The organism is Streptomyces sp. NPDC111507 (assembly GCF_055638955.1).
Genome location: NZ_JBVKBU010000006.1, coordinates 282,394 through 396,369, shown reverse-complemented (window position 1 = coordinate 396,369; position 113,976 = coordinate 282,394). Strand labels below are relative to the sequence as shown.

96 protein-coding genes and 2 pseudogenes are annotated in these 113,976 nt (G+C 71.4%); 45 read left to right on the top strand and 53 right to left on the bottom strand.

The window, feature by feature from the left end; all coding sequences use genetic code 11:
* Positions 1–187 precede the first annotated feature (187 nt).
* Complete coding sequence (locus ACZ7M2_RS25960) at positions 188–1,144, top strand: ABC transporter substrate-binding protein (protein ID WP_471597276.1); 957 nt, start codon at positions 188–190, stop codon at positions 1,142–1,144.
* Positions 1,145–1,307: 163 nt separating this feature from the next.
* The gene (locus ACZ7M2_RS25955; protein WP_471597275.1) at positions 1,308–1,973 is read left to right on the top strand and encodes a TetR/AcrR family transcriptional regulator; all 666 of its coding nucleotides are present in this window, start codon (positions 1,308–1,310) and stop codon (positions 1,971–1,973) included.
* Positions 1,974–1,986: 13 nt separating this feature from the next.
* On the opposite strand, the gene ACZ7M2_RS25950 is transcribed toward ACZ7M2_RS25955, so the two are convergent.
* From ACZ7M2_RS25950 to ACZ7M2_RS25910, 9 genes are all read right to left on the bottom strand, one after another.
* Positions 1,987–2,766: an alpha/beta fold hydrolase gene (locus ACZ7M2_RS25950; protein ID WP_352045495.1), complete on the bottom strand. Its 780-nt coding sequence runs from the start codon at positions 2,764–2,766 to the stop codon at positions 1,987–1,989.
* Positions 2,767–2,830: 64 nt separating this feature from the next.
* Entirely contained in the window at positions 2,831–3,967 is a 1,137-nt protein-coding gene (locus ACZ7M2_RS25945; RefSeq protein WP_471597274.1) for an alpha/beta hydrolase, read from the bottom strand.
* Positions 3,964–6,465: a thioester reductase domain-containing protein gene (locus tag ACZ7M2_RS25940; RefSeq protein WP_471597273.1), complete on the bottom strand. Its 2,502-nt coding sequence runs from the start codon at positions 6,463–6,465 to the stop codon at positions 3,964–3,966. The genes ACZ7M2_RS25945 and ACZ7M2_RS25940 overlap by 4 nt, the downstream gene beginning before the upstream one ends.
* 87 nt (positions 6,466–6,552) lie before the next feature.
* Positions 6,553–20,511: an SDR family NAD(P)-dependent oxidoreductase gene (locus tag ACZ7M2_RS25935; RefSeq protein ID WP_471597272.1), complete on the bottom strand. Its 13,959-nt coding sequence runs from the start codon at positions 20,509–20,511 to the stop codon at positions 6,553–6,555.
* A 203-nt stretch (positions 20,512–20,714) separates the two neighbouring features.
* Positions 20,715–22,439 carry a fatty acyl-AMP ligase gene (locus ACZ7M2_RS25930; protein ID WP_471597271.1) on the bottom strand — a complete coding sequence of 575 codons (1,725 nt, stop codon included), beginning with the start codon at positions 22,437–22,439 and terminating at the stop codon, positions 20,715–20,717.
* Positions 22,440–22,717: 278 nt separating this feature from the next.
* On the bottom strand, positions 22,718–23,548 hold the full coding sequence (locus tag ACZ7M2_RS25925; protein ID WP_471597270.1) for an alpha/beta fold hydrolase: 831 nt from the start codon (positions 23,546–23,548) through the stop codon (positions 22,718–22,720).
* Positions 23,549–23,650: 102 nt separating this feature from the next.
* Positions 23,651–24,067, bottom strand: a complete 417-nt coding sequence (locus tag ACZ7M2_RS25920; RefSeq protein WP_471597269.1) for a hypothetical protein — start codon at positions 24,065–24,067, stop codon at positions 23,651–23,653.
* An 85-nt stretch (positions 24,068–24,152) separates the two neighbouring features.
* Positions 24,153–24,842, bottom strand: coding sequence for a response regulator (locus ACZ7M2_RS25915; RefSeq protein WP_075025584.1), 690 nt, complete (start codon positions 24,840–24,842; stop codon positions 24,153–24,155).
* Positions 24,839–26,530, bottom strand: a complete 1,692-nt coding sequence (locus ACZ7M2_RS25910; RefSeq protein WP_471597268.1) for an ATP-binding protein — start codon at positions 26,528–26,530, stop codon at positions 24,839–24,841. Before ACZ7M2_RS25910 ends, ACZ7M2_RS25915 begins: the two co-directional genes overlap by 4 nt.
* A gap of 236 nt (positions 26,531–26,766) precedes the next feature.
* Between ACZ7M2_RS25910 and ACZ7M2_RS25905 the strand changes: the two genes are divergently transcribed.
* The 3 genes from ACZ7M2_RS25905 (at position 26,767) to ACZ7M2_RS25895 (ending at position 29,679) form a co-directional block, all read left to right on the top strand.
* Complete coding sequence (locus ACZ7M2_RS25905; RefSeq protein ID WP_075025582.1) at positions 26,767–27,627, top strand: ABC transporter ATP-binding protein; 861 nt, start codon at positions 26,767–26,769, stop codon at positions 27,625–27,627.
* Positions 27,624–28,502: an ABC transporter permease gene (locus tag ACZ7M2_RS25900; protein WP_471597267.1), complete on the top strand. Its 879-nt coding sequence runs from the start codon at positions 27,624–27,626 to the stop codon at positions 28,500–28,502. The genes ACZ7M2_RS25905 and ACZ7M2_RS25900 overlap by 4 nt, the downstream gene beginning before the upstream one ends.
* Before the next feature lie 88 nt (positions 28,503–28,590).
* Complete coding sequence (locus ACZ7M2_RS25895; RefSeq protein ID WP_471597266.1) at positions 28,591–29,679, top strand: ABC transporter substrate-binding protein; 1,089 nt, start codon at positions 28,591–28,593, stop codon at positions 29,677–29,679.
* A 114-nt stretch (positions 29,680–29,793) separates the two neighbouring features.
* Here ACZ7M2_RS25895 and ACZ7M2_RS25890 read toward each other — a convergent pair whose 3' ends face one another.
* Together ACZ7M2_RS25890 and ACZ7M2_RS25885 are read right to left on the bottom strand one after the other, a co-directional pair.
* Positions 29,794–30,585 (bottom strand): DUF427 domain-containing protein, encoded by a 792-nt coding sequence (locus tag ACZ7M2_RS25890; protein WP_471597265.1) that lies wholly within the window; start codon positions 30,583–30,585, stop codon positions 29,794–29,796.
* 9 nt (positions 30,586–30,594) lie between these two features.
* Complete coding sequence (locus ACZ7M2_RS25885; RefSeq protein ID WP_391392274.1) at positions 30,595–30,879, bottom strand: SHOCT domain-containing protein; 285 nt, start codon at positions 30,877–30,879, stop codon at positions 30,595–30,597.
* A 274-nt stretch (positions 30,880–31,153) separates the two neighbouring features.
* On the opposite strand from ACZ7M2_RS25885, the gene ACZ7M2_RS25880 reads away from it, so the two are divergent.
* From ACZ7M2_RS25880 to ACZ7M2_RS25860, 5 genes are all read left to right on the top strand, one after another.
* Complete coding sequence (locus tag ACZ7M2_RS25880; RefSeq protein WP_352045507.1) at positions 31,154–31,582, top strand: DUF7144 family membrane protein; 429 nt, start codon at positions 31,154–31,156, stop codon at positions 31,580–31,582.
* A 191-nt stretch (positions 31,583–31,773) separates the two neighbouring features.
* Complete coding sequence (locus ACZ7M2_RS25875; protein ID WP_075025575.1) at positions 31,774–32,613, top strand: SDR family oxidoreductase; 840 nt, start codon at positions 31,774–31,776, stop codon at positions 32,611–32,613.
* Positions 32,614–32,723: 110 nt separating this feature from the next.
* On the top strand, positions 32,724–34,112 hold the full coding sequence (locus ACZ7M2_RS25870) for a cytochrome ubiquinol oxidase subunit I (RefSeq protein ID WP_471597471.1): 1,389 nt from the start codon (positions 32,724–32,726) through the stop codon (positions 34,110–34,112).
* A complete protein-coding gene (locus tag ACZ7M2_RS25865; protein WP_471597264.1) occupies positions 34,109–35,158 on the top strand; it encodes a cytochrome d ubiquinol oxidase subunit II in 1,050 nt (349 codons plus the stop codon). Before ACZ7M2_RS25870 ends, ACZ7M2_RS25865 begins: the two co-directional genes overlap by 4 nt.
* A complete protein-coding gene (locus ACZ7M2_RS25860) occupies positions 35,155–35,727 on the top strand; it encodes a gluconokinase (RefSeq protein ID WP_471597263.1) in 573 nt (190 codons plus the stop codon). Before ACZ7M2_RS25865 ends, ACZ7M2_RS25860 begins: the two co-directional genes overlap by 4 nt.
* A gap of 99 nt (positions 35,728–35,826) precedes the next feature.
* On the opposite strand, the gene ACZ7M2_RS25855 is transcribed toward ACZ7M2_RS25860, so the two are convergent.
* Positions 35,827–36,240 (bottom strand): DUF6325 family protein, encoded by a 414-nt coding sequence (locus tag ACZ7M2_RS25855; RefSeq protein WP_471597470.1) that lies wholly within the window; start codon positions 36,238–36,240, stop codon positions 35,827–35,829.
* 208 nt (positions 36,241–36,448) lie between these two features.
* On the opposite strand from ACZ7M2_RS25855, the gene ACZ7M2_RS25850 reads away from it, so the two are divergent.
* Both ACZ7M2_RS25850 and ACZ7M2_RS25845 read left to right on the top strand, forming a co-directional pair.
* The gene (locus ACZ7M2_RS25850; protein WP_471597262.1) at positions 36,449–37,852 is read left to right on the top strand and encodes a hypothetical protein; all 1,404 of its coding nucleotides are present in this window, start codon (positions 36,449–36,451) and stop codon (positions 37,850–37,852) included.
* A 429-nt stretch (positions 37,853–38,281) separates the two neighbouring features.
* Positions 38,282–39,214, top strand: coding sequence for a cyclase family protein (locus ACZ7M2_RS25845; RefSeq protein ID WP_471597261.1), 933 nt, complete (start codon positions 38,282–38,284; stop codon positions 39,212–39,214).
* A 100-nt stretch (positions 39,215–39,314) separates the two neighbouring features.
* On the opposite strand, the gene ACZ7M2_RS25840 is transcribed toward ACZ7M2_RS25845, so the two are convergent.
* Positions 39,315–39,959: a GAP family protein gene (locus ACZ7M2_RS25840; protein WP_352045513.1), complete on the bottom strand. Its 645-nt coding sequence runs from the start codon at positions 39,957–39,959 to the stop codon at positions 39,315–39,317.
* 239 nt (positions 39,960–40,198) lie between these two features.
* On the opposite strand from ACZ7M2_RS25840, the gene ACZ7M2_RS25835 reads away from it, so the two are divergent.
* The 4 genes and pseudogenes from ACZ7M2_RS25835 to ACZ7M2_RS25820 all read left to right on the top strand — a co-directional run bounded on the left by ACZ7M2_RS25835 (position 40,199) and on the right by ACZ7M2_RS25820 (position 45,156).
* On the top strand, positions 40,199–41,092 hold the full coding sequence (locus ACZ7M2_RS25835; protein ID WP_471597260.1) for a YhjD/YihY/BrkB family envelope integrity protein: 894 nt from the start codon (positions 40,199–40,201) through the stop codon (positions 41,090–41,092).
* Between the two features lie 83 nt (positions 41,093–41,175).
* Positions 41,176–41,859 (top strand): annotated as a pseudogene (locus ACZ7M2_RS25830) (dehydrogenase); the annotation flags it as partial.
* Positions 41,860–41,882: 23 nt separating this feature from the next.
* Positions 41,883–43,301 carry a DUF2252 domain-containing protein gene (locus ACZ7M2_RS25825; RefSeq protein ID WP_471597259.1) on the top strand — a complete coding sequence of 473 codons (1,419 nt, stop codon included), beginning with the start codon at positions 41,883–41,885 and terminating at the stop codon, positions 43,299–43,301.
* Positions 43,302–43,323: 22 nt separating this feature from the next.
* A complete protein-coding gene (locus ACZ7M2_RS25820; RefSeq protein ID WP_471597258.1) occupies positions 43,324–45,156 on the top strand; it encodes a glycoside hydrolase family 15 protein in 1,833 nt (610 codons plus the stop codon).
* Here ACZ7M2_RS25820 and ACZ7M2_RS25815 read toward each other — a convergent pair.
* The 6 genes from ACZ7M2_RS25815 to ACZ7M2_RS25790 form a co-directional block, all read right to left on the bottom strand.
* Positions 45,107–46,486, bottom strand: coding sequence for a chloride channel protein (locus ACZ7M2_RS25815; protein ID WP_471597469.1), 1,380 nt, complete (start codon positions 46,484–46,486; stop codon positions 45,107–45,109). The two genes, ACZ7M2_RS25820 and ACZ7M2_RS25815, sit on opposite strands and share 50 nt — an antisense overlap.
* 167 nt (positions 46,487–46,653) lie before the next feature.
* The gene (locus tag ACZ7M2_RS25810) at positions 46,654–47,769 is read right to left on the bottom strand and encodes a GNAT family N-acetyltransferase (RefSeq protein WP_067372984.1); all 1,116 of its coding nucleotides are present in this window, start codon (positions 47,767–47,769) and stop codon (positions 46,654–46,656) included.
* Positions 47,770–48,042: 273 nt separating this feature from the next.
* Positions 48,043–48,252: a hypothetical protein gene (locus ACZ7M2_RS25805; protein ID WP_471597257.1), complete on the bottom strand. Its 210-nt coding sequence runs from the start codon at positions 48,250–48,252 to the stop codon at positions 48,043–48,045.
* Positions 48,253–48,286: 34 nt separating this feature from the next.
* Positions 48,287–48,745, bottom strand: coding sequence for a DUF4442 domain-containing protein (locus ACZ7M2_RS25800; protein WP_352045518.1), 459 nt, complete (start codon positions 48,743–48,745; stop codon positions 48,287–48,289).
* Between the two features lie 53 nt (positions 48,746–48,798).
* Positions 48,799–49,017: a hypothetical protein gene (locus ACZ7M2_RS25795; protein ID WP_471597256.1), complete on the bottom strand. Its 219-nt coding sequence runs from the start codon at positions 49,015–49,017 to the stop codon at positions 48,799–48,801.
* Positions 49,018–49,170: 153 nt separating this feature from the next.
* Positions 49,171–50,085: a helix-turn-helix domain-containing protein gene (locus ACZ7M2_RS25790; protein ID WP_471597255.1), complete on the bottom strand. Its 915-nt coding sequence runs from the start codon at positions 50,083–50,085 to the stop codon at positions 49,171–49,173.
* A gap of 96 nt (positions 50,086–50,181) precedes the next feature.
* On the opposite strand from ACZ7M2_RS25790, the gene ACZ7M2_RS25785 reads away from it, so the two are divergent.
* The 3 genes from ACZ7M2_RS25785 (at position 50,182) to ACZ7M2_RS25775 (ending at position 54,292) form a co-directional block, all read left to right on the top strand.
* Positions 50,182–51,702 (top strand): alpha/beta fold hydrolase, encoded by a 1,521-nt coding sequence (locus ACZ7M2_RS25785; RefSeq protein ID WP_471597254.1) that lies wholly within the window; start codon positions 50,182–50,184, stop codon positions 51,700–51,702.
* A gap of 239 nt (positions 51,703–51,941) precedes the next feature.
* On the top strand, positions 51,942–53,147 hold the full coding sequence (locus ACZ7M2_RS25780; RefSeq protein WP_471597468.1) for an MFS transporter: 1,206 nt from the start codon (positions 51,942–51,944) through the stop codon (positions 53,145–53,147).
* A 401-nt stretch (positions 53,148–53,548) separates the two neighbouring features.
* Positions 53,549–54,292 carry a maleylpyruvate isomerase family mycothiol-dependent enzyme gene (locus tag ACZ7M2_RS25775; protein WP_471597253.1) on the top strand — a complete coding sequence of 248 codons (744 nt, stop codon included), beginning with the start codon at positions 53,549–53,551 and terminating at the stop codon, positions 54,290–54,292.
* A gap of 145 nt (positions 54,293–54,437) precedes the next feature.
* Here ACZ7M2_RS25775 and ACZ7M2_RS25770 read toward each other — a convergent pair whose 3' ends face one another.
* Entirely contained in the window at positions 54,438–54,848 is a 411-nt protein-coding gene (locus tag ACZ7M2_RS25770; RefSeq protein ID WP_471597252.1) for a MarR family winged helix-turn-helix transcriptional regulator, read from the bottom strand.
* An 85-nt stretch (positions 54,849–54,933) separates the two neighbouring features.
* On the opposite strand from ACZ7M2_RS25770, the gene ACZ7M2_RS25765 reads away from it, so the two are divergent.
* Together ACZ7M2_RS25765 and ACZ7M2_RS25760 are read left to right on the top strand one after the other, a co-directional pair.
* A complete protein-coding gene (locus tag ACZ7M2_RS25765; protein WP_471597251.1) occupies positions 54,934–56,457 on the top strand; it encodes an MFS transporter in 1,524 nt (507 codons plus the stop codon).
* 123 nt (positions 56,458–56,580) lie between these two features.
* The gene (locus ACZ7M2_RS25760) at positions 56,581–56,859 is read left to right on the top strand and encodes a DUF6332 family protein (protein ID WP_471597250.1); all 279 of its coding nucleotides are present in this window, start codon (positions 56,581–56,583) and stop codon (positions 56,857–56,859) included.
* On the opposite strand, the gene ACZ7M2_RS25755 is transcribed toward ACZ7M2_RS25760, so the two are convergent.
* The 3 genes from ACZ7M2_RS25755 to ACZ7M2_RS25745 all read right to left on the bottom strand — a co-directional run bounded on the left by ACZ7M2_RS25755 (position 56,820) and on the right by ACZ7M2_RS25745 (position 59,629).
* A complete protein-coding gene (locus ACZ7M2_RS25755) occupies positions 56,820–57,485 on the bottom strand; it encodes a response regulator transcription factor (RefSeq protein WP_054228788.1) in 666 nt (221 codons plus the stop codon). The two genes, ACZ7M2_RS25760 and ACZ7M2_RS25755, sit on opposite strands and share 40 nt — an antisense overlap.
* A gap of 59 nt (positions 57,486–57,544) precedes the next feature.
* Positions 57,545–58,801, bottom strand: coding sequence for a sensor histidine kinase (locus ACZ7M2_RS25750; protein ID WP_471597249.1), 1,257 nt, complete (start codon positions 58,799–58,801; stop codon positions 57,545–57,547).
* 90 nt (positions 58,802–58,891) lie between these two features.
* A complete protein-coding gene (locus ACZ7M2_RS25745; RefSeq protein ID WP_471597248.1) occupies positions 58,892–59,629 on the bottom strand; it encodes a TetR/AcrR family transcriptional regulator in 738 nt (245 codons plus the stop codon).
* A 244-nt stretch (positions 59,630–59,873) separates the two neighbouring features.
* Here ACZ7M2_RS25745 and ACZ7M2_RS25740 point away from each other — a divergent pair, with 244 nt between their 5' ends.
* Complete coding sequence (locus ACZ7M2_RS25740) at positions 59,874–60,323, top strand: nitroreductase family deazaflavin-dependent oxidoreductase (protein ID WP_079089222.1); 450 nt, start codon at positions 59,874–59,876, stop codon at positions 60,321–60,323.
* Positions 60,324–60,393: 70 nt separating this feature from the next.
* Here ACZ7M2_RS25740 and ACZ7M2_RS25735 read toward each other — a convergent pair whose 3' ends face one another.
* The gene (locus tag ACZ7M2_RS25735; protein ID WP_471597247.1) at positions 60,394–61,650 is read right to left on the bottom strand and encodes a geranylgeranyl reductase family protein; all 1,257 of its coding nucleotides are present in this window, start codon (positions 61,648–61,650) and stop codon (positions 60,394–60,396) included.
* A gap of 185 nt (positions 61,651–61,835) precedes the next feature.
* On the opposite strand from ACZ7M2_RS25735, the gene ACZ7M2_RS25730 reads away from it, so the two are divergent.
* A complete protein-coding gene (locus ACZ7M2_RS25730) occupies positions 61,836–63,191 on the top strand; it encodes a dipeptidase (protein ID WP_352045528.1) in 1,356 nt (451 codons plus the stop codon).
* A 184-nt stretch (positions 63,192–63,375) separates the two neighbouring features.
* On the opposite strand, the gene ACZ7M2_RS25725 is transcribed toward ACZ7M2_RS25730, so the two are convergent.
* Entirely contained in the window at positions 63,376–64,416 is a 1,041-nt protein-coding gene (locus ACZ7M2_RS25725; RefSeq protein ID WP_471597246.1) for an NUDIX hydrolase, read from the bottom strand.
* A 145-nt stretch (positions 64,417–64,561) separates the two neighbouring features.
* The gene (locus ACZ7M2_RS25720) at positions 64,562–64,756 is read right to left on the bottom strand and encodes a hypothetical protein (RefSeq protein WP_471597245.1); all 195 of its coding nucleotides are present in this window, start codon (positions 64,754–64,756) and stop codon (positions 64,562–64,564) included.
* Between the two features lie 122 nt (positions 64,757–64,878).
* On the opposite strand from ACZ7M2_RS25720, the gene ACZ7M2_RS25715 reads away from it, so the two are divergent.
* Positions 64,879–65,340, top strand: a complete 462-nt coding sequence (locus tag ACZ7M2_RS25715) for an excalibur calcium-binding domain-containing protein (protein WP_471597244.1) — start codon at positions 64,879–64,881, stop codon at positions 65,338–65,340.
* An 8-nt stretch (positions 65,341–65,348) separates the two neighbouring features.
* Here ACZ7M2_RS25715 and ACZ7M2_RS25710 read toward each other — a convergent pair.
* From ACZ7M2_RS25710 to ACZ7M2_RS25700, 3 genes and pseudogenes are all read right to left on the bottom strand, one after another.
* A pseudogene (locus ACZ7M2_RS25710) lies at positions 65,349–65,474 on the bottom strand (carbohydrate ABC transporter permease); the annotation flags it as partial.
* A 194-nt stretch (positions 65,475–65,668) separates the two neighbouring features.
* Positions 65,669–65,917, bottom strand: a complete 249-nt coding sequence (locus tag ACZ7M2_RS25705) for a hypothetical protein (RefSeq protein ID WP_471597243.1) — start codon at positions 65,915–65,917, stop codon at positions 65,669–65,671.
* Positions 65,918–65,970: 53 nt separating this feature from the next.
* Positions 65,971–66,945 (bottom strand): Clp protease N-terminal domain-containing protein, encoded by a 975-nt coding sequence (locus ACZ7M2_RS25700; RefSeq protein ID WP_471597242.1) that lies wholly within the window; start codon positions 66,943–66,945, stop codon positions 65,971–65,973.
* Between the two features lie 68 nt (positions 66,946–67,013).
* On the opposite strand from ACZ7M2_RS25700, the gene ACZ7M2_RS25695 reads away from it, so the two are divergent.
* Together ACZ7M2_RS25695 and ACZ7M2_RS25690 are read left to right on the top strand one after the other, a co-directional pair.
* Complete coding sequence (locus ACZ7M2_RS25695; protein ID WP_252841671.1) at positions 67,014–67,373, top strand: hypothetical protein; 360 nt, start codon at positions 67,014–67,016, stop codon at positions 67,371–67,373.
* Between the two features lie 250 nt (positions 67,374–67,623).
* Positions 67,624–67,845 carry a hypothetical protein gene (locus ACZ7M2_RS25690; RefSeq protein ID WP_352045534.1) on the top strand — a complete coding sequence of 74 codons (222 nt, stop codon included), beginning with the start codon at positions 67,624–67,626 and terminating at the stop codon, positions 67,843–67,845.
* A gap of 140 nt (positions 67,846–67,985) precedes the next feature.
* Here ACZ7M2_RS25690 and ACZ7M2_RS25685 read toward each other — a convergent pair whose 3' ends face one another.
* Genes ACZ7M2_RS25685 through ACZ7M2_RS25675 form a run of 3 tightly spaced genes read right to left on the bottom strand, consistent with a single transcriptional unit; the run spans position 67,986 to position 71,115 of the window.
* Positions 67,986–68,915: a carbohydrate ABC transporter permease gene (locus ACZ7M2_RS25685; protein ID WP_471597241.1), complete on the bottom strand. Its 930-nt coding sequence runs from the start codon at positions 68,913–68,915 to the stop codon at positions 67,986–67,988.
* Positions 68,912–69,826, bottom strand: a complete 915-nt coding sequence (locus ACZ7M2_RS25680; RefSeq protein WP_079089220.1) for a carbohydrate ABC transporter permease — start codon at positions 69,824–69,826, stop codon at positions 68,912–68,914. The genes ACZ7M2_RS25685 and ACZ7M2_RS25680 overlap by 4 nt, the downstream gene beginning before the upstream one ends.
* A 20-nt stretch (positions 69,827–69,846) precedes the next feature.
* Positions 69,847–71,115, bottom strand: a complete 1,269-nt coding sequence (locus tag ACZ7M2_RS25675; protein ID WP_352045537.1) for an ABC transporter substrate-binding protein — start codon at positions 71,113–71,115, stop codon at positions 69,847–69,849.
* 266 nt (positions 71,116–71,381) lie between these two features.
* On the opposite strand from ACZ7M2_RS25675, the gene ACZ7M2_RS25670 reads away from it, so the two are divergent.
* On the top strand, positions 71,382–73,403 hold the full coding sequence (locus tag ACZ7M2_RS25670) for an NPCBM/NEW2 domain-containing protein (RefSeq protein ID WP_471597240.1): 2,022 nt from the start codon (positions 71,382–71,384) through the stop codon (positions 73,401–73,403).
* A gap of 572 nt (positions 73,404–73,975) precedes the next feature.
* Here the strand turns inward: ACZ7M2_RS25670 and ACZ7M2_RS25665 are convergent.
* Positions 73,976–74,935, bottom strand: coding sequence for an ROK family protein (locus ACZ7M2_RS25665; RefSeq protein WP_471597239.1), 960 nt, complete (start codon positions 74,933–74,935; stop codon positions 73,976–73,978).
* 220 nt (positions 74,936–75,155) lie between these two features.
* On the opposite strand from ACZ7M2_RS25665, the gene ACZ7M2_RS25660 reads away from it, so the two are divergent.
* Together ACZ7M2_RS25660 and ACZ7M2_RS25655 are read left to right on the top strand one after the other, a co-directional pair.
* Entirely contained in the window at positions 75,156–76,220 is a 1,065-nt protein-coding gene (locus tag ACZ7M2_RS25660; protein ID WP_402039625.1) for a LacI family DNA-binding transcriptional regulator, read from the top strand.
* Positions 76,221–76,223: 3 nt separating this feature from the next.
* On the top strand, positions 76,224–76,970 hold the full coding sequence (locus ACZ7M2_RS25655) for a hypothetical protein (RefSeq protein ID WP_471597238.1): 747 nt from the start codon (positions 76,224–76,226) through the stop codon (positions 76,968–76,970).
* A 98-nt stretch (positions 76,971–77,068) separates the two neighbouring features.
* Here the strand turns inward: ACZ7M2_RS25655 and ACZ7M2_RS25650 are convergent, their stop codons facing one another.
* Complete coding sequence (locus tag ACZ7M2_RS25650) at positions 77,069–78,373, bottom strand: DUF6986 family protein (RefSeq protein ID WP_471597237.1); 1,305 nt, start codon at positions 78,371–78,373, stop codon at positions 77,069–77,071.
* 182 nt (positions 78,374–78,555) lie between these two features.
* Here ACZ7M2_RS25650 and ACZ7M2_RS25645 point away from each other — a divergent pair, with 182 nt between their 5' ends.
* A complete protein-coding gene (locus ACZ7M2_RS25645; RefSeq protein ID WP_471597236.1) occupies positions 78,556–79,446 on the top strand; it encodes an endonuclease/exonuclease/phosphatase family protein in 891 nt (296 codons plus the stop codon).
* Between the two features lie 62 nt (positions 79,447–79,508).
* On the opposite strand, the gene ACZ7M2_RS25640 is transcribed toward ACZ7M2_RS25645, so the two are convergent.
* The 4 genes from ACZ7M2_RS25640 to ACZ7M2_RS25625 form a co-directional block, all read right to left on the bottom strand.
* Positions 79,509–80,483, bottom strand: coding sequence for an electron transfer flavoprotein subunit alpha/FixB family protein (locus tag ACZ7M2_RS25640; protein ID WP_471597235.1), 975 nt, complete (start codon positions 80,481–80,483; stop codon positions 79,509–79,511).
* Between the two features lie 76 nt (positions 80,484–80,559).
* Positions 80,560–81,345 carry an electron transfer flavoprotein subunit beta/FixA family protein gene (locus tag ACZ7M2_RS25635; protein ID WP_054228809.1) on the bottom strand — a complete coding sequence of 262 codons (786 nt, stop codon included), beginning with the start codon at positions 81,343–81,345 and terminating at the stop codon, positions 80,560–80,562.
* 219 nt (positions 81,346–81,564) lie between these two features.
* Positions 81,565–82,095 (bottom strand): flavin reductase family protein, encoded by a 531-nt coding sequence (locus ACZ7M2_RS25630; RefSeq protein WP_352050897.1) that lies wholly within the window; start codon positions 82,093–82,095, stop codon positions 81,565–81,567.
* Positions 82,096–82,301: 206 nt separating this feature from the next.
* Positions 82,302–82,715, bottom strand: coding sequence for a TlpA family protein disulfide reductase (locus ACZ7M2_RS25625; protein WP_471597467.1), 414 nt, complete (start codon positions 82,713–82,715; stop codon positions 82,302–82,304).
* 75 nt (positions 82,716–82,790) lie between these two features.
* On the opposite strand from ACZ7M2_RS25625, the gene ACZ7M2_RS25620 reads away from it, so the two are divergent.
* Positions 82,791–83,207, top strand: a complete 417-nt coding sequence (locus ACZ7M2_RS25620) for a DUF4395 domain-containing protein (protein ID WP_471597234.1) — start codon at positions 82,791–82,793, stop codon at positions 83,205–83,207.
* A 185-nt stretch (positions 83,208–83,392) separates the two neighbouring features.
* Entirely contained in the window at positions 83,393–84,121 is a 729-nt protein-coding gene (locus ACZ7M2_RS25615) for a lysophospholipid acyltransferase family protein (protein ID WP_352050895.1), read from the top strand.
* Between the two features lie 123 nt (positions 84,122–84,244).
* Here ACZ7M2_RS25615 and ACZ7M2_RS25610 read toward each other — a convergent pair whose 3' ends face one another.
* The 4 genes from ACZ7M2_RS25610 to ACZ7M2_RS25595 form a co-directional block, all read right to left on the bottom strand.
* Positions 84,245–84,817, bottom strand: coding sequence for a transglutaminase domain-containing protein (locus ACZ7M2_RS25610; protein WP_471597233.1), 573 nt, complete (start codon positions 84,815–84,817; stop codon positions 84,245–84,247).
* An 83-nt stretch (positions 84,818–84,900) separates the two neighbouring features.
* A complete protein-coding gene (locus tag ACZ7M2_RS25605) occupies positions 84,901–85,974 on the bottom strand; it encodes a threonine aldolase family protein (RefSeq protein WP_095856174.1) in 1,074 nt (357 codons plus the stop codon).
* Positions 85,971–86,729, bottom strand: a complete 759-nt coding sequence (locus ACZ7M2_RS25600) for an SDR family NAD(P)-dependent oxidoreductase (RefSeq protein ID WP_471597232.1) — start codon at positions 86,727–86,729, stop codon at positions 85,971–85,973. Before ACZ7M2_RS25600 ends, ACZ7M2_RS25605 begins: the two co-directional genes overlap by 4 nt.
* A 35-nt stretch (positions 86,730–86,764) precedes the next feature.
* Positions 86,765–88,162, bottom strand: coding sequence for a DUF6421 family protein (locus ACZ7M2_RS25595; protein WP_471597231.1), 1,398 nt, complete (start codon positions 88,160–88,162; stop codon positions 86,765–86,767).
* A 426-nt stretch (positions 88,163–88,588) separates the two neighbouring features.
* Between ACZ7M2_RS25595 and ACZ7M2_RS25590 the strand changes: the two genes are divergently transcribed.
* Entirely contained in the window at positions 88,589–89,272 is a 684-nt protein-coding gene (locus ACZ7M2_RS25590) for a glycerophosphodiester phosphodiesterase (protein WP_471597230.1), read from the top strand.
* Between the two features lie 3 nt (positions 89,273–89,275).
* Here the strand turns inward: ACZ7M2_RS25590 and ACZ7M2_RS25585 are convergent, their stop codons facing one another.
* Positions 89,276–89,830 (bottom strand): GNAT family N-acetyltransferase, encoded by a 555-nt coding sequence (locus tag ACZ7M2_RS25585; RefSeq protein ID WP_471597229.1) that lies wholly within the window; start codon positions 89,828–89,830, stop codon positions 89,276–89,278.
* An 84-nt stretch (positions 89,831–89,914) separates the two neighbouring features.
* Here ACZ7M2_RS25585 and ACZ7M2_RS25580 point away from each other — a divergent pair, with 84 nt between their 5' ends.
* Together ACZ7M2_RS25580 and ACZ7M2_RS25575 are read left to right on the top strand one after the other, a co-directional pair.
* Complete coding sequence (locus ACZ7M2_RS25580) at positions 89,915–90,307, top strand: VOC family protein (protein WP_471597228.1); 393 nt, start codon at positions 89,915–89,917, stop codon at positions 90,305–90,307.
* Positions 90,308–90,396: 89 nt separating this feature from the next.
* Positions 90,397–91,161, top strand: a complete 765-nt coding sequence (locus tag ACZ7M2_RS25575) for a VOC family protein (RefSeq protein WP_471597227.1) — start codon at positions 90,397–90,399, stop codon at positions 91,159–91,161.
* Between the two features lie 19 nt (positions 91,162–91,180).
* Here ACZ7M2_RS25575 and ACZ7M2_RS25570 read toward each other — a convergent pair whose 3' ends face one another.
* From ACZ7M2_RS25570 to ACZ7M2_RS25560, 3 genes are all read right to left on the bottom strand, one after another.
* Positions 91,181–93,778, bottom strand: coding sequence for a cellulosome protein (locus tag ACZ7M2_RS25570; protein ID WP_471597226.1), 2,598 nt, complete (start codon positions 93,776–93,778; stop codon positions 91,181–91,183).
* Between the two features lie 107 nt (positions 93,779–93,885).
* Positions 93,886–94,377 carry a MarR family winged helix-turn-helix transcriptional regulator gene (locus ACZ7M2_RS25565; RefSeq protein ID WP_471597225.1) on the bottom strand — a complete coding sequence of 164 codons (492 nt, stop codon included), beginning with the start codon at positions 94,375–94,377 and terminating at the stop codon, positions 93,886–93,888.
* Between the two features lie 869 nt (positions 94,378–95,246).
* Complete coding sequence (locus tag ACZ7M2_RS25560; protein ID WP_471597224.1) at positions 95,247–96,935, bottom strand: FUSC family protein; 1,689 nt, start codon at positions 96,933–96,935, stop codon at positions 95,247–95,249.
* A 233-nt stretch (positions 96,936–97,168) separates the two neighbouring features.
* Between ACZ7M2_RS25560 and ACZ7M2_RS25555 the strand changes: the two genes are divergently transcribed.
* The 4 genes from ACZ7M2_RS25555 to ACZ7M2_RS25540 all read left to right on the top strand — a co-directional run bounded on the left by ACZ7M2_RS25555 (position 97,169) and on the right by ACZ7M2_RS25540 (position 100,294).
* The gene (locus ACZ7M2_RS25555) at positions 97,169–97,741 is read left to right on the top strand and encodes a DUF5134 domain-containing protein (RefSeq protein ID WP_471597223.1); all 573 of its coding nucleotides are present in this window, start codon (positions 97,169–97,171) and stop codon (positions 97,739–97,741) included.
* Positions 97,742–97,839: 98 nt separating this feature from the next.
* Positions 97,840–98,775, top strand: a complete 936-nt coding sequence (locus ACZ7M2_RS25550; RefSeq protein WP_471597222.1) for a M56 family metallopeptidase — start codon at positions 97,840–97,842, stop codon at positions 98,773–98,775.
* 67 nt (positions 98,776–98,842) lie between these two features.
* Entirely contained in the window at positions 98,843–99,526 is a 684-nt protein-coding gene (locus ACZ7M2_RS25545) for a phosphatase PAP2 family protein (RefSeq protein WP_471597221.1), read from the top strand.
* 72 nt (positions 99,527–99,598) lie between these two features.
* Entirely contained in the window at positions 99,599–100,294 is a 696-nt protein-coding gene (locus ACZ7M2_RS25540) for an HAD family hydrolase (RefSeq protein WP_471597220.1), read from the top strand.
* A 262-nt stretch (positions 100,295–100,556) separates the two neighbouring features.
* Here the strand turns inward: ACZ7M2_RS25540 and ACZ7M2_RS25535 are convergent, their stop codons facing one another.
* Positions 100,557–100,802 (bottom strand): DUF2630 family protein, encoded by a 246-nt coding sequence (locus tag ACZ7M2_RS25535; protein WP_352050879.1) that lies wholly within the window; start codon positions 100,800–100,802, stop codon positions 100,557–100,559.
* A 234-nt stretch (positions 100,803–101,036) separates the two neighbouring features.
* Between ACZ7M2_RS25535 and ACZ7M2_RS25530 the strand changes: the two genes are divergently transcribed.
* Positions 101,037–101,756, top strand: a complete 720-nt coding sequence (locus ACZ7M2_RS25530; protein WP_471597219.1) for a TetR/AcrR family transcriptional regulator — start codon at positions 101,037–101,039, stop codon at positions 101,754–101,756.
* Here ACZ7M2_RS25530 and ACZ7M2_RS25525 read toward each other — a convergent pair.
* The gene (locus tag ACZ7M2_RS25525) at positions 101,744–103,246 is read right to left on the bottom strand and encodes an LVIVD repeat-containing protein (RefSeq protein ID WP_471597218.1); all 1,503 of its coding nucleotides are present in this window, start codon (positions 103,244–103,246) and stop codon (positions 101,744–101,746) included. The two genes, ACZ7M2_RS25530 and ACZ7M2_RS25525, sit on opposite strands and share 13 nt — an antisense overlap.
* 176 nt (positions 103,247–103,422) lie before the next feature.
* Here ACZ7M2_RS25525 and ACZ7M2_RS25520 point away from each other — a divergent pair, with 176 nt between their 5' ends.
* The 3 genes from ACZ7M2_RS25520 to ACZ7M2_RS25510 all read left to right on the top strand — a co-directional run bounded on the left by ACZ7M2_RS25520 (position 103,423) and on the right by ACZ7M2_RS25510 (position 107,172).
* Positions 103,423–104,106 carry a DUF305 domain-containing protein gene (locus ACZ7M2_RS25520; RefSeq protein WP_471597217.1) on the top strand — a complete coding sequence of 228 codons (684 nt, stop codon included), beginning with the start codon at positions 103,423–103,425 and terminating at the stop codon, positions 104,104–104,106.
* Positions 104,107–104,293: 187 nt separating this feature from the next.
* Entirely contained in the window at positions 104,294–105,652 is a 1,359-nt protein-coding gene (locus ACZ7M2_RS25515) for an FAD-dependent oxidoreductase (protein ID WP_471597216.1), read from the top strand.
* 161 nt (positions 105,653–105,813) lie between these two features.
* Positions 105,814–107,172: a nucleobase:cation symporter-2 family protein gene (locus ACZ7M2_RS25510; RefSeq protein ID WP_471597215.1), complete on the top strand. Its 1,359-nt coding sequence runs from the start codon at positions 105,814–105,816 to the stop codon at positions 107,170–107,172.
* 34 nt (positions 107,173–107,206) lie between these two features.
* On the opposite strand, the gene ACZ7M2_RS25505 is transcribed toward ACZ7M2_RS25510, so the two are convergent.
* A complete protein-coding gene (locus ACZ7M2_RS25505; protein WP_471597214.1) occupies positions 107,207–107,581 on the bottom strand; it encodes an ArsR/SmtB family transcription factor in 375 nt (124 codons plus the stop codon).
* A gap of 150 nt (positions 107,582–107,731) precedes the next feature.
* Here ACZ7M2_RS25505 and ACZ7M2_RS25500 point away from each other — a divergent pair, with 150 nt between their 5' ends.
* Complete coding sequence (locus ACZ7M2_RS25500) at positions 107,732–108,811, top strand: NADH:flavin oxidoreductase/NADH oxidase (protein ID WP_471597213.1); 1,080 nt, start codon at positions 107,732–107,734, stop codon at positions 108,809–108,811.
* 40 nt (positions 108,812–108,851) lie between these two features.
* On the opposite strand, the gene ACZ7M2_RS25495 is transcribed toward ACZ7M2_RS25500, so the two are convergent.
* The 4 genes from ACZ7M2_RS25495 to ACZ7M2_RS25480 all read right to left on the bottom strand — a co-directional run bounded on the left by ACZ7M2_RS25495 (position 108,852) and on the right by ACZ7M2_RS25480 (position 113,124).
* Complete coding sequence (locus tag ACZ7M2_RS25495) at positions 108,852–109,889, bottom strand: helix-turn-helix domain-containing protein (protein WP_471597212.1); 1,038 nt, start codon at positions 109,887–109,889, stop codon at positions 108,852–108,854.
* 107 nt (positions 109,890–109,996) lie between these two features.
* Positions 109,997–111,001 (bottom strand): alpha/beta hydrolase, encoded by a 1,005-nt coding sequence (locus tag ACZ7M2_RS25490; RefSeq protein ID WP_471597211.1) that lies wholly within the window; start codon positions 110,999–111,001, stop codon positions 109,997–109,999.
* A gap of 126 nt (positions 111,002–111,127) precedes the next feature.
* Positions 111,128–111,826 (bottom strand): response regulator, encoded by a 699-nt coding sequence (locus ACZ7M2_RS25485; RefSeq protein ID WP_471597210.1) that lies wholly within the window; start codon positions 111,824–111,826, stop codon positions 111,128–111,130.
* Positions 111,823–113,124 (bottom strand): sensor histidine kinase, encoded by a 1,302-nt coding sequence (locus ACZ7M2_RS25480; protein ID WP_471597209.1) that lies wholly within the window; start codon positions 113,122–113,124, stop codon positions 111,823–111,825. The genes ACZ7M2_RS25485 and ACZ7M2_RS25480 overlap by 4 nt, the downstream gene beginning before the upstream one ends.
* A gap of 132 nt (positions 113,125–113,256) precedes the next feature.
* On the opposite strand from ACZ7M2_RS25480, the gene ACZ7M2_RS25475 reads away from it, so the two are divergent.
* Positions 113,257–113,823 carry a class I SAM-dependent methyltransferase gene (locus ACZ7M2_RS25475; RefSeq protein ID WP_471597208.1) on the top strand — a complete coding sequence of 189 codons (567 nt, stop codon included), beginning with the start codon at positions 113,257–113,259 and terminating at the stop codon, positions 113,821–113,823.
* Positions 113,824–113,976: the final 153 nt, after the last annotated feature.

The following is a 113,976-nucleotide window of genomic DNA, read 5'->3' as shown; positions in this document are numbered from 1 at the left end:
GATCAACCAAAAACTGACATGGCGATACGCCGGATTCACGCCTGTTTCAGTCAGGTTGCGCCCACGCGGCGAAGCCGTGTGGTCTCCATCGGTGATCTATTCGTGTCTTGACGGTGCGTTACTGGGCTCGATTGGATCGTCATCACGCCATGCCTTCCGGCCGCCGACCGCCCATGCACAAGTCTGGATGACCAACGTGACCCACGCCAGAAGCACCAGAACGACCGCAACGTACGCTGTATCCCTGCTGGTTGTGGCTGCGGCCGCCCTCACGGGCTGCGGTTCCTCCGACAACTCCGCCAGCAAGGACCCGCTGAAGGGCGACACCGCCAAGGGCGGCACGGTCGTGGTCGGCTCCAACAACTTCCCCGAGAGCATCCTGCTCGCCGACATCTACGGCGAGGCCCTGAAGGCCAAGGGCATCAAGGTCAGTTACAAGTTGAACATCGGCAGCCGTGAGACCACCTACGGTCTGATCAAGAACGGCACGATCACGGTCCTGCCCGAGTACAACGGCGCGCTGCTGGCCTATCTGAACGCCAAGGCGGCCCCGACCACGGTCGAGGACACCAGCAAGGCCATCACGGCCGCGCTCGATTCCAAGCTGACCCTGCTCGAGCCCTCCAAGGCGGAGGACAAGGACGCGATCGCGGTCAACGCGGCGACCGCCAAGAAGTACAAGCTCACGACCTCGTCGACGATCGCCGACCTCTCCGCCTCGGCCAAGGACCTGGTCATCGGGGGATCGCCGGAGTTCCAGACGCGCAAGCAGGGATTGGTGGGCCTCAAGTCCGAATACGGCCTTGAATTCAAGTCGTTCAAGGCGCTGGACGCGGGTGGGCCGTTGACCGTGGCCGCCCTCAAGGGCAACAACATTCAGGCCGCAGATATTTTCACGACCGACCCCGGAATCACCAAGAACAAGTTCGTGGTCCTTCAGGACCCGAAGAATCTCTTCGGTTTTGAGAACGTGACGCCGCTGGCCTACAAGAGCGGTCTCTCCTCCGCCGGAGTTACCGCGCTCAACGCCGTATCGGCGAAGCTCGACACGGACACCCTGGTCAAGCTCAACGCCCAGGTGCAGAACGACAACAAGGACCCGCTGGACGTGGCCAAGAGCTGGCTGTCGACCGCCGGACTGTAGTTCTGACGGAGATGCGCAGGCCGGAGCGGGGGTCCGCCGCTCCGGCCTGTGCCGTGCCGCGGGGTCTGCGAGGAACGACGGTTCACCCGTCCGCCGCGAGATCACTACGCCCGCCGACTGATCTCCTCATCAGTTCTGAAGAGGTCGCGGCTAGGATGAGCGCATGCCCGATCAAGCCGCCGCCCGGCCCGCCAACCGCTTCGAACGCAGGCGCGCCCAGACCCGCCATGCCCTGATCACCGCTGCCCAGGGGATCCTGGCCGAGCAGGGCACGAGCGAGGTCAGCATCCAGCAGATCGCCGAGCGTGCCGACGTCGGGTTCGGCTCCTTCTACAACCACTTCCAGACGAAGGCGGAGCTCTTCGAGGCGGCGGTCGTCGACGCGCTGGAGGAGTACGGCAAGCTGATCGACTCGATCACCGGCGGCCTCGACGACCCCGCCGAGGTGTTCGCGGTGAGCGTCCGGCTGACCTTCCGGCTCGCCGACACCCACCCGGAACTCACCCGCGTCCTGCGCTACGGCGGCCTCCCCTACATCCACGCCGACTTCGGCCTGGGCCCCCGTGCCCTGCGGGACATCGAGAGGGGCAACGCCTCCGGCCGCTTCCAGGTGGACAGTCCCCTCGTCGCCCTCAGCGCCGTCGGCGGCTCCCTCCTCGGGCTGCTCCAGCTGAAGTCGTCCGCCAAGTCCGGGCAGTCGGGCCCCGGCGCCGACGAGGAGATGGCCGAACTCGTCCTGCGCATGCTGGGCCTGCCTCCCGAGGAGGCCCACGAGGTCGCCCGACGCCCACTGCCGGTCGCGACGACAGGGCCCAGGGCAACCTCGTAGGTTCGCGGGTGCCTCAGGGGCGTTCGGTCAGGAACCGGTCGATGGTCGAGGTGAGTTCCTCGGGCTTCTCCACCGGGAGTTCGTGGCCGGCGTCCAGGATGCGCACTTCCGCGTCCGGGTACGCCTTCGCCATCCGCAGCATCTGGGAGACGGGCAGCTGGATGTCGTAGTAGCCGTGGATCATGAGGGTGGGGACACGGATCTCCCCGACCCGGTCGAGGACGTCGAAGGACCGCATCGCGCCGTAGCAGGTCATGACCACCTCCCGCGGTGTGGCCGCGGAGGTCCGGATGTACTCCTTGATCTCCTCGCGCGGGTACCCGGGGGCGAAGGCCCGCTGGATGTTGGCGGCGACGAACAGCTTGAACGGCACCCGCGTGGACACCGCCATCAGCAGGCCCCTCCCCCGGCTGTACGTCATCCGGCTGATCGAGTTCACCAGGACCATGCGCTCGATCCGGTCCGGGTGGCCCAGCGCCAGGGTCTGCGCGATCATCCCGCCCATCGAGTGACCGACGGGGACGAACCGTTCGACCTTCAGGTGATCGAGGACGGCGAGGACGTCCCCGGCCAGCTCCCCGACGCTCCGCCGTCCCGACCCGTCGCTCTCGCCGTGGCCGCGCAGATCGACACGTATGACCCGCCGCGTGGCCGAGAAGTGCGCCAGCTGGTGGTCCCAGCGGTGCCGGTTGGCGGTCCAGCCGTGGATGAACACCAGGGGCGTGCCCGCACCGTCGCGGGGGCCCTCGTCGTCGTACGTCAGTCTGGCGCCGTCGACTTCGAGCTGCGGCATGGGTGGCCTCCTGCGATGCGGTCCGGTTACTGACGGGTACGGTAACCGGCCGCCCCGGCCGCCGTCACCGTCGTTCGCCGAGGAATTCGAGGATGTGCCCGAACACGTCGAGGGCCGCGCCCCGGCCGAGGAACGTGTCCAGGTGGCCGTAGCCGGGAATCTCGGTGTACGCGACGTCCAGCTGTGGCTGTCTGCGGGCCAGTACGTCGTGACAGAGCCTCTGGGAGTCGAGCCACAGGCCGTTCTCACTGCCGGCGAGCAGCAGGACCGGGGTGTCGATACGGGCCGCCGCGTCCAGCGCGTTCTGCGGCAGCGCCCGGTAGCGGTGATCGCCGTCGTGCCAGCGCACCACGGTGCGGGCCAGCTCGATGCGGCGCAGATGCGGCAGGATCCACAGCGGGGCGGGGCCCAGCAGCTCGGCGAGCCGGTGGTGGGTGGCCTCGGACAGGTGCTCGTGCACGAACAGCGAGGCGCCCGTCCCCCACGCCGAGTTGTGCAGGATCTGGCAGGTCGGATCCGGGCAGCTCGCCCCGCGCGAGGCGAGCGCGAACAGGGGGGTGTACTTCGACCACAGGCCGGCCTTGCGGATGTCGACCGGTATGTGATCGATGCGGGACCTGAACAGCTCCCCGGCCAGCGACATGCGCAGCGAGGTGCGGCCCGCGAGCTTCGGTGTCAGGAACACGCCCTGGGACACCACGCCCGCGAGACCCGGGACCAGCCCGGCCGTCATGCTGAGCGACAGCGTGAGGGAGCCGACGCAGTGCGCGACCACGAACAGCGGCCGGTCGCCGATGCGGCGGCGGATGTGGGAGACGGCGGCGGGGATGTCGTACAGGGCGACGTCGTCGTACGTGTACTTCTGGCCGGTCTCGTTGTACGGCAGCCGGCAGCTGCCCCGCCAGTCGAGCAGCCAGGGCTCGTAGCCGTCGTCGAGCAGGACGTCGACCAGGTTGCGGGTCTCGGGCAGCAGGAACATGTCGGCGGACGCCGTGTGCCCGTGCAGGAGCAGCACGGCGGGGCGGTCCGTGTCGCCGCTGTCCACGCGGGTCAGGCCGAGGCGTACGCCGTCGCCCGCCCGGAAGGGGATCTCCTCGACCCGCGCCGGGTCGAGGCGGTGGTGGAGCGGGCGCAGGGTCGTGGTGCTCCTGACCCTGCGGAGCGTCGGCCTGGTGCGGGAGTCACTGCTCCGGAGGATCATCGGTGGTGCTCCGAGGGGGTCGGGGTGCGGCGCAGGTCGAGGAGGTCGGCGGCGGCCCGGGCGAAGGGGCCGAGCAGACCGCGGCCCATCTCCAGGCCGAACCAGGCGAGCCAGGTCAGCTTGGCGGCCCGCTTCTCCTGGCTGGTCAGGCGCGGGTCGACCTTGATGCCGTCGACCTGGTCGCGCAGATAGGTGCCGGCGGGCACGACGAGCTCGCCGGCCAGGGCCGCCGGTGCGCCCTCACGGCCGATCTCGACGGTGAGCGCCCGGGTCTGGCGCCACACGTCACGACGGGCCCGGGCGTATTTGTGGCCCTCCAGCCACCAGCGGCCGCCTTCCGCGTCACGCAGCGCCAGCCGGTAGCTGAGGAGCCGGTGGCGGATACCGTGCCGCTGCGGGATGCCCTCCTCCGGCCGGATCCAGACGTCGCCGTGCTCGACGACCAGCGGTTCGGGATGCACCGCAGCGCACGTCAACTCGCCGGTGACGTCGACCCGGCGCTCCTTCACCAGCTGGTACATGCTCGCGAGGGAGAGGGTGAGCGCCATCGAGCAGGGAGTGTCGGCGGGGGCTCCGACCGGGCCGACACCGCCCTCGGTCGTCTCGGAGAACCACAAGTAGGGCTGGTCGTCCTTGTGCGGCAGCCGGGCCAACCCGTCCTCGGCGAGCCGCTCGAACGTCCTCAGCTGGGCCGGGGCGTCGTAGCGTGCGGCGGGCCGCAACCCGAGCGCCTCGACGAGCGCGGCGGTGCGCTCGGCGGTGGCCGCCGGGCCCTTCAAGGTCGCCTCGCACAGTTTGAGGGCGGTGGGACTCCGCAACACCCTGGCGAGGAAGGCCAGTTCGGGCACCGGCTCGGCTTCCAGCCGGGCCAGGGCATGGGTCCGCCACTCGTCCCAGTCCTGTACGCGGACGTGCATCCCGCCGAGCGCCATGTCCCGTACGACGTCGTCGAGGGTGTTGGGTACGCCGGTCAGGTTGTAGTCGTAGCCCCACGCGTCGGGTTCGCAGACGACGCCGACCGTGACCCGGCTCACCCAGTCCACCGGGGCCGCGTTCAGGTGGTTGAAGGCGGGGACCGTGCGGAAGCGGCCGAAGGCCGAGAGGAGACCGCTGCTGAGGTCCTGCGGGTTGTAGGCGCCGGTCCTGGTGTGGCCGCCGATGCCGCCGGGACGCAGGGCCGTGACGATCAGGCCGTGGTCGCGGGCCCGTCGCAGGGCGACCTCCGCCGCCCACTTCGTCTGGTCGTAGCCCGCGACGAGGCGGTCGACATGGGCGAGCGGGTCGTCCTCGCCCATCGCGGTGATGCCCACCTCGTTGAAGACCGCGATGGAGGAGATGTGGTGCAGCGGTTTCGACCGGCCGGTCGCCGCGAGCTCGGCGAGGGTCAGCGAGCCGACGACGTTGCTCTGCCGCAGCGACTGGTAGCCACGCAGGAAGTCCACGGCCGCCGCCACTCCGACGACGCTGTCCAGCTCGTGGGTGAGCGTGGTCCACAGTTCGTCCGACAGGCCCAGGTGCGGGCGCCGGATGTCGCCGGGGAGCACGGTCACCCGGCGGCGGACCTCCGACGACCAGGGCAGCTCGTACCCCTTGAGCGCCTCACCGAGCCGCCCGAGGGCCGCCTCCTCGTCGGCGGCACGGACGAGGCAGTAGACGTGGGCGTCGCTGTGCCGCAGCAGGTCGAGGAGCATATGGCTGCCGAGGAAGCCGGTGGCGCCGGTCAGCAGGATCCGACGGGGCGGCAGCGGCTCGGGGTCGCCGGTCCAGGGCAGCCGGTCGGCGAGCCCCAGGTCGGCCAGGATCTGGTCGAGGTCCTCGGGTCGGGCCGTGGCGTACGGGCTGGGGGTGACGGCAACCGCGGGGGCGGTGCGAAGGGCCGGGACGGGGAGGATGCCGGGTGCGGGCGCCGGACGGGTGCCCGCGGCGGACGGCGGAAGCGGGCTTCCCACCGTGACCGGAGCCGAGGTCCCCTCGGACATGGCTGTACCTGCCGTGTCCGGGGCCCGAGTCGTCCCGGGCGTCGGCGTTTTTGATGCGGCCGGGGCCGGCAGGGGTGCCGTGGCGCCCGCCGTCGACAGCCGGCGGTGGGCCAGGCTGGTCGGACGGGCGTCGGCGAAGACGTCGTCGAGGGCGATCTCCATGCCCAGCTCGTCCTCCAGCGCCGCGACGAGTTCCACGGCCCCCACCGAGGTGCCCCCGGCGTCGAAGAAGTCGGCGTCGGGCGACAGATGCCCCTCGGGCAGATGGCGGCCCGCCACGGCGGCGATGGCTGCCGCCAGAGCCTCCACGTCCGGGACCGCTGCCCTCGGACACTCCACGTCCGGACCCGCTGCCGCCGCAACGCCCCCGTCAAAACCGGTAGGCGTGGGCGCCGCGGCCGTCCTCACCTTCGCCAGCAGGGCGTCCACGCTCAGCCCACCGCCACCACCCCGCTCGACCGCCTCGGCCGTCGCCCGCTGTGCGGCGTACGCCGACGTGTCCTCGTTCACCTCACGCATGAGAGCCCTTCACCCCGTGACTTGTCCTTTCGCGCACTGCCACCACTGCCACCGCTGCCGCCGATCTCACCCGTCGGCGCCGCCGGTTCACCCTCGCCGCCAGGACCGGAAGGCCCGCAGGTGTTCCGGCGTGACCACGGTCTCCAGGCGTTCGTCTTCCTGGTCCCCGCCACCGAGCGCGGCCAGCAGCCGCCGGGCCGGTACGTTGCGCCGGGTGCGCTCCGCCGTCAGCCGGACCTTGACGCAGCCCAGCTCGTCGGCACGGTCGGCCAGCCACCGCAACAGCCGTTCCTCGACTCCCCGGCCGAGCGCCCGGCAGCTCATCAGCCAGGCCAGTACGTCGAGTTGGTCGCCGTCCGCACGGAGGGCGAGCAGTCCGATCTGGCCGTAGTCGCCGAACCGGTCCCGGGCCGCGGCCGTCCACACCTCGCCGCGCTCCCGCCACCGTCCGAGATCACCCCCGTCGGCGGACCGGGCCCGCAGGGTGAACTGGTTGGTACGGCGGACGAGTTGTTCGGCCCGCTCGACATCGGCCCCGGACAGGGCCCTGATGTCGACCTCAAGTTCCAACTGGGCGAGGAACTCCTCGAATCCGGCCTGCGCGCGCACCGCGTCCCGGTCCCGCTCCTGTGCGTAGAACCGCGCCCGCAGCCCGTCCTCGGCCGTCGCCGCGGCCGGCACGAGCGGCCACAACCTGCCCAGGAATGCGCCCAGTTCGGCCGACGGCGGGCACGTCACCGACAGCACTTCCGGCAGCGCGGACCGCACTCCCGCGATCTCAACCGGGTTGTCGTCGAGGAACAGGAAGCTGTCCGGACCGAGGCCGAGCGTCCGGGCCGCCTCGGCGAGCCGGCCGGACTTCGGGCCCCAGGCCGCGGAGAGCACGCTGAAGTGTTCGGCCTTGAGCAGGCTGTCCGGGCGGTCCAGGACGGCCCGTACCGTGGCCTCGTCGTTGTTGCTGACCAGTGCCAACAGCGCGCCCGCCGCACGCCACTGAAGGAGCCGGCGGGCGAGCAGGGCACGCGGCCCGGTCAGGTCCACCGCCGCCGGGCCGATCTCCCCGGCCACTCCACCCCACAACGTCTCGTCGCCGTCCACCGCGATCACCTTGGGCGCGGGGCGCCGTACCGCACGTACGACCTCGGCGAGGCACAGCGCCACCGCCGCCTGGAAGTGCGGGGTGAAGGGGAGGTGGGCGATGCGCTCGGTCCGCTCGTCGAAGGGTTCCTCGACGGCGTGGTACCGGGTCCAGTCGTCGGGGCGGAGCACCGCGATGCCGGGCGCCTCGGCCAGTTCGTCGGCTATCTCGCGCTCCCACCGTGCGAAACGGTCCTGCGCGTGCGCGGACGGCAGGAAGCCGACGACCAGCGGCTTCCGCGTCCGTTCGGACAGGGCACGCAGCGCGGCCGGGAACGCGGTCCGCAACTCGGCGAGCAGCGCGTCGTCCACCGGGCCGAACCGTTCCAGGTCCGCCGCCCGCAGCAGCGCCACGCCCACCGCCGCGGTGGGGTCGGCGAAGACGCCGGAGGGGTCACGCAGGGCGGCGAGCACCTGGTGGTACGGGGCTTCCGCGACGGTCAGGCCGCCGTCCCGCGCACCCTCCTCGACCGCCGCCTCGCACAGCAGGGGCAGATCCCCGAGGGCGAAGGTGGCGGCGAGCGCGAGCGACCGGCGCGGGGAGCGGCGAGTGTCCTCGGTCGCCCCCTCGGGCACCTCCACCGCCGTACCCGTCGTCGTACGGATCTCCGAAGTCGCCTCGGCCTCCGTGCCCGGCGTCGGACGGACCGCCACCGTCGGATCGTCCGCCGCCTCCGCGAGCAGCCGCAGGAACTCCTCCCCCAGTTCGACAGAGGTCGCCGCGTCCAGGATGTCGAGGTTGTGGTCGAGCCTGATCCGGCCCGCGTCCGGGGTCATGGTGATCATCAGGTCGAGGTCGGAGTACCCGGTCCCGGCGGGCAGGACCTCCAGGTGGGCGAGGCGGCCCGCCGAGAAGCGCACGTAGTTGAAGTACACCTCCACCAACGGCGCGTTCGCCCGGTGCAGCCCCTGTCGGGCGAGGGTCGACAGTACGTCCGAGAACATGGCGCCCTTCGCGAGGACCCGGTCGAGGCGGCCGTCGGTGCGGCGCAGCACCTGCTCGATCCGTTCGTCCGCCCCGGCTTCGGCCGGGAACGGCACCGGCACTCCGAAGAAGCCCACCGCGTCGTACGCGTCGGCGTGGATGCGGGTGTCGACCGGCACGGCGAGAACGAATCGTTCCTTCTGCCGCATCCTGGCGAGCAGCACGGTCAGGGTGCCGAGGCAGAAGGCGGCGGGCGTGATCGCGAGCCCGCTCGCGGCGGCCGACACCCGTTCCATGAGCCCGTCGGGGATCGTCACGCTCACGCTGCCGGCCCGGTACGAGCGTGTCGCCGGACGGGACCGGGCGAGCGTCAGGTCGAGTCGGGCACTGCCCTGGAAGGCCTCGCGCCATGCGGTCACGCCCTCGCCGGGCGTGTCGTCCGTCTGCTGCGCCTCGATCAGGAGATCGATGTCCCGGTTGGTGACGGCGTCGCCGAGCGAGGTGCCGGACAGTTCGGCGTCGAGTTCCGCCGCCACGAGCAGCAGCGACTGCAGATCGCTCACCGCGTGGTGCGCGCCGAACGCCAGGACCTGGCCCCGGCCACCGGCGTCGAGCAGCTCGAACCGCCACAACGGAGGATTCGCCAGGTCGAAGGACGGTTCCAGCAGCCGACGCAGCCGGTCGGCCGCGTCGAGTTCGTCGTCGCCGGGCACGTCCGTCCAGCGCAGCACCGGCCGTGCGAGCTCCCGGTCCACCCTGAGCAGCCGCGCGTGTTCGCCTCCGGCACCGGTCACGATGGCGGTGCGCAGCGCGGCGTGCCGTCCGGCGAGGCGGATGAGGATGCCGGTGAGCGCCTCGCGGGTGGTGGGCGTGGTGAGCCGGAGAGCCAGACCGACGGTGTGGGCCGCGTCCGGCATGCCCGGCCGGGCGCTGCGCAGCAGTCGCAGGACATCGCGGGTCGCGGGCCGCGGGTCGCTCTCGGGCACCTCGACGGCGACCTCGGGCCGCCGTGTCCCGGGCCGCCGCTCCCCGGCCCACGCGACCGTGTCCTGTTCGGCCAGCACCTCTCCGAGCGCCCGGGCCAGGCCGCGGATGTCGGAGGCGGAGAACACGGTGGCGGCCGGGAGTTCGGCGCCCAGCTCGCGGGCGAAGGCGTTGCGCAACCGGACGAGCATGAGGGAGTCCAGGCCGAGTTCCTTCAGGGCCGTGGTCGCGGAGACGTCCACCATGCCTTCGGAGACCTGGCCGACCCGGTCCCGCACATACGCTTCGAGGCGGTCCGCGCGGTCCCGTTCCGTCGTCGCCGCGAAGACGCCGGCGACGAGGTCGTCCGCGCCGTCACCGCCGGTCGGTACGGTGATCAGGTCGCCGAGGACCGGACGGGTGCGGGCCGCGTCCGGGTCGTGCGCGAGGGCCTCCCAGTCCAGGGCGAGGGGGGCGAGTTGGCGGCGGGAGGTGGCCAGCACCCGTTCGAAGAGCTCGCCCCCGTCCTGCGGGGAGAAGGCGAGCAGCCCGGACCGGCCGGCCTCGGCGGCCCGGGTGCCGGACTCGGCGGCCATGCCCACGCCCGCCCAGGCGCCCCAGTCCAGGCTCAGCGCCCGGCGGTCGACGCGGGAGAGGTGGTGCGCCCAGGCGTCGAGGAAGGCGTTCGCCGCCGCGTACGGGCTCTGTCCGGCGGAGCCGAGGAGACCGGCCGCCGAGGCGAACAGGACGAGGCGCTCGGCCTCCGGGATCAGTTCCGTGAGCAGTGTGGTGCCGAGGACCTTGGGGGCGAGCACGCGCAGGACGCGCTCGTCGGTCAGGTTCGCCACCGTCGCGTCGTCGAGGACACCGGCCGCGTGGACGACTCCGGCGATCGGCCCCGCTTCCCGTCGTACGGCGTCCAGGGCCGCCGTCAGTTCCTCGCGGTCGGCCACGTCGGCGCGGGCGAGGTGGACGGTGGTCCCGTGTTCTTCGAGACCCGTGATCCAGCTCGCGGTGTGCGCGTCGGGCTCGCCCCGGCTCATCAGGGCCAGTCGACGGGCGCCGCGGCGGACCAGCCGTTCGGCGACGACCCGGCCGAGGCCGCCCAGACCGCCGGTGATCAGGTACACGCCGTTGGGGGTGATCTCGCCGCTGCCGCCGTCGTCGGGGCGGGTGCGGGCCAGGCGCGGGACGAGTCGGCCCGACTCCCGCAGCGCCACGAGCCGTTCGTCGTCCGCGTGCCGCAGTTGTGTCCACAGGGCGTCGAGACCGTCGGTGGGCGGCAGATCGATCAGGGTGGCCGACAGCTCCGGGTACTCCTGCGCCACCGCGAGGCCGAAGCCCCAGGCGAGGGCCTGCTGAGGGTGCGTCACCCGCGCGCTGTCACCGGCGGCCTGGCTGCCCCGCGCGACGACGAAGAGACGGGGGGCCCGGCCCCGCGGCCGGTCCGCCAGCGCCCGTACCAGGTGCAGCGTGCTCAGGCAGCACAGCCGCGCCGCCTCCTCGGCCGCACCGGCATCCGTGATCGCCGGGGCGTCGAGCGCGGACAGCTGGACCACCCGCTCGGGCGGCCCGTCGGGGAAGGCCTCGTCCAGGAGGCGGGCCAGGTGCCGCGGATCGGCGGGGTCCAGCACGTAACGACCCGGTCCCTCCGCGCCGAACGACTCACCTCTGCGGGCGATCACGCACGGCACGGCCGGGCCGAGCCGCTCCTCCAGTTCGGCCGCGACACCCGTGTCGTCCGCCAGGATCAGCCAACTGCCCTCGGCGGGCGGCTGTTGCGCGGCCTGACGCGGCTGCCAGTGGGTCTCGAAGAGCGCGCCGTCCAGCGGAGACAGTGCGGCCAGTGCGAACTCCCGTGCCTCCAGAACCAGGTGTTCGTTCTCGTCCCACAGCCGCAGGTCCACGGTCGCCGTGTCGCCGTCCACGGATCGCAGTCGGCAGGTCGCCCACACGGGCGCCGTGCGCAGTCCGGTGAACCTCAGCTGTCCGACGGCCGCGGGCACGAACGCCCGGCCTCCGGGAGCGCCGCCCGGCAGGGCGGCCGTGTGGAAGGCCGCGTCGAGGACGGCGGGATGCAGCAGATGTCCGGCGGCGGGCGTGCGGGCCAGGCGGCCGAGGGCGGCCATGTCCGTGCGGCGGCCCTCCTCCAGCCCCCGGAAGGCGGGTCCGTAGTCGATGCCCAGGGCCGCGAGCCCGGCGTAGACCGCTGACAGATCGACCTGTTCGTCGCACCGTTCACGCACGGCGTCGAGCCGCTCTTCGTCCTCGGCGGCGGTTTCCGCGGTGACCGCGAGCCGTCCGCTGACGTGCCGCTGCCACGGTGCGCCGTGCCCACCGGCGGGTGTCGAGGCGATGGTGAAGTCCCGGAAGCCGTCCTCGGCCGGGCTCAGGACCAGTTGCAGCCGTACGGGCCGGTCCACGTCCAGTGACAGCGGCTGTACGAACCTGACGTCGGCCAGCCGTACTTCGCCGCCGCCCCGCAGCGCGGACGCGGCCTCCAGGGCCATGTCGAGGAAGGCGGCGCCGGGCAGCCAGACCTCGCCGGTGACCCGATGGTCGGTGAGATAGGCGAAGCGGCTGTCGTCGAGGTCGACGTCGGCCTGGAAGAGGTGCCGGTCGGGTGCGTCGCTGGCCTCCAGGTGCGTGCCGAGCAGCGGTGATCCACCGGCCGAGGCGGTGGCCGGGGCGGGCGCGAGCCAGTGGCGTTCGCGGGCGAAGGCGTAGGTGGGCAGGCCGACCCGGCGGCCCTCCGGGAACAGCAGCGGCCAGTCGGGCGTGTGCCCGGCCGTGTACAACTCCCCCAGCCCGCGCAGCAGTACGTCGTGTCCGTCGCTCTGCCGGCGCAGCGAGCCGATGCCGACCGCGTCGATCCCGGCCTCCGCCGCCACCGCCTCGATCGACGAGGTGAGCGAGGGGTGCGGGCTCAGCTCGACGAAGTAGCGGTAGCCGTCGTCCAGCATCCGTCGGATCGTGTCCGCGAACCGGACCGGCTCCCTGAGGTTGGCGTACCAGTGGTCGGCGTCCAGCCGGTCGCCGGGGACGGGTTCGGCCAGCACCGCCGAGTACAGCGGGGTCGGTGTCCGGGCGCCCCTGACACCGGAGAAACGCTCGAGCAGTTCCGCGTGGAGCGGGTCCATCAAGGGGGTGTGCGAGGCGAACGGTGTCGACAGCGGGCGTGCGGCGATGCCCCGCTCGTCGAGGCGGCGGCGCAGTTCGGCCAGCGCGTCGGCCTCGCCGGAGACGGCCGTGGACCGGGCGCTGTTGACCGCCGCGACGAACAGGCGGCCCGTGAACGGCGCGAGCAGCTCCTCGACCCGCGCGGAGGGCAGTTCCACGGACAGCATGCCGCCCTGGCCCACCAGCGGTACGACGGCCTGCCCGCGCCCGGTCACGACGGTCACGGCCTCGTCCAGGGTGAGGGCGCCCACGCTGTACGCGGCGGCGATCTCGCCCAGGCTGTGCCCGACGACGGCGTCCGGGCGGACGCCGAGCGCGCGCCAGGCGGCGGCGAGTGAGGCGTTGACTGCGAACAGCACCGGTTGCAGGAACTCGGTGCGGCCGAGCGGGGCGAACTCCTCCGGCGCCCGCAGGGCGTTGAGCACCGACCAGCCGGCCCGTCGGCGAACGGCCTCGTCGATGCGGACCAGCTCCTCGCGGAACGCCTCCGACCCGGCCATCAGCTCCACGCCCATTCCGGGCCATTGGCCGCCGTGCCCGGCGAAGACGAAGGCCACCCTGCCCGTCCCGTCGTCGCGGGGCGCGGCAAGGGGCGCCCGCCCGCTCGCCAACGCGTCGAGGCGTAGCAGCAGTTCGTCCCGGTCACCCGCGACGAGGGCCGCGCGCCGTTCGAAGTGGCTGCGGTGCCGGGCCAGGGTGTGGGCGACATCGAGGAGAGTGAGGTCCTCGTCGGCCTCCTCGGTCAGGTGGTTCGCCAGTCGCGCGGCCTGCCCCCGCAGGGCGGCCTCGCTGCGTCCCGACAGCACGAACAGCCGCTTCCCCGACGGGACTTCGTCCGTCCCGTGTGCCGTCTCGACCGGCGGGGCCTCTTCCACGATCACATGCGCGTTGGTCCCGCTGATCCCGAAGGCACTCACTCCGGCCCGTCGTGTCCGCCCGGGCGACGACGGCCAGGCCACCGTGTCCCGCACCAGCCGCAGCCCGCTGTTCTCCCAGTCGACGTGCCTGCTGGGGGTGTCGGCGTGCAGGGTGCGCGGCAGGGTCCGGTGGCGCAGCGACTGCACCACCTTGACGAGCCCGATCACACCCGAAGCCGCCTGCGCGTGACCGATGTTGGACTTGAGCGAGCCCAGGTACAGGGGGTGGTCCTGCGGACGTGAGTGGCCGAAGACCTCCGCCAGGGCGTTCGCCTCGATCGGGTCGCCCAGCGTGGTGCCCGTGCCGTGCGCCTCCACATAGTCGATGTCGGCGGCCTCCAGCCCGGACAGCTCCAGTGCCCGCCGGATCACCTGTTCCTGCGCCGGGCCGTTCGGCGCGGACAGCCCCTGGCTGCGGCCGTCCTGGTTGACGGCCGTGCCGCGCAGCACGGCCAGCACCTCGTCACCGTCGCGCCGGGCGTCGCTCAGTCGCTTCAGTACGACCATGCCGGCGCCCTCGGCCCAGATGGCGCCGTCGGCGTCATCGGAGAAGGAGCGGCAGCGGCCGGTCGGGGACAGGCCCCGCAGCCGACTGAACTCCACGAAGGTTCCCGGGGTCACCATCACCGTCACGCCACCGGCGAGGGCGAGGTCGCACTCTCCTGACCGCAGTGCCTGCGCCGCCAGGTGCAGTGCCACCAGCGACGAGGAGCACGCCGTGTCCACGGTCAGCGCGGGGCCGCCCAGCCCCAGGGCGTAGGCGAGCCGCCCCGAGGCCACGCTCAGCGCCGAGCCCGTACCGACGTACCCGTCCAACTGGTCGAGGCGGGACCCCGCCAGATAGTCGCTGCCGAACATGCCGACGTACACACCGGTGGTGCTGCCCGCGAGTTCGGCGGGCACGATCCCGGCGCGCTCCAGCGCCTCCCACGCCGTCTCCATCAGCAGCCGTTGCTGCGGGTCCATCGCGGCCGCTTCCTTCGGGGTGATCCCGAAGAAGCCCGCGTCGAAGGACGCCAGGTCGTCGTGGTTCAGGAAGCCGCCCTCACGGGCGTAGGACTTGCCGACGGCGTCCGGGTCGGGGTCGTACAGCGCCGCCACGTCCCAGCGTTCGGCCGGGAAGGGGCCCACCGCGTCGCGCCCCTCCGCGACCAGGTTCCACAGGCCTTCCGGATCGCTCACACCGCCCGGCAGCCGGCAGGCCATGGCGACCAGGGCCACCGGTTCGTCGGAGGTCGGCGTCGTGGTGCGTGTTGTCCGTGGGGGCCGTGTGGCGGGAGTGGTGCGGTCGCCCGCCGCGAGGGCGGTGGACAGCAGGTGCGCGGCGAGCCGGGCAGCGGTGGGGTGGTCGAACAGCAGGGTGGCCGGGAGCTTGGCGCCTATCCGGGCGCCGATCCGGTTGCGGAGTTCGACCGCCGTCACCGAGTCCATGCCGAGTTCGCGCAGCGGCTGGTCGGGGCGGACGGACTCCGTCGAGCGCAGGCCGAGGGCGCGGGAGATCTCCTCGCGGACCAGGGCCAGGACGCGTTCGGCGCGTTCGGCCTCGGGCAGCCGGGCCAGTCGGTCGGCCAGACCGTCGCCGCCGCCGCGTCCGGTGCGGGGCGCGGGCAGCAGCGAGCGCCACAGCGCCGCCGTACCGCCGTCCGTGGTGGTCACGGTCTCGCGCAGGCGGGGCAGGTCCAGGGCCCAGGCGACCAGGTGCGGGGCGCCCTGCCGCAGGGCGAGTTCGACGAGTGCGCGGCCCTGGTCGGGGGTGAGGGCGCGGTGGCCGAGGCGGGCCATCCGGTCCAGTTCGGCGTGTGCGGCGGCGAGGCCCTCGCCCGCCCATGCACCGAAGGAGAGGGAGACGCCGGGCAGGCCCAGGGCCCGCCGGTGGTGGGCGAGTTGGTCGAGGAAGACGTTGGCCGCCGCGTAGTTGCCCTGGCCCGCGTTGCCGACGACTCCGGCGGCCGAGGAGACCAGCAGGAACAGGTCGACTCGCGCGTCGGCGGTGAGCCGGTGCAGATGGGCGGCGCCGTCGACCTTGGGGCGCAACACCTGTGCGAGGCGTTCGGGCGTCAGCTCGGCGACCACCCCGTCGGCCAGGACTCCGGCGCAGTGCACGACACCGCGCAGTGGCGCCTCCTCCCCGATACCGGCGAGCAGCCCGGCCACGGCCGCCGCGTCCCCGATGTCGCAGGCCGCGACCTCGACCTCGGCGCCCAGCGCGGTCAGTTCGGCGGCGACCTCGGCGGCGCGCGGATCGTCGGGTCCTTGACGGGACGTCAGAAGCAGGCGTGGAACGCCGTGTTCGGCGAGCAGCCGGGCGAGGTGCCGTCCGACGGCACCGAGACCTCCGGTGATCAGCACCGTGCCGTCGGTGGGTACGAGGGTGGGGCGGCCGACCAGGTCGAGGACGACCGGGGTGCCGGCCGCGTCCCGGTTGCGGGCGCGGACGAGTCGCGGCGCGAGCAGGGTGTCCGCGCGGAAGGCGAGTTCGGGCTCCTCGGCGTGGGTGGCGGCAGTCGGGAGCGCGTCGGCCGGGTCGGAGTCGTCGAGGTCGAGCAGGGTCAGGCCGAGTTCCGGGTGTTCGGCGCGGGCGCTGCGCGCGAGTCCCCACAGCACGGACTGGGCGAGGCCGGGCACGGTGTCCTCGTCGACCGTCCCGACCGCACCGCGCGTCACCCACACGGTCCGGGCGGGTGCCGCGTCCTGCGGGAGGGCGATCAGGGCACGCAGTTCGGCCAGGGCCGCGGCCGCCAACTCCTGGGCCGTGGCGGCTGGTTCGGCGTCCGCCGCCGGGCGCGGCCAGAACCGGACGAGCACGTCGACGCCGCCCGTCCCGCTCACGTCCGCGCCGTCCGTCCCGCTCCGGACGTGGGTCCCCGCCGCCGCGAGGCCGCGCAGGGCGCCGGCGACCTCCGGGTCCGAGGGGTCGCCGACGACGGCCCACTCGGTGCCCGGTGCCGCGGCGGGCTGTTCGGGTACGGCCGTCCAGACCACCTCGTACAGGTGCCGGGCGTTCTCCGGGGTGCCGTTCAGGTCCGCCGGGTCCGCGGCCCGCAGTCGTACGCCCTCCAGACGACCGGCCGGGAAGCCGTCGGTGTCCCACAGCGTCACGTCCAGGGTGAGGTCCGCGCCGGAGCCGCCCGTGCGTCGTACGGCCGCGGTGAGGTCCCTCGCGCCACCGGGCGGCAGGACGCACCGGCCCATCGCGACCGGGAGCGGCACCCGGCCGTCGGACACGTCGAGCCCGGCGGCCACGTGCAGCGCCGCGTCCAGCAGGGCGGGGTGGAGGGGGTACGGGTCTGCCGCGTCGCGGGCCGTGGGCGGCAGCGAGAGCCGGGCCAGCAGTTCACCGTCGCCGGTCGTGACCGCCGACCGTACGCCCTGGAAGGCCGGGCCGTAGCCGAGGCCCAGTTCGGTGAGCCGCTCGTAGGTCCCCGGGGCCCAGGCCGGTTCGGCTGCCTCCGGCCACGCCGGGGGCCGTTCCCCCGTCGGCGCGGCGGGCGCGGACGCGGACGCGGTGGCGTGCAGGGTCCAGCCCGTGGCCTCTTGGCCGCGCGGGCGGCTGTGCACGGTGATCTCCGGTACGTCACCGGCGGTGACCACCTCGACGGACACCTCGACCGTGCCGGAGTCGGGGAGGGTGAGAGGGCTGAGGAGGAGCAGGTCGGTGAGGTCGGCCGGGTCGTCCGGGCGGGCCACGGCGAGCGCGGCGCGGCAGAGTTCCATCAGGGTGGTGCCGGAGACGACGGTCCGGCCGAACACGGTGTGGTCGGGCAGCCAGTCGGCGGTGTCCTTGGACCACTCGCCCCGGAAGGTCCAGCGGGTCTCGTCCGGCGACTGGAGCTGGATACCGAGCAGGGGGTGCGCGGCACGGTCGAAGAGGCCGGAGGCACCGGTCGTGGACTCGGGCTCGATCCAGTGGCGCCGCGGATCCCAGGCGTACGTCGGCAGGTCGGCGGGGGCGATGTCGGGGACCAGCCGGCGCCAGTCGATCCGCCGTCCGTGGACGTGGAGTTCGGCGGCGGCCCGGTCCAGGCAGGCGGGCCCGTCCTCGTCGCGGCGCAGTGAGCCGACGGCGACCAGGTCCTCGTGGCCGGAGTCCTCGGCGACGGTGTGCAGGGCGGTGACGAGGGAGGGGTGGGGGCCGAGTTCGACGAAGCAGCGGTAGCCGTCCGCGGCCATGCGCTCCACGGTGGGTGCGAAGCGCACGGGCTCGCGCAGATTGGTGTACCAGTAGTCGGCTTCCAGCTCCTCGGTGACCGGCTCGCCGGTGACGGTGGAGTACCAGGCGACGGAGGTCGGGCAGGTGGTGACGCCGTCGAGTTCGTCGAGGACCGTCGCGCGGACGGGCTCGACCCGGGGGCTGTGGGAGGCGTAGTCGACATCGAGGCGGCGGGCGAAGACCTGCTCGCGGTCGAGGTCGGCGAGCAGGGTTTCCAGGGGCTCGACGTCACCGGCGATCACCGTCGAGCGGCCGCTGTTCACGGCGGCGACGCAGACTCGTCCGTCGAGGTCGGCGAGGCGGTCCTCGACCTCGGTGTGCGGGAGGGCGACGACGGCCATGGTGCCGGTGCCCGACAGCCCGGTCAGGGCCTGGCTGCGCAGGGCGACCACCGCGGCGGCGTCGTTCAGGCTGAGCGCGCCCGCGACGCAGGCCGCGGCGACCTCGCCCTGGCTGTGCCCGACCACGGCGTCCGGCCGTACGCCCCGGGCCCGCCACACCGCGGCCAGGGACACCATCACGGCGAACAGGACCGGCTGCACGACGTCCACACGGTCCAGCGGCGGGGCGCCCTCGGCACCACGCAGCACGGCCGCCACCGACCACGTGGTGAAAGGGCGCAGAGCGGCGTCGCAGCGGTCGAGTTCGTCCGCGAACACCGGGTCGCGGTCGAGCAGATCGCGGGCCATACCGGCCCACTGGGAGCCCTGGCCGGGGAAGACGAAGGCCAACTTGCCGGTGGGGACGGCCTGCTGGGGTCCGACGACCGTATCGATACCGATGCCGGTGCCGGTGCCGGTGCCGGAGTCCGTGCCGCTGTCGGTTGGGCCCTCGGCGAGTGCGCGCAGGGCGGTCAGCAGGCCGTCGAGGTCGGCCGCCCGGACGACGGCCCGGTGCTCGAAGTGCGTGCGGTGGTGGGCCAGCGTCGCGGCCACCTCGGACAGCGCCGGCCGCGGCTGTTCGCCGAGCGCTTCGAGGAGGCGCGCGGCCTGGCCCCGGAGGGCGGGGAGGGTGCGGGCGGAGAGCGGGAAGAGGGTCGCGCCGGGCAGCTCCGCCAGGGGTGTCCCGGCGGCCGGCCGTACGAGGTCCCGCGGCGCCTCCTCCAGCACCACGTGCGCGTTCGTACCGCTGATCCCGAACGCGCTCACCCCGGCCCGCCGCACCCGGTCGCCGCCCCGCGGCCATGCCCGGGCCGCGCTGTGCACCCGCAGGCCGCCGCCCGCCCAGTCCACGTGCTCGGTCGGGGTGTCGGCGTGCAGCGAGGCGGGGAGCAGTTCATGGCCGAGGGCCAGGACCGTCTTGATGACACCGCCGATGCCCGCCGCGGCCTGGGTGTGACCGATCTGGGACTTGAGGGAGCCGACGCCGAGCGGCCGGTCGGCCGGGCGCCCCGGCCCGAAGACGGCGGCGAGCGCCCGGCCCTCGATGGGGTCGCCGAGCCGGGTGCCCGTGCCGTGCGCCTCGACGTGGTCCAGGTCGTCCGGGCGGAGTCCGGCCGCGTCGAGGGCGGCGCGCACCACCCGTTCCTGCGCCGGGCCGCTCGGGGCGCTCAGACCCTGGCTGCGGCCGTCCTGGTTGATGGCCGACCCCTTGACGACGGCGAGGACCCGGTCGCCGTCGCGGCGCGCGTCCGCGAGCCGCTTGAGCAGCACCAGACCGCAGCCCTCGGCCCACACCACGCCGTCCGCGTCGGTCGAGAACGGGCTGCACCGCCCGGACGGCGACAGCCCGCGCAGTCGGCTGAACTCGACATGTCCGCGCGGGGTGACAAGGAGCGTCGCGCCGCCCGCCAGCGCCAGGTCGCACTCGCCGCTCGCGAGCGCCCGCGCGGCCAGGTGCAGGGCGACGAGGGAGGAGGAGCAGGCGGTGTCGACGGTGACCGCCGGGCCCTGGAGTCCGAGGGTGTAGGCGATGCGCCCGGAGGCCACGCTGGACGCGGAACCGGTGCCCACGTGCCCGTCGAGCCGGCCGAGCGCGGCCGAGGCCTGGTAGCCGCTGTCGTACAGCCCGATGTAGACGCCGGTGGAGCTGCCGTTCAGCGTGTCCGGCACGATCCCGGCGCGCTCGAACGTCTCCCACGCGGTCCCGAGCAGCAGCCGCTGCTGGGGGTCCATGGCCGCGGCCTCGCGCGGTGAGATCCCGAAGAAGGACGCGTCGAAACGGTCGATGCCGGAGAGGAAGCCGCCGCGCAGGGTGTACGCCTTGCCGGGGGCCTCCGGGTCGGGGTCGTAGAGCCCCCGGGTGTCCCAACGGCCCGCGGGCACCTCGGTGATGGCGTCCTCGCCGGAGGCGAGCAGCCGCCACAGCGCCTCGGGGTCGTCGGCGCCGCCGGGGTAGCGGCAGCCCATGGAGATGACGGCGATGTCCTCGTCGCTTCGTACGGGCGCGTCCGCCGGCACCGGCGCCGCCGCGCCGACGGGCCCTTCGTCGAGGACCGCCGCGGCGAGCGCCGCGATGGTGGGGTGCTCGAAGACGAGAGACGGCTCCACGGCGCGGCCGATCCGCCCGGAGAGCTCCGCGGCCAGGGTCACCAACTGGCGTGATCCCAGGCCGAATTCGGCGATCGGCCGCTCGGGGTCGACGGCCAGTGGGTCGAGCCCGGCCGCCTCGGCGACGGCCGACGTCAGCCAGGCCCGCACGTCCTCGGAGGTCACGTCCTCGGAGGCCGTGAGGGACATCTCGGGGAACTGCTTCGGGGACTCGCTCGCAGGCATCGGGAAAGGTGTCCTCGTGAGCTCGGGTTCAGGCGGATTCCGTACAACGGGTACGGCGACGGTGGACGGCGACCGGTGGACGGCAAGGGGTGTACGGCGGAGACACCGGCGCGCGACCGAGAAACCCCTGGCGTACGGCGGGTACGACCGGGGTGCCCCGTCGGCGCGGGTGTCCGCGCCGACGGGGGGTGACCTCGTCTACCTCATGTCGCGGCGGGCGCGCCGACCACCGCGAGGGCGTCGGCGAGGTAGGCCGCCCGGGAGGCGTGGCGCTGGATCTTCCCGCTGGACGTCTTGGGGATGGTGCCGGGGTGGACCAGCACGACGTCACGCACCGCGAGGCCGTGGGCCTCGCCGATCGCGCTGCGGATCACTTCGGTGATCCGCTCGGAGTCGGCCGCCGCGTCCAAAGCCGTCTCGGCGACGATGACGGGCTGCTCGCCCTCGACACCGCCGTCCACGGAGAACGCGGCGGTGCAGCCCGGCCGGAGCGCCCCGTGGGACATCTCGGCGGACAGCTCCAGGTCCTGCGGGTAGTGGTTGCGTCCGTCGATGACCATCAGGTCTTTGAGGCGGCCGGTGACGAACAGCTCGCCCTCGCGCAGGAATCCGAGGTCGCCGGTCCGCAGGAAACGGTCCGGACGGTCCTTCAGCGTGGCCCGGAAGGTCTCGCGGGTGGCGAGGGCGTTGCGCCAGTAGCCCTTGGCGACGCCCGCGCCGCTCACCCAGATCTCGCCGACCTCCCCCTCGGGCAACTCCTCCCGCCGTTCGGGGTCGGCGATCACCACGGTCGTACCGGGGACCGGCCGCCCGGAGCCGACGGCGGCCGCGTCGGCCGCGCCCACGTGCGGCCCTGACCCGGAGGCCGGGGCGAGGGTGGGCGGGGTGTCGACCGAGCCACCGGTGACGATGAGCGTGGCTTCGGCGAGGCCGTAGCACGGATAGAGGGCCTCGCGTCGGAAGCCGGCCGGGGCGAAGGCCTCGGTGAAGCGCCGCAGGGTGGCGGCCCGTACCGGTTCGGCGCCGTTGAAGGCGACCTTCCACCGGCCGAGGTCGAGTCCGTCGAGGAGTTCGGGGGTGGCGTGCTTGAGGCACAGCTCGTAGGCGAAGTTGGGGCCGCCGCTGGTGTGCGGGCGGTAGCGGCTGAGGGCGGTCAGCCAACGCGCGGGCCGCTGGAGGAAGTGCAGGGGCGAGAAGAGCGTGGCGGTGGCGCCGAGGTGGACGGTGTTCAGGACCGGGCCGATGAGGCCCATGTCGTGGTACACCGGCAGCCAGCTGACGAACAGTTCGTGCTCGTACTCCGCGAGCGTGTCCGGGGTGTGGCCCATCCGCTCGGTGACGGCCCGCTGGTTGTCCAGCAGGTTCCCGTGCGTCACCATGACGCCGCGCGGGGCGGAGGTGGAGCCGGAGGTGTACTGGAGGAAGGCGACCGAGTCGGCGGTGAGGTCGGGTTCGCGCCAGGAGTCGGCCGCCTCGTCGGGTATGTCCTCGGTGGCGACGCAGGTGAGCCCGTCCAGTTCGGGCAGGTGTTCCGCCTGGGCGGCCAGGGTGGCGAGCACCTCACGGCCGCCCAGGATCACCTTGGCGTCCGCGTCGGCGATGAGGCGCTTCATGCGGGTCAGGGCACGGTGGTTCTGCGACCGCCCCTGCGGGGGAACGCCCGGCACGGCGACGACCCCGGCCGAAAGACAGCCCAGGTAGCCGCAGATGAACTCCAGGCCGGGCGGGTACAGCAGCAGAGCGCGCGATCCGGCCAGGCCGCGTTCCTGCAGCCAGGCGGCGACGGCTCGGGACCGACGGGCCAGACGTCCGTACGAGATGTCCTGGATCTCTCCGTCGCAGTCGCCCGTGACGAGGTAGCGGTATGCCGTCCGCTCCGGCTGTTGCGAGGCGTGCGTGGTCAGTAAGTCGACCAGGGAACGAGCCATATGAGGAGTCTCACCTGTTCGAATGAGTGAGCGAGAAAAGTGGAGTTCGAAGGCCGCGGGGTGCGTACGCACAGGTGTCACCGGCCGCCCGGCCCCCTTGCCGGACAGTCCCTCGCGACCAACCCGCCCGAGGAACGGCGGCGATGCATACGCCGGTCCCTCGTGCCCCCCGCTCGGCTTGCTACTAACGAGTAACACGATAGCAAGACTTGTCGGCCCCGTGGATGTAACCCCGGGTATTCAATAGGTAACTGGCCAAACTGCCGTCCCCCACGCCTTCATGACGTGTCGGGAGCCCCGGGGTGTTCGATGTGTGCGGCGAAGGCGGCGAGGTCGGCGACCACGCGGTCGGGCTGCTCCCAGTGGACGTCGTGCCCGACGCCCTCGTAGGCGATCAGGCGTGAACCGTGGATGGCGTCCAGGATGGTCCGCTGGTCGCCGCGGGACAGCAGGTCGTCCTGGTCACCCCAGATGACGAGGGTGGGCACCAGGATGCCCGCGAGGGTCGCGCGCAGATCGGTGTCGAGCAGTCCGCGCAGGGTCTCCTGCCAGACGTACGCGGGGACCTTGAGGTTTTCGTCGATCATCGTCTCGACGAGGCCCCTGGCGACGGGCCGGTCCACCGCGCCGGAGACGAACTCCTCGACGAACTCCCGGGGGACGGGGTCCGAGAGCCCTTCTACGGCCTCCCGCATCCGGGTCACCGCCGGCTTGTCCTCGAGCGTGCCGGGTACGCCGATCAGCACCAGCCCCGAGATCCGGTCGGGATGACTGCCCGCGACCATCCGGGCGGGCACGCCGCCGCTCGAGGACGCGACGAGCACCGCGCGGTCGATGTCGACGGCGTCCAGGAAGGCGACGAGGTCGGCGGCGTAGTCCTCGGGTGTGTAGCCCCCGGACGGGCGGTCGGCGTCGCCATGGCCGCGCTGGGTGGGCGCATAACCGCGCAGGGCGGCCGGAAGGCGTCTGAGGAGGGGCTCGAAGGCCCACCAGGAGTCGCCGAGCCCGTGCACGAAGACGACCGGTGTGCCACCGGGGTAGCCGGCCTCGGCGTAGGGCAGCGTGAGTCCTTCCCGCACCTGGGCGGACTTCAGGGAGATCACGGTCACGACACCCTGCCTCCTTCGCTCCGCCGCCCGGTCGGTGGACCAGGAGCCGAGAGCGAGCGGCGATCACTTCCGACAGTACCGACGAGTGACGGGGCCCGCGTCTCAGGACGTCCGAACGAAGCGCGTGAGGGCGGCGGGGCCGCGGCCGGCCGGTCGAGGATCGTCGCCCACCACACCGGGCTCTGCGTGCCACTGTTCGTCCAGCCAGGTGGGCGCGTTGTGCAGGAACGTCTCGCGCACGGCGGCGGGCAGCCGGTCCCAGGTGCCGGGTCCCATGGCCACCTCCTCCACGAACTGCCGTGCGCCCTGCCGGTACTCGCCCTTGCCGAGATGGGCGAGGACGGCGTCCATCGAGGCTCGCGTCGGGCGCAGTTGCCTCAGGGCGTCCGGATCCTCGGCCACGATCGCGGGCTGCCACGACGTGTGGTCGCTCCACGCACCGTGGACGAGGACGAGCGGGTCGCCCTCCCCGACGACTTGCTGGTAAAGGTCCAGGTCGCCTGTACGCAGCAGGGGCATGCGTGACTCCTGTGAGGGGAGGGCGAGCGGGAGCGGCCCGCCGTGAGCATGCCTTCAGTGTGCGCCGCAAGCACCGGCCGCGACGTCAGGACACGGTGCGGTAGCGGTGTTCGGGGCGGCCGGTCGCGCCGTAACGCAGTTCCAGTCGGACCATGCCCTCCCGGACGAGGTAGGACAGGTAGCGCTGGGCCGTGGCGCGGGAGACGCCGGTGAGTTCCGCCGCCTCGGCCGCCGACACGTCCCGGCGGGCGGCGCGGACCGTCTCGTGGAGCAGGGCGAGGGTCGGCGCGGAGTGGCCCTTGGCCGGGACGGCGGGCAGGGCGGTGGGGCGGACGACGCTGAACAGGGCGTCCACGTCGGCCTGGTCGGTCTCCGCCTCCGGGCCCAGGACGTCCACCCGGTGCTGGAGCGCGCGGTAGGCGGCGAGCCGCTCGGCCAGGGCGTCGGCGCCGAAGGGCTTGACGAGGTATCCGACGGCTCCGAGCTTCATCGCGGTCCGTACGGAAGTGATGTCCCGGTCGGCCGTGATCACGATGGCGTCGGGGCGGGCGCCACCCGCGTCGCCGGTCAGCTGTCGCAGCACGTCGAGGCCGCTGCCGTCGGGGAGGAAGATGTCGAGGAGCAGCAGTTCCGGGTGGAGCGTACGGACGGCGTCCAGCGCCTCGGCCACGTTCGCCACCTGGCCGACGACCTCGAAGCCCTCGACGCGGGCCACGTATGTGCAGTGGAGTCCGTTCACCCGGAAGTCGTCGTCCACCACCAGGGTCCGTATCACCAGCGCTCCCCTCCATCGGCCGCGGCCAGGGCGCCCGCCGGTACCGGCAGGGCCGTCGTGAACAGTGCGCCCCGCGGCGCGGGCGCGGCGTCCGGCAGGGGCAGCGTCACGGTGAAGACCGCCCCGGGCCCCTCGCTGACCGTGATGGTGCCGCCGTGCCGCTGGACCAGCCGGTGGACCAGGGCCAGTCCGAGGCCGCGCCGGGCGGTGCCACGGTCCGGCCGGGTCGACCAGCCGTCCTCGAAGATGGACTCGGCCGCGCCCGGCGGGATGCCCGGTCCGGTGTCGGCCACCCGCACCAGCACCTCCGTGGTGGCCTCGACGACCGTGAGCCGTACCTCCCGGCCGCCCGCCGGGGCCGGTCCGCCGACCGCGGCGTCGAGGGCGTTCTCCAGCAGGTTGCCGACGATGGTCAGCAGCCGGTGCAGATGCGGCGGCTGCTCGCCGAGCGCGGAGTCCTCACCCAGCACGATCCGTACGCCACGCTCGGCGGCGACCGTCGTCTTGGCCACGATCAGACCGACCATCAGGGCGTTGCCGATGTGCTCGCGCACCGACTCGGTCAGCTCCTGGTCGGCCCCGGCCAGCTCGACGGCGTACTCGTACGCGGACTCGTACTCCCCCACGTCCAGCAGCCCGGCCAGGGTGTGCATCCGGTTGGTGAACTCGTGCTGCTGGGCCCGCAGCGCGTCCGTCAGCCCGCGCACCGAGTCCAGTTCCCTGAGCAGTCCGACCAGTTCGGTGCGGTCGCGCACGGTGACCACCGCGCCCAGCGCCCGGCCGTGCAGCGTCACCGGCATCCGGTTGACGGCCAGGCAGTGGTCGTCGGTGAGGACCGTGATGTCCGTCCCGCTGAGGCTGCCGTCCAGCGCTCGGCGCAGCCGCCCCTCGGGCAGGACCTCGTCCAGCCGGCCGCCCAGTGCCATGCCCAGACCGAGCAGATGGCGCGCCTCGTCGTTGATGACGGTGACCCGGCCCTCGGGGTCGAAGGCGACCACGCCCTCCCGGATGCCGTGCAGCATCGCCTCCCGGTCCTGCAGCAGCCCGGCGATCTCCTCCAGCTCCAGCCCGAACGTCGTCCGCTTCAGGCGTCTGGCCAGCAGGAACGCGGCCACCGAACCGAGCGCGGTGGCGATCGTGGCGTACAGGCCGAAGGTGGGCAGCTCCCGCCAGAGCTCGCCGAGTACGTCGCGTTCCGGGATGCCGGCCGACACCTCGCCGACCAGCGTGCCCGTGGGCCCGTACAGCGGAGCCTTGCCGTTGGCGGACCGCCCGGTCGCGCCCTGGTCGGAGCCGACGTGAGTAAGGCCGTCCAGCACCGCGATCGGCTCGCCCACCGGCTCACCGATCAGTGCCGGAGTGGGGTGCGAGTGGCGGATGCCGTGCAGGTCGATCACGACCACGTACGACGCCCCGGACGCTATTCGGATCCGTTCGGCGACGGTCTGCACGATGTCGCCGCCACCGCCGTACTCCATGGCCTGCCGGATCTGCGGCTCGGCGGCCGTGGTCTGGGCGATGGCCAGCGCCCGCTGCTCGTAGGAGCGGTCGATCTCGGCCCGCTGAGCGAACGCGAACAGTACGAAACCGATGGCTCCGGAGAGGGCCAGGATGGCCAGTTGGCTGGCCAGAATCCGCGCGGAGAGCCTCCCCTTCCAGGCGCGGCCGATCCGGATTCGGATGGGCATCACAGGTGCCTTCGCCCTTGTCTTGCTGCCGGGCCCGGCCCCTTCGCCGTAACCCGTGGTGGCGTGATTGTGCCCCACCAGGGACATCCTGCCCACCCCCGGCCCACTGAGCAGAACGTGCAGAACCCCGGTTAACACAACTAACGCGAGATACGTCTGAAACAGCGACGTACTACGGGGCGGCCTCTAGCGTCTGCCTTCCTCGACCCCGAGGTTAGGGAAGGAGACGGCCTCAGATGGCTTCGCGAAACGATGCCGCGTTGAGCACGGTCGCCGACAAAAGCGGCCAGGACAGCGCGCGAGTCGAGATTTCAGGGCTCACCAAACGATTTCTGACTCCCGCGGGTGAGGTGTTCACGGCGCTGCAGGACGTTTCGTTCACCGTGGAGCCTGGCCAGTTCTGCGCGGTGGTGGGCCCGACGGGCTGCGGCAAGTCGACGACCCTGAGCATGGTCTCCGGGCTCGACCGGCCCAGCGAGGGCTCGGTCAAGGTCGGCGGCCGTGAGGTGGACGGTGTCACCGACGGCGTCAGCTTCATGTTCCAGACCGACGCGCTGCTGCCCTGGAAGACCGTCCTCGGCAATGTGCTGATGGGCCCGGTCTTCCGCGGCGTCCCCAAGCAGAAGGCCCAGGTCTCGGCGCGCGACTGGCTGCGGCGGGTGGGCCTGTCCGGGTTCGAGGACCGCTACCCGCACCAGCTCTCCGGCGGTATGCGCAAGCGCGTGGCGATGGCCGCGGCTCTGATCAACGAACCGAAGATCCTGATCATGGACGAGCCGTTCGGCGCCCTGGACGTGCAGACCAAGGCGATCATGTCAACCGAGCTGCTGGGCCTGTGGGAGCAGATCCGTCCGTCGGTCATCTTCATCACCCACGACCTCGACGAGGCCGTGGCGCTCGCCGACCGGGTCGTCGTCATGACGTCCAGCCCCGGATCGGTCAAGGCGGTCTTCGACATCGACCTGCCCCGCCCGCGCGGCGCGGTCCAGGAGATCCGCTTCCAGCCCCGCTTCATCGAACTTCAGCACCAGATCTGGGAAACGCTGCGCGAGGAGGTGGAGCGCGCCTACGCACGCACCGCAGGAGGTACGGCATGAGCACGACGTCCGCAGTTTCCGCCGCGCTGGTCAAGGACGGCGCACCGTCCGCGGCCGCGGCCACCGCGAAGCGGGCCGCCCGGCGGCGCACCGCGCTGGTGTGGGCGGGCCGTATCGGCCTCGCGGCCTTCGTCGTCGGCGGCTGGCAGGCGTTCACCACCTGGGGGATCGTCGACCCGTTCTTCTTCGGGCAGCCGTCGGGCATCGCCAAGCGGCTGGTCGACCTCTTCCAGCACGGCACCGAGTTCGGGTCCTTCTACTCGAACATCTGGACAACGATCCAAGAGGCGCTCGCCGGCTTCGCCCTCGGGGCCGTCGCCGGCGTGATCTTCGGCGTCGCACTCGGCCGGAGCCGGTTCCTCGCCGATGTGCTCGGCCCCTACATCAAGGTGGTCAACGCGATCCCGCGTATCGTGCTCGGCTCGATCTTCATCGTCGCGTTCGGCATCGGTGTGCTGCCGAAGATCCTGCTCGCCGCGGTGCTGGTGTTCTTCATCGTCTTCTTCAACGCCTTCCAGGGCGTCCGTGAGGTCGACCGCAACATCCTCGCCAACGCCAAGGTGCTCGGCGCCTCGCAGACGCAGATCATCCGGCACGTCACCGTGCCCTCCGCGCTCACCTGGATCATCGCCAGCCTGCACAGCGCCTTCGGCTTCGCCATCGTCGGCGCGCTGGTCGGCGAGGTGCTCGGCGCGCAGAGCGGGCTCGGCCTGGTCATCAAGACCGCGCAGAACCAGTTCGACCCCAACGGCGTGTTCGCGACGATGCTCGTCATCTCGGTCATCGTGCTCGGCGCCGAGTGGCTGATCAGCAAGCTGGAGCGCCGGCTGCTGTCGTGGCGCCCGCCGGCGCCGACCGAGGCGAACTCCCTCTGACGCCCCGGACTTCCCCCTCTTTCATCCTCCTTCATCTCAGAACCCTCAGCTTCGTCTTCGAACCCTCAGCAAAGGAATGTGGTCAGCCATGTCCAGACGACCCGTCGCCGTCGCCGCGTCTCTGCTCACCGTTCTCGCCCTCGGCGCGGTCAGCGCCTGTTCCGGCAACTCGTCGGCCACGAGCGGCGGTTCGGGCTCCACACCGACCGTCAAGCTCATGGCCGGCGGCCTCGACAAGCAGATCTACCTGCCGTACCAACTCGCCCAGCAGCTCGGCTTCTACAAGAAGTACGGCGTCAACGTCCAGCTGAGCACCGAGCAGGACGGCGGTGTCGGTGCCGAGGAAGCCATGGCCTCGGGGCAGGTGGACATGGCGGGCGCCTGGTACAACCACACGATCGAGTTCCAGGCGAAGGGGAAGGCGGTCGAGGACGTCGTCCAGCTCTCCGGCGCCCCGGGCGAGCGCGAGATGTGCACCAAGAAGTCGGGCGTCACCTCGGGCGCCGACCTGAAGGGCAAGACCCTCGGCGTCACCGACCTGGGTTCGGGCACCGACACCCTCACCCAGTTCCTGGCCGCCAAGAAGGGCGTCAAGACCAGCCAGTACCACCGGATCGGGGTCGGCGCGGGATCCACGGCCATCGCCGCGCTGCAGAACGGCAAGGTCGACTGCGTCATGACGACGCAGCCGACGGTCGCCGCGATCCAGAAGAAGGGTGTCGGTGCCTCCGCGATCGACCTGGCCACCACGGCCGGCGCCACGCAGGCGATGGGCGGTGCCTATCCCGCGGCCAGTGTGATCGCGCGCACCGACTGGGTGAACTCGCACAAGGACGCGACGCAGAAGGTCGTCGACGCGCTCGTCGCCACCATGCACTGGATCAACACGCACAGCGCGGCCGACATCGCGAACAAGCTGCCGGCGTCGTTCGTGTCGAACCAGTTGGTGACCAAGGCCGATTACATCTCGGCCCTGACCGAGGACAAGGGTCAGTTCCTCCCGGACGGCATCATGCCGGCCGGCGGTCCGAAGACCTCTCTGGCGACAGAGCAGTTGGTCGGCAACGTGAAGGGGTCGGTGGACCTCGGCAAGACGTTCACCAACGACTTCGCCCTCCAGGCCAACAAGACCGAGGGCTTCAAGACCACCACGACCCCGGCAGGACCGAACGGCTGAGCCCTCGCCGATCACGGGGCCGCCCAGGTGTCTGCCACCCGGGCGGCCCCAGCCGTCGGCACGAGCCCCACCCACGACTTCGTCGACAAGGCCGGCTGACAGCCCACGCCGCCGTCACGGCGCCGGTCGCGCCGGGAGTGTCGAGGTGAACGGGGTGACGGGGCGCTCCAGTCGCTCCCCGTCCACGGTGATGTCGACCGCTTCGTTGTAGAAGGCGAGGAGGTCTTTGACGGCGCCCACCGCGGGCAGTGGCTCCGGGTAGCTCCAGACGAGGTTCGCGGGGTCGCCGCCGCCACCCCGCCACGACCAGTACGCGGCGGTGCCCTTGTAGGGGCACCCCGTGCTGAGGTCGCTGGGGACGAACAGGTCGAGGCGGACGTCCTCACGCGGGATGTAGTACCGCGTGAGCAGGCCGGTCTCGAAGAGCAGCACCGGACGGCGGGTGTCCGCGACGACCGTGCCCTCGATCTCGACCCGGACGTGACGGCTGCTCGGGAGGGCGTCCACCCGCTTGTGCGGATCGCGGGGGTGGATGAAGATCTCCTCGTCCTCCTCGTACCAGTGGTCGAGCCCCCGGCCGCTGCGGCTGAACCACTCGAAGGCGATGTGGCCGGCGAGGTCGTCGGCGGGGAACGTCCAGGCCGCGTTCTCCAGCAGTTCGCCGTCGACTTCGAGGTCGTAGAAGACCCGCGATCCGCTGTGGGTGCCGGTCGGCGGGTTCTTCGCCGGGCGGAGCAGGTCCTCGCGGACCTCCTCGCGTGGGAACGCGTACAGCGGAACGGGCACTTCGGGCTCCCAGACGAGGACCGGGTGCCGGCTGTCGACGACCGTGACATCGCCCTTGCACCCGCGCACCCAGCGCCCGCTGGGCTCCCACCGCAGGTCTTGCGGAGTGGTGAGGTTCATGGCACCTCACTACCCAAGGATCCGGCGCTTCTGCTCCTCGAACTCGGCCTCGGTCAGGACGCCCTGGGCCTTGAGTTCCCCGAGTTGCTTCAGCTGATCGATCCTGCCGCTCATGTCGTCGGCCGACGGGGCGGGCGGCGGGGGCGGCGCGGCGGGCGCGGGTTGCGGCGGGGCCTCCTGGTACTCCTGCTGGGCCCATCGCCCCTGCTGACGGCGTGACACACGGTTCGACACGGCGGTCGCGGTACCGGCCACCACGGCTGTGCGGGCGACCCCGCGAAGGAGACCTGGCACGGCGGTTTCCTTTCTGGAAAAGCGGCCCGCGAATCCGGAAGGCGGCCTGCGAAATATCCACACTCCCTGACCGACGGGCAATTCTCGGCGGGCAATTCTCGGCGCATGGGACATCTCCATTGGAGCACCGCACGGATTCCCCCGCACATCGGCATCGGCGCCACCCCACGGGAATTCCGCCGTTCTGCCGGTCGGTGACTCTCATGGCAAGCTGAAATGTGGACCACCGACCGGTCACAGGTCAGTGGTGAGGTCTACGTGGGAGGAGCTCGATATGGCCACGACTGGAACGCACCAGCGACACGAGACCGGGAGCGGCGGAGCGTGGGCGTCCAGCTGGACCGCCTTCGCCGCAGTCATGATGATCTTCGGTGGAGTGATGGCGATATTCGAAGGAATCTCCGCCATCGCCGAGGACGACGTCTTCGTCGTCACCCGCAACTACGCGTACAACTTCAATCTGACGAGTTGGGGCTGGATCCACCTCTCCCTCGGTGTCCTGGTCGTTCTCGCGGGCGCCGCCCTGTTCACCGGAGCGATGTGGGCACGCGTGGTCGGAGTCGTCCTGGCGGGCCTGTCGATGATCGCCAACTTCATGTGGCTGCCGTACTACCCCGTCTGGGCCATCGTGCTGATCGCCGTCGACGCCTTCGTCATCTGGGCGCTGTGCGTCGGAATCAGCCGGCAGCCCCGCACCGAGTAGCCGAGCGCGCCGTCCCGGGTGGACCCCGCGGGTGGGCATTCGGCCGTTCAGCCCGGGTCGGCCCCCCGAGCGGCTGACAGCGGACGTGCCGACGAGCCGGCCCGACCCACCAGTGTTTTCGTTGTGGGGCGGATTCCTCCGAAAAGCGGATTCCTCCGATGGTCCGCGTCGGCACCCACAGGGAGACATGAGTGGAAACCAGCGGCAGTGATGGTCGCCAACCCCTTGCCTTCCCGCTCCTCAAGGGGCAGAAGGCGCTGGTGACGGGCGCGAATTCCGGCATCGGCAAGGCCACGGCCATCGGGCTCGGCCGGGTGGGCGCCGACGTGGTGGTGAACTACGTGTCCGGGCGGGACGCCGCGGAAGAGGTCGTACGCGAGATCGAGGGCTTCGGGGTGCGCGCCTACGCGCACGAGGCGGACGTGTCCCAGGAGGACCAGGTCGTCGACATGGTGTCCCGCATGGTCGAGGAGTTCGGGACCATCGACGTCATGGTGGCGAACGCCGGGCTCCAGCGTGACGCCCCCGTCACCGAGATGACCATGGCCCAGTGGCAGAAGGTGCTGGACGTCAATCTGACCGGACAGTTCCTGTGCGCCCGCGAAGCGACCAAGGAGTTCCTGCGGCGGGGCGTCGTCCCCGAGGTCTCCCGTTCGGCCGGGAAGATCATCTGCATGAGTTCGGTCCACCAGATCATCCCGTGGGCGGGCCATGTGAACTACGCGTCGTCCAAGGGCGGGGTGCAGATGCTCATGGCGACCCTCGCGCAGGAGCTCGCGCCGCAGGGGATCAGGGTGAACGCCGTCGCCCCGGGCGCGATCCGCACGCCCATCAACCGCGACGCCTGGGACACCCCCGAGGCCGAGGCCGACCTCCTCCGGCTCATCCCCTACCGCCGCGTGGGCGACCCGGACGACATCGCGAACGCGGTGGCGGCGCTCGCGTCCGACCTCTTCGACTACGTCGTGGGCACCACGATCTACGTGGACGGCGGCATGACGCTGTTTCCCGGTTTCGCCACCGGCGGCTGAAGCGCAGGACCCCTCAGCCATCCCGTACGAACCACCGAGGTCATGTGAACAGCGCAATCGGCCACCTTCTCGCGGACGGTCCACCACAACTCCTCCCGGCCCGGGAGCTGATGGCCTTCACCCTGGCCTCCCACATCCTGCTCGTACCCTTCGGCGTGGCCCTGCCCGCCATCACGCTCCTCATGCACTACCGCGGACTGCGCAAGGGCGACGCCGTCGCCCTGCTGCTCGCACGACGCTGGTCGGCGGTCATGGCCGTCCAGTTCGCGATCGGCATCGTGACGGGCACCGTGCTGTCCTTCGAATTCGGTCTGCTGTGGCCGGGGATGATGGGCCGGTGGGGCGATGTCTTCGGCCTCGGCTTCGGGATCGAGGCCTGGGCGTTCTTCCTCGAGGCGATCCTCATCGCCATCTACCTGTACGGCTGGCGCAGGCTCAAGCCGTGGACGCACTTCTGGCTCGGCCTGCCGCTGCCGCTGGCCGCCCTGATGGGGGCGTTCGGCATCGTGGCCGCGAACGCCTGGATGAACACCCCGCGCGGCTTCACTCTCGACGCGTCCGGCAGGCCGGTGAACGTCGATGTGCGGCAGGCGGTCTTCACACCGATGCTCGGCCCCGAGTACTGGCACTTCGTGGTCGGCGTGGTCCTGACCGCCGGGTATGTCGTCGCCGGGGTGTACGCGGTCGGCCTGCTGCGCGGCCGCCGGGACCGCTACCACCGGCTCGGCTTCACCGTGCCGTTCACCGTCGCCGCGATCCTCACCCCCGTGCAGTTCGTGCTCGGGGACTCCATCGCCCGCTCCGTCTTCCACAAGCAGCCCGTGAAGTTCGCAGCCACCGAGCTGGTGTGGAAGACCGACACCCACGTACCGGAGTACGTCTTCGGGCGTCTGCATGCCGACGGGTCGGTCTCCGGCGGGATCAAGATCCCCCAACTGGACTCGGTCCTCGCCGGATTCAGACCGGCCACCGAGGTGACCGGACTGACGTCGGTCCCGGCGAGCGACCGCCCGACGGTGATCCAGGCCACCATCGCCCACTGTGCGTTCGACATCATGGTGACCGTCGGAAGCCTGCTCGTGCTGCTCGCGCTCTGGTACGGCTGGTGCCGGCTGCGGCGTCGTGAACTGCCCCGGTCGCCCTGGTTCCTGCGGTGTGCCGCCCTCGCCGGCGCCGCCTGTCTGCTGACCGTGGAGTGCGGCTGGATCACGACCGAGGTGGGCCGGCAGCCCTGGATCGTCTACCAGAACATGCGGGTCTCGGAGGCGGTCACGGGCACCCGCGCCGTGTCCCTGTGGACGATGTTCGGCATCGTCGTGGTGGTCTACGTCCTTGCTTTCGGTTCCTTCCTGACCGTCCTCGCGAAGATGAGCCACCGCTGGCGGCTGGCCGACGAGGGCGCGACCGCGGGTGCCGCCGCCGAGGACGTGGAGGGCGACACTCCCTACGGGCCCCGCCCGTTGTCGGCCACCGCGGGCGGGGACAGGGGAGACGAATGATCGAGGACGTCGTCGCCTGGGTGCTGCTGGTGGCGGTGGCCGCCTACGCGTGTGCCGGTGGCACGGACTACGGTGCTGGATTCTGGGACCTCGTCGCGGGCGGCACCGAACGCGGAAAGCGCCCGAGGTGGCTCATCGACCACGCCATGGAACCCGTCTGGGAGACCAACAACGTCTGGCTCATCTTCATCCTGGTCATCATGTGGACCGGGTTCCCGGTCCTGTTCCAGACGGTCTTCTCCGCCATGTGGCTCCCGCTGGCACTCGCGGCCGTGGGACTCGTCCTGCGCGGTGCCGGCTTCGCTCTGCGCAAACCCACGCGGCGCCTCGCCAGGCGCAGGGTCTACGGCGCCGCCTTCGCCGTCTCCTCGCTGCTGACCCCCTTCTTCCTCGGCGCGGCGGTCGGGGGGATCGCCACGGGCCGGGTGGCTCCCGGCACACAGGCGTCCGCCGACGCCTGGTCCAACGGGACCTCCGTGATCGCCGGGCTGCTCACCGTCGCCGCGACCGCCTTCCTCGGGGCGGTGTTCCTGACCGCCGACGCCTGCCGCTTCGACGCCCCCGACCTCGTCGGTTACTTCCGGCTGCGGGCCTGGTGCGCTCTCGTCGTCCTCGCCGTGCTGGCGATCGTCGGCCTCGTCGTGACCCACGACGACGCGCCCTACGTCCACGACGGGCTGACCGGCGGGGCCGGTCTCGTCCTCGTGCTCCTCGCCGTCGTCAGCGCGTCGACCACCGCCTGGCTGCTGTACCACGTCGTGACGGGATGGGCGAGGGTCACCGCGATCGGCAGCGTGGCCCTTGTCGTCGTGGCCTGGGGACTGGCCCAGCGGCCCTATCTCATCCCCACCTCACTGACCGTGTCCCAGGCGGCCGGCGCGTCGACGACGCTGCGCTGGCTGATGCTGGTCACGGTCATCGCGGTGGTGCTCGTGGGGCCGCCGCTCGTTCTGCTCTACCGGCTGGACACCCGCGGGGCCCTCCAGCCCCTCACCGAGGCGGACCTGCGACAGACGGCACCAGGCCGGGAACCCGAGAACCCGTGACCGGGGCAGGGGGCAGCGCCGGAGGCGGCGAGGGGGACGGGAAAAGGCCCCCGATCATAGTGGTCCTCGGCGTGTCGGGATCCGGGAAGACCACCTTCGGCCAAGCGCTTGCCGGGGAGCTCGGCCTGGCGTTCGTCGAGGGCGACGACTTCCATCCCGCGGCGAACATCGCGAAGATGACCGCGGGCCACGCCCTGGACGACACCGACCGCGCGCCCTGGCTGCGTGCCCTCTCCGACCGCATCCGTCGCTCCGCCGAGGCCCACGAGGGACTGGTGGTTGCCTGTTCGGCCCTCAAGCGCGCCTATCGCGAGGAGTTCCGGGAGGCCGGGGGGCCGGCGTTGCGGTACCTGTACCTCGCCCTGGACCGGGCGACGGCCCGGGACCGGGTGGCCCGGCGCACCGGTCACTTCATGCCCGCCCACCTGGTCGACTCGCAGTTCGAGACGCTGGAGCCGCTGGAGCGGGACGAGCCGGGCATGACCCTGGATGCCACGGCCGACCTGCCGGTGAACCTCGCCCAGGTGCGGGCCGCCGTCGAGCGCTGCGCCGGGCGCCCGGGCGCCTGAGGGATCGGGCGCTCACCGGTACGGCGACGATGCCTCCCGAACGCGCGGGTGGCGGCCGGATGCCACTCCGTCGCGTCCAGCGCGGGCGGCGGCCGGCTGCTATTCCGTCGCGTCCAGTGCGGCCAGCACGGCCGGCACCGGGATGCGCCCGGAGGCGACCAGTTGCGCGCCGCCGCGGCGCAGGGCGGTGGCGAAGGGAGCGGCCCACAGGTTCTCGTAGACCAGGATTCCGGCCGAGTTGCCGGGCTCCAGGGCGCTGCCGGCTTCTTCGATGTCGTCCTCGCCCAGCAGGCCGGAGGAGGCGCCCTCGAAGACGGCCAGGTCGAGGGCTCCGTCGCCGGTGAGGTCGGCGATCTCCAGGCCGACCACGGATCCGTCCTCCTCCTTTCTGACAAACATCAGATCGAGGATCCGGATGACGCCGCGGTCCACGAGGTCGACCAGCAGGGGAAGGCCTTCGCCGGTCATGCGGTTGCCGGGGAACTCAACGACTATGTAGTCGATCGGGCCCATTTCGGCGAATTCATCGCTCACGGCAGAATCGCTCACGGCTTCACCCCTGGGTGGTCATGGGATTTCCCCAGTCCCCGAATGCCTGCGCATCCACGGGCCCCGAATTCCATTGCAGCATCGGACGGAAGGCGCCGCACTTCGGTGCGGTGTTCACCCGCCGGGCCGGTTCCGGGTCGCGGGATCGGATCCGTCCGCCTCTGCTGTAACCATGACGAGCAGCCCGCCTCCACCAGACCCGGATCACAAGCCTCCAGAACCGTCCGGCGAGCAGCGGCTCTCGGCGCGGGAGCGCAACGAACTGGACGAGCTGCGGCACCGGGTGAGCGCTCTGGAGACCGGGGGGCCGTCGGGGGCCGCGCGGCACCACTGGCTCCGCTCGACGGGTTCGGTCCTGCTGATTCTCCTCGCCTCGCTGCTGTCGCTGCTGGCCGTCGTCGCGGTCTGGGCGAACAACATCGTCCGGGACACCGACCGCTATGTCGCCACCGTGGGGCCGCTGGCGAGAGATCCGGATGTGCAGAAGGCGGTCACCAACCGGGTCACCACCGCGGTGCTGGCGCAGATCGACGTGGACGCGCTGGTCAAGGATCTGGAGCGGGCGGCGGCGGAGAAGGGTGCCCCGCCGAGGGTCGCCACGCTGCTCGGCGACCTGGGCGGCCCGATCACCAGCGGTCTGAAGAGTCTGGTCGGCGACACCGTGCAGCGGGTGGTGTCCAGCAAGGCCTTCGACACCGTCTGGGTGGACGCGAACCGCCGGGCCCACAGCGCCCTGGACAAGGCCCTCACGGGCAACGCCACCGGTGCGGTGTCCGCCAAGAACGGTCAGGTCACCATCGACGTGGCGCCGATCGTGGCCCAGGTCAAGGACCGGCTGGTCAGCGCAGGCTTCAAGCCAGCCGCTCGGATCCCGGCCGTCCACACGGACTTCGTGGTGTTCGCGTCGAAGGACATCGGCAAGATCAAGACGTATCTGCGGGTGCTGGACATCATCGGCGGCTGGCTCCCCGTCATCGCCGTGCTGATCGCCGCCGCGGGCGTGTATCTGGCCACCAACCGTCGCCGGGCCCTGATCGGGGCCGCGCTCGGGGTGTTCGCCGCCATGGTGGTGCTCGGCATCGTCCTGGCCGTCGCGCGGGCGGTCTATCTCGACCATCTGCCCGTCGGGACGTCCGAGGACGCCGCCGCCACGGTGTTCGACTCCCTCGTCAGGTTCCTGCGCGCGGGTGTTCGGGCGGTCGGCGCGCTCGCGCTCGTGACGGCTGTCGGCGCCTTCCTCGTCGGGCCGTCCCGGATCGCCGTCCTGATCCGCACGGGCTGTCGCAGGGGCATCGGCGCCCTGCGCGACGTCGCCGTGTCGGCGGGGCTCCCGCTGGGTCCGGTCGGCGGGTTCGTGCACCGCTTCAAGCGGTGGATCGGCGCCGCGATCCTGGCGGTCGCCGCGATCGTGCTGTTCACCTGGAACTACCCGACCACATGGGTCGTGGTGTGGACCGTGGTGATCGTGCTGGTCGCCTTCGCGATCCGCGAGTTCCTGGACACCGGCGCTCCCGCGGCCGCGGCCGCTTCGACACCGTCTCCTCCGGCGCCGTCCACCCCTACGCCGTCCACCTGACCTCGCGCCGGTGCCGACGTTCGCCCACCCGCCGCCAGACCGCCCGCCGGCACTCGGCACCGTGTCCACCGGATCGAGGACGAGGGAGCCGAGGCGCTCAAGACCCAGGTCCCGCAGGCCGCGCAGCACGTCGTTCGCGGCTCCGGTCGGGACGTCGCACTCGCCGGCGTCACCGTCGGGGTTGCGTACGCCGCCCGTCTGGAGGACCACGTTCAAGGCGCAACGGCTCGTCGCCCGGCAGAGCCCATGGTGCGTCGCGTGAGATCCGGCGGGCACACCGCGGACATGCATCATGTCCGTCCGGACCTCCGCGTTTAGGTGCGGTGCGCCGGCTCGGGACGTGGACAGGTCGCTTTTTCATTGACGCGGTGGTGCCTGCCCCCGGCAACTCGGCGTGCCGGAATCCGGCTTCTGTCGGAGGCTGGTGCCATGCCGATGCCCGACGAGCTGAGCGAGGCCGAGTTCCGGTCGCTCTACCGCCGACTGCGCGGCACGGTCTCCGGCGGTGGCAGGCGCCGGGGCGCCCTGGACACGATCACCGCGGCACAGGTGCTGACGGCCCTCCGCGAGGTGCGATCGGGACGTACGGTGTCGCTCGCCGCCCCCGTGGAGACCCGTGCCGAACCCGACGACGCCGATCCGGCCGAGCACCGGCTCACCGCTCCGACGGACGGCGAACCGGTCGCGAAGGGCCCGGACTTCGCGCGGGACCGCTTCGCCATGAACGTTCACGGCGATGTGGACGGTCACCTCGACGCGCTGTGCCATGTCGTCTACGACGGCACGCTGCACGGCGGCATACCGGCGGCGGACGCGCTGTCGCCGGAGGGCGCGAGCGTCCTGTCCGTCGAGCCGGCCCGCGACGGCATCGTCGGACGCGGGGTCCTCCTCGACATACCCCGGGTGCACGGCCTCTCCTGGCTCGAGCCCGGATCGAACGTGACCGCCGAGGACCTGAGCGCCGCCGAGACCCGGCAGGGGTTACGGGTCGGCCGCGGCGACATCCTGCTCGTACGGGTCGGACACCGCCGGCGCCGCGAGGAGCTGGGCCCCTGGGACGTGGCCGCCGCCCGTGCCGGACTCCATCCGACCGCGATGGAGTTCGTGGCCGACCGGGAGGTGGCGGTGCTCGGCAGCGACAGCAACAGCGACACGGCCCCGAGCGCGGTGCGAGGGGTTGCCTTCCCGGTGCATGTCCTCGCCGTCCACGCCCTGGGACTGCATCTGCTCGACTATCTGCGGTTCGAGGACCTCGCGCCGATCTGCGCGCGGGAAGGCCGCTGGTCGTTCCTGTGCGTGATCGCTCCGCTCCGGCTGCCCGCGGCCACCGGCTCGCCCGTCAATCCCCTGGCGATCCTGTGACGACGGTCTTCACCCGGCGCTCCCGTGGCGGCCGGCGCTCGCCCTGGTGGTGCCGTGCTCGCGGCCGTCACCCGGGAGGTGCGGTGATGGCCGGTCAGGGTCAGGCGGTCAGCTGGTAGATGCTCTTGCCCACGAGCCACAGCCCCAGCAGCAGGCACACCGTCACGATCGCCTCGTCCTGATGGCCCTCCAACCACGTCCGCAGCCGCCCGAGCCGGACGCGGGACGAGTCGGGGGCGAAGGTCGCGTAGATCTCCATGGCCAGCAGGCTGGAGCTGGCCAGCAGGCAGTAGCCCATCAACGCCGCGTACGAGGCGGCGTGGGAGAGGTCCGCCTCCACCACGGTGGCGGCACCGGCGGCCACCAGCCCCCAGGGCTGGAGGAACAGCGCCAGCCCGGCCGCCGTCCACGGAGAGATCCGGTCGAGCCGGGACATCATCCCGGATGACGTGCGCCGCCTGCCCCTCCTGCGGCGGATGCGCTCGCCGTACCAGACGAGGCCCACGCCGATGGCCAGTTTGGCGGCCAGGGCGGCCGTGGAGGGCGCCGACTTGGGCGGCGGCGGTTTCCCGCCGGTCATCAGCAGCACCACGGCGATGATCGCGACAAAACTGGCCAGCCAGGTGAGGACGAAGGCCAGCCCGTTCCAGATCCCGCCCCGCGCGGACAGCACCAGCACGAACGCGGTGACCGAGAAGGGGTTCACGGCGATCGCCAGACCGATGAGGACCAGGTCAAGGACCATCGCTGCCTCCGCAGGGCCGCGCGAGGTTCGGGGCGCAGCCGGATGCGCGCATGACCCCATCGTCACCGCTCCCGCCCGCACCCACCATTCAGCGGTGCCGTCCGGAACGCCTCGGGCGGCCCCTCCCCCGTACGGCGCAACGGCGCTCGCGCCGCAGGCGGGCGGCTGCCCGGGACGGCACCCTGGTGGCGTGGTCACGCCTCGGGGCGTGGAGCCCAGTCCGGACCCGGGGAGCGGAATTGCACGCAGGCAGAGGACCCGGCCCGTCCACCGACGGAAGGGCGGGGCGCCTGCGCGGGCGGGCCGCCGACCTGGGGGCGCGGCTGCGGCGGCTGCGCGGCAGCACCGAGGAGCGCTTCCCGGTGATCACCCGTCTCACCTCGCACCTGATCGCGGTGAACCTGCTGGATTCCGCGACCCGGCTCGCGGCCCAGGTGTTCCTGACCGCCGTTCCGCTGCTCTTCGTGGTCGCGTCCTTCGCCCCGCAGGCGGTGCGCAACGAGATCGTCTCCTCTCTCCATGACGTCTTCGGTATCAACGGCTCCTCCGAACTCGAGCTGAAGAAGGTCTTCGACGCCGATCCCGCGAACCTGCAGCAGAGCGCCGGAGTGGTCAGTTCGCTGATGGTGCTGCTCTCCGCCACGGCGTGCAGCCGGGCGATGCAGCGCCTGTGCCAACGCGCCTGGCGACTGCCGGGTGCGAGCGCGCGGATCGCCGCCTGGAGATGGCTCGTGTGGATCGCGGCCTGGCTGGTCGTCCTCGCCCTGCAGGGACCGCTGCGCACCGGGTTCGGCGTGGGGGCGTGGCTGGGCGTGCCGCTCCTGCTGGTCGCCCAGGTGGGCGTCTGGTGGTGGTCCCAGCACCTGCTGCTGGCCGCGCGCGTCCCCTGGTTGCCCCTGCTGCCCGGTGCGCTCCTGACCGGGGTGGCCATGACCACACTGTCGGTGGTCGCCAAGCTGTACGTGCCCAGCGCGCTCAACCGCAGCCTGGACCGCTATGGGTCGCTGGGTGCGGTCTTCACGGTGTTGTCATGGCTGATCGGGCTCTGCGTCGTCATCGCCGCCGCGATCACCGCCGGGGCGGTGATCGCGCGGGAACCCGCCGTGTCCCGGCGCCTCGGTTCACCCGAATAGTCCAACTCGCCGGAAATATCCCCCAGGGATACCTTGGGTTTTGGGGCAGATGCCCACGGTGGACAGTGGGGACGGTGGCCTGCATGACCGAGGCACAGCACTACGACGTCATCGTGGTCGGCACCGGTGCGGGCGGTGGCACGATCGCCCACCGGCTGGTGCCCACGGGGAAGCGGACCCTCCTTCCGGAACGCGGGGACCATCTTCCTCGTGAACGCGACAACCGGGATTCCACCGCCGTCTTCGTCAAAGGGAAATACCGCGCGCCGGAATTCCGGTTCGACAGACACGGAGAGGTGGAGGGCATCACCTCGGTCGTCGCCTGCGGCTCCGTCAACTCCGCTGTCCTGCTGCTGTGTTCGGCGAACGACCGGCATCCGCAGGGGCCGGCCAACAGCTCGGATGCCGTGGTCCGGCACTCCATGCGGCACGACAACCTCGCCCTGATCGCCGTGTCCGAGGAACCGAACGACACCAGGTTCCAGACGACCCTGGCCCCGCACGACTGGTACCTGGGATCCGACGACCGGGAGTATCCCCTCGGCGGCATCCAGATGCTCGGCAAGTCCGACTCCGAACAGATCCACAACGAGGCGCCCCGTCGGCCCGGGGCCGTCTGTTCCGACATGCCCTTCGAGGTACTGGCCCACCACGCGGTCGACTTCCGGCTGTGCGGAGAGGACCTGCCCACCCCCGGCAACCGCGTCACGCTGGACCGGGGCGGCGGCGTCCACCTGGCCCTGGCCGAGAAGTACAACATGGTCGGTGATCGCATCGCGGACCGACCGCGATGACCTCGCACCACCCGGCCGACGGCGTCGTCCCGCACCGCACGCCCCGCGAGCGTGCCGAGACCGGCAAGGCCGCCCGGGCCGCCGTACCCCGCTCCAGTCACGCGGAGTTCGCTCCCGCTCAGAAGCGGCCCGACCCCGTGGACGTCATCGAGGCGCAGTCCGCGACCCGGGTGCCCGAACTCGTACCGATCCGCTACGGGAGGATGATCGAGTCACCGTTCCGCTTCTTTCGGGGGGCCGCCGCCATCATGGCCGGGGACCTCGCCGACACTCCCCGCAGCGGGATCACGACGCAGGTGTGCGGCGACGCGCACCTGCTGAACTTCCGGCTGCTGGCCTCGCCCGAGCGCCGCATGATGTTCGACATCAACGACTTCGACGAGACACTGCCCGGCCCGTGGGAGTGGGACGTCAAGCGGCTGTCCACGAGTCTCGTCATCGCCGGCCGGGCGAACGGCTTCAGCGCCAAGGAGCGGGCCGACGTCGTACGGTCGACGGTGCGGTCGTACCGCGAGTGGCAGCGCCGCTTCGCCGCGCTGGGCAATCTCCCCGTGTGGTACGCCCGGTTCGACGAGGACTGGGTGCGGACCCACGTCTTCCAGGAGGTGAGCGCGCGGGCCCGCGAGCGCTGGTCACGGTCGGTGGCGAAGGCACGCACCCGCGACAGCCTCCAGGCCTTCGACAAACTCACCCACGTCGTCGACGGAAGGGTCCGCATCGCTCCGGATCCCCCACTGGTCACACCGCTCCGGGACCTGCTCGCGGACGTCGAACGCGACGCGCTGGAGGAGCTGATCCGCCGGATGATCGAACGGTACGGCCAGAGCCTCCCGTCGGACCGGCGGTTGCTGCTGGAGCAGTACCGGCTGGTCGACGTGGCCCGCAAGGTGGTCGGGGTCGGCAGCGTGGGCACCCGCTGCTGGATCATTCTGCTGCTCGGCCGCGACGACCAGGATCCCCTGCTCCTGCAGGCCAAGGAGGCCGACGAGTCGGTACTCGCGCCGTTCACCGGGGCGAGCGACTGTCGGACGCAGGGCGAGCGCGTGGTCTGCGGTCAGCGGCTCATGCAGGCCACCAGCGACATCTTCCTCGGCTGGGCCCGGGCTGACGGCATCGACGGCGGCCGACGGGACTTCTACGTACGGCAGTTGCGGGACTGGAAGGGCATCGCGGAGCCCGAGTCGATGGTGCCGGACGGGATGCGGTCCTTCGGTGAACTGTGCGGTGCCACGCTGGCCCGCGCGCACGCGAGGTCGGGGGACCGGATCGCCGTCGCCGCCTACCTCGGCGGGGGCGAGGTCTTCGACCGGGCGCTGGTGACGTTCGCCGAGCGCTATGCCGACCAGAACGAGCAGGACCACCGCGCACTCGTCGACGCCGTCCGTTCCGGGCGGGTCAAGGCGGAAACCGCCTGACACGCCTGACAAGGAGAGCAGCATGGATCGCTATCCGCCCATCGCCGACCACGGGCTCGTCGGGGACCTTCAGACCGCGGCTCTGGTCTCGTCCCAGGGAGTGATTGACTGGTTCGCGGCACCGCGCTTCGACTCACCGAGCATCTTCGCCGCGCTGCTCGACCACGACGGCGGCGGCTACTTCGTCATCGCGCCCGAACACCCCGAGGGCACCTGGAGGCAGCTCTACTACCCGGACACCGCCGTCGTGGTGACCCGCTTCATGTCGCCCGACGGGGTCGGCGAGATCCTCGACCACATGCCGGTCCAGCCGGGCCCGACGGCGACCGACCGGCACAGCCTGGTGCGGGTCGTCCGCTCGGTGCGCGGCACCGTCCGCTTCACCCTCGAATGCCGGCCGCGGTTCGACTACGCGCGGGCCTCCCACGAACTCGACCTGACGCACGACAGGCCGCTGCAGGAGACGGCCACGTTCCGGGCTCCCGGGACGACCGCCTACCTCCAGGGAAGCATCCCGCTCGAACGGGACGGACAGGACGTCCGTGGGGCCATCACCCTCAACGCCGGGGAGACGGCAGCCGTGGTGTTCACCGTGTGCGCGCCGGACGGGGCGGCGCCACCGCCCCCCACCGTCGAAGGGATCACCGAAGATCTCTGGGAGAACGTCGACTTCTGGCAGAAGTGGGTGCGCACCTCTCGCTATCACGGCCGCTGGACGGACATGGTGCACCGCTCCGCGATCACCCTCAAGCTCCTCACCTACGCCCCCACGGGTGCCCCGGTCGCCGCCGCCACCATGGGACTGCCCGAGCAGGTCGGCGGGGAGCGCAACTGGGACTACCGCTACACCTGGGTGCGGGACGGCTCCCTCTCGGTGCGGGCCCTGCTCGACCTGGGCTTCGTGGAGGAGGCCACCCGCTTCACCCGCTGGCTGGGCGACCGTCTGGGCGCCCGCGAGGGCCCCGACGACGAACCCCTCCAGATCATGTACCGGGTCGACGGCGACCCTCATCTGACGGAGGAGATCCTGGAGCACTTCGAGGGCTACCGCGGTTCCTACCCGGTCCGGGCCGGCAACGCCGCCTGTGACCAACTGCAGCTCGACATCTACGGCGAGGCCCTCTACGCCCTGGCCGAGAACCGCGAGGTCGGCGAACAGACGGGCTACCACGGCTGGAAGGGCCTCGCCGCCACCCTCGACTGGCTCGCCGACTCCTGGGACCGGCCCGACGAGGGCATCTGGGAGACCCGGGGCGGGCGCAAGGACTTCACCTACAGCCGGGTGATGTGCTGGGCCGCGTTCGACCGCGGGCTGAAGCTGGCGCAGGAGTTCAGCAGGCCGGCCGACACCGTGCGCTGGACCCGGGCCCGGGACGCGATCCTCGAACAGGTCATGGAGCGCGGCTGGAACGACAAGGAGCAGGCCCTCGTCCAGTACTACGGCGGCGACGTCCTCGACGCCTCCCTGCTGCTCGCCCCCCGGGTCGGATTCCTGGCCCCCCGCAGCCCCGCCTGGCTCAACACCCTCGACGCCATGGACCGCGTCCTCGTCTCCGACAGCCTGGTCTACCGCTACGACCCCGGGGCCTCGCCCGACGGACTGCGCGGCTCCGAAGGAACCTTCAGTCTGTGCACCTTCCTGTACGTCGACGCCCTCGCCCGCGCGGGACGCCTCCCCCAGGCCCGCTATGCCTTCGAGAAGATGCAGACGTACGCGAACCACGTCGGCCTGTTCGCCGAGGAGATCGGTCCCAGCGGGGAGCAACTCGGCAACTTCCCGCAGGCCTTCACCCATCTCTCCCTGATCATGGCCGCGACGACGCTGGACGAGGCGCTCGACGCCCTCCATCCCTGAACTCCGGGATGGTCTGCCCCTGCGGCAGCAGTTCGGTGGTCACGAAGGACACCACGGCGGCGAGCACGATGACCGGCACCGTGCCCGCGTTGCCCACCATCAGCACGACCAGCACCACACAGCTGACCGGCAGCCGGAGCGCGGCGGCGGACGAGGCCGCCATGCCCGCCGCGACGCCCGGCACGACGCCGAGCCCCGGCAGCGGTGCGAGCAGGGCGCCCATCGCGCCGCCCAGGAACAGCGCGGGGAACACCGGACCACCGCGCAGGCTGCCCAGGCAGAGCGCGTACGCGACGCCTTTGAACACCAGGACCGCCACCAGGCTGCCGACCGACCAGGCGTGCGGGTGGGTGGCGAGCTGACCCAGGATGGACTGGCCCGACAGGGCGACGTCGGACGGCGAACGGCCGGTGAGGCCCGCGTAGAGCGCCGCGCAGACGGCCGCACCGAATGCGCAGAGCACCGTGTTGCGCAACGGATGCGCGACCACGAGGCGCGCCGCGATCCGCCCGCCCGCGATGATCCAGTGGATGGCCGCCCCGATGAGGACCGCCATGAGCACCGACCACACCACGTCCCCGGCGTCGAGGACGGAGGGCGCGGGTAGTCCGATCTCCAGGCTCCCGGTCTTCAGTCCGGTCCAGTGTCCGAAGCCGGTGAACACGATGGCGCCGATTCCGCCGGCCAGCAGGACGGGGAGCATCACCGCGAACAGCTGCGGTCCGCCCAATCCGGACGCCTCCATCAGCAGCACGGCCGCCACCACCGGACTTCCGAAGATCACGGAGATGGCCGACGCGGCGCCCGCGGCACCGAGCAACGCCGTGTTCGCCTCGGTCGCGCGAACGCGTACGAGATCCCGGAACAGCAGCGCCAGACCGCCGCCCAGGGCGATCAGGGGCGCCTCGGGTCCGAGCACGGCTCCCAGCGGCAGACTCGCCAGCGCGGCGAGGACCACGCCGGGAACGGCGGCCTTCGACGCACCTCCGGGCTGCAGGCCCCCCGCCGGGATGTGACCGCCCCGGCCGGGAAACCGCGAGGCGACCAGGGCGACGACCGCACCCGACACCAGAGCGGGCGGCAACGGCCACCACCACGGCGGATTCGACCACCCTAGATGGTGCGGCCAGTCCACCCAGATCAGGTGTTCCAGCTCGTGCAGCAGGACGAGGAACCAGAACGCGACCAACGACACCGGGATCCCGATCAGGCCGCAGAACAGCAACGTCCGCCGGTACGCGGGCTGCCGCAGCGTGTCCCTCAGCCGCTCGGCCTCGCGGGGCTGATCTCCCGGGGCGGGCTCCGCCGGTACGGGCTCCGGTTCGGTGATGGGTCTTCTCCTGGGTCCGCTCGCAGCGATGCCGCCGGTCGGAGCGCGAGATTACCCACCACGTCGCCCATGCCACTCCGAGCCACGCGACACCACCCGGAAACCCTCCGGGTGGACGCGTCCACCGATGCCGCACGGCCACCCGGACCCTCGGTGGAGAAGCCGACTCAGCGGGCGCGGGGGCCCGCCGCGCCGGAGTCCGGCCGGCCCGAGGTACGCAGCGTGCCGACCGTCTTCAGTAGCCGGTCAGCCGGATCCCGCAGCCTGGGATGGGCCAGGACGGTGTTACGCAGGCCCCGCACCGGCCTGCGCCAGAGCCGGTGCGCCGTGGCCATGGGGTGGGGGCGGGTCGCGAACCCCTCGCCCACGCGCAGCTCCCGGGTCTTGAGCCAGTCCTTCCACTCCTTGTCGCCACGGCCCAGATCCATGAGCCGCACGCCCTCCCGTCCGGCGGCCTCGGCCATCCGGAGGTGCATGATCAACCCTGGCGAGTAGTAGCGGAGTTCGGGGTCGTACGCGGTGAACCAGGCCGCGAACAGCGTGCGCGAGGTCGGTCCGAAGTGTGCGGCCACCGGCCGGTCACCTGCGTACAGCACGGACAGCACGCCGTTGAAGTGCTCCTCGCGGACCCGGAAGAGATGGTCCACCAGGTCCACGATCCAGGGCCGCGCGAACCGGTCCATCCGTCCCGTCCTGCGGTACTGGGCGGACTTCCAGCGCATGAGGGTGCGCAGCACCCGCGGGTCGCGCTCGTCGTAGACGAACCGCATCTCGCCCAGGTCGCGTCCCAGGCGGCGTTCCTTCTTCAACGTCGTCTTGGCCAGTCCCGGGTAGGCGCCGCGCAGCCACTCGGCGTAGGTACCCTCGCCGACCTTCAGGTCTATCGCCGGTGAGGCGAACGTCCCGGTGACATGTCTGCCGAAGGGTTTCTGCTCCTCGACGAGGTGGTCGAACTCGAAGACGGACAGCCCGCAGGCCCGCAGCAGTTCCTGTGTGTCCCAGGTGACCCCGGGGCGGTGCACCAGGGCTTGGCAGTCGGAGAGACCGAGACCGATGGCCCGTCCGACGCCCAGGGAGTTGCGCTCGTACGGGAAGAAGCCGACGGGCTCCCCTCTCTCGTGGAGGACCGCCACATGCGCCCCGCCTCGGTACCTGTCGATCCCCGCCGCGAACTCCGGGGCCAGGAACGGGTTGGCGTAGTCGGGCGACTCGTCCATCACCCGATGCCAGGCCAGGAGGAGCGAACTGCCCAGCTCCTCCGGTCTGTGGATCGTGATCTCCACCTCAGATCAACCGCCCTTCCGCGGGCTCCGCGAGGGACGTACCGTTCGCAGCGCGGACCCCTAAGGCGTGAGGATCGTTGTTCATCGATCGCACGGCCGACCGCCCCCCATTCCCCCATGACGCGTCTCGAACTGTTCCGCGAGGCTCAAACGTCGCGAATCAGTACGCAAGCTGTCAAGGGTGTCTGTCGTAACGGAAGAGTGGGAATTGGCCTGCCCGGACCCGACCAGGCCGTCCGGCGCTCGCGTCCCGACCGCGGATCGGAGGCCGATTCACTCATCGCTCACCCAGCGCGGGAGCCGGTCCCACCGGTCGCCGGTGACGCGGGAGATGGGGTACGACTTGTAGCCGGTGTGCGAGAGCGGCAGGGGAACGAGGTCGGCGAAGCCGGTGATCTCGCGTACGCCGGTCTCCTCCGCCCGGGTGCACGGCAGCGGGACGCGCTCGCGTCGGGCGGCGAATGCCTCGCGCTTCCACGGCACGTCGTTCCACTACCCCGGCGCCGACCGGGAAGCGTCAAGCCATGCGGCGCACGCTCCAGTCGAAGCCCCCGCGGCACACGGCCGTGCCCGTCGCATCGGTGATCTCGGCGTGCGTGGCGAACCTGGCCCGGTCGGTCTCGCCCCGCAGCAGCGGGCGCAGGACGCCGAGCGCCTCCTCGGAGAGGCGGCAGCGGGCCACCAGCCGTCCTCGTGCGGGAGCGAGGAACTCCAGGGACGCGGACCTGCCCAGGGGTACGACGCCCTGGAATTCGGCGGCGTCCGCGCTCGCGGCGAGGATCGCGCCCAGACCCGCCGCGTCGACCAGGGTGATGAGCCCCGAGGAATGCAGCGAGCCGATGACGTTCGTCAGCGCCCGGGGTGTCTCCAGCGCGATCTCGGCCGCGCCGTCGGCGGCGGAGATCACCTCGATACCGGCGGTGCGATGGGCCTGGATGGGGTCCAGCAGGGTGCGCGCGAGCGCCGTCATGTCCATGGGCGCAGCTTCGCAGGCCGCCCTTACGACCGAGTGACTCCGGGGCGACGGACTCAGTCCTCCCGTGGAGGAGCGGCCCTTTCCACGCGGCTGCGGCGCAGTACGTAGACGCGGTCCGCAATGTCCAGCACCCTGCGTACGTCCTGCTCGACCAACAGCGCGCCCAGGCCGGTGTCCGCCGCCGCGCGCACCGCCGACAGCAGGCGTTCGACGACCAACGGAGCGAGACCGAGCGACAGTTCGTCGGCGAGGAGGAGCCAGGGGCGCGGCACAGGGCCCGTGCCAGTGACAGCATCTGCTGTTCACCACCCGACAGCATGCCCGCGCCCGTCCGGAGGCGTTTGCCGAGTTCGGGGAAGAGTTCCAGGGCCTGGCCGGTTCTCACCCGGCCGGAGTCGCCCCGTCGGCGCACCGCCGACCGCCCTTCAGCCCGCCGATCGGGCGGTCTGGGTGTCCAGCGCGGCGCAGAGCCAGTCGTGGGCGGCACCTGCGGTCGGTTCCGACGGGCCGGACAGCTCGGCGGTGAGTTCCCAGTAGCGGTCGATACGGGGATCCGCGGCCAACAGCCGACTGAGTCCCCGGCGGAAGGCGGGAGTGTCCCGCGTGCCACGTGAGCGGGCGTAGGCGGAGACGAAGCAGTCGAGTGCCTCGCCCTCGTGCGGTGGCCGCCCCGCCCGCAGCCACGGCGATGCCAGCGCATACGCCTCGACGAGACCGTCGTAGAGCACGGCCGGGCGGCCCCCGTCGGGCCCGTGCGCCGCGGGCTGGCCGTGACCGCTGCCGGTGCAGGGGGCGGACACGAGGGCGTGCAGCCGGGTGAAGGCCAGCACTTGGGCCGGCGTCGGCCCTTCGGGGAGCTGCGGAACTGCCTGTTCGACGATGGCGGAGACCAAGCGGGCCGGGAGCCGCGCCGGCAGCCAGCGCCGCCAGAAGCGTGCCAGCGCGGCCGTGCTGGGCGGGACGGACACGGCGCCGATCAGCCGCAGCCGCTCGGCGCGTTCCTCGGGTGCGCACTCCTGGAGCAGCTGGAGGGCTGCCTCCTGCCAGCGCAGGGCAGCCAGCCGCGAGCCGATCTGCCGCAGCTGCCCCGCGACGACGTTCTCCAGCGTGTCCTCCTGGTCGAGGATCCGGCCGACTTCGGGGACCGGCAGGTCGAGGGTGCGCAGGGAGCGGATCAGGTGGAGCCGGTCGAGTGCCTCGGGGCCGTACCTGCGGTGGCCGCCTGCGCTGCGGGCGGCCTCGGGCAGCAGACCGCGGTCCGAGTAGAAGCGGACCGTCTTGACGGTGACGCCCGCGTGCTCGGCGAGCTCTCCGATGCTCCATGTGCTTTCAGGGCGCACGTCTTGAACCTCCCTCAGGGGGAGTTCCTACCGTACCGACGAGCGCGGACGGCCGGTACGGACGGCCCTGCGACCACGGCGTACGAGGAGACATCGATGACGGCATTCATCCTGGTGGCGGGCGCCCACACCGGCGGCTGGATATGGCAGGCGGTGGCCGCTCGGCTGCGGGAGTCGGGGGCACAGGCGTATCCGGTGACGCTCACCGGCATGGGGGACCACCGCCGTGCGGCGGGACCTGACACGGACCTGGAGACACACATCCACGATCTGTTGCGGGCGATCGACCGGACGGACGCGGCAGAGGTGGTGCTGGTCGGTCACTGCTACGGCATCTACCCGGTGCTCGGCGCCGCCGACCGGCGCCCGGAACGGATCGCCCGGATCGTCCACCTGGACGCGGGCATGCCCCAGCACGGCGATCAGGCCCTCACTCTGGTGCCCGACCAAGCGGTCCGCGACCGGCTGCTGCACCGGGCCGAGCCGGCGGATGACGACTGGCGGATCCCCCCGCCGCCGCTTGGGGAGTGGCAGCGCTGGGGCAGCGTCGCCGGCCTCTCGCCCGCCGTGCTGGCTCGGCTGGCGGCCACCGCCGTTCCGCAGCCGGTGGGCACGCTCACCCAGCCGCTCCGCCTGTCGCAAGCGGTCTCCGAGCTGCCGAAGACCGGCGTGCTGTGCACCGCCAACGGTTCCAGCATCGCCATGGTCGAGGCCCTGGTGGGGATGGGGGATCCCCGCTTCCAGGTGCTCACCGACCCCCGGGTGAGTTTCTTCGAACTCGGCACCGGGCACTGGCCGATGCTCTCCTGCCCCGACGAGGTGGCCGAGACCCTGGTCCGGGCCGCCGAGGGAGAAGGGCACCGGGTGGCCGCGAAGGTGAACGAACAACCGGCGCACCTCCGCCCCTTCCTGATGGATGTACCGGAGCGGCCTCGCGAGCGGGTGGGACGGGTCGATCTCCACCTCCCCGACGACCTCGCTGAAGCCGACCGCCCGAGGCCGGCGGTGGTGTTCGTCCACGGTGGCCCGGTCCACCCCGACGTACGGCCGACTCCCCGGGACTGGCCGGGCTTCATCGGCTACGGCCGGTACGTGGCGGGTATGGGGGCCGTCGGCGTGACGCTGGACCATCGGCTGCACGATCTCGCCGACTTCGCGCGGGCCGCCGAGGACGTGGCCGATGCGATGGACCTCGTACGGGCCGATCCGCGCGTCGACGGGGATCGCGTGGCGCTGTGGTGCTTCTCCGGTGGCGGGCTGTTGTCGGCGGACTGGCTCGCGGCGCCCCCGCCGTGGTTGCGGTGCGTCGCGGTGAGCTATCCGATACTCGCACCAATGCCGAACTGGGGGCTTGTCGATTCCCGGTTCCGCCCGGCGGACGCGGTACGTACCGCGGGACGGTTGCCGATCGTGTTGACCCGGGTGGAGCTGGAGCGCGCGGAGATCGCGGTGACGGTCGAGGAATTCCTGGCCGCCGCCGAGAAGTACGACGCCGATGTCGAGGTGATCGACGTTCCGCTCGGCCACCACGGTTTCGAGACCCTCGACCATACCGACCGGGCGCGCGAGGCCGTGGAGCGCGCGGTGCGATCCGTACTGAGGCACCTGCGGCGCTGAGACCTCCTTCGCACCTCGTGCACCACGCGCATGTTCGCTCGCGAACCGGCCGACCGAGGTACGCCGTCACATCGGCCCAGGAGGGTCCGGCCGCCTCCAGCATCAGGGTCGCCCCCGTCAGACAGCCCATGTCGTCGCTCACCAGCGCCGCCACGGCCGTCTACGTCATCGTGCTCGCACACGTCCCCCACCACCGCGGCTCCCTTGCCCCACCCCCGCCCGCCACCTACGCTGAGTTTGTGCCGCTAATAAACAAAACCCGATCGCACAGTGCCGTGCGGGGCCCCGACGACCTCACCCGCCTGCGTGCCGCCATCACCGCCTTCTTCGCCCTCGACGGCTTCGTCTTCGCGGGCTGGGTCGTCCGCATCCCTGCCATCAAGGAGCAGACCGGCGCCTCGGTGAGCGCCCTGGGGCTCGCGCTGCTCGGCGTCTCCGCCGGAGCGGTGATCACGATGACGCTCACCGGCCGGCTGTGCCGCCGCTTCGGCAGCCATCCGGTGACCGTCGTCTGCGGCATCCTGCTGGCGCTGAGCGTGGCCCTGCCCCCGCTGACGCACTCGGCGGTCACGCTGGGGCTGGTCCTGCTCGTGTTCGGAGCGGCGTACGGCGGTATCAACGTCGCCATGAACAGCGCCGCCGTCGACCTGGTGGCCGCGCTACGGCGGCCTGTCATGCCGAGCTTCCACGCGGCGTTCAGCCTGGGCGGCATGGTCGGCGCGGGGCTCGGCGCACTGGTGGCGGGTTCCCTGTCCCCCACCCGGCACCTGCTCGCGCTCACCGTGATCGGCCTGCTGGTGACCGCCCTCGCCGGACGCGTCCTGCTGAGCCACGAGCCTCCGGCGCCCCCGGAGCACGGACAGTCGCACGAAAAGCGCGCCCCGCGTCACCTCGACGCACGCACCCGGCGGCTGGTGTTCGTCTTCGGCCTGATCGCCCTGTGCACCGCGTACGGCGAGGGCGCCCTGGCCGACTGGGGAGCCCTCCACCTGGAACAGGACCTGCGGGTCCACCCGGGCGTCGCGGCCGCCGGCTACTCCTGCTTCGCGCTCGCCATGACCATCGGCCGGGCCGGCGGTACGACGCTGCTGGAACGGCTGGGCCGCACACGGACGCTGGTGGGGGGCGGTGCCACGGCCGCCACCGGCATGCTGCTCGGCGCGCTCGCCCCCTCCGTGTGGGCGGCCCTGCTCGGCTTCGCGATCACAGGGCTCGGACTCGCCAACATCTTCCCCGTCGCCGTCGAACGCGCGGGCTCCCTCGCCGGCCCCGGCGGTGTCGCCATCGCCTCGACGCTCGGCTACGGCGGCATGCTCCTGGGCCCGCCCGCGATCGGATTCATGGCCGGCTGGTTCTCGCTGCCCATCGCCCTCACCAGCGTGACGGTGCTGGCGGCGCTGGCCGCACTCATCGGGTTCGGGACGCGCCGGGCCGCCGTGAGCTGACGGCGCGTCGCCCCGGGCCCTGCCGGACGCCCCCGCGGACCGGGCGGGCGTGCTCCACCTCACAGCGGGCGACGGGGCCGGGCGGGAACAACTCAGGGGGGTCGGCCGTTGATCCGTACGTGGCTGCGGAGGGGACAGTGTCCCCGGGTCTCACCTACAGCCCATGGGGACGATCGTCCGGCTGAAGCCCCATGGAGCGTTCCGCCGCGAGGCGACCGCCCTCCGTCGGCCACGACATACGGCCCCGGCTGGTCTCCCCCGTCCAGCCGGGGCTTCTCCTTGCCCGCCGACGCCGGCCGCCGGGGCGGCGGCCCGCCGTGCCGTCGACAGTGATCCCCGTCAGGTGACGCGATACGCGACCGCGGTCCCCCGGAGCCCACTCCGTCCGGCACACTCACCGCATGGAGATTCCGGAGTTCGTGGACACCCTGGACGAGGAAGGCCGGTCGCTCGCCGCGGCGGCCGAGCAGGCGGGGCCCGACGCCAAGGTGGCGACCTGCCCGGGGTGGCAGGTGCGGGATCTGGTGCGGCACACGGGCACGGTGCACCGGTGGGCGACGGCGTTCGTCGCCGAGGGGTACGCCGCGTACCACCCGGACGGCGGCCTGCCCGAGCTGGACGGCGCCGAACTGCTGGCCTGGTTCAGGGACGGCCACCGCCGCCTGGTCGACACGCTCGCGGCCGCTCCGCCCGACCTGTCCTGCTGGAGCTTTCTGCCCGCGCCCTCGCCGCTCGCCTTCTGGGCACGGCGGCAGGCGCACGAGACGACCATGCACCGGGTCGACGCGCAGTCGGCGCTCGGCGAGACGCCGGACACGGTGACCCGGGACTTCGCGGTGGACGGGATCGACGAGTTGCTGCGCGGCTTCCACGGACGTCCGAGGAGCCAGGTGCGTTCCCGAACGCCCCGTGTGCTGCGGGTGCGCGCCACCGACGTGGACGCGGTGTGGACCGTACGGCTGTCGCCCGAGCCACCGGTCAGCGAACGGGGCGCGGCGGCGGGCGGGGACGTCGACTGCGAGCTGGCGGGGCCCGCGGCACGGCTCTATCTGGCGCTGTGGAACCGGCTGCCGTTCCCGGACGTGACCGGTGACGCCTCACTCGCCGCGCTGTGGCGGGAGAAGTCCGGCATCACCTGGAGCTGAGACACCGGGGCCCGACCCCGATCGGTCCGGGTCGGTCCGCATGCGGTGGCGGTCCGCGTGTGGCAGCCTCCGACCGACGGTCCTCGTGTGACTGCCTCCGACCGGCGGTCCGCGTGTGGTTGCCTCCGACCAGCGGTCCGCGGTGTCAGTCGCCGGTGGCCGTCCCGCCCGCGAGCATCCGCGTCAGCACCGCCCGCTGCGCAGGCAGCACCTCGGCATGGAGCGTTCGCCCCTTCGGAGTGAGGCGGACACGCACCCCCCGCCGGTCCTCCGCGCACATGCCGCGCGTCACGAGACCGTCCTTCTCCAGGCGGGCGATCAGCCGGGAGAGGGCGCTCTGGCTCAGATGGACGCGGTCGGAGATCTCCTGGACGCGGTAGGAGCAGTCACCGTCGGACGCGGCACCCCCGGCCAGCACGTCCAGCACCTCGAAGTCGCTTGCGCCCAGACCGTGTCGGTGCAGCTCGCGGTCGAGCTCACACAGGGTGCGCGCATGCACCGCGAGGATGTCACGCCACTGGTCCACGAGCGCCTGCTCGGCCTTCTTCGCCGCCATGGGCGCACCGTAGCAAAGAATCGAGTTTGTTGCATCGGAATTAAATGCGCTTGCATTCGATGCATATGCATGTACTGTCTCCCGCATGACCTCTCCGCTCACCACCCCCACCACCGAGGGACGCTGGACCCCGCGGCTGTGGGGCACCCTGCTGGTGCTCTGCGCCGCGATGTTCCTGGACGCACTGGACGTGTCGATGGTCGGCGTCGCCCTGCCGTCCATCGGCTCCGAACTGGACCTCTCCACCTCGACGCTGCAATGGATCGTCAGCGGCTACATCCTGGGATACGGCGGGCTGCTCCTCCTCGGCGGCCGCACTGCCGACCTGCTGGGCCGCCGTCAGGTCTTCCTGGTGGCCCTGGGTGTCTTCGCGCTCGCCTCGCTGCTCGGCGGGCTCGTCGACTCGGGCCCGCTGCTGATCGCCAGCCGCTTCATCAAGGGCCTGAGCGCGGCGTTCACCGCCCCGGCGGGTCTGTCGATCATCACCACGACCTTCGCCGAGGGCCCCCTGCGCAATCGCGCCCTGTCGATCTACACGACCTGCGCGGCCACCGGCTTCTCGATGGGCCTCGTGCTGTCCGGCCTGCTCACCGAGGCCAGTTGGCGCCTCACCATGCTGCTCCCCGCGCCCATCGCGCTGCTCGCCCTGCTCGTCGGTCTGAAGCTGCTGCCGCGCAGCGAACGCGAGAAGGACCACAACGGCTACGACATCCCCGGCGCCGTCCTCGGCACGGCCTCGATGCTGCTGCTGGTGTTCACCGTCGTCCAGGCCCCCGAGGTCGGCTGGGCCTCGACCCGTACCCTCCTGTCCTTCCTCGCCGTGGCCGTCCTGCTCACCGTCTTCGTCCGTGTCGAGCGGCGCTCGGCAGGGCCGCTGATCCGGCTCGGCGTGCTTCGCTCCGGCAGTCAGATCCGCGCCCAGCTCGGCGCGATGGCGTTCTTCGGCTCGTACGTCGGATTCCAGTTCCTGGTGACGCTGTACATGCAGTCGCTGCTCGGCTGGTCGGCCCTGCACACCGCGCTCGCCTTCCTGCCCGCCGGCGCGCTGGTCGCGCTCTCCTCCACGAAGGTCGGCGCCGTCGTCGACCGCTTCGGGACCCCGCGGCTCATCGCGGTGGGCTTCGTGCTGATGGTCGTCGGCTACGCACTGTTCCTGCGCATCAGCCTCGACCCGGGGTACGCCACCGTGATCCTGCCGACCATGCTGCTGATCGGCGCGGCCTGCGCACTGATCTTCCCCTCCCTCAACATCCAGGCCACCAACGGTGTCGACGACCACGAGCAGGGCATGGTCTCGGGTCTGCTCAACACCTCCGTCCAGGTGGGCGGCGCCCTCTTCCTGGCCGTGGTGACGGCCGTTGTGACCGCGAACTCCTCGGCGGGTTCCTCGCCGCAGGCCGTCCTCGACAGCTACCGGCCCGGTCTGATCGTGGTGACGGGGATCGCCGTGGCGGGGCTGCTGATCACACTGCCGGGGCTGCGGACCCGGCGCCCGCGGCAGACCGTCGTGGTCGCACGGTCCATGGGGAACGACTCCATGGGGAAGGACTCCGTGGGGAACGACTCCGTACGGGAGGACTCGGAGGGGCGGGTGGCGATCGGCGACTGAACCGGTTCGCCGGCGACCTCAACTCACCGCACCGGCACGGCACTTCGGACCGCCGCTTCGACCCGACGCGCCCGGCAGGCAACCCCTTGCCCGCCGGGCGCGCTGTCGTGACAGACTCGGACCATGGGGAGACGCGCGCAGGAGCAGCGGGACGCGATGACGATCGAGATCGGGTACGCGCTCCTCAGCGCGACCTTCGCGGCGGGCCTGGCGCTGGGCGCCGTATCAGGCCCCGCCCTGCTCTTCGATCTCCCTCTCACCATCGAGAAGGGCCTGATCACCTCGGGGGTACTGCTGGCGACCGCGCTCTTCGCGGTACGCGTGGTCACGGTACTTGTTCGTTTCGGCCGCGCGGCCGGCACTCACCCGAGCCACCCCGGCCGCACCAACCCCGACTCATAGGCCAGCACCACCAGTTGGGCCCGGTCACGGGCGCCGAGCTTCACCATGGTGCGGCTGACATGGGTCTTGGCCGTGAGCGGGCTGACGACCAGACGCCGCGCGATCTCGTCGTTGGACAGTCCGATACCGACCAGGGCCATCACCTCCCGCTCCCGCTCGGTGAGCCGGACGAGCGACTCCGCGGCCGCGGGCTCCTTGGAGCGGGCCGCGAACTCCGCGATCAGACGGCGCGTCACGCCCGGTGACAACAGCGCGTCGCCACCGACCACCGCCCGTACCGCGCGGAGGAGTTCGTCCGGTTCGGTGTCCTTGACGAGGAAGCCGGAGGCGCCGGAACGGATCGCCTCGAAGACGTACTCGTCGAGCTCGAAGGTGGTGAGCATGACCACCTTCACGTCCTTCAGGTCCGGGTCGTCGGTGAGACGGCGGGTCGCGGCGAGGCCGTCGAGCAGCGGCATGCGGATGTCCATCAGGACGACGTCGGGGCGCAGTTCGCGCACCTTGCGCACCGCCTCCTCGCCGTCGGCCGCCTCACCCGCCACCTCCAGGTCCGCCTGTGCGTCGAGCAACGCCTTGAAGCCCGCCCTGACCAGTGACTGGTCGTCGGCGAGCAGGACGCGGATCACCGCTCGCTCCACGCCGCCCACCGGTCCTCCCCGGCTACCCACCGGCTCTCCTTCACCGTTCACCGGTCCTCCTCGACCTTCAGCGGGAGCACGGCCAGCACCCGGAACCCTCCGTCGTCGCGCGGGCCCGCCTCGATCGTGCCACCGAGGGCGACGGCCCGCTCCCGCATACCGGCCAGCCCGTTGCCGCTGCCGCCCGCGTCGGTGCCGGTCGCGGGCCCGTCGTCGTCGATCCGCAGCCGCAGCGTGCCCTGTGCGGCTTCGAGCCGCACGCGCGCGTGCCGCGACCCCGAGTGCCGTACGACATTGGTGAGGGCTTCCTGGACGATACGGAACGCGGCGAGGTCGGTACCCGGCGGAAGCTTCGGAACGCCGCCGGGTTTCTCGATCCCGACCGTCAGACCCGCGCTCGCCGCCTGTTCGACGAGTTCGGGGAGCCGGTCGAGCCCGGGCGCCGGCGCGCGCGGCGCCTCCCCCGGCGTACGGAGTGTGTCGAGCACCTGGCGGACCTCGCCGAGCGCCTCCTTGCTGGCCTCCTTGATGGTGGTGAGCGCCGTACGCGCCTGTTCCGGGTCGGAGTCGAGAAGCGCGAGGCCGACGCCCGCCTGAACGTTGATCACGGAGATGCTGTGGGCGAGGACGTCGTGCAGTTCACGGGCGATCCGCAGCCGCTCCTCGTCGGCACGCCGGGCGGCGGCCCGCGCGCGTTCGGCGCGGTCGCGGGCCCACTGCTCACGGCGTATCCGGGCCAGCTCCGACACGACCACGATCACCACGCCCCAGGTGATGATGCCGAGTTCCTGGTTCCAGGAGGCGGCCCGGTCCCCCGCGGGTGGCAACCAACGGTAGAGCCAGTGCCCCACCAGCAGATGACTGGCCCACAGCATGCCGACGGCCGTCCAGGCGGCCCAGCGGTGCCCCGCGACGACCGCACCGAAGCAGCCGACGGCCACGGTGACGAAGACGGGCCCGTACGGATATCCGACGGCCAGATAGACCAGCGCCGCCGCGGAAGTGCCGAAGGCGACGAGCACCGGGTACCGCTGCCGCCACAGCAGCAGGCCGGTGCCGAGGATCAGCAGCACCCTCGCGAAGAGGTCCAGGGGGGTGCGTTCGCCGTCCTGGGCGTGCGCCGCGAACTGGGAGCCGCCCAGCACGAACACGGTGAGCAGCAGGGTGGAACGCCACGGCCACCGGTCACCGCGACCGCCGTCATGGTCCTCGCCGCTCCATCGGTGCCACCCCGGTGGCCCGTGCCGCCACCACGGCGGTACCCCGCCCCACACCGGGGACCTGGGGGTTCGCTGCTCTTCCATGACGGTCACGCTAGACGGCGCGGGCCGCCGGGGGCGTCAGCCGGGTGAGGTGATCACGCGTACTCCCCACGGAGTACCACCCGGTCGTCGTCAGGGACCGCTCGTGCCGTTCCCCTTGCCCGAGGACCCGGTCGGCTCGGGGTACACCAGGCCCACGCCGTGGGCGAGTTGGTCCACCGCGTGCCGGAAGAACGGCTCGCGGTCCTCCACGAGCCGGTTGAACTGCCCGAAGAGCTCGAACCCGATCAGCCCGTAGAGCTGGGCCCAGGCGGCGACGAGCCCCGCGACCGCATCGGGCGGCAGGTCGGGGGCGAGGTCGGCGGCCATCCGCTGCGCCTCAGCCTTCAGCTCGGGCGACAGCGGGGTGCGGGCCACCCCCTTGCCCCGATAGGCGTCACGCACGATGCCGACCAGCAGGAGCCCCACGCGGGAGGCGGCCGGGATGGTCGTGTCCGGCGCGGCGTAGCCGGGCACGGGCGAACCGTAGATGAGCGCGTACTCGTGTGGCTGCGCCAAGGCCCAGCGGCGTGCCGCCACGCACACCGCGATCCAGCGTTCACGCGGCCCGGCGCCCGCGACCTGCGCGTGCGCCGCCTCCGCACTTTCGCCGAGGGAGTCGTAGGCGTCGATGATGAGCGCGGTCAGCAGGTCGTCACGGCTGGGGAAGTAGCGGTAGAGCGCGGAGGAGACCATGCCGAGCTCCCGGGCGACGGCTCTGAGCGAGAGCTTGGCGGCGCCCTCCGCGGCGAGCTGTCTGCGCGCCTCTTCCTTGATGGCCGCGGTGACCTCGATCCTGGCTCGGGCGCGTGCTCCGCGTGCGGTGCTCATGCGGGAAAGTGTGCCACGTCTTCAGAGCAGTGCACACAAACGAGAGCAGTGCACGCAAAGGAGATCGGGCGCACACCTTCGAGAGCGGTGCACAGAAACAAGATCGGTGCACAGAAACGAGAGCACCGCTCTTGATTTGGATCACCGATCTCATGCAGACTGCTCACAAGCGAGAGCAGTGCTCACAAAAGTGAGCAGCGCTCCCACTCAGAGAGCGGCGCTCTCGCAACCGATGGGGGTCATCATGTCCACGCACGTCCAGAAGCCCGGCTGGTTCACCGTCAACGTCTTCAACCGCTGCGTGGCGTTCATGACCCGCCGCGGCCTGAGCATCTGGGGCTCCCGGGTCCTGGCCGTCCGTGGCCGCAAGAGCGGCGCGTGGCGCACCACCCCGGTCAATCTGCTCACCGTGGACGGTCAGCAGTACTTGGTCGCCCCCCGCGGCCACGTCCAGTGGACGCACAACATGCGGGCCGCGGGCGGCGGCGAGCTGCGCCTCGGCAAGAGGGTGGACACGTTCACCGCGACCGAGGTCGGCGACGACGACAAGGTTCCGCTGCTGCGTGCCTACCTCAAGCGCTGGAAGGCGGAGGTCGGTGTCTTCTTCGGTGGCGTCGGCCCCGACTCGTCCCCCGAGGAGCTGCGGCGCATCGCCCCCGACCACCCGGTCTTCCGGATCACGGTCACGAGCTGACCGGCCGCAAGCCGACCGCCACCCCCGTCAGCCACCGGCCACTCCACGGGTCAGGCTCCGCGGCCAACGGTCACTCCGTGGTCGGAGTACTCTCGGCGGCCGTCGGCGCGGCGACGGCCGATCGCCGGTCGAGCGCGGACAGGGCGCGCCCTGCCATCGGGTGGGAACGCACCATCTCGCCCAGCGTGGTCGAACCGCGGGTGATCCCGGCGAACGCCCTCCAGGCGGGCCGGAAACTGGTGATCGCCGCGTGGAGCATGCCCGGCCGACGCTCGAAGGCCGCGAGCATGCTCCTGCCGACGGCCATCTCCACACCGAGTCCCGCCTTGATGGCGAAGGCGTAGTTGAGCGCCTGGCGCCGGGTGTCCACCGCGTCGTGCGCCTCGGCGATCCGGACCGCCCACTCCCCCGCGAGCCGACCGGAGCGCAGCGCGAAGGAGATGCCCTCGCGGGTCCAGGGTTCGAGCAACCCCGCCGCGTCGCCGCAGACCAGCACGCGCCCGCGCGACAGCGGGGAGTCGTCGGCGCGGCAGCGCGTCAGGTGCCCGGAGGAGATGCTCGGCTCGAAGCCGGCGAGCCCGAGCCGGGCGATGAAGTCCTCCAAGTACCGCTTGGTGGCGGCGCCTTCGCCGCGCGCGGAGATCACACCGACGGTGAGCGTGTCCCCCTTGGGGAACACCCAGCCGTAACTGCCCGGCATGGGACCCCAGTCGATCAGGACCCGTCCCTGCCAGTCCTCGGCGACGGTCTCCGGCACCGGGATCTCCGCCTCCAGGCCGAGGTCGACCTGATCGAGCTTCACCCCGACGTGCGCCCCTATGCGGCTGGCGCTGCCGTCCGCGCCGACGACCGCCCGCGCCAGCACGGCCTCGCCGCCCTGGAGGACGACGGCGACGGTGCGCCGGTCGGGCACGGCGGACCCGTGCTGTTCGACCCGCGAGACCGTCACTCCCGTGCGCAGCTCGGCGCCCGCCTTCTGGGCGTGCTCGACGAGCTGCTGGTCGAACTCGGGCCGGTTGATGAGCCCGAACAGCATCTGCTTGGAGCGCCGGGTGCGGGTGAACTTGCCGTCGAGCGAGAACGTGACCGCGTGCACCCGGTCCTGGAGCGGTAGCTCGAAGCCGGGCGGCAGGGCGTCGCGCGAGGGGCCGATGATGCCGCCGCCACACGTCTTGTAGCGGGGCAGTTCCGCCTTCTCCAGCAGCAGGACGCTGCGTCCCGCGACCGCTGCCGCATAGGCGGCCGAGGCGCCCGCCGGCCCCGCGCCGACCACGACGACGTCCCACACCCGCTGTTCGTCGTCCGCCGAAGAGTTCTCGCTGCTCACGATGGTCTACTGCTCCCAGTCCAGCCGTCTGCCGCCACGGTCCCGAGCATCCTACGGCGGGCTTCGCCGCAGGCCACTGTGGGAGGATCGGGGGCGTATGCGCCCTGCACACCAGGGACGCGCGTACGCACCACCCGATCACTTGTACACAGAAGTACAACGTCGCACCTACAAGGAGCGTGCCCATGTCGTCGAATCCGGTCGCCGAGACCGTCGCCTCGCTCATGCCCAGGGCACAGGCGGAGCTCACCGAACTGGTGGCCTTCAAGTCGGTGGCGGACTTCGACCAGTACCCCAGGAGTGAGAGCGAGGGCGCCGCGAACTGGATCGCCGACGCGCTGCGCGCCGAGGGTTTTCAGGACGTGGCGCTGCTGGACACCCCGGACGGCACGCAGTCGGTGTACGGCTTCCTGCCCGGGCCCGAGGGCGCCAAGACCGTGCTGCTGTACGCGCACTACGACGTGCAGCCGCCGCTGGACGAGGCTGCCTGGACGACCCCGGCGTTCGAGCTGACGGAGCGCGACGGCCGCTGGTACGGGCGCGGCGCCGCCGACTGCAAGGGCGGGTTCATCATGCACCTGCTCGCGCTGCGCGCGCTGAAGGCGAACGGTGGCGTTCCGGTTGGCGTCAAGGTGATCGTCGAGGGTTCGGAGGAGCAGGGCACGGGCGGTCTCGAGCGGTACGCCGAACAGCACCCCGAGTTGCTGACCGCCGACACCATCGTCATCGGCGACGTCGGCAACTTCCGGCTGGGTCTGCCGACGGTCACCTCGACCCTGCGCGGGATGACGCTCGTTCGCGTGCAGATCGACACCTTGGAAGGCAATCTGCACTCGGGCCAGTTCGGCGGGGCGGCGCCCGACGCACTGGGCGCGCTGATCCGCGTACTGGACTCGCTGCGCGCCGAGGACGGTTCCACGACGATCGACGGGCTGTCCGGGGACGCGCGCTGGGATGGGTTGCAGTACGAGGAAGAGGCGTTCCGCAAGGACGCCAAGGTGCTGGACGGGGTCGAGTTGATCGGCTCGGGTACGGTCGCCGACCGCATCTGGGCGCGTCCGGCCGTCACCGTGCTCGGCATCGACTGCCCGCCGGTCGTCGGCGCCACCCCGTCCGTGCAGGCGGGCGCTCGGGCGCTGGTGAGCCTGCGGGTGCCGCCGGGCGTGGACGCGGTCGAGGCGACCAAGCTCCTGCAGGCGCATCTGGAGGCGCGCACGCCGTGGGGCGCGCGGGTGAGCACCGAGCAGATCGGCCAGGGCCAGCCGTTCCGCGCCGACACCTCCAGCCCGGCGTACACGGCGATGGCCGAGGCGATGGCGGTCGCCTACCCGGGCGAGGAGATGCAGTCCGCGGGCCAGGGCGGTTCCATCCCGCTGTGCAACACCCTCGCCTCGCTCTACCCGCACGCGGAGATCCTCCTCATCGGCCTGAGCGAGCCGAAGGCGCAGATCCACGCCGTGAACGAGAGCGTCTCCCCCGACGAGCTGGAGCGTCTCTCGGTCACGGAGGCGCTGTTCCTCCAGAAGTACGCGGCGAGCTGACCACCCGGCAGAGAGGGTCCTCGCCACCCCGCGAGGACCCTCCGGCTCGGCTGCTGAACGGCCTCCACTCCGTGCGCCGTTGACCGTCGGCACCCGATCACCCGATGTCCGCACACCGCCGGCACCCGATCACCCGATGTCCGTACACCGCCGACGCCGGCCGAGGGGTGGCCCGGCATCGACGTCAGCCGAGCGGTATGCCGGCCTCCAGGTAGAGTGCGGCGCCGCGCTCCCGCGCCCGCAGGGCCCAGCGCAGCCGCTCGTAGCGCACCGGTGGCAGCAGGTCCGCCGCCTCCCGCTCGGTCACGAAGCGCCAGGCGCGCAGTTCGGGGCCGGGGAGCAGCAGCCGGCGGGCCTCGTCGGAGCCGAGGCGGCCGCCGTCGAAGAGAAGGCGCAGACCGCCGTAGCCCGGGGGTGCGGGCGGCTCCCAGTCCACGACCAGCAGACCGGGTACGTCCTCGAGCCGTATGCCGGTCTCCTCGGCGACCTCGCGCATGCCCCCGCGCGCGGGAGCCTCCCCCGGTTCGACGACGCCGCCGGGAAACTCCCAGCCCGCCTTGTAGGTGGGGTCGACGAGCAGCACCCGGTCCTCCTCGTCGAAGAGGAGGACTCCGGCGGCGACGGTCTCGGAGGTCGGTTCGGGGGTCTGCACGATGTCGCACGCCGACGCGTCACCGGTGCGTACGGCTTCGGCGACGCGCAGCGCGGTGTCGTACGGGGTGAGGGCGCTGGTGTCGACGAGGTGGGCGTCGGCGGTGAGCCAGGAGGCGAGCGCCGCGCGGTAGGGCTCGATGTGGTCGTAGGACCACTGGCGCACCCGTATCTCGCCGTCGGGAAGGTCCTCGGGTATCTCCCGGCCGGCTATGCGCGCCCGCAGGATCGTTTCCGCCGGGGCGAGGAGCACATGGCGTACTTCGATCCGGCGCGAGGCGAGGCCGCCGAAGATCTCGTCACGGTACTCCTGGCGCAGCAGGGTCATGGGAACCACGAGCACGCCGCCGAGCTCCGCGAGCAGGGCGGCCGCGGTGTCGACCACCAGGCGCCGCCAGATCGGCAGGTCCTGGAAGTCGCCGACTTCGGCGAGGCGTTTGGCGGGCAGCAGGTGCGCGAGCTCGCCGCCGATCACCTCGGGGTCGAAGAGCGTGCTGTTCGGGATCAGGTCGATCAGTTCCCGTGCGGTGGTGGTCTTCCCCGCACCGAACGCTCCGTTGATCCAGACGATCACGGACAGTTCCCCCTCTTCTATTGGCCCCCTGAGGCTTGCCCGCTTCACCCTGCCACGGAAACCAGCCGCAGATGAGGGAGCCGACGGCGCGGCGCCGGTGTTCCGTCCCCGGGGAGCACCGGCGCCGCGTGTCCGTCCCGGCGCCTCAGCCGTCCTGGCCGAGCGCGGTGTCGTCCACGGCCAGGCTGTCACTGCTGAGCGTGTGGTCGAGGCTGCTGAGCGTGTCCTTGGCGGGCAGGTCGCCCAGGGAGTCGCGGTCGACGGCGTGGGACGGGGTGATCGCCGCGACGACGAACCCGGTGGCGAGGGAGGCGATGGCGAGCATGCTGCGCTTCTTCATGCCCGGTTCAACTCCGAACGCGACGAGGAGTCACGGGTGGGTCACGCAACTCCCGCTCCTCCCCTTCGGACACATCAGCGGCACTACGGTCATCCCACTCGAAACACCTCAGGGGGGACGACATGACCAACCCGTACACGGCACCACCCGCCGCATCGGCCCGCACCGCACCGGGCTGGGCCCGCAAGCGCTACGTACTGCCCGCGCTGGCCGTGGCCCTCTTCATCGGCGTCGGCATCGGCAACAGCGGCGGGAACACCACCGAGTCCGCCGCTGCGAAGCCCGGTCCGACCACCACCGTCACCGCCACGACGACCGCGACAGCGACGCGGACGGCCACGGAGACGGTCATGGCGACGCCCGCCGCGACCGTGACCGTGCGGAGCACGAAGACCGTACGCGCGACGGTCACCGCGCAGCCCTCCGTCGCGGGCGGTGGCGGCAGCGACGACAGCGGCGGGGGCTCCGTGTACTACGAGAACTGCGCCGCGGCCCGAGCGGCGGGCGCCGCGCCTGTCCACGTGGGAGACCCCGGCTACGGCCGCCACCTCGACCGCGACGGAGACGGCGTCGGCTGCGAGTGACGCGCGGATCAGTCCTTGGTGGACCCCGGTGTCACGCCCGCGACGCAGTGCCGTTGCGGGAGCAGGAAGAGCGGGATCGTGGGGAGGGCGACGAGGACAGAGCCCGCGGCCGGCAGGTTGCAGTCGGTGAAGAAGGCGATGCCGCAGTCGCCGCAACGCTGTCTGAGGCAGAACTGCCTCACCGGCCGGGAAGGCTTCTGACAGCAGCGAGCCCCGCACCGGGCGCTGTTCCGGGCGGGGCATCAGCAACAACCCGACTGGATCGTTGGGATGTTGACGACCATGCTACGGGCGGCCACTGACAACGCGGGTCGGCAGACGAAAGCGATCAGTGGTGCGCGCGGGCCACCAACGGCGGGGCGCCGAACGCGATACCGGACTCGCCGATCGCCACGGCCGGAAACCTGGTCGGCAGGCCGGCCTCGACCGGCTCGGCGAGGCGCGACCACCAGCGCGCGGGCCGGCGGCGACGGCCCTGCCAGGTGCCACGCCGCGCCACGGTGGGCGCGGCGCACGCGCCTGTGAACGACGTCCTGGTCGTCGGCGAGAACGGCACCGGCGCACCGTCGCTCACCACGCCCCCGTCCTCACCCGTCCCACGGACCGGTTCCGGCCCGTTGACCAGTCGGTTCACCGGCGGAGCCGGGGCGCGAGGACCGTGCGCACGACCCTGGCCGCCTTGCTCGCGGCGGATCCGTCCTCTTCTGCGGGTTCCGGTTCCAGCACACGCTGGATCTGCAGCAGCACCTGGTGGGTCGACCGCCAGAGCGGGACGAACATGCCGGCCACCGGGCCGACGCCTTGGATCGGGCCGTCGGACAGCTCGGTGACCTTCTTGGCGAGCGTGACCGTTGCCGGGTCCCGCAGGATCAGGTGCACCTCGTCGTCGACCAGCCGGATTTCCATCCTCCGCGCAGCGGCCTCCTCCGGGTTCGCGTCCGTGGTCGTCTCCGGATCCAGTTCGTCGATCTTGGCGGCGACCGCGTCCGGGTCGACCCCGAGTTCGCGCAGCACCCTGGCCGCCATGCTGTTCTCCGCCCTCAGCATCGCCTCAAGCAGGTGATGGCTGCCGACCGGTGCGCCACCGGCCAGCGCGCTGGCGGCGGACACGGTGTCCTGGGTGGCAGGTGTGCCGGCCGGCCATGGGCCGGCCACGACGTCCTGCGATCCCTCCACTGACGCCAACACCGCGGCACGGATCTTGCTGACCGGATCGATCCGCTCGGCAAGCACCTTCGCGCCGAGGCCCTCGCCTTCCCCGGTGACCAGGGCAAGCAGGATGTGTTCCGTACCGATGTAGGTGTGGTGCAGCTGCTGCGCCTCTCGCAGGGCGAGGTCCAGCGTCTTCTTCGCGCTCGGCGCGAACGGGATATGGCCGCTCAGCTGCTCTGTGCCGGGCTTGGCGACCGCCGCGACATCGACCAGCGCCGTCTCCTTGTCGTACCCGAGCTGGTGCAGAACTTTCGCCGCCGTGCTGTCCGGCGCGTCGAGCAACCCCAACAGGATGTGCTCCGTGCCGATGTGGTTGTGCTTGAGCAGCCTCGCCTCCTCCTGAGCCGTGACGACCACCTTGCGGGCTTCCACCGTGAACCGTTCAAATGGCATGACTCCATGGTCTCAACCATGTCAATACACTGGTATTGATAGGGTCACTCTGCTGAAGGGAGGGTGCGATGGAGACACCGTCGGACTGGGAGGACCGGCTCGCGCGCTGGCAGAACGAGCTGGAGCTGTTCGAGCAGCTGGACGAGACACCCTGGGTCACGCTGGCCAAGGCGGAAGCCGAGACCGGCGTTTCCCGCTCGGCCCTGCGGTCCTGGTATCGCAATGGCGAGATACAGTCCCGGCTGGTGGACGGCCCCAACGGGCCACAGCGCCTGGTCCAGCTGGACGCGGTGATCGAGCGCGCAGCCGCGTCACCGCGCATTCAGCGCAGGGCGGAACGGGAAGTCAGCCTGGAGGCCCAGGTCACCCTGCTACGGCACCGGGTCGACCAGCTCGAGCTGCGGCTGGCCGCGCTGGAACGGAAGTGACCGCGCGCGAGCAGCGCCGCGCCATCGGCCCGGACCGGTGACACCGTCACCGGATCCGCCCGCGCACCCACGGCCAGGGTCCAAGGCCACCCAGAGCCCACAGCCACAGGTCACCGAAGATCAACATGCCGTGTGGGGCAAGAAACCACATCAGCCTACGAGCGCCCACGCCGTCCGGCACGCGCCGCGCGGGGCGCTCTGAGCCCGCGCTCCGGATGCGTATCCGGGCGGGCCGAGCGAGCCTGAAACCATGTCCGGAGAGCTGCACGTGATCGTGTACCCACCATCGCCGACCGACGGCAGCCGACAGGTGCGCGTCAACGGAGAACTGCTCACCGCACACTCACTGCGCGACCTGGCCGCCTTCCTCCGCTACGCCGGGCTGGAAGGGATCGACGAAGTCGATGTAGCCAACTCAAACGTGATCGAGTGGCACGGCGGTGGGCCCGAAGCGTGGTCTCCGCCGACGTGACGAGCGGCAGGCCCAGCCCGAGGCCGACGCCTTCGACAAGCCTTGAGGTTTCCGTCGCAAGCCCTGGCCGTGCGGGCCGACGGTCACCTCGACGGGGCGCCAGTGGCTACCTGACGCCCCGTACGTCTGCAGGTCAGGGCCTACCCCTTGGTGGAGCCCAGGGTCAGGCCCGCGACGAAGTGCCGTTGCAGGAGCAGGAAGACCAGGATCGTGGGGAGGGCGACCAGGACCGAGCCCGCGGCCAGCAGGTTGTAGTCGGTGAAGAACTGGCCGCGGAGGTTGTTGAGGGATGACGTGATCGGGAGCTTGTCGGGGTTGGAGATGAAGATCAGGGCCCAGAGGAAGTCGTTGTAGATCCAGGTGAACTCGAGGGTCCCGAGGGCCGCGAGGGCGGGGCGGCACAGCGGGAGGGTGATGCGCCAGAACTGGGTCCACACGCCCGCGCCGTCGACGATGGCGGCCTCGAGGATCTCCTGCGGCAGCGTCCGCATGAAATTGGCCAGCACGAAGACGCAGAAGCCCATCTGGAACCCGATGTTGACGATGATGACGGCCCAGTAGGAGTCGTACATCGTCAGCGAGTCGGACATCCACCACGGCAGCGGGATCTTGTTGAACAGGACGTACAGCGGGGTGACGATGACCTGCTGGGGCAGCAGGTTGCCCGCGGTGAAGAACATCAACAGGACGAGGCCCCCGCGCAGCTTCAGCCGGGACACGGCGAAGGCGACGAACGAGGCGAGGAAGAGGGTCACGAGGACGGCGGGCACGGCGATGAGCAGGGTGTTGGTGAAGTACTTGCCCATGCCGGATTCGCTGTAGGCGCGGCGGTAGTACTCGAAGGACAGGTGCTTCGGGAAGGAGAAGTAGCCGTTCTGCGCCGTCTCCTCGTACGGACGCAGCGAGGCGTAGACGGCGAGCAGGAGCGGCGCGAGGAAGGCGAGCGAGACACCCATCAGGAAGATGTGGACGCCGAAGCGGCCGGGGCGCGGCCGGCGGCGGGGAACGGGCGTCGGCTCCGGAGCGGGTGCCGGGCGCACGGGGGCGCCGGTGCGGATGTCGGCGGTCATCGTTCGCGCGCACCTCGCAGCTCTTGGACCAGGAACGTCACGATGAACCCCAGGGAGACGGTGAGCAGGACGACCGCGATGGCGGAGCCGAATCCGATGCGGCTGGCTTCCCCGATGATGTTGTCGGTGATCAGGACGGAGAGCAGTTCCAGGCCGTTGCGGCCCTTGTTGACCGCGTAGACGATGTCGAACGCGCGCAGCGCCTCGATGACGGTGATGACACCGACGATCACGTTGACGGGGCGCAGGGTCGGGAAGACGACGCGGAAGAAGGTCTGGCGGGCGTTGGCGCCGTCGATCGCGGCGGCTTCCTTCAGCTGCGGGTCGACGGACTTGAGTCCGGCGAGGTAGAGGATCATGACGTAACCCGTGTGCCGCCAGCTCGCCGCGATCATCATCATCCAGATGTTGAGGTGCGCGTCGCCGAGCCAGTCGATCGGGTTCTCGTGGTTGTTGAGGATCGTGTTGACCACGCCCTGGTCGGTGCCGAGGATCAGCTGGGCGATGAAGCCGACGATGGCGAGCGAGAGTACGACCGGCAGGTAGATCACGGACTGGTAGAAGCGGCTGAAGCGCACTCCGCGGTCGATGAGCACCGCGAGGAACAGTCCGAACGGGGTGGCGATCAGGCCGAGGAAGAGCAGCCACAGGACGTTGTGGCGGACGGCGGGCCAGAACGCCGGGTAGTTCTCGAACACGTTCTTGTAGTTGTCGCCGCCCACCCAGTGGATGTCGCCGATGCCGTCCCAGGAGGTGAAGGAGAGCCCGATGGAGGCGAGGGTCGGGCCCCAGACGATGACGATGTCGAGCAGGACGGGTATGCCGAGGAGCACGCCGAGGACGACGGTGTCGCGGCGGGTGAACCGCCGCAGCCGCCGTCGTCCGGCGCGCCGTGGGATGTTGAGCGCCACGGAACGTCTTCCCCCAGTGATCAGCCGACGGGCGACGAGAAGATGGTCTTCTTCTGTCGTTCGATGCTGTTGCAGAGACCGTCGACGTCCTTCGGGTTGCCGATGAAGTCCTGGATCGCCTTGATCATCACGGTCGAGGCGAAGTCCGGACGGGTGTCGCGGTCCATGAACTGCGAGATCTGCTTGGCGCCCGAGACGAGCTGGGCCGACTTCTTCTGCAGGGCGCTGTACTTGGTGGTGTCGGCCCCGTCGTTGACGGCCACGTTGTTGGGGTCGAGGGCGAGGTAGGTGTTCTCGGCGGTGGGGGTCCCCAGCCATTTCAGGAGGGCCTTGGCGCCGTCGAGGTTCTTCGACTTCTTGGCGACCAGGAAGCCGTCGATGGGTGCTTCCACGGCGTCCTGCGCGTACTGCGGATCGATCTCGGGGAACGCGAAGAAGTCGATGTCGTCGCGTTCGTTCTCGGGGAACTGGGTGCCCGGATGGGGCATTCCGAAGACCGCCATCCCCGTCTTGCGCTGCTGCAGGCTCTGTCCGGCCTCCTCCCAGGTCCGGCCGAGGGCGCCCTTCTGGTAGTAGGGCATGACCTCGCGCCAGGTGTCGAAGACGTTCTTCACCTTGGTGTCGGTCCATGCCTCCGTGCCGGCCATCAGGGACTTGTGGAAGTCGTAGCCGTTCAGGCGCATGTTGATGTAGTCGAAGGTGCCCATCGCGGGCCAGCCGTCCTTGTCACAGAAGGCGACCGGCGTCCCGTCCTTCGACATCCGCTTGGCCAGCGCGATGAAGTCGTCCCAGGTCTTGGGCTGTTGGTAGCCCTTGGACTGGAAGAGGCTCTTGCGGTGGAAAACGGCCCACGGATAGTAGTAGTACGGCACGAAGTACTGCTTGCCGGAGTGGGTGGACTGCTCCTTCAGCGCGTCGGAGAAGCCGGTGAAGCCGCTCCACACGTCGCTGATCTCGTGCAGGAGCCCCTTCTCCGCGAAGTACTGCATGCGATACCCCGCGAACCACATGAAGACGTCGTCGGGTGTGCCCTGGAGATAGCGGTTGATGTTCTCCTGGAAGTCGTTGTGGTCCTTGGTGTTGACCTTGACCTTCTTGCCGGACTTCTTCTCGTACGCCGAGAAGGCCGCCCCGTACGCCTTCTTGGGGACCGGGTCCGAGGCGTTGGACCCCACGGTGACTTCGTTCTTGTTTCCGCCGGGTCCGTCGCCGCAGGCGGACAGCAGGGCGGGGAGCGTGAGCGCGCCGGCGCCGACAGCCGCACCCCGCAAGAGATTTCGCCGGGACATCCGATGACCTGAGGTGCCTTCGGGCACGACAATCCCCTTCAACGATGACTGTGCCATGTCCCCTCCTCGGGGTGCCACCCAACACAACCGAACGCGAGGCTTGGATCTCACTCCCATGTCGGAGTGTCGTCAAGGGTTCAGACGAGATATCGAACAACCGTTACCACTTCTCTTCCAACAGAGTTGGACAGGTCCTACCGTAAGCGCGCACCCTTGTCGCGGACATGCAGTCATCCTATCTTTCGCGAGTTCGGAGGAACGTAACGATGCGTCACCTTCCCACCCGCACAACCCGCCGAAGAGTGGTCGGAGCACTCGCGACGGCCCTGTTGTGTACGACCGGCCTGACCGCCCCGGAGGCCCTGGCCGCCCCCGCCCCCACCGAAGCCCCCGCCCTGGCCGACGGCCTCGCGCTCACCCCTCCGATGGGTTTCAACAACTGGAACTCCACACACTGCCGGGCCGAGTTCAACGAGACCATGGTCAAGGGGATCGCGGACCTCTTCGTGGAGAAGGGGCTCAAGGACGCCGGGTACCAGTACGTCAATCTGGACGACTGCTGGGCCCTGCCGTCCCGGGACGCCGACGGCAAACTGGTCCCCGACCCGGCGCGCTTCCCGAACGGGATCAAGGCGGTCGCCGACTACGTGCACGCCAAGGGGCTCAAGCTCGGCATCTACACCAGCGCGGGCACGAAGACGTGCAGCAGCGTCGGGTTCCCGGGCGCCCTCGGCCACGAGTACAGCGACGCCCAGCAGTTCGCGGACTGGGGCGTCGACTACCTCAAGTACGACAACTGCAACAACCAGGGCGTGGACGCCAAGCTGCGCTACACGACCATGCGGGACGCGCTGAAGGCGACCGGGCGGCCCATCGTCTACAGCCTCTGCGAATGGGGCCAGAACAAGCCCTGGGAGTGGGCCTCGGACGTCGGACATCTGTGGCGCACGACCGGTGACATCAGCGACAACTGGGGCTCGATGCTGTCGATCCTCAAGCAGAACCTGCCCCTCGCCCCGCACGCGGGTCCCGGCCACTGGAACGACCCGGACATGCTGGAGGTCGGCAACGGTGGCATGACCGACACCGAGTACCGCTCGCACTTCTCGATGTGGTCGGTCATGGCGGCTCCGCTGCTCATCGGCTCGGATCTGCGCAAGGCCTCGCCCGCCACCTTCGACATCCTCGACAACAAGGAAGTCATCGCGGTCGACCAGGACCCGCTGGGCAAGCAGGGCACCGTGCTCTCGTCCGAGGGCGGACGCTGGGTCGTCGCCAAGGAGATGAAGGACGGCAGCCGGACGGTGGCGCTGTTCAACGAGACCGGCAGCGCCCAGCACATCGCCACGACCACGGCGGCCGTGGGGCTGCCAGCCGCCCACGGCTACACCCTGCGCGACCTGTGGCAGCACCGGAGCTACAACAGCGCCGGCGCCATCTCCGCGACCGTCCCCGCGCACGGCACGGTGCTCGTCCGCGTCTCGGTCGACCGCCACTGGGCCAAGAACCCGCCCGCCGTCGAACTCGGCCTGGACGGAAGCCCGTTGGTGGAGGCGGCCAAGCCGGTCTCCCTGACGTCGGCGGTGACCGACCTGGGCCGTACGGCCGCGCGGCGCGTCTCGGTGGCGCTGAACGGTCCGGCGGGCTGGAAGGTCGCGGCCGGCTCACCGACCACGGCGGGCACGGTACGCACGGGACACTCCCTGCGTACGAAGTGGCGGGTCACCGCGCCCGAGGGCACGGCCGCGGGATCGTACGACCTGACGCTCAGGGCCACGTACCGCTCGCCGACCGGCATACGCGCCGAGAGCGTGCTCCCGCTCACGGTGTCGGTCGTCGTGGCTCCCCCTTCGGGCGTCTCCTACCTCGGCGACCTGCCATGGCTGTCGACGACCAATGGATTCGGCCCGGTTGAGCGCAACACCAGCAACGGGGAGAGCGCCGCGGGCGACGGTCATCCGATCACTCTCGGCGGAGTCGTCTACGCCAAGGGACTCGGTGCGCACGCCCCGAGCACCATCGAGTACTACACCGGCAAGCGGTGCCAAACCGTCACCGCGGATGTCGGCGTCGACGACGAGAAGGGCGCCAAGGGCACCGTCGCGTTCGAGATCTGGGCGGATGGCACGAAGGTCGCCTCGACCGGGGTCCTCACCAACGCCATGCCGGCCCAGCCGGTCTCGGCCGACGTGACCGGCGCCCAGGTGGTTCGCCTCGTCGTCACCGACGGCGGCGACGGCGTCGACTCGGACCACGCGGACTGGGCGGACGCCCGACTGACCTGCTGACCAGTGCGCCGAGCCGGGGGGCTCCTCCGGCTCGGCAGCGGACGGAAACCCGGCCGATCGGCCCCTTGTCGGCCGTCGAGCCGCCTCACGCCGGCACCCCGCCCCGGACACTCCGCCGACTACCGAAGTGCTCGGCACGACCGGGGCCGAGCCGACCGCGCCGGATGACTTGCCCCAAGCGGGCTCCCCGCAGGGCGCGTCAGCCCCGGACCACAAGCCCGGTCACGGCTCGCCGCGACCACACTCCCCTCGCCTCCGGCGGCTCACCCACACCCCCGGTCGGCACACCCGGCCCGGACGAGCGAACCGCGTTCGCGCACCCGCTCGGCCGACCGGTCTCAGGCCATCGACCCCCGACCCAGCAGGCCAAACCCAGACCCCGGCGGAGCACCCACACCTCCGACGGATCACCCGTACCCCTGGCGGCTCACCCACACCCCCGGTCGGCACACCCAGCCCGCACACACAAACCGCGGCACACACCCGCCCAGCCAACCCGGCTCAGGCCATCGGCCCCCGACCCGGCGGGCCACCACAGACCCCGGTCGATCAGCCGTGGCCCGGCGCGGCGATCAGCCCGCGACCCGCTCCGCGGACGTGCTCGGCTGCCTGCTGAGCGCGGCCGCCGCCGCGCCGACAAGACCGGCGTCCGTGCCCATCAGTGCCGGCGCCACGGTCAGCCGCTGCACGAACGACAGGGTGGCGTAGTCGGCCAGCGCCTTGCGGAGCGGCTCGAAGAGCACGTCCCCGGCCTTGCCCACTCCCCCGCCGATGACGGCGATGTCGATCTCGACGAGGGTCGCGGTCGCCGCGATGCCCGCCGCCAGCGCCTTCGCCGCGCGTGCGAACGAGGCCACCGCCACCGGGTTGCCCTCGCGCGCGGCGGCGGCCACCGCGGCGGCCGAGGTGTCACCGTCGGGCCCCGGCCGCCAGCCGCCCTCCAGCGCCCGCCGCGCGATGTTCGGACCGCTCGCGATGCGCTCCACGCAGCCGCGCGAACCGCACGGGCAGGGGTCACCGTCGAGGTCTACGCTGATGTGCCCGATGTGGCCCGCGTTGCCCGTGGGACCGGGGTGGAGCTGACCGTTCAGGACCAGCCCGCCCCCGACACCCGTCGAGACCACCATGCACAGGGCGTTGTCATGGCCGCGCGCAGCACCCTGCCAGTGCTCGGCGGCCGTGATGGCCACCCCGTCGCCGATCAGCTCGACCGGCAGGTCCCCGGTCGCCGCACGGACCCGCTCGACGAGCGGGTAGTCGCGCCAGCCCGCCACGTTCACCGGACTCACCGTGCCCGCGGAGGCGTCCACCGGCCCCGCGCTGCCGATGCCGACGGTCCCCGCCCGGCTCCACAGCGGTGACCCGGTCAGCTCGCCGAGCACCTCCTCGACGGCCCCCATCACGGTGTCGCCGTCCTCCTGCGCGGGCGTCGCGCGCTGCGCGCGCAGAAGAATGCGGCCGCGGCCGTCCACCAGCGCTCCGGCGATCTTGGTGCCGCCGATGTCGAGCGCGGCCACGAGGTCGGTGTGCATCAGTGTCAGTTCTCCCGGTGAACCTGGTGAAAGGGGCAGACCGGTCTCGCGATGGGGGGCGCAGGCCGGAGAATGCGGTGGACAGTGTCTCCCGCATCTGACAACGTTGTCCAGGCTCTATGCTCGACGCCACATCCTCATACAACCCCATGGACCGACGCACCCCCGTGGACAACAGGACCCGTGGCCGACAGGGACCGCCGCGTGGACGACGGGAACCGTGGACGACAGGACAGGACAGCGCATCGTGGCAGAGACCGCCCGCCGATCCGAGAACCGCTACGGCAACCGTCCGACCATGAAGGACGTGGCGGCACGAGCCGGGGTGGGCCTCAAGACGGTCTCGCGGGTCGTCAACGGTGAGCCCGGAGTCACTCCGGACACCGAGCGCCGCGTCCAGGAGGCCATCGACGCGCTGGGCTTCCGCCGCAACGACAGCGCCCGGGTGCTGCGCAAGGGCCGCACCGCGAGCATCGGCCTCGTCCTGGAGGACCTCGCCGACCCCTTCTACGGCCCCCTCAGCCGCGCGGTCGAGGAGGTGGCCCGCGCCCACGGCGCGCTGCTCATCAACGGCTCCAGCGCCGAGGACCCCGACCGCGAACAGGAGCTGGTTCTCGCCCTGTGCGCACGCCGGGTGGACGGGCTGGTGATCATCCCGGCCGGTGACGACCACCGCTATCTGGAGCCCGAGATCAAGGCGGGCGTCGCCACGGTGTTCGTGGACCGCCCGGCGGGACAGATCGACGCCGACGTGGTGCTGTCCGACAGCTTCGGCGGCGCCCGCGACGGCGTCGCCCATCTGATCGCCCACGGCCACCGCCGGATCGGCTTCATCGGCGACATGCCGCGTATCCACACCGCCGCCGAACGGCTGCGCGGCTACCGGGCGGCCATGGAGGAGGCGGGCATACCCGTCGAGGACGACTGGATGTCCCTGGGCGTCACCGACCCGCAGCGGGTGCGGAAGGCGGCCGAGGACATGCTGTCCGGCCCCTCCCCCGTCACCGCGGTCTTCGCCGGCAACAACCGCGTCACCGTCACGGTCGTCCGTGTCATCGCCGAGCGCGGCCGGCCCGTCGCCCTCGTCGGCTTCGACGACATCGAGCTCGCCGACCTCCTCGAGCCCGGCGTCACCGTCGTCGCCCAGGACGCCGCCGCCCTCGGCCGCACCGCCGCCGAACGCCTCTTCCGTCAGCTGGACGGCACCCTCATCACTCCGGAACGCATCGAACTCCCGACCCGTCTGATCACCCGCGGCTCGGGCGAACTGCCGCCCGCGGACTGAGCCGTGGCCGCGCCGGACCCGCGCACTCTCGAAGCGCTCGGCCTCGCCGAGGCGCCCCGCGAGCACCCGCTGAGCTACCCGGGCGCCCGGCCCGAGGAGTCCGCACTCCTCGACGGGGACCGGCTGTTGCCGCTCACGCGCAGGGTGTACGAGGACCGCGTCCCGGTCCTCGCGGTCGGCTCCAACGCCTGCCCGGCCCAACTCCGGCACAAGATGGCGCAGTCCGGGGTGTCGGGCACGATCCCGATGGTGAGGACGCGGGTCTTCGGCCTCGGGGTCGGCGTCTCGGCCCATGTGAGTCTGATGGGGTACGTCTCCGCGTCGCCCTTCCACGCGCCGGGCGCCGTCGGCGAGTTGTTCCTCACGTGGCTGGACGCGGCGCAGCTCGCGGTGGTGGACGCGAGTGAGGGCGTTCCGGTGGCTGAGGGGGCGTACGGCCGGGCGTGGCTGTCCGCCTCCGACGTACGGATCGAGCTGGACTCTGGTGAACTCCTGCCGGGTGCCCATGTGTACGTCAACCGCCGCGGAGTGCTCCACAACGGCTCCGGATCACCTCGCGCGCACCCCGGCGAGCGCCCGCTGCTCGCCTCGCTGCTCGCCGGGTCGGAGCGGCTGCGGGAGCTGTTCGGGCAGACGCCGGAGGAGTTCTGCGCGCGGGCTCGCGGCGACGCCGCGCTCTGTGCGCGGGGCACGCAGTTGTTCGCCGCAGAGGGGCTCACCATGGCTTCGGGGCTTGAGAGATACGCGTAGCGGGTCCGTCGTCACGGTGCGGGCCACATGCGGCTGGTCGCGCCCACGCGGCGGAGCCACACGGTGTCACAGCCTCGCGCCCCTGAAAGCAGGGAGTTTCACTTCCCCGAGATGGTCAGATCGCCCCGCCTCGGCACGGCAAAGCCCTCCAGGTCGGCCCTCGTCAGACCCGTCACCCGCGCCACCTCCGCGATGTCGAGGGCACCGCAGTCCAGGCCGCGCAGGAGGTAGCCGCTGAGGGCCTTGGCGGTGGCGGGCTCGTCCATGACGTCGCCGTCGGTGTGGTTGGCGTACCGGGAGAGGCGGGCGGCCGCCTGTTCGAACCCCTCGCGGTAGAAGGCGAAGACGGCGGCGTAACGGGTCGGGATGTGGCCGGGGTGCATGTCCCAGCCCTGGTAGTAGGCGCGGGCCAGGGCGCGGCGGGTGAGGCCGTAGTGGAGGCGCCAGGCGTCGTGGACCTTCTCGGTGGGGCCGATCGGCAGCACGTTGGTGGAGCCGTCCGAGACGCGAACGCCGGTGCCGGCGGCCGCGACCTGCATGATCGCCTTGGCGTGGTCGGCGGCCGGATGATCGCTGGCCTGATAGGCGGCGCTGACGCCGAGGCAGGCGCTGTAGTCGAAGGTGCCGTAGTGCAGTCCGGTGGCGCGGCCCTCGGCGGCCTGGATCATCCGGGCGACGGTCGCGGTGCCGTCGGTCGCGAGGATGGACTGGCTCGTCTCGATCTGGATCTCGAAACCGATGCGGCCGGGCTCCAGGCCGCGCGCCTTCTCGAACTCCTCCAGGAGCCGGACCATCGCGGTGACCTGCTCGGCGTACGTCACTTTGGGCAGCGTCAGCACGAGCCCCGCGGGCAGGCCTCCCGACTCCATCAGGCCCGTCAGGAAGATGTCGAGCGTGCGGATGCCCCGGTCTCGTACCGGCGCCTCCATGCACTTCATGCGGATGCCCATGTACGGGGCAGCCGTGCCGTTCTCGTACGCCTCGGCGATCAGACGGGCCGCGCGGGCCGCCGCCTCGTCCTCCTCGGCGTCCGGGCGCGGGCCGTAGCCGTCCTCGAAGTCGACCCGCAGGTCCTCGATGGGCTCGCGCTCCAGCTTGGCGCGTACGCGGTCGTACACGGGTTCGGCGAGGTCGTCGGTGAGGCCGAGGACGGCGGCGAAGGACGCCGCGTCGGGGGCGTGCTCGTCGAGGGCGGCGAGGGCCCGGTCGCCCCAGGAGCGGATGGTGTCGGCGGCGAACACATCGCCGGGGACGTACACGGTGTGGACGGGCTGCCGGGTGCCGGGGTCTCCGGGGTAGCGCCGCGCCAGTTCGGCGTCGACCGGGGCGAGGGAGGCGCTGATCTCCCCGCTGACGGCGCCCGCGAGGCTCGTCGCCACGTTCTCCTGCTGGCCCTGACCCATCCCACACCCTCCAGTTTTCCGCTCCACGGAATCAATAATCCGTAGAGCGAAGTTATCCATGGCCCTTCCCGATGGTCAACACCTGTCCACGGCATGGTCCGTCATGTGCACTCCTGTCCCACGCCTTCTTTCGCGGCGCGGGGCACACCCCTCATGCTGGCCCCGAGGGGAGGGGATCACACATGTCGAACACCCGCAGAGTGACACGACGCATGGGTCTGCGGACGGTGGTGGCCGCCGCGGTCGTCGTACCCCTGCTCACCACGGCGTCCGCCTCGGCCAGCCGGCGCGGCGGCCACCGCCTGGAGGTCATGACGTTCAACCTGCGCTTCGCGAGCACCGCCGAGCCCAACAGCTGGGCCGTGCGCCGCCCGGTGATGCGCGAGCTGTTGCGCCGGGAGGCGCCCCACGTCATCGGCACCCAGGAGGGCATCTACCAGCAACTGCGTGACATCGAATCCGACCTCGGACCGCACTACGACTGGATCGGCACGGGCCGCGTGGGCGGCAGCCACGACGAGGCGGTGGCGATCTTCTTCGACACCCGTCGGCTGGCACCGGTCGAGCACGACAGCTTCTGGCTCTCCGACACCCCCGAGCTGATCGGCTCGAACACCTGGGGCGCCGCCTTCCCGCGCATCGTCACCTGGGTCCGCTTCCGCGACCTGCGGGACGCACGGGAGTTCTATGTGCTCAACACCCATCTGGACCACGCGAGTCAGTACGCACGCATGCGTGCCGCGAGTCTGATCTCCGAACGCATCGCGCGCTTCGACCGCGCTCTGCCGCTCGTCGTGACCGGCGACTTCAATGCCGTCGCCCACCAGAACCCGGTGTACGAAGCGATGCTGGGCGCCGGGCTCGTCGACACCTGGGACGCGGCGGCCGAGCGCGGCACGCTCTACGGGACCTTCCACGGCTACCAGCCGTTGACACCGGACGGGGACCGTATCGACTGGATCCTGGTGGGACCCGGGGTGACCGTGCAGCGGGCGGCCGTCAACACCTTCTCGGTGGACGGCCAGTTCCCGAGCGACCATCTGCCCGTGCAGGTCTGGCTGAGCCTGGCATGAGCGAGGCCCCCGTGACCGCGTCGGCGGTCATGGGGGCCTCGTACGGCCGGAGCCGGACTCGATCAGCCCTTGCGGGTCTTGATCTCCTCGGTGAGCTGCGGGACGACGTCGAAGAGGTCGCCGACCACGCCGTAGTCGACCAGGTCGAAGATCGGGGCCTCGGCGTCCTTGTTGATCGCCACGATCGTCTTCGACGTCTGCATACCGGCGCGGTGCTGGATCGCGCCGGAGATACCGGAGGCGATGTACAGCTGCGGCGACACACTCTTGCCGGTCTGGCCGACCTGGTTGGTGTGCGGGTACCAGCCGGCGTCCACCGCGGCACGCGAGGCACCCACGGCCGCGCCGAGGGAGTCGGCGAGCGCCTCGATGATCGAGAAGTTCTCGGCGCCGTTGACACCACGGCCGCCGGAGACCACGATCGCGGCCTCGGTCAGCTCGGGGCGGCCGGTCGACTCGCGCGGGGTGCGCGCGGTGACCTTGGTGCCGGTGGCCTTCTCGGAGAAGGACACCGTCAGGGCCTCGACGGCGCCCGCGGCCGGGGCGGCCTCCACGGCGGCCGAGTTCGGCTTGACCGTGATGACCGGCGTGCCCTTGGCGACACGGGACTTGGTGGTGAAGGAGGCGGCGAACGCGGACTGCGTGGCCACCGGGCCCTCGTCACCGGCCTCCAGGTCGGTCGCGTCCGTGATGATGCCGGAGCCGATGCGGACCGCGAGGCGCGCCGCGATCTCCTTGCCCTCGGCGGAGGACGGCACCAGCACCACGGCCAGGGAGCCCCCGGCGGACACCACCTCGTACGCGGCCTGGAGCGCGTCCACCTTCGGGACGACCAGGTAGTCGGCGTACTCGGCGGCGTCGTGCGTGAGGACCTTGACCGCGCCGTGCTCGGCGAGCGCGGGGGCGGTGGCCTCGGCGCCGGAGCCGAGGGCGACGGCGACGGGCTCACCGATGCGGCGGGCCAGCGTCAGCAGCTCCAGGGTGGGCTTGCGGACGGCACCGTCCACGTGGTCGACGTAGACGAGAACTTCAGCCATGGGACTTCTTCTCTCCTGCTTACGAAAGATGAGGGGCGGTCAGCGAGTGGAGGCTCAGCGAGCCTCGAACGGGCCTTTAGATGAACTTCTGGCCCGCGAGGAACTCGGCGAGCTGCTTGCCGCCCTCGCCCTCGTCCTTGACGATCGTGCCGGCCGTGCGCGCCGGGCGCTCGGTCGCGGAGTCGACCTTGGTCCAGGCACCCTCGAGACCGACCTCGTCCGCCTCGATCTCCAGGTCCTCCAGGTCCCAGGACTCCACCGGCTTCTTCTTGGCGGCCATGATGCCCTTGAAGGAGGGGTAGCGCGCCTCACCCGACTGGTCGGTCACCGACACGACGGCCGGGAGGGAGGCCTCCAGCTGCTCGGACGCGCTGTCACCGTCACGGCGGCCCTTGACGACGCCGTCCTCTACAGAGACCTCGGAGAGCAGGGTGACCTGCGGGACGCCCAGGCGCTCCGCCAGCAGGGCGGGGACGATACCGGCGGTGCCGTCGGTCGACGCCATGCCGGAGATGACCAGGTCGTAGCCGGCCTTCTCGATCGCCTTGGCGAGCACCAGCGACGTACCGATCGCGTCGGTGCCGTGCAGGTCGTCGTCCTCGACGTGGATGGCCTTGTCCGCGCCCATGGAAAGCGCCTTGCGCAGCGCGTCCTTGGCGTCCTCGGGGCCGACGGTCAGCACGGTGATCTCGGCGTCGTCCGCTTCGTCGGCGATCTGCAGCGCCTGCTCCACCGCGTACTCGTCGAGCTCCGAGAGCAGACCGTCCACGTCGTCACGGTCCACGGTCAGGTCATCGGCGAAGTGCCGGTCGCCAGTGGCGTCGGGCACGTACTTCACAGTGACAACGATCCTCAAGCTCACGCCGGCTCTCCTACTGCATCGTCATTTCTGGGCTGCCTTCTTTCAGGCAGCATAGGCGCCTGAAGCGGCCGATCCCGGTCGGGGCGGCCCGCGCTCCGAACGAAATATTACTCGCCAGTACACCCAGTTCCTGCCCACTAAGCAAGCGCTTTGAACTGTGACCTTGGCAACGCTGCGTAACCGGCGAGTAGGACCCGCCAGTAGGACCGGCGAGTAGCTTCAGTCGCGCAGGCCGTTGAAACGCCCCTGGTGGTACAGCAGCGGGCGGCCCACGCCCGACGGATCACCGAGGACGACCTCCGCCAGCACGATGCGATGATCCCCGGCCGGCACCCGCGCCGCGACCCGGCAGACGAGCCAGGCCAGTACGCCGTCGAGGACGGGAACACCTTCCGGGCCCTTGCGCCAACGGGTGGGCGCGCCGAAGCGGTCGGCGCCGCTGCGGGCGAAGGTGGCGGCGAGTTCCTGCTGGTGCTCGCCGAGTACGTGGATGCCGACGTGGTCGGACTCGGAGATCGCGGGCCAGCTCGAAGCGCCGACACCGATACCGAAGGAGACGATCGGGGGCTCGGCGGAGACGGAGCTGAGCGAGGTGGCGGTGAAGCCCACGGGACCCGAGCCGCCCTGCGCCGTGATCACGGCAACACCGGCCGCATGCTGCCGGAAGACGGAGCGCAGGAGGTCGGGGGAGGCGAGTTGCGCATCGGGAGAGGCGAGCCGAAAAGTGTCCAGGTCGGGCGTGGCCGTCATGGAGTCGTCCTTCTGCGAGTGGTGAAGAGCAGATCCGTCGGTGCTCAACAGGCCGGACAGCGCGCACTCGCGGTGCGGGCCAGGTCCACGTGGACGCGCTCGAAGAGAAGGAGTTCCGGGGGCATACGGTCAGGTTGACGATAGGTGGTGCGTGCAGTCAAGTACGTCCGGTCATCTGCGAGATGCCTCACCATGATCGCCACGCGTCAGACGGCCTCTCCCAGCGCCGCGATCACATCCGCCTTGCGCGGCTGTCCGATGGCGCGCCGCACGATCCGTCCGTCGGCGTCGAGGACGAGCACGGTCGGGGTCTTGAGGATCTCGAGTTCGCGGACGAGTTCGAGGCGGTCCTCGGCGTCGATCTCCACGTGATGCACGCCCGGGACCATTCCGGCCACCTCGGCGAGCACCCGCCGGGTGGCCCGGCACGGAGCGCAGAAAGCACTGGAGAACTGGACGAGCGTGGCCCGTTCACCGAGTCCCTCCCCCAACTCCGCCGCGCCGAGCCGCTTTCCACCGTCACGCCCGCGCACTCTCACCCTCCCGTTCCGCCGCCGATGCAGCACTCCGAACGCGCTTGCCACCGCGAGCACCATCACGCACACCACAAGTCCGGTCATCTCCAGCACAAGCATTCACGAGACCGCAAAGATTCCCGGGTCCCCTGACCGCCCTTCATACGGAATGCTTGATTCATGGACATTGACGCAAGAGGGCCGCGGTTCGGTGCGGCCGTGACGACCGTCGTACTGGCGGCCGTTCTGATCACCGGCAGCACCTGGCTGTTGGCCTGGCAGGTACTGGCGTTCGCGCTGGGCGCCTCGGGCGGCGTGGCGCGCTCTCCCTACGGCTGGCTGTTCCGGAAGGCCGTTCGCCCCCGACTCGGGCCGCCCGCAGAGTTCGAGTCGCCGCAGCCGCCGCAGTTCGCGCAGGCCGTCGGGCTCGTGTTCGCCGTGGTGGGGCTGATCGGTTTCACGGCGGGGCCCAACTGGCTGGGGTTCGCCGCGACCGGCTGCGCGCTGGCGGCCGCGTTCCTCAACGCGGCGTTCGGGTACTGCCTCGGCTGCGAGACGTACCTGCTCGTACGTCGGGTGACGGTACGCGCCCAGTGACGGTGAGTGAGAACTCCGAGGTCGATCAGGGGACACGTGACGAGGATCTCGCCGCATCGCGGCACTGGGACTGGCCACTCGTCCGTTCTTGGGGCACGATCTGCGCAATGCCGTAAACCTACGGCTGCGTAACTTTCCCGCCGGGAGACCCCTTCCCGAGCAGAGAGAAAGGGTCCACCCCGTCCATGGCAGAGCTTGTCTACCGTCCTGTCGTCGGTCTCGCCCAAGTGTTGTTCAAGGCCTGGGACCTCAAGATCGACTGCAAGGGATCGGAGAACATTCCGCGCTCGGGCGGCGCCGTGCTGGTCAGCAACCACATCAGCTATCTGGACTTCATCTTCGACGGTCTGGCAGCCCTGCCGCAGAAGCGCCTGGTGCGTTTCATGGCGAAGGAGTCGGTCTTCCGGCACAAGATCTCCGGTCCGCTGATGCGGGGCATGAAGCACATCCCGGTGGACCGCAAGCAGGGCGAGACGGCGTATCAGCACGCGCTGGATTCACTGCGGTCCGGCGAGATCGTCGGCGTCTTCCCCGAAGCGACCATCTCCCAGTCCTTCACCCTGAAGAGCTTCAAGTCGGGTGCCGCGCGCATGGCCCAGGAGGCCGGCGTGCCGCTGATCCCGATGGCCCTGTGGGGCACCCAGCGGCTGTGGACCAAGGGCCACCCGCGCAACTTCAAGCGCAGCCACACCCCGATCACCATCCGGGTCGGCGAGCCGGTGGAGGCGCCGCAGGACCAGTACGCGGGCGCCATCACCCGGCGGCTGCGCGAGCGTGCCCAGGAACTCCTGGAGGCCGCGCAGCGCTCCTATCCGGTCCGCCCCAAGGGCCCGGACGACACCTGGTGGATGCCCGCGCACCTCGGCGGCACGGCGCCGACCCCCGAAGAGGTGAAGGCGGCCGAGGCCCGCTGAATCGTCACGCCGGGGTGTGGACGGTGATCCGCGCCCCGGGGCTGAAGTCCTCCAGGAGTGCGGCGAGTTCGGCCCCGTCGCACCGCACCGTCCCGCCCGCGTCCGGGTGACGGTCGGCCGGTCTCAGAGCGCGCTGGGCAGCGTCTTCCAGAGGTACGGCCGGTCGGGGGCGGCCTTGAGGGCGCTCAGCACGACCGGGTGAGGTTCGGCGTACAGGACCGGATGGTCGAGCTCATCGAACTCGGGGTCGGGCGTGAAGGCCAGCCGCTCGCCGTCCAGGGAGAACTGGGCGTCCACACCGGGCTTGTTGCCGCGGGGGTCCTGCCGGTGCCAGGCGCCGTTGAACCGCACGGCGACGAGCCCGTGCACCTCGTCGAACTTCTGGTAGCAGAACGCCGTCGGGATGTCCTCGGCCCGCAGCAGCGCGGCCAGGGCGTGGGCCTTCGCGTAGCAGATGCCGGTACGTCGCTCCAGCACGTCGGAGGCACGCCAGGTGACCCGAAGATCGCCGGAGTCCTGCGAGTGCGGGATGGTGTCGCGCACGAATTCGAAGGCCGCCCGCGCATAGGCATACGAGTCGACGGCCTCCTTGGCCAGCCGGGCGGCCGTCTCCCGTACGAGCGGATGGTCATGGTCGATGACCTCGTCGGCGGCCAAGTAGGCGGACAGGTCGGCGGTTTCCTGGATCAGCTCCATGCCCGGAGAGCATAGGAATGCGATCACCCGAGAGTCAATGACTTTTCAGATGACCGCATACCTATGCAGATGCCCCGCTCGGGCTACGCGTGAGCCATCTCCTCCTTGAGCGCCGCCACGAACCCGTCGACGTCGTCCTCGGTCGTGTCGAAGGAGCACATCCAGCGGACGTCGCCCGCCGCCTCGTCCCAGAAGTAGAAGCGGTAGCGCTTCTGGAGCCGCTCACTCACGTCGTGCGGGAGACGCGCGAAGACGGCGTTGGCCTGGACCGGGTGGAGGATCTCCACGCCGTGCACCGCGCGCACACCCTCGGCCAGCCGCTGGGCCATCTGGTTGGAGTGGCGGGCGTTGCGCAGCCACAGGTCCTTGGCGAGCAACGCCTCCAACTGCACGGAGACGAAGCGCATCTTGGAGGCGAGCTGCATGGACAGCTTGCGCAGGTGCTTCATGTGACTGACCGCGTCCTGGTTGAGGACGACGACGGCCTCGCCGTACAGCGCGCCGTTCTTCGTCCCGCCGAGGCTCAGGAGGTCGACGCCGACCGCGTTGGTGAACGTCCGCATGGGGACGTCCAGGGAGGCGGCCGCGTTGGCTATCCGGGACCCGTCCAGGTGCACCTTCATGCCGTGCGCGTGGGCGTGGTCGCAGATCGCTCGGATCTCGTCGGGCGTGTAGAGGGTGCCCAGTTCGGTGCTCTGGGTGATCGAGACGACCTGCGGCATCGCGCGGTGCTCGTCGTCCCAGCCGTAGGCCTGACGGTCGATCAGCTCCGGGGTGAGCTTGCCGTCGGGCGTGGGCACGGTGAGCAGCTTGAGGCCGCCCATGCGCTCGGGGGCGCCGCCCTCGTCGACGTTGATGTGCGCGCTCTCCGCGCAGATCACCGCGCCCCAGCGGTCGGTGACCGCCTGGAGCGCGACCACGTTCGCGCCGGTCCCGTTGAAGACCGGGAATGCCTCGGCGGTGGCGCCGAAGTGGCTGCGGATGATCTGCTGGAGGTTCGCCGTGTAGTCGTCCTCGCCGTACGCGACCTGGTGCCCGCCGTTGGCCAGGGCCACGGCGGCGAGCACCTCGGGGTGGGCCCCCGCGTAGTTGTCGCTGGCGAAGCCGCGGACGGCCGGGTCGTGGTGACGCCGGGCGTCGGTCTTCGGAGGGTTCACGGCTTCTCGGTCAGCCACAGACGGTTTCCGTTCACTTCACCGGCGGGCCGCGACCAGACGCCGGCGATGGCCTCGGCCAGATCCTCGACGTCCGTGAAGCCCGCGAACTTCGCGTTGGGGCGCTCGGCGCGCATCGCGTCGTGCACCAGTGCCTTGACCACCAGGATGGCAGCCGCGGAAGTCGCGCCCTGCTCGCCCCCCGCCTTGCGGAAGTAGTCGGCCATGGCCAGCGTCCACGCCTCGGCGGCGGCCTTGGCGGCGGAGTAGGCGGCGTTGCCCGCGGTGGGCTTGCTCGCGCCCGCGGCGCTGATCAGGAGGTAGCGGCCACGGTCGCTGCGCTGCAAGGCCTCGTGGAACGCGAGGGACGTGTTCTGCACCGTGCGGATGAGCAGCAGCTCCAGGAAGTCCCAGTCGTCGAGGCTCGTCCTGGTGAAGGTCTCGCTGCCCCGCCAGCCGCCGACCAGGTGGACCAGGCCGTCGACGTGGCCGAAGTCCTTCTCGACGCGGACGGCCCAGTCGCGGGTCGACTCGAGATCGAGCAGGTCGACGGTGTCGCCCACGACGGTGGCGCCGCCGTGCCCGTAGCGGGCCGCGTCCACGGCCTCCGCGAGCCGCTCGGGATCGTTGTCCGATCCGATGACGGTCGCGCCCGCGTCGGCGAGCCGGGCCAGCGTCGCGCGCCCGGCGGGTCCACCCGCTCCGGCGACCGCGATCACCGCGCCGCTGAGAGGTCCGTTGCCGTTTCCGTGTGACATCGCCTTCGCCTCCTGAACATCCCCGGTACGAGCGCTCACGCGGCGGCCCGCTCGGCGCTCGTCGCGGTGATGCCCTTGGTGGAGGCGATCACGTTCTTCAGTTTCTTGGAGAGCGCCTCATAGAACATGCTCAGCGGAAACTCGTCCGGAAGCACGTCGTCGACGAGCTTACGGGGCGGCTGGGTCAGATCAAGGGCGTCCGGGCCCTTGGCCCAGCGGGAGCCGGGGTGCGGCGCGAGATAGGTGGAGACGAGCTCGTACGCCTTGAACCAGTGGACGAGCTTGGGACGGTCGATGCCGGCCCGGTAGAGCTCCACGATCTCCGCGCACAGCTGGTTGGTGATCTGCGGGGCACGCTGCCAGTCGATCTGCAGCGTGTTGTCGGTCCAGCGCACGACGTCGTGCTGGTGCAGATAGGCGAAGAGGAGCTGGCCGCCGAGACCGTCGTAGTTGCGGACGCGGTCGCCGGTGACCGGGAAGCGGAACATCCGGTCGAAGAGCACCGCGTACTGCACGTCACGGCCGTGCTGGTGGCCCTCGGCCTCCAGCTTCACGGCCTCCTTGAAGGCGGTGAGGTCGCAGCGCAGCTCTTCGAGGCCGTACATCCAGAACGGCTGCCGCTGCTTGATCATGAAGGGGTCGAACGGCAGGTCGCCGTGGCTGTGGGTGCGGTCGTGGACCATGTCCCACAGCACGAAGGCCTGCTCGCAGCGCTCCTGGTCCTGCACCATCGCGGCGATGTCCTCGGGCAGCTGAAGGCCCAGGACGTCCACGGCGGCGTCGGTGACGGCGCGGAAGCGGGCAGCCTCGCGGTCGCAGAAGATGCCACCCCAGGAGAAACGTTCCGGCGCCTCGCGCACGGCGATCGTCTCCGGGAAGAGGACGGCCGAGTTGGTGTCGTAGCCCGCCGTGAAGTCCTCGAAGGTGATGCCGCAGAACAGCGGGTTGTCGTAGCGGGTGCGCTCCAGCTCCGCCAGCCACTCCGGCCAGACCATGCGCAGCACGACCGCCTCGAAGTTGCGGTCCGGGTTGCCGTTCTGCGTGTACATCGGGAAGACGACCAGGTGCTGAAGGCCGTCCTCACGGTGCGCGGCGGGCTGGAAGGCCAGCAGGGAGTCCAGGAAGTCGGGCACCTGGAAGCCACCGTCGGCCCAGCGGCGCAGATCCTTCACGAGCGCCTCGTGGTACTCGGCGTCGTGCGGCAGCAGCGGGGCGAGCTGCTCGATGGCGTCTACGGCACGGCGTACGACCAGATCCACATCGGCCGCGTCCGGGGCGCCCTCGGCCTCGAAGTCGATCGACCCGTCCTTGGACTGCCAGGGCCGGATCTCCTCCACGGCATCCTTGAGCACAGGCCAAGCCGGGTGCTCCACCACCCTGCCCACGGGAGGAACCCGCTCCTCCACACCCACTGGCACAAGAATTTCCGTCATCTCTCACCCTCCACGGGAGAACCTCGCGTATGCACACCGTATGTAAACGAGGTTCCTTCCCGCAAGGGGAGACTCGATAGATTATCCTGCACCACCCCGTCTTCACCGCTCTTTTTCCTGCCGGATACCGTGGAGGCGACTACTTCCCCTATACGGCGCCGGGCACACGGGCATCCGCGGGGAGGGCCGGCACGTGGCAGGAGCAACGACTCCGGGGCGCTCGGGGTCAACCGCCGAAAGACTCGCCCACGCCCGGGTGACGCGCGCCGGCGGCAACGGCCCGCTCTCCCCTTGCGCCAGACACGCCCTGCCTGGCGTACGAGCGGGTACATCGCGCGGCGGGACGATTAGGCTGCGGCCTTGCCGCGTGGGTGCCGCCGAGACCACGCGCGAGCCGAGCCGCCGTCGACGGAAGCGAGTCGAATCTTGAACTTCCTCACCATCGGTCATCGCGGAGTGATGGGTGTCGAGCCCGAGAACACCCTCCGTTCCTTCATCGCCGCCCAGCACGCGGGCCTCGACCTGATCGAACTCGATCTGCATCTGAGCAAGGACGGCGCGCTGGTCGTCATGCACGACGCGGACGTGGACCGTACGACCGACGGCTCGGGGCCGATCGCCGAGATGACCCTCGCCGAGCTGCGCGCCCTGGACGCCGGGCACGGTGAGCGCGTGCCCGTCTTCGAAGAGGTCCTGGACGCCGTCAGGGCGCCGCTGCAGGCCGAGATCAAGGACACGGCGGCGGCGCGGGCGCTCGCCGAGGTGATGCACCGGCGCGATCTGGTGGGGCGGGTCGAGGTGTCGTCGTTCCACGACGAGGCGATCGCCGAGATCACGCGGCTCGTGCCGGGCGTCCGCACGGCGCTCATCGCGAGCCGCTACGGCGTCGACGTCGTGGACCGCGCCGTGGAGGCCGGCGCCGCCACCGTCTGCCTCAACGTCCGCCGGCTGACCCTGGAGGTCGTCGAGCACGCCCGCAAGGCGGATCTGCGGATCATCGGCTGGGTGGTGAACACCCAGGACCACCTGCGGCTGGTGCGGGCCCTGGAGCTGGACGGCGCGACCACCGACTACCCCCAGATCAAACGCACCGGCCGCTTCACGGCCTGAGGATCACTCCGCCGGCTGTGCCAGGGGCTTGACCAGCAGCTCGAACTGCAGGTCGTCGCGCTGCGGAATGCCGAAGCGCTCGTCGCCGTACGGGAAGGGGGTCATCTTTCCCGTACGGCGGTAGCCGCGTCGCTCGTACCAGGCGATGAGGTCCTCGCGCGCGGAGATCACGGTCATGTGCATCTCCGTGACCTCCCAGGTCTCGTGGGCGTGCCGCTCCGCCTCGGCGATGATCACCTTGCCCAGGCCGCCGCCCTGGAGTGCGGGGCTGACCGCGAACATGCCGAAGTAGGCGTGGTCGCCGCGGTGTTCGAGCTGGCAGCAGGCGACGACGGCGCCGTCCCGCTCCACTGTCAGGAGGCGGCTGCCCGGCGCCTTGATGACGGCGAGCACGCCCTCCGGGTCGGTCCGCTGACCTTCGAGGATGTCCGCCTCCGTGGTCCAGCCGGTCCGGCTGGAGTCCCCGCGGTAGGCCGACTCGATCAGCACGACGAGGGCGTCCACATCGGCGTCGGTGGCATCACGGAAGGTCAGTCCGGTGGCGGCGGCGGTGTCCATGGAACGGTTCTCCGAATTCTCTGGCGTGGCTCGGGCACCACTGAGCGTAACGCCCTCGCCCTTGAGGCCCTAGGCTCCGGGTGCATGGTGCATGTACTGAGCAGTCGGATCCTTCTGCGGCCCACCGACCCGGAACGCTCCCGCTCCTTCTACGGCGAGCGGCTGGGGCTCGCCGTCCACCGGGAGTTCGGGACGGGGCCCGAACGCGGCACGGTCTACTTCCTCGGCGGCGGCTTCCTGGAGGTCTCGGGCCGCTCCCAGACCCCGCCCTCGCCCGCGCTCAGGCTGTGGCTCCAGGTGGCCGACGCCGAGGCGGCGTACGAGGAACTGTCGGCGGCCGGGGTCGACATCGTGCGCCCGCCGGTGAAGGAGCCGTGGGGGCTGATCGAGATGTGGATCGCGGATCCTGACGGTGTCGAGATCGTGCTCGTGGAGATCCCGGCGGAGCATCCGTTGCGCTACCGCCCCGGAATCTGATCGCACGACGCCCTGCGCCGGATGGCCACGGCCCGGGCACGGGCATAGCGTGCTGGAGAGGCCTTCTGGCGGAAGGGCGGAGGAACGTCATGAAGCTCGACAAGCCGGTGCCCGGCGGTCCGTGCTGGACCGAGCTAGGGACCAGCGATCTGGAGGCGGCCAAGCGCTTCTACGCCGATCTGTTCGGCTGGCGCCCGGAGACCGACCCGCGCCAGGAGGCGGGCGGCTACACGGTCGCGCACCTCGGCGACGCACCGGTCGCCGCGATCTCTCCGCTGTACCAGGAGTCGCAGCCGGTCGCCTGGAACGTGTCGTTCGCCGTGGCCGACGCGGACACCGCCGTGGACGCGGTGCAGGCCGCGGGCGGCACGGTCGTCCTCGGCCCGATGGACGTGTTCGACGTCGGGCGTTTCGCAGTGGCGTTCGACCCGACCGGAGCGGCCTTCCAGCTCTGGCAGGCGCGGGCCTTCCCGGGCGCGGGGCTGTTCAACGCGCCGGGCGCGCTCGGCTGGGTGGAGCTGCTGACGCGCGCCCCGGACCGGGCCGTCGAGTTCTACACCACGGTCTTCGGGTGGACCGTGAACGCCTCCGAGCACTACACGCAGTGGGGCATCGAGGGAGCCGACTTCGGCGGCATGGTGGCGATGGACGACAACTTCCCGCACGCGGTGCCGCCGCACTGGCTGCCGTACTTCGCCGTCGAGGACGTGGACGCCGCCGCGAACGCCGCCGTCGGGGCGGGCGGCAGCATTCTCATGGAGCCCACGTCCGTGCCGCAGGGCCCCCGGATCGCCGTCCTGCGGGACCCGCAGGGGGCCTACTTCGGGGTTCATGTGGCGGGCGAGGAGGGCTAGCCGGACGCTCGACCGGAACTCATGCCAGGGGTGTCACCGCCACCTGGTCGATGACCGGCGCGTACGCGGAGCGCTGCTGGTGGGCGTTGGTGGTGTCGCCGTCGAAGTCGGGCCGTTCGTCGGCGGTGAAGGTGAGGGTGTTGGTGCCCTTGTTCAGGGTGACGGGGACGGCGAGGTCCCAGAAGTTGTTGAAGTGGAAGGTGGTGGGGAAGAGGATCCGGCGTGCCGGCGCCCCGTTCACGGACAGGTCCGCGTGGCGGCAGACCGGATCGGGGTTGTAGTGGGTGGCCGGGGGCTGCTCGCCGTTGGAGTAGCGGACGGTCACGGCATGACGTCCGGCGTGTGCCGCCGTGACGGTCAGGGTGAGGGCGTTGTCCGGCCCCCTGCCGATGCCCTCGACCGCCTTCCCGCCGGTGGCGAAGGTGTGGGCGCCGGTCACCTTGGCCTCGCCGGTCACCGTGCCCTCCTCGGCGGGGTACACGGTGGTCTCGAGGCGTCCGGTTCCCGGTCCCACGCACAGCCGGTCGAGGACGAGGCGCTCCGAAGTGCCGGTCACCGTCAGCTTGTTGATGCCGCCGGCCAGGAACAGCGGGATCCCGTCCCGGTCGAGGCCTCCCACCTCCACCCCGTTGACCGTCAACAGCCCCTCTCCCGGACCGATGTGATCGACCGTCACGAGTGCCTCGCCGTCGGTGGCCGCGTGCACCCAGAACGTGGCGGTCCCTCCTGGCGGCAGCAGTACGGCACCCGGCCCGCGGGCGCCGCGGTGCCCGTACGTCACGCGGGCGCCGGCTCCGAGACCCGCGTACGCGGCCTCGTACAGCGCGGGCGCGGTCACGTGCGCGTCCCGCAGGACGAGGTCGATCCGGTCGATGATCGCGTCGCCCTTGGTGGCGCCGAGGTCGGGGTCCCGCGCGGACAGGGTGAGCGTGTGCGCGCCCGCCGTCAGCTCCACCCGGGTGTCGGTGTGCCCCCAGACGACCGGCTTGTAGCCGAGGGGCAGGCGCAGTTCCTGGGGGTCCGCTGCGTCGACACGCAGGAAGACGTTGGTGGGGCCCTGCTCCCGCACGAGTTCGTGGAGGTTGTGGGAGCCCGCGAGGACGCTCAGGTCGTACGTCCCGTCCTGCGGGACCTCGATGGAGAAGGCGACGGCGAGGTCGGAGCCGGTGCGTAGTCCGCCGACGTGGTAGGTGCCCGAGGTGGCGAACCTGTCGACGTCGGAGGGGGATCCCTCGGGCCCGTTCCTCGTGTGCCCCTCGCCCGTGCAGGTCGCGTTCTCCGCGTGGTACGAGCGGCGCCAGCCGATCGAGGGCGGGGCGAGGGCCCCGTCGCCGCCGGGCGAGAGGATCACCTCGTAGGCGGACATCGCGTCGAGGTCGGCGAGGGGGAGGACCACCCTGCCTTCGCCGACCGGCAGTTCGAGGTCCTTGATGCGCAAGGGCTGTGCTGAGGCGCCGACTTGGCCGGTCCACGGGATCTCATGGAGCCTGGCGTAGACCGTGCCGCCGAAGATCTGGGTGGGGACGTTCTCGAAGACGAGATCCGCGGCGCCGCCGCTGCCGCCGAACAGGGCACGGGCCTGGCGCTTGTCCCGGTCGAGCGTGGCGACGCCCTGGAGGGTGTACTGGGCATTGGGGTGCGGCGCCCGTACGTGGACCGTGCGGCCGGTCATCCGGCCGTAGGTGTGGAACAGCCACCACTGGCCGTTGCCCTTGTTCGCCTCGACCGCCGAGTCGTTGAGGTTGCCGTCGATGTTCCAGTACGCCATGTCGGCGTCGATCTTCGACTCCTCGATGGCGGAGATCCACTGGATCATCTGCCCGGGCACGGACAGGTGGTAGTTGTGCGCGTACTCGTTGATGTTGACGGGGAGGGGGCCGATCCCCACCTCCCGTTCCATGTCGCGGTACTTGGTGACGTTCGTACGGATCGCGGCGGGTGTCGACAGCTCGTGCCAGGTCACCACGTCCGGGAGGACGTCGTGGGCCTTGGCGAACTCCAGGAAGCCCCGCACCTCCTCGTACAGGACGCAGGTGTTGGGGCCCGCGATGCGCGCGTGCGGGTCCAGGCCCTTGATGAGGTGGTAGAGGTCCTTCCAGGCGGCGAAGTAGTGCCGCGGGTCGGTGTGCCAGGAAGTCCTGTCATAGCTCCACTCCCCCGTGCCGAACATGTTGCCTTCGGGTTCGTTGAACGGTACGTAGACGATGTGGGACTTGAGGGCACCCGTCGTCAGGACCTGCCTGACCTGCTTCTCCACCCTGGCCCGGTAGTCGGCGAGGCGCTCATCGCCGGTGGCGCCGGGCCACTGGTAGGGGAAGCCGCGGTAGATGTCGGTCATGTAGAGGTAGACGTCCCTGCCGCCGCAGTCCACGAAGGAGGGCAGGATGTCGAGGGCGTCGGCGCCGGGGTGCTGGGTGCCGTCCTGGGCCTTGGTCGACACCGTGCGCACGTACATGCCCTCGACCACGTTGTGGCTGGGCACTCCGTCGCCGTACAGGCCGTAGAGCGTGCCGCTCGCCCCGCCGTGGAAGGCGCCGGTGTCGGTGCCGAGGTCGATGGTGAGCGTCTCGGTGTCTGCTGCCACTGCGCCTCCGCGGTCGCGCTGCTTGTTCGACATTCCGTACGTCAGCCGGAACTCCGAACCGGGCGAGCCTGAACGTAGGAGCGGCGCGCGGCTCGTGTCAACGGCGCGTGCCCCCGAAGCCAATGGGCCCCCGGGCCGCCTCAGACGCGTGGCACCCCGAGACGGCCTTCGAGCTGACCGAGCAACTCACCGAGCAGGTCGGCGAGTTCGCGTTGGCGGTCGAGGTCGATCCCGGACAGGGCTGCCGTCTCGTAGGCGAGCTGCTGGGGCAGGATGCCGTCGACGAGGTCGCGGCCCGCGTCGGTGAGCCGGACGTGCGCGACCCGGCGGTCGCGGGTGTCACCGCGGCGCTCGACCAGGCCGCGCTCGGTCAGCTGCTTCAGGCGCTTGGTGACGGCGGCACCGGAGGAGAACGTCTCGCGGGCGATCTCACTGGGGGTCAGCTCGTGACCGGTGCGGCGCAGGGTCCCGAGGACGTCGAACTCCGGACGGGTGAGCCCGGCCCGGCGCAACGGGGCGTCCTCGGCCTGCTGGAGCAGCGCGGCCGAGCGGTTGATCCGGCCGATGATCTCCATCGGCCCGGTGTCGATCCCGGGATGCACGGCATGCCACTGCCGCACCACGGCAGCCATGGTGTCGACCGGGGGTGGGGTGCCGGGGAGTGTGGGGCTGGGGGTACCTGAGGGGGACTGGGGACCTGAGGGGGTCTCGATACCTGAGGGGGCTGGGTTGTCCGAGGGAGCCGGGGCACCGGAGGGAGCCGGGGCACCCGCGGCAGCCGGGCTGGCCGCGGCGGCCGGAGCACCCGAGGGAGCCGGGCTACCCGAGGCGGCGGGAGTACCCGAGGCGGCCGGTCTGCGGGAGGGAGCCGGACTGCCTGAGGCGGCCGGAGTACCCGAGGCGGCCCGAGCACCTGAGGCGGCTGGGCTCCCCGAGGGAGCCGGAGTGCCCGAAGGAGCCGGAGTGCCCGAGGCACCCGAGGCACCCGAGGCACCCGAGGCACCCGAGGCACCCGAGGCACCCGAGGGAGTCTGGGGGGCGGTCTCGGTGGCTGGTGTGGTGCTGGGGCTAGCGGCGGGCGCATCCGATCCGACCGCCCGTGCGGGCCCGGGGCCCGGCTCCGCCGACGCCGACCGGCCGGCCTGCGGACGCGCCGGCGTGGCCCCCCCGGCCGGGGTACCCGCGCGGACCGCTTCTCCGGCCCCGTTGTCCGTCGACGCCACCCCTCCGAGCGGAGCACCCGCCGAGAGCCCCCGTCCGGCCGAGTCGCCCGACGGGCCGCGCCCACCGGCGCGCGCGTCCGCCGACGCCGAGCGCCGGGTCGCCGGACTGTCCACGTCGGCAGCATCACCGACCACGGCGCCCGCCGGACCCGACCGCCCGGCCGGGGGCTCGCTCATCCGACTCGGCTGCCCCTGCGGCGCCGCGCGCCGAGGTGCCGCCGGGGTCGCAGTGCCGCTCTGGCCGAGTGCCGCGTCCGTCGCGCGCCCATCCGCTGCCGTCATGCCTGTGCGCCCTCCAAGGAGTGCAGTCCCTGCCGCCGTACCGTCGCCGCGAGCGTACGGTGTCCGGACTGCTCGGCCCGCATCACCCGCTCCTCCGGCAGGGCGCGTTGCCACCATTCGCCGGCGGCGGCGTCGGCGGTGGCGCGCAGTTCCACGACGGCACCGGACAGCGCGCGCCGGGCGGACTCCAGGTCGCCGGGTTCGGGACGCTCGGCGTCGAGCAGGCCCACGGCACGTTCACGGGCCCGTTCGACGGCGTCGAGGGCGTCCTCGATACGGGCGCCGGCCCGCCGGTTGGTGACCGCGACGGCCGCGGCGAAGCCGACCAGCGCACCCACCAGGGTGTCCGCGACCCGGTCGGTCATCAGCTCGCCGGGCTGCTGGACGCGGGCGAACTCGGTGATGAGCAGCGCCATGGGGGTCACGCAGATGCTGCCGAGCCAGTAGTTGCGGCCGATCAGGGCTTCGGCGCCGAAGTTGAGGGCGAGGCACAGCAGGACGAGGACCGCCTGGCTGAGATGGGCCAGTGGGGCGAGCACGGCGAACAACAGGACGCCGATCAGGTTGCCGACGACACGCTGCACTCCCCGGCTCCAGGTCAGGGTGATGTTGGCCTGGTAGAGCGAGGCGGCGGTGACCAGCGCCCAGTAGGGGCGGCCGACGCCGAGCGCGAGCGACGCGTATCCGGCGAGGGCACAGCCGAGCGCGGTGCGCAGGGCGATCGGGGCGAGTGGGCCCAGGCGACGGAACAAGGGGGTCGGGGGCACGGCGAGTTCGACTTCCACGCCCAGGAGTTCGTCGGCGGCTTCCCCGAGGTCGTCCGGACGAGGTACGGGCCCGGCGCCCCGCACCTCGCGCGCCCACGCCCGCAGCCGCTCGGGCTCCGTGTCGGCGGGCGCGGCGATCGCCACCTCGGCGCGCACGACGAGCCGTTCCAGGGCGCGTCGGGGCGCGCTGCGGGCGCCGGTGGAGAGCAGCGACTGCCAGGCTCCGTGCACGGCGGCGGCCGCGGCGGCGCGGGCCCGGGCGGCCCCGTCACCGGTGCCCGCTGTCTCGGCGTAGGTGGCCGCGGCGTTCAGCGCGTGCGCCGTCGCTCGGCGCTCGGGCCCGTGCGGGCGGATGAGTCCGGGCGCCATGCCGACGATCCACGCCCAGGCGCCCGCTGCGGCGCCCAGCGCGAGATGGCCGGGAACCTGGCCGAGCGTCTGCGGCACGAACAGGGACGCGGAGCTGATGAAGGCGAGGACCACGTGCCCCGGCGGCCCGATGCGCGTGGCGTCGCACAGCGCCTTTTGCACGGCGGCCAGCAGCGCGCCGAGGGTGACCAGCACGACGGCGTTCGTCGTGAGCGAGGCCGCGGTCAGCGCGACGGCGAGGCCGCCGAGCATGCCGAGGACGACCCAGGCGAGCGCGCGGGCGCGGGCGGCGTACGGACGGTTGTGGGCGTAGAGCGCGCAGAGCGATCCGGCCATGGTGTACATCGCCAGGTCGAGCCGGCCGAGCGCGAGAAGCGTCAGATTCGGCGGCGCGACCGAGACGACCACGCTCAGCGCGGGCTTGAACCAGATGTCGGCGGGGCGGCCGAGCCGCAGCACACCGGCCAGCGGCAGACGACGTCCACGAGAGCGGTGACGTCCATGGGGACGTCGGCGTACACGGGGGATCTGGGGGGTCGCACTGCTCATACCTTCAAGCTTAGCAGGTATTTTACTCGTGAAATATATTTCCCCCCGTCACCGCCCACCCATGCCCACCCATGCCCACCTGCGCCCACGACCCGCGCCCACCTGCGACGCACTCCCGCACGCTCCCCCGTGTACACCTGTGCGCTCGCTTGCGCACCGCCCGGCCCGGGCATGCCCTGACCGACTGTCCGACATCAACGACTGTCCGACTCCGTCGAGCGGGGAGGTACGCGGTGCACGGACCGGCGTCACCCGGCTGGCTGCTCGTAGCGCTGTGCGCGGCGAGCGGGGCCTACTGCCTGTTGCGGATGCGCAGCCCCGTCGAGGAGCAGCGCCGCACCGCGGGCGCCGAGGCGCTCATGGGATTCGGCATGGCCGCGATGGCCGTGCCCGCGGCGGCGGCCACTCCGCCGCACTGGACCTGGTTCGCCTACGCCGCGGTGTTCGGCGCCGCCGCCCTGCGCACGCTGTGGTCGGTCCGCAGCAGCCCGCACCATCTGCACCATCTGGTCGGGGCCTGCGCCATGGTCTACATGGCCGCCGCGATGGCCGCCTCCCCCGGACACCACGAGCACGGCGGCGGAGGTTCCGGGATTCCGCTGGTCACGGGGGCGCTCCTGGTCTACTTCATCGGGTACGTGCTGCGCTCCGGGGCCCGGCTGTTGCCGGTCGCGGCGGTGGCCGGCGACTCGGGGACGCTCCGCGGCACCCCCCGGCCCCTCGGCTGGGGCGACCGCCCCGAGCTGTCACAGGCGTGCCGCCTGTCCATGGGGATCGCGATGCTGGCCATGCTGGTCACGCTCTGAGCGCCGCTCCGGCCCCGGCCATGTGAAACCGTGGCGTACGTCACTTTGTCGTCGCGGGCCGTATCCCCCGGCGACGCTCCGCTCATAGGCTTCACCCCATGATGGTCCCCGCGGCACTGTTGCTGCTCGGCGCCCTGGCCGCCGTGGTCGCTCCACGACTGCTCGCCCGGGCGGACTGGCCGGACCATGAACCCGTGGTCGCCCTGTGGGCGTGGCAGTGCGTGGTGGCGGCCGTTCTGCTGTGCTGCGCCCTGTCGATGACGCTCAGCGCGGCCGCCGCGTGGGTGGCGGTGCGCGGCCATGTCTTCGCCCCCGCTCCGCACTCCGTCGTGGACGCCTACGCGTTGAGCAAGGGGAGCCCTTGGGCCGCGACGACCGCCGTGGCGCTCGCCTGCGGCGGTGCCTGGACCGCGGCGATGCTGGTCCGCGAGGTGCTGCGGGCCCGGGCTCACCGTCGGCAGAGCCGTGACGAACTCCTCGTACGCGCGCCGCTGTTGCCCGGTGAGGAGCCGAGCAGTGACCGGCTGGTGGTGCTGGAGGGTGAGCGTCCTTACGCCTGGTGGCTACCCGGAACCACTCCCCAACTGGTCGTCACCACGGCCGCGTTGCGCCGTCTCAAAGGGCGTCAGCTGGACGCCGTGCTCGCCCACGAGCAGGGTCACGCGCAGGCCCGGCACGACTGGCTGCTGCACTGTTCGGCCGCGCTCGCCGTCGGTTTTCCGCAGGTGCCCGTGTTCGCCGCGTTCCGCGACGAGATGCACCGCCTGGTCGAACTCGCCGCCGACGACATGGCCTCCCGCCGCTTCGGCCGCCTCACGACCGCCCTCGCGCTGGTGGAACTGAACGAGGACCGGGGCGTGTTCGGCCCCTGTCCGACTCCGCAGGCCCACGTCCCGCAGCGGGTGCACCGCCTGCTCGCTCCCCCGGACCGGCTGACGCCGTCGCGGCGGCTGCGGCTGACGGCGGCGGCCACGCTGGTGCCGGTGATCCCCCTGCTGGTGGCCTTCGTACCGGGTCTGCGGGCACTCGGCTAGCCGCGCCGGCGGCGGTTCGGCGCCACGGGGTTGGCCTCCGGCCCCGTACGTCGGCGAGGATCACCGTATGCGCTCCCCGCCCCTCGGCCCACCGCTTCGCACCCCGACCCCACGGACCGCGGCAGTCACCGCGGCGGTGCTCGCCGTTCCGTCCGTGCTGCTTCTCCTGCTGGTCGCGTTCTCCTGGCGACCGCTGCTGGCCCTCGACGGCGACATCGCGCGCGCCATGCACCGCTGGGCGGTCGACGAACCGGGTGCCACCCAGGTGTTCCGCGTTCTGACGGACTGGGTGTGGGACCCGTGGACGATGCGCGCGCTGGGTGCGCTGGTCGTGCTCCGGCTGGTGTGGCGGCGTTCGGCGTGGTGGCCGGCGCTGTGGGTGACGGCCGCCTGTGTGCTGGGCACGGTGGCCCAGCAGTCACTGAAGGCGGCGGTCGGCCGCGCACGCCCCGTCTGGCCCGACCCCGTGGACTCCGCGCACTACCCGGCCTTCCCCTCGGGCCATGCCATGACCGCGACGGTGGTGTGCGGGCTGCTGCTGTGGCTGCTCGAGTTGTACGGCGCCGGGCGCGCGCTGCGACGTACGGCACTGGCGCTGGCCGTGGTCTGCGTCGTGGGTGTCGGCCTGACCCGTGTCTGGCTGGGCGTCCACTGGCCCTCGGACGTCCTGGGCGGCTGGCTGCTCGGCGCACTGGTGGTCGCCCTGGCGGTGATGACCCATGAGCGCCTCTTCGGCTCGGAACGTACTTGACCGGCGCGGAGTGTGCCCGACCCGCCCGGAGCGTGCTTGACCGACGCGGAGCGCGCCCGAAGGATCTCCCTCATGACGATCAACGGTGTGCTCTTCGACTTCTCCGGAACCCTGTTCCGTGCCGAACCGACCGAGTCCTGGCTGCGCGCGGTGCTCAGGGACGCCGATCTCACCCTGCCGGAGCGGGAGTTGACCGAGGCGGCGGACGCCCTGGAGGCGGTGGGCGCGCTGCCCGGCGGGAGCGTCGCGCCCCGACTGCCGGAGGGCTCGGAGGACTTGTGGCGCAGGCGGGACCAGAGCGCCGAGGGGCACCGGGCCATGTACACCGCGATCTCCCGCCAGGTGCCGCTGCCCGATGCCCGGCTGCACGACGCGCTGTACGACCGTCACATGCTCCCGGCGGCATGGGGGCCCTACCCCGACACGGCCGAGGTGCTCGACGCCCTGTGCGAGCGCGGGGTCGCGGTCGGGGTGGTCAGCAACATCGGCTGGGATCTGCGGCCCGTCTTCCGTGAGCACGGCCTCGACCGGTACGTGGACGCGTACGTGCTGTCGTACGAGCACGGCATCCAGAAGCCGGACACCCGGCTGTTCGCGACCGCCTGCGACGCGCTGGGCATCGCCCCCGAGGACACGCTGATGGTCGGGGACGACCGCCGCGCGGACGGGGGTGCGGCGGCGCTGGGCTGTCCGGTGCACTTCGTGGACCACCTGCCCGCGGCGCGGCGCCCGGAGGGACTGCGGCCGGTGCTGGACCTGGTCGGCTGACCCGTGCCGCTTCCCGGGAGCGCCCGCGGGCCCCGAGGGCCGTCGATGTCGGCCCGGAGGCCCGAGCGCCGCCCGGAGGCCCAGGAACGGCCCGCAGGCCCGGGGACGACCCGCAGGCAGGGACTGCGGCCGGTGCTGGACCTGGTCGGCTGACCCGTGCCGCTTCCCGGGAGCGCCCGCGGGCCCCGAGGGCCGCCCGGAGGCCCGAAAACGGCCCGCAAGCCCGGGGGCGACGCGCAGGCCCGGAGGCGACCCCTCGCGATCAGCTCTGATAGCCCTCGACCTGCGAAGACGGTCGTACGCGCGCCTCGTCCGGGTTCTCCCCGAACTCGGACTTCGCGCGCCGCTGGCGCAGCAGGTCCCAGCACTGGTCGAGGTCGCGCTCCAGCTGTCCGAGCCGTTCGTGTTCCGTGGCGCTGTCGATCTGCCCTGACGCGACGGCGTCGCGCAGCCGGCGCTCGTCGTCCACCATCGCCGTGATCTTGGCCAGGATCTGCTCTTGATCCATCTCCACCCGCCTCCTCGGCACTTTCGCCCACTCTAAGGAGGCCACGGCGGCTGTGCGACTCGCTCGGGAATCCTGCCCGGCCGGGGGTTTCCGCTCGCCGTGTGCCCGTCCGCCTGAGACGATCCCCCGCGTCGCCCCAGGCGGACGGCAGCCCGAAGCCTCCCCCGCGGTGGGTCATGGCCCGGACGCTCTGAGTATAGTTGGCTGGCAGCCAGTCAACACAGGAGTTCCAGCATGTCCCCGCGCAGCCCGTCGGTCAATGAAGAGTTGCGGCGGCGTTCCCGGGAGCGGCTGTTGCAGGCCGCGGTGGAGCTGGTGAACGAGCGCGGCTACGAGGCGACGACGCTCGGGGACATCGCGGATCGCGCGGGATCGGCGCGCGGACTGGTGTCGTACTACTTCCCCGGCAAACGCCAGCTCCTGCAGTCCGCCGTGCACCGGATGATGCACCGCACGCTGGAGGAGGGGCTGGAGCGCGAGCCTCGTACCGAGGACGGCCGGGAGCGGCTGGCTCGGGCCATCGACGCGATTCTGGGCCTGGCGCGGGACCGGCCCGTGCTGATGCGTCAGCACATGGCGGGCATATTGCAGGGCGAGGGGTTCGTGCGGTGTCCGGAGCAGCAGCGCCTCGCGCAGCTCCTGCGGGAGAGCGTCGCCGAGTACGGCTCCCAGGACGCCGACACCGACTACCCGATGCTGCGGGCGGTGCTCATGGGCGCGGTGTACGCGGCCCTGGTGCCGGGGGCGCCGATGCCGGTCCCGAGGCTGCGGGCCGAGCTGTTCGAGCGCTACCACCTCGACTGGGAGATGGGTGTCCCGCCGGACACCGAGGTGCCCGGCGGGACGTGCGAGAGCGATCTGTCACGGTTCTTCACGACCGGCCGGCGACCGGACGAGCAGCCGCCTGACAACGGGTCGCCTGACGAGCAGCCGCCCGCCGATCAGTCGAAGTAGTCCGGCTGCGTCTGGACGTTGAGCTCGCGCAGGTGGACCCGCTTGGCCGGATCGGTGCGCCGGTCGCTGAGCTTGAGGACGTCGAAGCCCTTGGCGATGTCGTTCGAGTAGATGTAGCCGTTGTAGTAGTACGCCGACCAGGAGCCGCCGACCGTGAGCTTGTCGGTGGTCAGCGGTCCGCGCTCGAAGTAGGCGATCTCCTTCGGGTTCGAGGAGTCGGTGAAGTCCCAGACGGAGACGCCGCCCTGATACCAGGCCTGGACCATGAGGTCCTTGCCCTTGACGGGGATCAGCGAGCCGTTGTGGGCCACGCAGTTCTCGGTGTCGGCCTGGTGGCGGGGGATCTTGAAGTAGTTCTTGAAGACGAGCTTGCGTTTGTCGCCCTTGCCGACGATGTCGTAGATGCCGTCGGCGCCGCGGTCCGGACCGATGGCCGCGTTGCAGGTGGCCGCACCACCGCCGCCCAACTCGTCGGTGAACACGACCTTGTTCGCCTTCTGGTTGAAGGTCGCCGAGTGCCAGAACGCGAAGTTGACGTTGTCCTCGACCTGGTCGATGACCTTCGGGTGCTCCGGGTCCTTGATGGAGAACAGGATGCCGTCGCCCATGCAGGCACCGGCGGCCAGGTCCTTGGAGGGCAGGACCGTGATGTCGTGGCAGCCGGTGGTCTTGGAGACGCCCGGGTTGGTGGGCGCGCCCGGGTTGCCGCCGCCGTCCGGTCCCTCGCCCGGGAACAGCACCGGGAAGTTCACCACGGCGGCCTTCTCAGGGGCTTTGCGCGGCACCTTGATGACCGAGATGCCGTCGTGCGGGGGCCGGCAGTCGGGGAAGGTGGCGCTCGGCGAGTACGAGGCGACGTAGATGTAGACGTTCTTGCGCTCGGGCACCAGCGTGTGGGTGTGCGAGCCGCACGCGGTCTCGACGGCGGCGACGTACTTCGGGTTCGCCTTGTCGGTGATGTCGAAGACCTTCATGCCCTCCCACGAGGACTTCTCGGTCGCGGGCTGCGTGGTGCTGTTGCAGGAGTTGTCGCTGCGCGAGGAGTCGGTGGACAGGAAGAGCAGGTTGCCGGAGACGGACACGTCGTTCTGCGAGCCCGGGCAGAGCACCTGCGCCACCGTCCTGGGCGCCTTCGGGTTGCTGATGTCGAAGATGCGGAAGCCGTCGTAGTTGCCGGCGAAGGCGTACGTGCCCTGGAAGGCGAGGTCGGAATTGGTGCCGGGCAGCGCGTCCTTGGGGATGTTGGTGAGGTGTTCGATGTTGTCGGAGTGGACGATCTCGTCCTGCCCGGGTATCTCGCCGTTCGCGATCGCCGTCCTGGTCTCGATGGCGTCACTGCGGGACACCTTCTCCGGAACGGCGGGGCCGTCCCCGGGATCGGGGGTCGCGGCCGCCGGGCCGGCCGTGAGCAGCGCGGCCAGAAGTCCGGCCGCGGCCGCGGCAACTCCCAGGCGTCTGCGCCGCGTTCGGGGATCGATCAACAGGGTCACTGCGTCCTCCCTTGTAGCCGTTCGCAGTCGAACGGTTCACGGACCCCAGAAGTATTGTCCGGACCATGCGTTGATCAACAGATGGCAACGCACTCGTCATGAAGGTTTTCAATCAGTAACGTTCACCGGCGTGCTAGGACGGTCATGAAACACCCGTGAGGTGTCCGGCGATTCATGTGCCCCTGGAGGTCGATGTGTTGCTCCGCCGTACGCCCCGCGCGTCCCGTGCGCTCCTGGGCGCGGCCTCGCTGACGGTCGCCGTGCTCGCACTCGGGGGCTGCGACTCCGGCTCGGCTTCCGCGCCCAAGTCCGCCGGGACGAGCGGGCCTTCGGTGATCGCCCCCGGCAAGCCGGGCGAGGCGGCCGAGACGCTCTCCGCCGCGGACGCCGCGAAGCAGCGCAACGAGGACGACTCCCCCAACACAGCGGACTTCGCCTACGCGCGGATGATGATCGAACATCACACCCAGGCCCTGGAGATGACCGGACTCGCCCCGAAGCAGGCAGCGTCGGGTCAGGTGAAGCGGCTCGCCGCGCGGATCGCGGCCGCGCAGGGGCCGGAGATCACCACGATGAAGGGCTGGCTCACGGCCCACGACGGCGACAAGCGGGCCACGGAGCACCGGCACGAGGCGATGCCCGGCATGGCGACCGAGGCACAGCTGAAGGAGTTGCGCGCGGCGCGCGGCAAGGCCTTCGACACGCTCTTCCTGAAGCTGATGATCACACATCACGACGGGGCGATCGCCATGGCCACGGAGGTGAAGGCCCAGGGCAACAACATCCAGGTCGAGGAGATGGCCGACGACGTGATCGCCCAGCAGACGAGCGAGATCAGCAGGATGCGCGCGTTGCGGTGACGCTCGGCGACACCTCCGGCGACCGCCGGAACGATCACCATATGTATTCATGTCATGACTTCCCGTGCGGATGAACCCGTAGGCGTGTGCCGCGCGCCGGACCCTGTCAGCGGAGCGTCGGTGGTGCGATGCTGGAGCCATCAGCGATCTCCTCGAGCTGTTCGGGTTTCGGATTGGGAGTTCCGCCGTGCTGTATGTCGCCGTCATCGGCTCGGGGCCCAGCGGGGTCTACACCGCCCAGAGCCTCGTCCAGAGCGGGCTGTCCGAGGTCCGGGTGGACGTCCTGGACCGGCTGCCGTGCCCGTACGGCCTGGTGCGCTACGGCGTGGCGCCGGACCACGAGAAGATCAAGTCGCTGCAGAACAATCTGCGGGCGGTCCTGGAGGACGAGCGGGTGCGGTTCCTGGGCGGTGTCCAGGTCGGCCCGGGCGGGGTGCCCGTGACCCGGCTGCGGGAGCTGTACCACGCGGTGGTCTACTGCGTGGGCGCCGCCACCGACCGCCATCTCGGAGTGCCGGGCGAGGCGCTGTCGGGCAGCTGCTCGGCGACGGAGTTCGTGTCCTGGTACAGCGCGCACCCCGACTCCGTCACCGACGGCTTCGTGCTCGGCGCGCGCTCGGCGGTGGTCGTCGGCGTCGGGAACGTCGCCGTGGACGTGACCCGGATGCTGGCCCGCGGCGCGTCCGAGCTGAGCCCCACGGACGTGCCACAGGCGGCGCTGAGCGCGCTGGCCGCGAGCAAGGTGACCGAGATCAGCATGATCGGGCGGCGCGGTCCCTCGCAGGCCCGGTTCACCACCAAGGAGCTGCGCGAGCTCGGCTCGCTGCCGGACACCGAAGTCGTGGTGGATCCCGAGGAGTTGGCACTCGATCCGCAGTACACCGACCCGTCGGACCTGCCCGCCGCGCAGCGCCGCAATGTGGAGGTGCTGCGGGGGTGGGCCGCCGCGCCGGCGCAGGACCGGGCCCGCCGGATCCGGCTGCGCTTCTTCCTGCGCCCGGTCGAGCTGCTTCCCGACGAGGGCGACGGCACCCGGGTGGGCGCGGTGCGCTTCGAGCGTACGGCGCCCGACGGGCACGGCGGGGTGACGGGCACGGGACGGTACGAGGACATCGAGGCGCAGTTGGTGCTGCGCTCGGTCGGCTATCGGGGCGTCCCCCTCGAGGGACTGCCCTTCGACACGGACCACGGCACGGTGCCGCACCGCGCGGGCCGGGTGCTGCGGGACGGCGTGGTCGCGCCGGGCGAGTATGTGGCGGGCTGGATCAAGCGGGGCCCGACCGGTGTCATCGGCACCAACCGGCCGTGCGCCAAGGAGACGGTGACCTCGCTCGTCGAGGACGCCCCCGGACTCGTACGACGGGAGCTGGCCGAGGATCCCCTCGCGGCGCTGCGGGCGGCCGGGGCGACACCGGTTCCATGGGCCGGATGGGAGGCGATCGAGCGGGCGGAGGCGCAGCTCGGGGCCTCGCTCGGACGGGGTGTGGTCAAGCTGCCCGACTGGACGTCACTGATGGCGGCGGCGCGGACGGCGACTTCGTCCTAGGGCGGTTCCGGCGGGGTCGGGCGCGACTCGGTGGGCATGACACATAGCGGCAACGGGCCGGAAATCAACAAACTGTTCAAGCCCCTTACGGTCTCGTGCTGTTCGGACGTTCCTCGCGCCGTCCGGCCGTCCCGTCCCCACCCGCCGCTCCTGGAGTGCCCATGGCGACCACCGCACCCGCGCATCCCGTGCATCCCGTCGACGAGGTCCCACCCGTACGCCACCTGGCCGCCTTCGGGCTGCAGCACGTGCTCGCGATGTACGCGGGCGCGGTGGCCGTGCCGCTGATCGTGGGCGGGGCGATGAAGCTCTCGCCCGCCGACCTCGCGTATCTGATCACCGCGGACCTGCTGGTGTGCGGTATCGCGACCCTCATCCAGTGCGTGGGCTTCTGGCGGTTCGGTGTACGACTGCCGATCATGCAGGGCTGCACCTTCGCGGCGGTCACGCCGATGGTCCTGATCGGGACGACGGGCGGCGGGCTGACCGCGATCTACGGTTCGGTGATCGTCGCGGGGCTCGCGATCGTGTTGCTGGCGCCGGTCTTCGGCAGGCTGCTGCGCTTCTTCCCGCCGCTGGTCACGGGCACCGTCATCCTGATCATCGGGGTCTCGCTGCTGCCGGTGGCGGGCAACTGGGTGGCCGGCGGCGTGGGCGCGAAGGACTTCGGGGAGCCGAAGAACCTGGCGCTCGCGGGCTTCGTCCTGGCCGTGGTGCTGGCTGTGCAGCGGTTCGCGCCGCCCTTCCTGAGCCGGATCGCGGTGCTGGTCGGCATCGCGGTGGGCCTCGCCGCGGCGGTGCCGTTCGGGTTCACGGACTTCGGCGGGGTCGGGGACGCCGACTGGGTCGGGATCAGCACGCCGTTCCACTTCGGCACGCCGACCTTCCACGCCTCCGCGATCGTGTCGATGCTGGTCGTGGCACTGGTGACGATGACGGAGACGACCGGTGACCTCATCGCGGTCGGCGAGATGACCGACCGGAAGGTCGAGCCGCGCACGCTGGCCGACGGTCTGCGCGCCGACGGTCTCTCCACGGTGCTCGGCGGTGTGTTCAACACCTTCCCCTACACGGCGTTCGCGCAGAACGTGGGTCTGGTCGGTATGACCCGGGTGCGCAGCCGCTGGGTGGTGGCGACCGCGGGCGGCATCCTCGTCCTGCTCGGTCTGCTGCCCAAACTGGGCGCGGTGGTCGCGGCGGTGCCGGCGCCGGTCCTTGGCGGCGCGGGTCTGGTCATGTTCGGGACCGTCGCCGCGAGCGGGCTGCGGACGCTGGCCGAGGTGGACTTCAAGGGCAACGACAACCTGACGGTGGTGGCCGTCTCGGTCGCCGTGGGCATGCTTCCCGTCGGCGTGCCGACGATCTACGCGAAGTTCCCCGACTGGTTCCAGACGGTGATGAACAGCGGGATCAGCGCCGGGTGCCTGACGGCGATCGTCCTGAACCTGCTCTTCAATCACCTGCCGGGGAAGGCGGGTTCGGCCGGGGCCGCCGCCGAACCGAAGGCCGCCTCGGTCTGACCCCCGCCTGGCGCTAGGCCGATCGCCCGGCCGGTCACCCAGCCGATCGCCGAGGTTCGCCGAGCCGCTCGCCCTGCCGCTCGATCGCGGCGAGGACGCTGTCGAGGAACCCGGGGAACAGCGCGTCCAGGTCGGCTCCGCGCAGGGCGTTCATCTTGGCCGTTCCCCGGTAGACCTGCCGGATCACCCCGCTCTCACGGAGCACCCGGAAATGGTGCGTGGTGGTGGACTTGGTGACCGGCAGGTCGAAGTGCGAGCAGGAGAGCTCGTCGCCGACGGCGGCGAGCTCGCGCACGATCCGCAGCCGCATGGGGTCGGAGAGCGCGTGCAGCACCGACTCCAGGCGGATGTCCGCACGCACGGGGTGCGGCAGGTCGCGGCTGCTGCCGGCGGGGTCTGCGGTCGTCATGGTGGCTCCACTTCGTTCAGGAACCTCATCTTCGTCCAGGAACCTCAGTGTACGAGGATTGTTCGACATCTCTCGTAGTTTGACACACGCCGTACTACGACGTCTATCGTACGAGGTACAGCTCGGCACCCTCGACGAACGGAGTCCGCCGTGAGCACGCTCTTCGAGCCCTTCACCCTGCGCGAGGTGACCATCCCGAACCGGGTGTGGATGCCCCCGATGTGCCAGTACTCGGCCGCGCCGGAGGGACCCTCGACGGGCGCGCCGAACGACTGGCACTTCGCCCACTACGCCGCCCGTGCCGCCGGCGGCACGGGGCTGATCGTCGTCGAGGCCACCGCCGTCTCCCCCGAGGGCCGGATCAGCCCCTACGACCTGGGCATCTGGAACGACACGCAGGTCGAGGCCTTCCGCAGGATCACCCGCTTCCTCAGGAGCCAGGGCACCGTGCCCGCGATCCAGCTCGCGCACAGCGGCCGCAAGGCCGCCACCGACCGTCCCTGGAAGGGCGGCGCGCCGGTCGGTGAGGACGCGTACGGCTGGCAGCCGCTCGCTCCCAGCGCGCTGGCCTTCGACGAGCGGCACCCGGTGCCGACCGAGCTGACCGTGGCCGGGATCCGGGAGATCGTGGGCCGGTTCGCGGACGCGGCCCGGCGCGCCCTGGACGCCGGTTTCGAGATCGCCGAGATCCACGGCGCCCACGGATACCTCGTCAACGAGTTCCTCTCCCCGCACTCCAACCACCGCACCGACGCGTACGGCGGCTCGTACGAGAACCGTGTCCGCTTCGCCCTCGAGGTCGTGGACGCCGTGCGGGAGGTCTGGCCCGACGACAAGCCGCTGTTCTTCCGGATCTCCGCCACCGACTGGCTGGAGGAGGGCGGCTGGAGCGCCGACGACACCGTCCGCTTCGCGGGCGAGCTGCGCGCGCACGGCATCGACCTGCTGGACGTCTCCACCGGCGGCAACGTCTCGGGCGTACGCATTCCGGTCGGGCCGGGGTACCAAGTCCCCTTCGCCGCCCGGGTCAAGGCGGAGACCTCGCTGTCCGTCGCCGCCGTCGGTCTCATCACCGACGCGGAACAGGCCGCGAAGATCCTCGCCAACGACGAGGCCGACGCCGTGCTGCTGGGGCGCGAGCTGCTGCGCAACCCCTCGTTCGCGCGCCTGGCGGCCCGTGAACTGGGCGCGGAGGTCCACGTCCCCGACCAGTACCACCGCTCCGTGTAGCGGTACGACCGCCCCGCGTGGGCCGTCCCGGGAGCGCGCGCTAGCGTGCCGCGTTCCGGTGCAACCGTCGTAGGACCAGCGCCAGTTGGAGGCGGAGCCGGCCGTGCGGGTCATGGACCGGCCAGTCGAGCCAGTGCTCGGCCTGGACGAGACGGTCCTGGAGTGTGGAGTGGTGCACGTTCAGCTCCGCCGCGGCGGCGCGCAGACTCGTGCTGAAGGCGACCGCGTACAGCGTGCTCGCCGCCCAGGGGGCCGTCGCGACGGCGCGTTCGAGGGCGCGGACGTCGGGCACGGGTTCCGTGGTCGGGCCGACCGTGTCCGCGAGCAGCGCGAGGCCGCCCAGCTCGTCCGCGTACACCGTGCGGGGGCCGGGGTCCTGGTCGGTGCCCTCCGCGGTGAACCGCAGGGCGGTACGGGCGGCGGCCCACGACACCGGGAGGTCCCGTACGGGCACCACGGGGCCGATGCCCGCGCGACGGCCACCGGTGGTGGGCGTGCTGTCGCCGGTGGCGGGCACCGCTTCGACGAGCGGCCCGCCCTCGGCGGTCGCCACCACACGCGCGGCGGCCACGTCCCGCAGGCCGAGCCGGACGGCCGCCTGCCGTCGGGCGTGCTCGGTGGCACAGGCGTCCAGGAGCACCTCGACCGAGGCAGGGTCGGCCTGCCGGGGCTCCGCCGGGGCCCGCCCGCGCGTCCTGTCCAGCACCACCCGGGCGGCGGCCGCGGCGCGCTCGAGGACCATCGCGTGGACCCCGTCGGAGACTCCCGTGCGGTCGAAGGCTCCCGTGCGCTCCAGCCAGACGGCAGGTGGACCGTCCGGCGTCAAGGGGGCCGAGGGCCAGGCCGGGTCGAGGGGGCCGCCGTCGTCCCGGCGCGTCCCGTCGGCCTCGACCCGGACACGGACCCCACGCTCCTCGTCGACGAGCCGGGCCGGGCTGCCGGACAGCACGGCCGCGCCCCGCACCAGGGACTCCAGACCCGCCCGGCCCTCGATCAGCCGGTCGAAGTAGGAGATCACCTGGAGTGCGGCACCCGCGTCGGGGTCGAGCGCCGCGAGCCTGCCCGCCAGCTCCTTCACCGAACTCACTCACCTCGCACGGACCACCGGAATGCGTCGCCCCTCATGCTCCGTCCTCCGGCGCCCGGTGCCAAGCCGTCACCGGCAGGAACGCCCGGTGGAGGGGGTCAGTTCTCCAGGAGCCGGCGCAGCCAGCGCAGCCGTGCGGCCTTGGTGTCCTGGGACAGGGCGGCCTGCGGCGCCATCAGGTCGTATCCGTGGAAGCCACCGGGCCACACGTGGAGCTCGGCCCGGCCGCCCGCCTGCCACAGGCCGCTCGCGTAGGCGACGGCCTCGTCCCGGAAGGTCTCGGCCGAGCCGACGTCGATGAAGGCCGGGGGCAGCCCGGAGAGGTCGTCGGCGCGGGCCGGGGCGGCGTAGGGAGAGACGTCCGGGCCGCCGCGGGCGTCACCGAGCAGGGCCGTCCATCCCATGTGGTTCGCCGCGCGGTCCCACACACCGGTACCAGCCATCTGATGGCTGGAGGGGGTGTCGTTGCGGTCGTCGAGCATCGGGCACAGCAGCACCTGCCCCAGGAGCGCCGGTGCGCCGCGGTCCCGGGCGAGCAGGGCGACCGCCGCGGTCAGACCGCCCCCGGCGCTCGCGCCCGCGACGATGATCCGCTCCGGGTCGAACCCCAGTTCCCCGGCATGCTCGGCCGTCCACTTCAGTCCGGCGTAGCAGTCCTCGACGAGGGCCGGATGCGGGTGTTCGGGCGCGAGGCGGTACTCCACCGACACCACGGCCGTGCCCAGCTCCTCGGCCCAGTCGAGCATCTCCCCGACGCCGGTGCGGTTGTCGCCGATCACCATGCCGCCGCCGTGCACGTTGTAGACGACGGGCACGGCCCCGGCGGCCCGGGTCGGCCGGCAGATGAGCAGGGAGATGTCCGGTGCGCCCTGCGGCCCGGGCACTGTGCGCTCCTCCACCGCGAAGGCGCCGTCCCGGGTCAGGTCCAGGTCCGCCCCTTCGGACAGGGCGATGCCCTCGCGCAGCGCCGGGATCATCTCGATGCTGAACGAGGACGGCAGCTGTTCGCGGATGATCTCGAGGGCGGCGGCGAGCTCCGGGTCGAACGGCGGGGGCGGTCCGACCTGGGAGCCCTGTGCCTCGGCGGACGGATTGGTGGTCATCGGCTCTCCCTGCGTCCGGGCCACGTCCCTGTGACCACTGGCTGTCATCGTGCCGCGCGCCCGCGGTCCCACGGCAGCGCCAGACGGCGGAGAAGTCCCGCCGGACGGCGGGATGCCCGTCGCCGCTCAGTCCCCGACCCGTACCAGCCCGCTCTCGTAGGCGAAGATCACCGCGTGGATACGGTCCCGGAGGCCGAGCTTGGTCAGGATGCGGCCGAGGTGGGTCTTGACGGTCGTCTCGCCGACGAAGAGGCGGGCCGCGATCTCACCGTTGGCCAGTCCCCGGGCGACCAGGGCGAGGACTTCCCGTTCCCGCTCGGTGAGGGCGGCGAGGCGGCGGCGCTGGGCGGGCGTGGACGCGGACGCGGGCCCGTGCAGGACGAAGCGTTCGACCAGGCGCCGGGTGAGCGAGGGCGCCACCATGACCTCGCCCCGCAGCACCGCCCGGACGGTCACCAGGATCTCCTCGGCCGGGGCGTCCTTGACGAGGAAGCCGTTCGCGCCGGCACGCAGGGCCGCGTAGGCGTACTCGTCGAGGTCGAAGGTGGTGACGACGAGGATCCGGGGTCCTTGGGGCTGCGCGCAGAGATGCTCGGTGGCGGCGAGTCCGTCCAGACCGGGCATGCGTACGTCCATCAGGACGAGGTCCGGCGCCAGGGCCGTCGCGCCCGCGATCGCCGCGTCGCCGTCGGCGGCCTCACCCACCACGGTGAGGTCGGGCTGGCTGTCGACGACCATGCGCAGCCCCATCCGGATCAGCTCCTGGTCGTCGCAGATCAGTACGCGGAACGGGGATGGGGTCGGGGTCGAGGTCGGGCCGGTCATGGGGCCGTCCCGGTGGGCTCGGGCTCGGCGACACACAGGGTGGCGGCGACCTGGTAGCCGCCGTCGGGTGTGGGCCCGGCGTCGACACTCCCGCCGTACAGGGCGGTGCGTTCGCGCATGCCGGTGAGACCGCGACCGGACGAGGGCAGCGGGGCGGGGCGCCCGGCGACGGCACCCCCCGCGGCTGAGGCTCCGGCCGAGTTCTCCACCCGCACGCGGACCAGCCGCCCGGGCCCCTGAGTGCCCGTGTCGACCCGTACGCGGATCGTGGCGTCCGGCGGCGCGTGCTTGACGATGTTGGTGAGCGCCTCCTGCACGATGCGGTACGTCTGGACGGTGAGGTCCGCCGGAAGGCCGCCCTGCTCACCGCGCAGGTCCAGCCGGGCGCGCGTGCCGCTGGTGTTGAGGCGTCCGATCAGCCGACGCAGATCGGCCGCGAGGGGCTCGGGAGCCGCATCGGGGCCGCAGCCGAGAGCGGAGTCGGGGCTGTGGTCGACGTCGGGATCGGCTGAGGCGTCCGCGTCGGGCGTACGCAGCACCTCCAGCAGCCGGCGCAGTTCACCGAGTGCCTCGCGGCCGGTCGCGCTGATGACGCCGAGGGTGCGGTCGACGACGGCGGGGTCGACATGCCGCATCAGCCTGCCGCCCTCGGCGTTGACCACCATCACGCTCACGCTGTGCGCGAGGACGTCGTGGATCTCGCGGGCGATGCGCGCCCGTTCCTCGGCGACGGCGACCCGGGCCAGGGCGAGGCGCTCCGACTCGACGAGTACGGCCCGCCGCTCGAACTCGGCGAGATAGGCGCGCCGGGCACGGACGTACTCGCCGAACACCCAGGCCCCGGTCAGCAGCAGCCCCACCGCGAGCGGGGTGAGCCAGGCGCCTCGGGCGCCCGGACCCGCGTACTCCCGCTGCCACGCGGGAATCCAGAGCGCTACGCAGGCGGCGGCACAGACCACCGTCAGCGCGGCGGCGCGGCGCAGACCGCGCACGGTGAGGGTGGCCAGGACCGCGGCCAGGGCGACGGCGCCGCGCCCTGGTTCCTGTCCCCACACGTGTCCGAGGTACTGCGCCCAGAAGGCCGCCGTCACCAGGGCCGCGACGAGCACCGGCCGACGGCGGCGCCACAGCAGCGGCAGCACGAGGGCGACGTACACGCCTGCCTGTACCCAGACCGGCCGCCAGCCCGGCTCGGGGCGGATGACCGGGGGCACGGCCACCAGCACGACCAACAGGACGTCGGTCAGCCACGGGTGGCCGCGCCGCCGGCGGAGCAGGGTCTCGATCAGCCGATGCACCGCCTCACGCTATGACCGGGGCCCGCTCCGCCGCATCGTCCTGCGGGGCGTCACGGGGTCCTCCCGCGGTCGTACGCGCACCGGCCGGGGATACGACGTGCGGCCACCCGGCTCGCTTCCAGCATGGCCGCCATGTCGATCACCACCGAGTTCCTCAGACGGCCCCTCATGACCGGTGCCGTGGCGGCCAGTTCACGTCGGCTGGCCCACGCGATGACCGAGGACATCGGTCTGGAGCGAGCCCGTCTCGTCGTCGAACTGGGCCCGGGGACCGGGGTGTTCACCGACGCGATCCTCGCCCGGCTCGCGCCCGAGGCGCGGCTCGTCGCGGTCGAGCTCAATCCGGTGCTCGCGGCACGGTTGTCGGCCGCACGGCGCGACGATCGGCTGACCGTGGTGCGGGGTTCGGCCGCCGAGCTGCCCACCGTGGTGAGCGGACCGGTCGACGCGGTGGTATCCGGGCTGCCGTGGACGGTCATGTCGCGAGAGCGGCGCGGGCACATCCTGGACGCCGTGAGCGAAGTCCTGGCGCCCGGCGGCCGGTTCACCACCTTCGCGTATCTGCACGCGGCCTGGACTCCGCCAGCCCGTGACTTCACCGCCGAACTGGTGTGCCGTTTCGACCGGTTGGAACGCTCGCCCGTGGTGTGGCCGAACCTCCCGCCGGCCTTCGTACACCGGGCCACCGGGAGGCCGTGACGCTCGGCGCGGGGCGACGTGTCCCGTGCCGAATTGCCCGGGAAGATCCCGCGACCCGATGGAGACCCGACACCGAAGCGGTTGACGAGCGGAAACCCTACATACTGTAGGGTTTGCCTCATCGTGAGCCTCTTACGTCTCGGGGGACCCCCA

Coding starts and splice junctions, on each gene's coding strand:
- ACZ7M2_RS25475 (WP_471597208.1), top strand. CDS start 113,257: ATGTCGATCACCACCGAGTTCCTCAGACGGCCCCTCATGACCGGTGCC.
- ACZ7M2_RS25720 (WP_471597245.1), bottom strand. CDS start 64,756: ATGAAGAAGCGCAGCATGCTCGCCATCGCCTCCCTCGCCACCGGGTTC.
- ACZ7M2_RS25630 (WP_352050897.1), bottom strand. CDS start 82,095: ATGACGGCCACGCCCGACCTGGACACTTTTCGGCTCGCCTCTCCCGAT.
- ACZ7M2_RS25610 (WP_471597233.1), bottom strand. CDS start 84,817: ATGGAGCTGATCCAGGAAACCGCCGACCTGTCCGCCTACTTGGCCGCC.
- ACZ7M2_RS25650 (WP_471597237.1), bottom strand. CDS start 78,373: ATGGGTCAGGGCCAGCAGGAGAACGTGGCGACGAGCCTCGCGGGCGCC.
- ACZ7M2_RS25825 (WP_471597259.1), top strand. CDS start 41,883: ATGACCTCGCACCACCCGGCCGACGGCGTCGTCCCGCACCGCACGCCC.
- ACZ7M2_RS25550 (WP_471597222.1), top strand. CDS start 97,840: ATGATGGTCCCCGCGGCACTGTTGCTGCTCGGCGCCCTGGCCGCCGTG.
- ACZ7M2_RS25955 (WP_471597275.1), top strand. CDS start 1,308: ATGCCCGATCAAGCCGCCGCCCGGCCCGCCAACCGCTTCGAACGCAGG.
- ACZ7M2_RS25685 (WP_471597241.1), bottom strand. CDS start 68,915: ATGACCGCCGACATCCGCACCGGCGCCCCCGTGCGCCCGGCACCCGCT.
- ACZ7M2_RS25865 (WP_471597264.1), top strand. CDS start 34,109: ATGATCGAGGACGTCGTCGCCTGGGTGCTGCTGGTGGCGGTGGCCGCC.
- ACZ7M2_RS25950 (WP_352045495.1), bottom strand. CDS start 2,766: ATGCCGCAGCTCGAAGTCGACGGCGCCAGACTGACGTACGACGACGAG.
- ACZ7M2_RS25600 (WP_471597232.1), bottom strand. CDS start 86,729: ATGTCACACGGAAACGGCAACGGACCTCTCAGCGGCGCGGTGATCGCG.
- ACZ7M2_RS25535 (WP_352050879.1), bottom strand. CDS start 100,802: ATGGATCAAGAGCAGATCCTGGCCAAGATCACGGCGATGGTGGACGAC.
- ACZ7M2_RS25565 (WP_471597225.1), bottom strand. CDS start 94,377: ATGGCTGCCGTGGTGCGGCAGTGGCATGCCGTGCATCCCGGGATCGAC.
- ACZ7M2_RS25640 (WP_471597235.1), bottom strand. CDS start 80,483: ATGGCTGAAGTTCTCGTCTACGTCGACCACGTGGACGGTGCCGTCCGC.
- ACZ7M2_RS25845 (WP_471597261.1), top strand. CDS start 38,282: ATGCCGATGCCCGACGAGCTGAGCGAGGCCGAGTTCCGGTCGCTCTAC.
- ACZ7M2_RS25920 (WP_471597269.1), bottom strand. CDS start 24,067: ATGCCCCTGCTGCGTACAGGCGACCTGGACCTTTACCAGCAAGTCGTC.
- ACZ7M2_RS25540 (WP_471597220.1), top strand. CDS start 99,599: ATGACGATCAACGGTGTGCTCTTCGACTTCTCCGGAACCCTGTTCCGT.
- ACZ7M2_RS25665 (WP_471597239.1), bottom strand. CDS start 74,935: ATGCACACCGACCTCGTGGCCGCGCTCGACATCGGCGGCACCAAGATC.
- ACZ7M2_RS25765 (WP_471597251.1), top strand. CDS start 54,934: ATGACCTCTCCGCTCACCACCCCCACCACCGAGGGACGCTGGACCCCG.
- ACZ7M2_RS25690 (WP_352045534.1), top strand. CDS start 67,624: ATGTCCGGAGAGCTGCACGTGATCGTGTACCCACCATCGCCGACCGAC.
- ACZ7M2_RS25510 (WP_471597215.1), top strand. CDS start 105,814: ATGGCGACCACCGCACCCGCGCATCCCGTGCATCCCGTCGACGAGGTC.
- ACZ7M2_RS25895 (WP_471597266.1), top strand. CDS start 28,591: ATGTCCAGACGACCCGTCGCCGTCGCCGCGTCTCTGCTCACCGTTCTC.
- ACZ7M2_RS25905 (WP_075025582.1), top strand. CDS start 26,767: ATGGCTTCGCGAAACGATGCCGCGTTGAGCACGGTCGCCGACAAAAGC.
- ACZ7M2_RS25505 (WP_471597214.1), bottom strand. CDS start 107,581: ATGACGACCGCAGACCCCGCCGGCAGCAGCCGCGACCTGCCGCACCCC.
- ACZ7M2_RS25945 (WP_471597274.1), bottom strand. CDS start 3,967: ATGATCCTCCGGAGCAGTGACTCCCGCACCAGGCCGACGCTCCGCAGG.
- ACZ7M2_RS25715 (WP_471597244.1), top strand. CDS start 64,879: ATGACCAACCCGTACACGGCACCACCCGCCGCATCGGCCCGCACCGCA.
- ACZ7M2_RS25910 (WP_471597268.1), bottom strand. CDS start 26,530: ATGCCCATCCGAATCCGGATCGGCCGCGCCTGGAAGGGGAGGCTCTCC.
- ACZ7M2_RS25560 (WP_471597224.1), bottom strand. CDS start 96,935: ATGAGCAGTGCGACCCCCCAGATCCCCCGTGTACGCCGACGTCCCCAT.
- ACZ7M2_RS25485 (WP_471597210.1), bottom strand. CDS start 111,826: ATGACCGGCCCGACCTCGACCCCGACCCCATCCCCGTTCCGCGTACTG.
- ACZ7M2_RS25645 (WP_471597236.1), top strand. CDS start 78,556: ATGTCGAACACCCGCAGAGTGACACGACGCATGGGTCTGCGGACGGTG.
- ACZ7M2_RS25490 (WP_471597211.1), bottom strand. CDS start 111,001: ATGACCACCAATCCGTCCGCCGAGGCACAGGGCTCCCAGGTCGGACCG.
- ACZ7M2_RS25530 (WP_471597219.1), top strand. CDS start 101,037: ATGTCCCCGCGCAGCCCGTCGGTCAATGAAGAGTTGCGGCGGCGTTCC.
- ACZ7M2_RS25800 (WP_352045518.1), bottom strand. CDS start 48,745: ATGGACATGACGGCGCTCGCGCGCACCCTGCTGGACCCCATCCAGGCC.
- ACZ7M2_RS25900 (WP_471597267.1), top strand. CDS start 27,624: ATGAGCACGACGTCCGCAGTTTCCGCCGCGCTGGTCAAGGACGGCGCA.
- ACZ7M2_RS25960 (WP_471597276.1), top strand. CDS start 188: ATGACCAACGTGACCCACGCCAGAAGCACCAGAACGACCGCAACGTAC.
- ACZ7M2_RS25585 (WP_471597229.1), bottom strand. CDS start 89,830: ATGGACACCGCCGCCGCCACCGGACTGACCTTCCGTGATGCCACCGAC.
- ACZ7M2_RS25675 (WP_352045537.1), bottom strand. CDS start 71,115: ATGTCCCGGCGAAATCTCTTGCGGGGTGCGGCTGTCGGCGCCGGCGCG.
- ACZ7M2_RS25580 (WP_471597228.1), top strand. CDS start 89,915: ATGGTGCATGTACTGAGCAGTCGGATCCTTCTGCGGCCCACCGACCCG.
- ACZ7M2_RS25820 (WP_471597258.1), top strand. CDS start 43,324: ATGGATCGCTATCCGCCCATCGCCGACCACGGGCTCGTCGGGGACCTT.
- ACZ7M2_RS25740 (WP_079089222.1), top strand. CDS start 59,874: ATGTCCACGCACGTCCAGAAGCCCGGCTGGTTCACCGTCAACGTCTTC.
- ACZ7M2_RS25575 (WP_471597227.1), top strand. CDS start 90,397: ATGAAGCTCGACAAGCCGGTGCCCGGCGGTCCGTGCTGGACCGAGCTA.
- ACZ7M2_RS25935 (WP_471597272.1), bottom strand. CDS start 20,511: ATGCCTGCGAGCGAGTCCCCGAAGCAGTTCCCCGAGATGTCCCTCACG.
- ACZ7M2_RS25770 (WP_471597252.1), bottom strand. CDS start 54,848: ATGGCGGCGAAGAAGGCCGAGCAGGCGCTCGTGGACCAGTGGCGTGAC.
- ACZ7M2_RS25870 (WP_471597471.1), top strand. CDS start 32,724: ATGGCCTTCACCCTGGCCTCCCACATCCTGCTCGTACCCTTCGGCGTG.
- ACZ7M2_RS25930 (WP_471597271.1), bottom strand. CDS start 22,439: ATGGCTCGTTCCCTGGTCGACTTACTGACCACGCACGCCTCGCAACAG.
- ACZ7M2_RS25785 (WP_471597254.1), top strand. CDS start 50,182: ATGACGGCATTCATCCTGGTGGCGGGCGCCCACACCGGCGGCTGGATA.
- ACZ7M2_RS25750 (WP_471597249.1), bottom strand. CDS start 58,801: ATGGAAGAGCAGCGAACCCCCAGGTCCCCGGTGTGGGGCGGGGTACCG.
- ACZ7M2_RS25775 (WP_471597253.1), top strand. CDS start 53,549: ATGGAGATTCCGGAGTTCGTGGACACCCTGGACGAGGAAGGCCGGTCG.
- ACZ7M2_RS25880 (WP_352045507.1), top strand. CDS start 31,154: ATGGCCACGACTGGAACGCACCAGCGACACGAGACCGGGAGCGGCGGA.
- ACZ7M2_RS25730 (WP_352045528.1), top strand. CDS start 61,836: ATGTCGTCGAATCCGGTCGCCGAGACCGTCGCCTCGCTCATGCCCAGG.
- ACZ7M2_RS25745 (WP_471597248.1), bottom strand. CDS start 59,629: ATGAGCACCGCACGCGGAGCACGCGCCCGAGCCAGGATCGAGGTCACC.
- ACZ7M2_RS25615 (WP_352050895.1), top strand. CDS start 83,393: ATGGCAGAGCTTGTCTACCGTCCTGTCGTCGGTCTCGCCCAAGTGTTG.
- ACZ7M2_RS25670 (WP_471597240.1), top strand. CDS start 71,382: ATGCGTCACCTTCCCACCCGCACAACCCGCCGAAGAGTGGTCGGAGCA.
- ACZ7M2_RS25545 (WP_471597221.1), top strand. CDS start 98,843: ATGCGCTCCCCGCCCCTCGGCCCACCGCTTCGCACCCCGACCCCACGG.
- ACZ7M2_RS25855 (WP_471597470.1), bottom strand. CDS start 36,240: ATGGGCCCGATCGACTACATAGTCGTTGAGTTCCCCGGCAACCGCATG.
- ACZ7M2_RS25695 (WP_252841671.1), top strand. CDS start 67,014: ATGGAGACACCGTCGGACTGGGAGGACCGGCTCGCGCGCTGGCAGAAC.
- ACZ7M2_RS25570 (WP_471597226.1), bottom strand. CDS start 93,778: ATGTCGAACAAGCAGCGCGACCGCGGAGGCGCAGTGGCAGCAGACACC.
- ACZ7M2_RS25625 (WP_471597467.1), bottom strand. CDS start 82,715: ATGACCGGACTTGTGGTGTGCGTGATGGTGCTCGCGGTGGCAAGCGCG.
- ACZ7M2_RS25850 (WP_471597262.1), top strand. CDS start 36,449: ATGACGAGCAGCCCGCCTCCACCAGACCCGGATCACAAGCCTCCAGAA.
- ACZ7M2_RS25700 (WP_471597242.1), bottom strand. CDS start 66,945: ATGCCATTTGAACGGTTCACGGTGGAAGCCCGCAAGGTGGTCGTCACG.
- ACZ7M2_RS25940 (WP_471597273.1), bottom strand. CDS start 6,465: ATGCGTGAGGTGAACGAGGACACGTCGGCGTACGCCGCACAGCGGGCG.
- ACZ7M2_RS25595 (WP_471597231.1), bottom strand. CDS start 88,162: ATGACGGAAATTCTTGTGCCAGTGGGTGTGGAGGAGCGGGTTCCTCCC.
- ACZ7M2_RS25840 (WP_352045513.1), bottom strand. CDS start 39,959: ATGGTCCTTGACCTGGTCCTCATCGGTCTGGCGATCGCCGTGAACCCC.
- ACZ7M2_RS25620 (WP_471597234.1), top strand. CDS start 82,791: ATGGACATTGACGCAAGAGGGCCGCGGTTCGGTGCGGCCGTGACGACC.
- ACZ7M2_RS25760 (WP_471597250.1), top strand. CDS start 56,581: ATGGGGAGACGCGCGCAGGAGCAGCGGGACGCGATGACGATCGAGATC.
- ACZ7M2_RS25890 (WP_471597265.1), bottom strand. CDS start 30,585: ATGAACCTCACCACTCCGCAAGACCTGCGGTGGGAGCCCAGCGGGCGC.